At 44.7% G+C, this 115,343-nt stretch carries 110 protein-coding genes and 2 pseudogenes (2 of these 112 only partly in view); 88 read left to right on the forward strand and 24 right to left on the reverse strand.

Annotated features, from left to right (window positions below; genetic code table 11):
* The 20 genes from EI981_RS12565 to EI981_RS12655 form a co-directional block, all read left to right on the forward strand.
* Positions 1-395, forward strand: partial view of an NAD-dependent epimerase/dehydratase family protein gene (locus tag EI981_RS12565; protein ID WP_126998606.1) — the 3' end only. It extends 454 nt beyond the left edge of the window; the window shows 395 of its 849 coding nt (coding positions 455-849); the start codon falls outside the window, past its left edge; its stop codon occupies positions 393-395.
* A 204-nt stretch (positions 396-599) separates the two neighbouring features.
* Complete coding sequence (locus EI981_RS12570) at positions 600-1,463, forward strand: carbohydrate ABC transporter permease (RefSeq protein ID WP_126998608.1); 864 nt, start codon at positions 600-602, stop codon at positions 1,461-1,463.
* Positions 1,464-1,478: 15 nt separating this feature from the next.
* On the forward strand, positions 1,479-2,339 hold the full coding sequence (locus tag EI981_RS12575; protein ID WP_126998610.1) for a carbohydrate ABC transporter permease: 861 nt from the start codon (positions 1,479-1,481) through the stop codon (positions 2,337-2,339).
* A 45-nt stretch (positions 2,340-2,384) separates the two neighbouring features.
* Entirely contained in the window at positions 2,385-3,518 is a 1,134-nt protein-coding gene (locus EI981_RS12580) for an efflux RND transporter periplasmic adaptor subunit (RefSeq protein WP_227011820.1), read from the forward strand.
* A gap of 24 nt (positions 3,519-3,542) precedes the next feature.
* Positions 3,543-4,874, forward strand: coding sequence for an ABC transporter substrate-binding protein (locus EI981_RS12585; RefSeq protein ID WP_126998612.1), 1,332 nt, complete (start codon positions 3,543-3,545; stop codon positions 4,872-4,874).
* 61 nt (positions 4,875-4,935) lie between these two features.
* A complete protein-coding gene (locus EI981_RS12590) occupies positions 4,936-5,739 on the forward strand; it encodes a DUF2935 domain-containing protein (protein WP_126998614.1) in 804 nt (267 codons plus the stop codon).
* Positions 5,740-6,062: 323 nt separating this feature from the next.
* Positions 6,063-6,230, forward strand: a complete 168-nt coding sequence (locus EI981_RS29000; protein WP_162616153.1) for a hypothetical protein — start codon at positions 6,063-6,065, stop codon at positions 6,228-6,230.
* A 94-nt stretch (positions 6,231-6,324) separates the two neighbouring features.
* On the forward strand, positions 6,325-7,944 hold the full coding sequence (locus EI981_RS12595; protein ID WP_126998616.1) for an ATP-binding protein: 1,620 nt from the start codon (positions 6,325-6,327) through the stop codon (positions 7,942-7,944).
* A complete protein-coding gene (locus tag EI981_RS12600; RefSeq protein WP_126998618.1) occupies positions 7,941-9,572 on the forward strand; it encodes a thiamine pyrophosphate-binding protein in 1,632 nt (543 codons plus the stop codon). Before EI981_RS12595 ends, EI981_RS12600 begins: the two co-directional genes overlap by 4 nt.
* A gap of 57 nt (positions 9,573-9,629) precedes the next feature.
* Positions 9,630-10,514 (forward strand): YwqG family protein, encoded by an 885-nt coding sequence (locus tag EI981_RS12605; RefSeq protein ID WP_126998620.1) that lies wholly within the window; start codon positions 9,630-9,632, stop codon positions 10,512-10,514.
* Between the two features lie 291 nt (positions 10,515-10,805).
* Positions 10,806-11,582, forward strand: coding sequence for an SDR family oxidoreductase (locus tag EI981_RS12610; RefSeq protein WP_126998622.1), 777 nt, complete (start codon positions 10,806-10,808; stop codon positions 11,580-11,582).
* 73 nt (positions 11,583-11,655) lie between these two features.
* Complete coding sequence (locus EI981_RS12615) at positions 11,656-14,769, forward strand: hybrid sensor histidine kinase/response regulator (RefSeq protein WP_127004634.1); 3,114 nt, start codon at positions 11,656-11,658, stop codon at positions 14,767-14,769.
* 121 nt (positions 14,770-14,890) lie between these two features.
* Entirely contained in the window at positions 14,891-15,970 is a 1,080-nt protein-coding gene (locus EI981_RS12620) for a winged helix DNA-binding domain-containing protein (RefSeq protein WP_126998624.1), read from the forward strand.
* A 166-nt stretch (positions 15,971-16,136) separates the two neighbouring features.
* The gene (locus tag EI981_RS12625; protein WP_227011821.1) at positions 16,137-17,423 is read left to right on the forward strand and encodes an outer membrane protein assembly factor BamB family protein; all 1,287 of its coding nucleotides are present in this window, start codon (positions 16,137-16,139) and stop codon (positions 17,421-17,423) included.
* 188 nt (positions 17,424-17,611) lie between these two features.
* Positions 17,612-18,277: an ArsR/SmtB family transcription factor gene (locus EI981_RS12630; protein ID WP_126998628.1), complete on the forward strand. Its 666-nt coding sequence runs from the start codon at positions 17,612-17,614 to the stop codon at positions 18,275-18,277.
* 36 nt (positions 18,278-18,313) lie between these two features.
* The gene (locus EI981_RS12635) at positions 18,314-19,612 is read left to right on the forward strand and encodes an MFS transporter (protein WP_126998630.1); all 1,299 of its coding nucleotides are present in this window, start codon (positions 18,314-18,316) and stop codon (positions 19,610-19,612) included.
* Positions 19,613-19,704: 92 nt separating this feature from the next.
* A complete protein-coding gene (locus EI981_RS12640; protein WP_162616154.1) occupies positions 19,705-20,673 on the forward strand; it encodes a redoxin domain-containing protein in 969 nt (322 codons plus the stop codon).
* Positions 20,674-20,822: 149 nt separating this feature from the next.
* Complete coding sequence (locus tag EI981_RS12645; protein ID WP_227011822.1) at positions 20,823-21,581, forward strand: GNAT family N-acetyltransferase; 759 nt, start codon at positions 20,823-20,825, stop codon at positions 21,579-21,581.
* A gap of 73 nt (positions 21,582-21,654) precedes the next feature.
* Positions 21,655-22,173, forward strand: coding sequence for a GrpB family protein (locus tag EI981_RS12650; protein ID WP_126998634.1), 519 nt, complete (start codon positions 21,655-21,657; stop codon positions 22,171-22,173).
* Between the two features lie 121 nt (positions 22,174-22,294).
* Positions 22,295-22,708 (forward strand): hypothetical protein, encoded by a 414-nt coding sequence (locus EI981_RS12655; protein WP_126998636.1) that lies wholly within the window; start codon positions 22,295-22,297, stop codon positions 22,706-22,708.
* Between the two features lie 109 nt (positions 22,709-22,817).
* Here the strand turns inward: EI981_RS12655 and EI981_RS12660 are convergent, their stop codons facing one another.
* Positions 22,818-23,429: a nitroreductase family protein gene (locus tag EI981_RS12660; RefSeq protein ID WP_126998638.1), complete on the reverse strand. Its 612-nt coding sequence runs from the start codon at positions 23,427-23,429 to the stop codon at positions 22,818-22,820.
* A gap of 183 nt (positions 23,430-23,612) precedes the next feature.
* Here EI981_RS12660 and EI981_RS12665 point away from each other — a divergent pair, with 183 nt between their 5' ends.
* The 9 genes from EI981_RS12665 (at position 23,613) to EI981_RS12705 (ending at position 33,057) form a co-directional block, all read left to right on the forward strand.
* Positions 23,613-24,146, forward strand: a complete 534-nt coding sequence (locus tag EI981_RS12665; protein ID WP_126998640.1) for a sigma-70 family RNA polymerase sigma factor — start codon at positions 23,613-23,615, stop codon at positions 24,144-24,146.
* Positions 24,143-25,420, forward strand: coding sequence for a DUF4179 domain-containing protein (locus EI981_RS12670; RefSeq protein WP_126998643.1), 1,278 nt, complete (start codon positions 24,143-24,145; stop codon positions 25,418-25,420). Before EI981_RS12665 ends, EI981_RS12670 begins: the two co-directional genes overlap by 4 nt.
* Before the next feature lie 139 nt (positions 25,421-25,559).
* Positions 25,560-26,438: an ADP-ribosylglycohydrolase family protein gene (locus EI981_RS12675; protein WP_126998645.1), complete on the forward strand. Its 879-nt coding sequence runs from the start codon at positions 25,560-25,562 to the stop codon at positions 26,436-26,438.
* A 79-nt stretch (positions 26,439-26,517) separates the two neighbouring features.
* The gene (locus EI981_RS12680; RefSeq protein WP_126998647.1) at positions 26,518-27,465 is read left to right on the forward strand and encodes a helix-turn-helix transcriptional regulator; all 948 of its coding nucleotides are present in this window, start codon (positions 26,518-26,520) and stop codon (positions 27,463-27,465) included.
* 69 nt (positions 27,466-27,534) lie between these two features.
* Entirely contained in the window at positions 27,535-28,065 is a 531-nt protein-coding gene (locus EI981_RS12685) for a DinB family protein (RefSeq protein WP_126998649.1), read from the forward strand.
* Between the two features lie 167 nt (positions 28,066-28,232).
* A complete protein-coding gene (pdxR, locus tag EI981_RS12690) occupies positions 28,233-29,729 on the forward strand; it encodes a MocR-like pyridoxine biosynthesis transcription factor PdxR (RefSeq protein ID WP_126998651.1) in 1,497 nt (498 codons plus the stop codon).
* A 23-nt stretch (positions 29,730-29,752) separates the two neighbouring features.
* Entirely contained in the window at positions 29,753-30,691 is a 939-nt protein-coding gene (locus tag EI981_RS12695) for a D-alanine--D-alanine ligase (protein ID WP_127004638.1), read from the forward strand.
* Positions 30,684-31,916, forward strand: coding sequence for an aminotransferase class I/II-fold pyridoxal phosphate-dependent enzyme (locus EI981_RS12700; RefSeq protein ID WP_126998653.1), 1,233 nt, complete (start codon positions 30,684-30,686; stop codon positions 31,914-31,916). Before EI981_RS12695 ends, EI981_RS12700 begins: the two co-directional genes overlap by 8 nt.
* A 271-nt stretch (positions 31,917-32,187) precedes the next feature.
* Complete coding sequence (locus EI981_RS12705) at positions 32,188-33,057, forward strand: type II CAAX endopeptidase family protein (protein WP_126998655.1); 870 nt, start codon at positions 32,188-32,190, stop codon at positions 33,055-33,057.
* A 215-nt stretch (positions 33,058-33,272) separates the two neighbouring features.
* Here EI981_RS12705 and EI981_RS12710 read toward each other — a convergent pair whose 3' ends face one another.
* From EI981_RS12710 to EI981_RS12720, 3 genes are all read right to left on the reverse strand, one after another.
* Entirely contained in the window at positions 33,273-33,815 is a 543-nt protein-coding gene (locus EI981_RS12710) for an NADPH-dependent FMN reductase (RefSeq protein ID WP_126998657.1), read from the reverse strand.
* Between the two features lie 113 nt (positions 33,816-33,928).
* On the reverse strand, positions 33,929-34,873 hold the full coding sequence (locus EI981_RS12715; RefSeq protein ID WP_126998659.1) for a DMT family transporter: 945 nt from the start codon (positions 34,871-34,873) through the stop codon (positions 33,929-33,931).
* A 93-nt stretch (positions 34,874-34,966) separates the two neighbouring features.
* Positions 34,967-35,353, reverse strand: a complete 387-nt coding sequence (locus tag EI981_RS12720; protein WP_126998661.1) for an Rrf2 family transcriptional regulator — start codon at positions 35,351-35,353, stop codon at positions 34,967-34,969.
* 145 nt (positions 35,354-35,498) lie between these two features.
* Here EI981_RS12720 and EI981_RS12725 point away from each other — a divergent pair, with 145 nt between their 5' ends.
* The 4 genes and pseudogenes from EI981_RS12725 to EI981_RS12740 all read left to right on the forward strand — a co-directional run bounded on the left by EI981_RS12725 (position 35,499) and on the right by EI981_RS12740 (position 38,225).
* Positions 35,499-35,990, forward strand: a complete 492-nt coding sequence (locus EI981_RS12725; RefSeq protein ID WP_237172652.1) for a DeoR/GlpR family DNA-binding transcription regulator — start codon at positions 35,499-35,501, stop codon at positions 35,988-35,990.
* Between the two features lie 12 nt (positions 35,991-36,002).
* Positions 36,003-36,251: pseudogene (locus tag EI981_RS29570) on the forward strand (macrolide family glycosyltransferase); the annotation flags it as partial.
* 242 nt (positions 36,252-36,493) lie between these two features.
* Positions 36,494-37,306: a DUF368 domain-containing protein gene (locus tag EI981_RS12735; RefSeq protein ID WP_126998665.1), complete on the forward strand. Its 813-nt coding sequence runs from the start codon at positions 36,494-36,496 to the stop codon at positions 37,304-37,306.
* A gap of 34 nt (positions 37,307-37,340) precedes the next feature.
* Entirely contained in the window at positions 37,341-38,225 is an 885-nt protein-coding gene (locus tag EI981_RS12740; protein ID WP_126998667.1) for a GNAT family N-acetyltransferase, read from the forward strand.
* Between the two features lie 137 nt (positions 38,226-38,362).
* Here EI981_RS12740 and EI981_RS12745 read toward each other — a convergent pair whose 3' ends face one another.
* Positions 38,363-38,782 (reverse strand): DUF1801 domain-containing protein, encoded by a 420-nt coding sequence (locus EI981_RS12745; protein ID WP_227011823.1) that lies wholly within the window; start codon positions 38,780-38,782, stop codon positions 38,363-38,365.
* A gap of 83 nt (positions 38,783-38,865) precedes the next feature.
* Positions 38,866-39,429 carry a GyrI-like domain-containing protein gene (locus EI981_RS12750; RefSeq protein WP_126998671.1) on the reverse strand — a complete coding sequence of 188 codons (564 nt, stop codon included), beginning with the start codon at positions 39,427-39,429 and terminating at the stop codon, positions 38,866-38,868.
* Positions 39,430-39,789: 360 nt separating this feature from the next.
* On the opposite strand from EI981_RS12750, the gene EI981_RS12755 reads away from it, so the two are divergent.
* A complete protein-coding gene (locus EI981_RS12755) occupies positions 39,790-40,686 on the forward strand; it encodes a hypothetical protein (protein WP_126998673.1) in 897 nt (298 codons plus the stop codon).
* Between the two features lie 305 nt (positions 40,687-40,991).
* On the opposite strand, the gene EI981_RS12760 is transcribed toward EI981_RS12755, so the two are convergent.
* Positions 40,992-41,789: a Cof-type HAD-IIB family hydrolase gene (locus tag EI981_RS12760; protein ID WP_126998675.1), complete on the reverse strand. Its 798-nt coding sequence runs from the start codon at positions 41,787-41,789 to the stop codon at positions 40,992-40,994.
* 22 nt (positions 41,790-41,811) lie between these two features.
* On the reverse strand, positions 41,812-43,002 hold the full coding sequence (locus EI981_RS12765; RefSeq protein WP_126998677.1) for an MFS transporter: 1,191 nt from the start codon (positions 43,000-43,002) through the stop codon (positions 41,812-41,814).
* A 154-nt stretch (positions 43,003-43,156) separates the two neighbouring features.
* Here EI981_RS12765 and EI981_RS12770 point away from each other — a divergent pair, with 154 nt between their 5' ends.
* The 9 genes from EI981_RS12770 (at position 43,157) to EI981_RS12805 (ending at position 51,502) form a co-directional block, all read left to right on the forward strand.
* Entirely contained in the window at positions 43,157-44,140 is a 984-nt protein-coding gene (locus EI981_RS12770; protein WP_126998679.1) for a LacI family DNA-binding transcriptional regulator, read from the forward strand.
* A gap of 93 nt (positions 44,141-44,233) precedes the next feature.
* Entirely contained in the window at positions 44,234-44,338 is a 105-nt protein-coding gene (locus EI981_RS29575; protein ID WP_227011824.1) for a DUF6254 family protein, read from the forward strand.
* A 104-nt stretch (positions 44,339-44,442) separates the two neighbouring features.
* Positions 44,443-45,633: a macrolide family glycosyltransferase gene (locus EI981_RS12775; RefSeq protein ID WP_126998681.1), complete on the forward strand. Its 1,191-nt coding sequence runs from the start codon at positions 44,443-44,445 to the stop codon at positions 45,631-45,633.
* Positions 45,634-45,862: 229 nt separating this feature from the next.
* Entirely contained in the window at positions 45,863-47,515 is a 1,653-nt protein-coding gene (locus tag EI981_RS12780) for a VWA domain-containing protein (RefSeq protein ID WP_227011825.1), read from the forward strand.
* A gap of 256 nt (positions 47,516-47,771) precedes the next feature.
* Positions 47,772-48,338 (forward strand): dihydrofolate reductase family protein, encoded by a 567-nt coding sequence (locus EI981_RS12785; protein ID WP_126998683.1) that lies wholly within the window; start codon positions 47,772-47,774, stop codon positions 48,336-48,338.
* Positions 48,339-48,373: 35 nt separating this feature from the next.
* A complete protein-coding gene (locus tag EI981_RS12790; RefSeq protein WP_126998685.1) occupies positions 48,374-49,186 on the forward strand; it encodes an alpha/beta fold hydrolase in 813 nt (270 codons plus the stop codon).
* A gap of 144 nt (positions 49,187-49,330) precedes the next feature.
* Entirely contained in the window at positions 49,331-49,765 is a 435-nt protein-coding gene (locus tag EI981_RS12795) for a YciI family protein (protein WP_126998687.1), read from the forward strand.
* Positions 49,762-51,027 carry an RNA polymerase sigma factor gene (locus tag EI981_RS12800; protein ID WP_126998689.1) on the forward strand — a complete coding sequence of 422 codons (1,266 nt, stop codon included), beginning with the start codon at positions 49,762-49,764 and terminating at the stop codon, positions 51,025-51,027. Before EI981_RS12795 ends, EI981_RS12800 begins: the two co-directional genes overlap by 4 nt.
* 43 nt (positions 51,028-51,070) lie before the next feature.
* Entirely contained in the window at positions 51,071-51,502 is a 432-nt protein-coding gene (locus EI981_RS12805) for a YciI family protein (RefSeq protein WP_126998691.1), read from the forward strand.
* Positions 51,503-51,507: 5 nt separating this feature from the next.
* On the opposite strand, the gene EI981_RS12810 is transcribed toward EI981_RS12805, so the two are convergent.
* Both EI981_RS12810 and gntK read right to left on the reverse strand, forming a co-directional pair.
* Entirely contained in the window at positions 51,508-52,854 is a 1,347-nt protein-coding gene (locus EI981_RS12810) for a GntP family permease (RefSeq protein WP_126998693.1), read from the reverse strand.
* Between the two features lie 33 nt (positions 52,855-52,887).
* Positions 52,888-54,420, reverse strand: a complete 1,533-nt coding sequence (gntK, locus tag EI981_RS12815; protein ID WP_126998695.1) for a gluconokinase — start codon at positions 54,418-54,420, stop codon at positions 52,888-52,890.
* Positions 54,421-54,805: 385 nt separating this feature from the next.
* Between gntK and EI981_RS12820 the strand changes: the two genes are divergently transcribed.
* From EI981_RS12820 to EI981_RS12830, 3 genes are read left to right on the forward strand one after another with little or no spacing between them, the layout of a single operon-like run.
* Positions 54,806-55,600, forward strand: a complete 795-nt coding sequence (locus EI981_RS12820) for a MerR family transcriptional regulator (protein WP_227011826.1) — start codon at positions 54,806-54,808, stop codon at positions 55,598-55,600.
* Complete coding sequence (locus tag EI981_RS12825) at positions 55,584-55,931, forward strand: DMT family transporter (protein WP_126998697.1); 348 nt, start codon at positions 55,584-55,586, stop codon at positions 55,929-55,931. The genes EI981_RS12820 and EI981_RS12825 overlap by 17 nt, the downstream gene beginning before the upstream one ends.
* Positions 55,931-56,245 carry a DMT family transporter gene (locus tag EI981_RS12830; RefSeq protein ID WP_126998699.1) on the forward strand — a complete coding sequence of 105 codons (315 nt, stop codon included), beginning with the start codon at positions 55,931-55,933 and terminating at the stop codon, positions 56,243-56,245. Before EI981_RS12825 ends, EI981_RS12830 begins: the two co-directional genes overlap by 1 nt.
* A 461-nt stretch (positions 56,246-56,706) precedes the next feature.
* Here the strand turns inward: EI981_RS12830 and EI981_RS12835 are convergent, their stop codons facing one another.
* From EI981_RS12835 to EI981_RS12845, 3 genes are all read right to left on the reverse strand, one after another.
* The gene (locus EI981_RS12835) at positions 56,707-58,215 is read right to left on the reverse strand and encodes an oligosaccharide flippase family protein (protein ID WP_126998701.1); all 1,509 of its coding nucleotides are present in this window, start codon (positions 58,213-58,215) and stop codon (positions 56,707-56,709) included.
* Positions 58,216-58,286: 71 nt separating this feature from the next.
* A complete protein-coding gene (locus EI981_RS12840) occupies positions 58,287-59,390 on the reverse strand; it encodes an amidase domain-containing protein (protein ID WP_227011827.1) in 1,104 nt (367 codons plus the stop codon).
* 114 nt (positions 59,391-59,504) lie between these two features.
* A complete protein-coding gene (locus tag EI981_RS12845) occupies positions 59,505-60,611 on the reverse strand; it encodes a DNA alkylation repair protein (RefSeq protein ID WP_126998703.1) in 1,107 nt (368 codons plus the stop codon).
* A gap of 99 nt (positions 60,612-60,710) precedes the next feature.
* On the opposite strand from EI981_RS12845, the gene EI981_RS29580 reads away from it, so the two are divergent.
* The 6 genes and pseudogenes from EI981_RS29580 (at position 60,711) to nagA (ending at position 64,601) form a co-directional block, all read left to right on the forward strand.
* Positions 60,711-60,872, forward strand: a complete 162-nt coding sequence (locus EI981_RS29580) for a hypothetical protein (protein ID WP_227011828.1) — start codon at positions 60,711-60,713, stop codon at positions 60,870-60,872.
* Positions 60,873-61,010: 138 nt separating this feature from the next.
* On the forward strand, positions 61,011-61,574 hold the full coding sequence (locus EI981_RS29215) for a helix-turn-helix transcriptional regulator (protein WP_193556457.1): 564 nt from the start codon (positions 61,011-61,013) through the stop codon (positions 61,572-61,574).
* A 3-nt stretch (positions 61,575-61,577) separates the two neighbouring features.
* The gene (locus EI981_RS29220) at positions 61,578-62,036 is read left to right on the forward strand and encodes a WYL domain-containing protein (protein WP_193556458.1); all 459 of its coding nucleotides are present in this window, start codon (positions 61,578-61,580) and stop codon (positions 62,034-62,036) included.
* Between the two features lie 604 nt (positions 62,037-62,640).
* Positions 62,641-62,817: pseudogene (locus EI981_RS29980) on the forward strand (DeoR family transcriptional regulator); the annotation flags it as partial.
* 3 nt (positions 62,818-62,820) lie between these two features.
* Positions 62,821-63,432, forward strand: a complete 612-nt coding sequence (locus EI981_RS12855; protein ID WP_237172665.1) for a DeoR/GlpR family DNA-binding transcription regulator — start codon at positions 62,821-62,823, stop codon at positions 63,430-63,432.
* A gap of 2 nt (positions 63,433-63,434) precedes the next feature.
* Positions 63,435-64,601 carry an N-acetylglucosamine-6-phosphate deacetylase gene (nagA, locus tag EI981_RS12860; RefSeq protein WP_126998707.1) on the forward strand — a complete coding sequence of 389 codons (1,167 nt, stop codon included), beginning with the start codon at positions 63,435-63,437 and terminating at the stop codon, positions 64,599-64,601.
* Between the two features lie 213 nt (positions 64,602-64,814).
* On the opposite strand, the gene EI981_RS30330 is transcribed toward nagA, so the two are convergent.
* Positions 64,815-65,024 (reverse strand): hypothetical protein, encoded by a 210-nt coding sequence (locus tag EI981_RS30330; RefSeq protein WP_472795101.1) that lies wholly within the window; start codon positions 65,022-65,024, stop codon positions 64,815-64,817.
* A 384-nt stretch (positions 65,025-65,408) separates the two neighbouring features.
* Here EI981_RS30330 and EI981_RS12870 point away from each other — a divergent pair, with 384 nt between their 5' ends.
* The 5 genes from EI981_RS12870 to EI981_RS29005 all read left to right on the forward strand — a co-directional run bounded on the left by EI981_RS12870 (position 65,409) and on the right by EI981_RS29005 (position 68,420).
* Positions 65,409-65,978 (forward strand): AAA family ATPase, encoded by a 570-nt coding sequence (locus EI981_RS12870; RefSeq protein WP_126998709.1) that lies wholly within the window; start codon positions 65,409-65,411, stop codon positions 65,976-65,978.
* Positions 65,979-66,001: 23 nt separating this feature from the next.
* Positions 66,002-66,406 carry a GNAT family N-acetyltransferase gene (locus tag EI981_RS12875; protein WP_126998711.1) on the forward strand — a complete coding sequence of 135 codons (405 nt, stop codon included), beginning with the start codon at positions 66,002-66,004 and terminating at the stop codon, positions 66,404-66,406.
* An 88-nt stretch (positions 66,407-66,494) separates the two neighbouring features.
* On the forward strand, positions 66,495-67,238 hold the full coding sequence (locus tag EI981_RS12880) for a class I SAM-dependent DNA methyltransferase (protein ID WP_126998713.1): 744 nt from the start codon (positions 66,495-66,497) through the stop codon (positions 67,236-67,238).
* 42 nt (positions 67,239-67,280) lie between these two features.
* Positions 67,281-67,790 (forward strand): GNAT family N-acetyltransferase, encoded by a 510-nt coding sequence (locus tag EI981_RS12885; protein WP_126998715.1) that lies wholly within the window; start codon positions 67,281-67,283, stop codon positions 67,788-67,790.
* 453 nt (positions 67,791-68,243) lie between these two features.
* The gene (locus EI981_RS29005; RefSeq protein ID WP_162616155.1) at positions 68,244-68,420 is read left to right on the forward strand and encodes a hypothetical protein; all 177 of its coding nucleotides are present in this window, start codon (positions 68,244-68,246) and stop codon (positions 68,418-68,420) included.
* A 107-nt stretch (positions 68,421-68,527) separates the two neighbouring features.
* Here EI981_RS29005 and EI981_RS12890 read toward each other — a convergent pair whose 3' ends face one another.
* Positions 68,528-70,513: an alpha-amylase family protein gene (locus EI981_RS12890; RefSeq protein ID WP_126998717.1), complete on the reverse strand. Its 1,986-nt coding sequence runs from the start codon at positions 70,511-70,513 to the stop codon at positions 68,528-68,530.
* Positions 70,514-70,646: 133 nt separating this feature from the next.
* Here EI981_RS12890 and EI981_RS12895 point away from each other — a divergent pair, with 133 nt between their 5' ends.
* Positions 70,647-71,561, forward strand: coding sequence for a helix-turn-helix transcriptional regulator (locus tag EI981_RS12895; RefSeq protein ID WP_126998719.1), 915 nt, complete (start codon positions 70,647-70,649; stop codon positions 71,559-71,561).
* 43 nt (positions 71,562-71,604) lie between these two features.
* Here the strand turns inward: EI981_RS12895 and EI981_RS12900 are convergent, their stop codons facing one another.
* Entirely contained in the window at positions 71,605-71,784 is a 180-nt protein-coding gene (locus EI981_RS12900; RefSeq protein WP_126998721.1) for a hypothetical protein, read from the reverse strand.
* 191 nt (positions 71,785-71,975) lie between these two features.
* On the opposite strand from EI981_RS12900, the gene EI981_RS12905 reads away from it, so the two are divergent.
* The 7 genes from EI981_RS12905 (at position 71,976) to EI981_RS12935 (ending at position 84,764) form a co-directional block, all read left to right on the forward strand.
* On the forward strand, positions 71,976-74,267 hold the full coding sequence (locus EI981_RS12905) for a helix-turn-helix domain-containing protein (protein ID WP_126998723.1): 2,292 nt from the start codon (positions 71,976-71,978) through the stop codon (positions 74,265-74,267).
* A 253-nt stretch (positions 74,268-74,520) separates the two neighbouring features.
* On the forward strand, positions 74,521-75,480 hold the full coding sequence (locus EI981_RS12910) for an ABC transporter permease (RefSeq protein WP_126998725.1): 960 nt from the start codon (positions 74,521-74,523) through the stop codon (positions 75,478-75,480).
* Between the two features lie 3 nt (positions 75,481-75,483).
* Positions 75,484-76,356 carry a carbohydrate ABC transporter permease gene (locus EI981_RS12915; RefSeq protein WP_126998727.1) on the forward strand — a complete coding sequence of 291 codons (873 nt, stop codon included), beginning with the start codon at positions 75,484-75,486 and terminating at the stop codon, positions 76,354-76,356.
* A 51-nt stretch (positions 76,357-76,407) separates the two neighbouring features.
* Entirely contained in the window at positions 76,408-77,937 is a 1,530-nt protein-coding gene (locus EI981_RS12920) for an extracellular solute-binding protein (RefSeq protein ID WP_126998729.1), read from the forward strand.
* Between the two features lie 30 nt (positions 77,938-77,967).
* Positions 77,968-80,079: an MGH1-like glycoside hydrolase domain-containing protein gene (locus EI981_RS12925; RefSeq protein ID WP_126998731.1), complete on the forward strand. Its 2,112-nt coding sequence runs from the start codon at positions 77,968-77,970 to the stop codon at positions 80,077-80,079.
* Between the two features lie 4 nt (positions 80,080-80,083).
* Entirely contained in the window at positions 80,084-81,427 is a 1,344-nt protein-coding gene (locus EI981_RS12930) for an FAD-dependent oxidoreductase (RefSeq protein WP_162616156.1), read from the forward strand.
* Between the two features lie 79 nt (positions 81,428-81,506).
* The gene (locus tag EI981_RS12935) at positions 81,507-84,764 is read left to right on the forward strand and encodes a hypothetical protein (protein ID WP_126998735.1); all 3,258 of its coding nucleotides are present in this window, start codon (positions 81,507-81,509) and stop codon (positions 84,762-84,764) included.
* 121 nt (positions 84,765-84,885) lie between these two features.
* On the opposite strand, the gene EI981_RS12940 is transcribed toward EI981_RS12935, so the two are convergent.
* Together EI981_RS12940 and EI981_RS12945 are read right to left on the reverse strand one after the other, a co-directional pair.
* Positions 84,886-86,238 (reverse strand): MATE family efflux transporter, encoded by a 1,353-nt coding sequence (locus EI981_RS12940; protein ID WP_126998737.1) that lies wholly within the window; start codon positions 86,236-86,238, stop codon positions 84,886-84,888.
* Positions 86,235-86,837 carry a maltose acetyltransferase domain-containing protein gene (locus EI981_RS12945; RefSeq protein WP_227011830.1) on the reverse strand — a complete coding sequence of 201 codons (603 nt, stop codon included), beginning with the start codon at positions 86,835-86,837 and terminating at the stop codon, positions 86,235-86,237. Before EI981_RS12945 ends, EI981_RS12940 begins: the two co-directional genes overlap by 4 nt.
* Positions 86,838-86,966: 129 nt before the next feature.
* On the opposite strand from EI981_RS12945, the gene EI981_RS12950 reads away from it, so the two are divergent.
* The 3 genes from EI981_RS12950 (at position 86,967) to EI981_RS12960 (ending at position 88,972) form a co-directional block, all read left to right on the forward strand.
* Positions 86,967-87,854 carry a helix-turn-helix transcriptional regulator gene (locus tag EI981_RS12950; protein WP_126998741.1) on the forward strand — a complete coding sequence of 296 codons (888 nt, stop codon included), beginning with the start codon at positions 86,967-86,969 and terminating at the stop codon, positions 87,852-87,854.
* A 69-nt stretch (positions 87,855-87,923) separates the two neighbouring features.
* Complete coding sequence (locus EI981_RS12955) at positions 87,924-88,655, forward strand: AzlC family ABC transporter permease (RefSeq protein WP_126998743.1); 732 nt, start codon at positions 87,924-87,926, stop codon at positions 88,653-88,655.
* Positions 88,646-88,972, forward strand: a complete 327-nt coding sequence (locus EI981_RS12960) for an AzlD domain-containing protein (protein ID WP_126998745.1) — start codon at positions 88,646-88,648, stop codon at positions 88,970-88,972. The genes EI981_RS12955 and EI981_RS12960 overlap by 10 nt, the downstream gene beginning before the upstream one ends.
* 126 nt (positions 88,973-89,098) lie before the next feature.
* Here the strand turns inward: EI981_RS12960 and EI981_RS12965 are convergent, their stop codons facing one another.
* Entirely contained in the window at positions 89,099-89,713 is a 615-nt protein-coding gene (locus EI981_RS12965; RefSeq protein ID WP_126998747.1) for a peptidase E, read from the reverse strand.
* Positions 89,714-89,983: 270 nt separating this feature from the next.
* A complete protein-coding gene (locus EI981_RS12970; protein WP_126998749.1) occupies positions 89,984-91,324 on the reverse strand; it encodes a catalase in 1,341 nt (446 codons plus the stop codon).
* A gap of 466 nt (positions 91,325-91,790) precedes the next feature.
* Between EI981_RS12970 and helD the strand changes: the two genes are divergently transcribed.
* Both helD and EI981_RS29225 read left to right on the forward strand, forming a co-directional pair.
* The gene (gene helD, locus EI981_RS12975) at positions 91,791-94,205 is read left to right on the forward strand and encodes an RNA polymerase recycling motor HelD (RefSeq protein ID WP_126998751.1); all 2,415 of its coding nucleotides are present in this window, start codon (positions 91,791-91,793) and stop codon (positions 94,203-94,205) included.
* A gap of 131 nt (positions 94,206-94,336) precedes the next feature.
* Complete coding sequence (locus tag EI981_RS29225) at positions 94,337-94,477, forward strand: hypothetical protein (RefSeq protein ID WP_193556459.1); 141 nt, start codon at positions 94,337-94,339, stop codon at positions 94,475-94,477.
* A gap of 148 nt (positions 94,478-94,625) precedes the next feature.
* Here the strand turns inward: EI981_RS29225 and EI981_RS12980 are convergent, their stop codons facing one another.
* Complete coding sequence (locus tag EI981_RS12980) at positions 94,626-95,801, reverse strand: serine hydrolase domain-containing protein (RefSeq protein ID WP_126998753.1); 1,176 nt, start codon at positions 95,799-95,801, stop codon at positions 94,626-94,628.
* Positions 95,802-95,997: 196 nt separating this feature from the next.
* Here EI981_RS12980 and EI981_RS12985 point away from each other — a divergent pair, with 196 nt between their 5' ends.
* From EI981_RS12985 to EI981_RS13035, 11 genes are all read left to right on the forward strand, one after another.
* The gene (locus EI981_RS12985; protein ID WP_126998755.1) at positions 95,998-96,675 is read left to right on the forward strand and encodes a response regulator transcription factor; all 678 of its coding nucleotides are present in this window, start codon (positions 95,998-96,000) and stop codon (positions 96,673-96,675) included.
* Positions 96,672-98,489, forward strand: a complete 1,818-nt coding sequence (locus EI981_RS12990; protein ID WP_126998757.1) for a sensor histidine kinase — start codon at positions 96,672-96,674, stop codon at positions 98,487-98,489. Before EI981_RS12985 ends, EI981_RS12990 begins: the two co-directional genes overlap by 4 nt.
* A 141-nt stretch (positions 98,490-98,630) precedes the next feature.
* Positions 98,631-99,482, forward strand: coding sequence for a polysaccharide deacetylase family protein (locus tag EI981_RS12995; RefSeq protein WP_126998759.1), 852 nt, complete (start codon positions 98,631-98,633; stop codon positions 99,480-99,482).
* 99 nt (positions 99,483-99,581) lie between these two features.
* Positions 99,582-100,283, forward strand: a complete 702-nt coding sequence (locus EI981_RS13000) for an N-acetylmuramoyl-L-alanine amidase family protein (protein WP_126998761.1) — start codon at positions 99,582-99,584, stop codon at positions 100,281-100,283.
* Positions 100,284-100,299: 16 nt separating this feature from the next.
* Entirely contained in the window at positions 100,300-100,971 is a 672-nt protein-coding gene (locus EI981_RS13005) for an SGNH/GDSL hydrolase family protein (RefSeq protein WP_418789053.1), read from the forward strand.
* Positions 100,972-101,007: 36 nt separating this feature from the next.
* Complete coding sequence (locus EI981_RS13010) at positions 101,008-102,414, forward strand: MBOAT family O-acyltransferase (protein WP_126998765.1); 1,407 nt, start codon at positions 101,008-101,010, stop codon at positions 102,412-102,414.
* Between the two features lie 95 nt (positions 102,415-102,509).
* Positions 102,510-103,565, forward strand: coding sequence for a DHHW family protein (locus EI981_RS13015; protein ID WP_335926382.1), 1,056 nt, complete (start codon positions 102,510-102,512; stop codon positions 103,563-103,565).
* A gap of 4 nt (positions 103,566-103,569) precedes the next feature.
* Positions 103,570-104,064, forward strand: coding sequence for a DUF4358 domain-containing protein (locus EI981_RS13020; RefSeq protein WP_126998767.1), 495 nt, complete (start codon positions 103,570-103,572; stop codon positions 104,062-104,064).
* Between the two features lie 172 nt (positions 104,065-104,236).
* The gene (locus EI981_RS13025; RefSeq protein ID WP_126998769.1) at positions 104,237-104,977 is read left to right on the forward strand and encodes a YheC/YheD family protein; all 741 of its coding nucleotides are present in this window, start codon (positions 104,237-104,239) and stop codon (positions 104,975-104,977) included.
* Between the two features lie 179 nt (positions 104,978-105,156).
* The gene (locus tag EI981_RS13030) at positions 105,157-106,986 is read left to right on the forward strand and encodes a UbiD family decarboxylase (RefSeq protein ID WP_126998771.1); all 1,830 of its coding nucleotides are present in this window, start codon (positions 105,157-105,159) and stop codon (positions 106,984-106,986) included.
* A gap of 188 nt (positions 106,987-107,174) precedes the next feature.
* The gene (locus tag EI981_RS13035; RefSeq protein WP_126998773.1) at positions 107,175-108,602 is read left to right on the forward strand and encodes a PQQ-dependent sugar dehydrogenase; all 1,428 of its coding nucleotides are present in this window, start codon (positions 107,175-107,177) and stop codon (positions 108,600-108,602) included.
* 26 nt (positions 108,603-108,628) lie between these two features.
* Here EI981_RS13035 and EI981_RS13040 read toward each other — a convergent pair whose 3' ends face one another.
* Positions 108,629-110,248, reverse strand: a complete 1,620-nt coding sequence (locus EI981_RS13040; protein ID WP_126998775.1) for a GMC family oxidoreductase — start codon at positions 110,246-110,248, stop codon at positions 108,629-108,631.
* A 197-nt stretch (positions 110,249-110,445) separates the two neighbouring features.
* Here EI981_RS13040 and EI981_RS13045 point away from each other — a divergent pair, with 197 nt between their 5' ends.
* From EI981_RS13045 to EI981_RS13055, 3 genes are all read left to right on the forward strand, one after another.
* The gene (locus EI981_RS13045; RefSeq protein ID WP_126998777.1) at positions 110,446-110,865 is read left to right on the forward strand and encodes a DUF1259 domain-containing protein; all 420 of its coding nucleotides are present in this window, start codon (positions 110,446-110,448) and stop codon (positions 110,863-110,865) included.
* Positions 110,866-110,915: 50 nt separating this feature from the next.
* Complete coding sequence (locus EI981_RS13050) at positions 110,916-111,338, forward strand: DUF1259 domain-containing protein (protein ID WP_126998779.1); 423 nt, start codon at positions 110,916-110,918, stop codon at positions 111,336-111,338.
* Between the two features lie 339 nt (positions 111,339-111,677).
* Complete coding sequence (locus EI981_RS13055; protein WP_126998781.1) at positions 111,678-112,094, forward strand: hypothetical protein; 417 nt, start codon at positions 111,678-111,680, stop codon at positions 112,092-112,094.
* A gap of 90 nt (positions 112,095-112,184) precedes the next feature.
* Here EI981_RS13055 and EI981_RS13060 read toward each other — a convergent pair whose 3' ends face one another.
* Positions 112,185-112,508: a DUF2642 domain-containing protein gene (locus tag EI981_RS13060; RefSeq protein ID WP_126998783.1), complete on the reverse strand. Its 324-nt coding sequence runs from the start codon at positions 112,506-112,508 to the stop codon at positions 112,185-112,187.
* A 98-nt stretch (positions 112,509-112,606) separates the two neighbouring features.
* On the opposite strand from EI981_RS13060, the gene EI981_RS13065 reads away from it, so the two are divergent.
* From EI981_RS13065 to EI981_RS13080, 4 genes are all read left to right on the forward strand, one after another.
* On the forward strand, positions 112,607-113,167 hold the full coding sequence (locus tag EI981_RS13065) for a DUF1697 domain-containing protein (protein ID WP_126998785.1): 561 nt from the start codon (positions 112,607-112,609) through the stop codon (positions 113,165-113,167).
* A gap of 175 nt (positions 113,168-113,342) precedes the next feature.
* The gene (locus tag EI981_RS13070) at positions 113,343-113,675 is read left to right on the forward strand and encodes an ArsR/SmtB family transcription factor (protein ID WP_126998787.1); all 333 of its coding nucleotides are present in this window, start codon (positions 113,343-113,345) and stop codon (positions 113,673-113,675) included.
* Positions 113,676-113,708: 33 nt separating this feature from the next.
* Positions 113,709-114,224, forward strand: a complete 516-nt coding sequence (locus EI981_RS13075; protein ID WP_127004646.1) for an SRPBCC domain-containing protein — start codon at positions 113,709-113,711, stop codon at positions 114,222-114,224.
* Between the two features lie 24 nt (positions 114,225-114,248).
* Positions 114,249-114,623 carry a VOC family protein gene (locus EI981_RS13080; RefSeq protein WP_127004648.1) on the forward strand — a complete coding sequence of 125 codons (375 nt, stop codon included), beginning with the start codon at positions 114,249-114,251 and terminating at the stop codon, positions 114,621-114,623.
* A gap of 100 nt (positions 114,624-114,723) precedes the next feature.
* Here the strand turns inward: EI981_RS13080 and EI981_RS13085 are convergent, their stop codons facing one another.
* Positions 114,724-115,343 carry the 3' portion of an SDR family NAD(P)-dependent oxidoreductase gene (locus tag EI981_RS13085; RefSeq protein ID WP_126998789.1) on the reverse strand. Its footprint extends 175 nt past the window's final position, so 620 of the gene's 795 nt are visible here — the last part of the coding sequence; its start codon lies off the right edge, out of view — the gene reads right to left on this strand; it ends in the stop codon at positions 114,724-114,726.

The raw sequence follows: 115,343 nt of genomic DNA on the forward strand, positions 1-115,343 counted from the left end.
TGGCTGAAATCTCGGAGCATGTCATTTTGCGTTACGGGATGTTCTATGGCCCGGGGACATGGTACGACATTGATGGTGAAATGGCGAAGCAAGTGCAGAATCATCAACTCCTAGCCACCGATGCAGTTATGTCATTCCTACATGTCGAGGATGCGGCCCATGCGGCATTATTGGCTCTAAATTGGCCATCGGGTCCCATCAATATCGTAGATGATGAGCCTGCTGCGGGAATCGACTGGCTACCGATCTACGCGAAAGCCCTGCAAGCGCCTGCTCCGGAATATCAGGAAGGGAGACAGGGATGGGAACGCGGCGCATCGAACGATAAAGCGAGGATCGTATATGGCTGGGAACCGCTATATCCTACATGGAGAACGGGGCTGCGTCAGCTGTAAGACAGACCACCTTCACAGGCGGTTGGATGTGGAGCAAGTATATTCCGCATTTTGAAGAGATCGGCAGTAGCAATTTTATAAAAAATTTAGAATTTACCCCATTTTTTCTTTAAATGTTTCTCCTATACTCCCGTTGAGAGGAGGTGAGAGCAACTGAAGAAGAGATGGGGTTTTAGTCATGCTTACATATCAAAGTTAAATGTTATGAAATGGCGTCACAGTGATGCAACAGTAGCCGTGATGTTCCTGGCTCCAAGCTTAATTGGTTTCGCCATGTTCTATTTGGTACCATTTGCTACCGGAGTTGGATACTCATTTATGGATAGTACTGTCGATGGTCAATTTGTTGGATTGGAGAACTACAATGCGCTACTGGCAAGCGATTCATTTCGTAAAGCTGCATCGAATACATTCTTGTTCACCATTGTGACCGTGCCGCTGATTATTGCCATTTCGCTAGGGTTAGCTATGTTGCTTAATCAGAGTATTTACATAAGGAATATGCTTCGAACGGCTTATGTGCTTCCACTTGTTGTGCCCGTCGCTTCGATTGTTGTAATCTGGCAGATCCTCTTTGACTGGAATGGATCACTTAACGCGTGGCTTAGCTATTTCGGTATTGCACGGGTGGATTGGATGAAGACGGACGCAGCACGTAATGTTGTGATTATCCTCTACTTATGGAAGAACGTAGGCTATAACATCATCTTATTCTTGGCCGGATTGCAGCAAATACCTAAAGACTATTACGAGACGGCAGATCTGGAAGGAGCAGGACGCCTTCGGCAGTTCACAGACATTACGCTCGTCTACTTAACGTCAACAATGTTCTTCGTCATTATCATGTCAATAATTAATTCGTTCAAAGTGTTCCGGGAGACTTACTTGATGGCAGGGGATTATCCGCATGACAGTATTTATATGCTTCAGCATTACATGAACAATACATTCCTGTCGCTCGATATCCAGAAGATAACTGCTGCTGCAACTATGATGGTTGGCTGCATATTAATCATCGTCATCGGCTTATTCGTACTAGAACGAAGGTTTAGGCAGTTTATGGAGTAGCGGGAGGTAAACGGTGTGTACAAAACTAAGATATGGAAAAAAGCGGCGTTAACCCTCTTCATGGCGGTCATTGCGTTAGCTCTCCTGTTTCCGATCATAATTATTTCTTCAAATTCTTTGATGACGGTAAGAGAAATCGGGATTAATTATGGCTTGATTGGAAAAATGGACTCCAACCATTTTGTGAATATGAAGCTGCTTCCAGATTTAGTATCCTTCGAGCAGTATTACAAAATTTTTGTGGAAAGCCCGAGATTTCTGATGATGTTCTGGAATTCAGTGTTTATGGTAGTGCCGATAATTGCTGGGCAGACGCTAATCGCCGCCTTTGCGGCTTATGCGTTCTCCAAGCTGAATTTTCGCGGACGAGACAAGTTGTTCCTCGTGTACGTGATGACAATGCTGATGCCGTTTCAGGTGACACTTGTGCCTAACTATATCATGGCGGACCGCCTGGGACTGCTTAACACAGCAGGTGCGATTATATTTCCTGGAATCTTTGCGGCATTCGGGGTATTCATGCTTAGGCAGTTTACGATAAGCATTCCCTATGCCTATATTGAAGCTGCGAAAATGGATGGTGCGGGGCATGTGAGAATATTCTTCACGATCATTATCCCGATGATCCAGCCCGGAATCGCGGCACTGATTGTTCTATTATTTGTAGACTACTGGAACATGGTGGAGCAGCCATTGGTTTTCCTTGATGATCCTTTTAAGCAGCCATTATCGGTTTTCTTATCGCGCATTAATCAAGATGATCTGGGTATTGCTTTTGCTGCTTCTGTGCTCTATATGACACCGATGGTGCTGTTGTTTCTCTATGCAGAATCTTATTTTATCGAAGGCATTCAGTTGTCCGGCATCAAAGGTTAGCAGCGACAGTTGGGAGGAAGTGGAGGAAAGGAGTTATCGGAGGAATTGGACCAACGTAAACGAAAACGAATGATTCAGATCACATTTATACTATTTATCGGAATATTGCTATTTTTCACTTTATACAGCAATACGTTGCAATCATTAACCTTGCCGAAAGTGATAGCAGAGAAGGCGGTTCTAGGCAGTCTGGAGCAGACACTGGAAGGCAGCGGTATTTTGCAGCCACTTAAGGAGGCGAAGCTCTCGAATCCTACGGGATGGAAGGTCAAAGCCATTGCAGTAAAAGAAGGCGCAAGCGTAAAGAAGGGGCAGACGCTCATCACTTATGATAGCGAGTCTGCCGAGCGGGAACTAGAAGATGAAATCGCCCAATTGGCAAAGCAAAACATTGATATGCAAAATATACAGGATCAGTATATTGAATCGGTTACTAAGGGAGATGAGACGAAAGTTCAAGCTACTAGCCGCGAAATTAAGATGCGCAAACTCGATCTCGGAGTCCAGGAGCGGAAAATTGCCGCTTTACGAGCAAATCTAGAGAATAACAAGAAGATTACGGCTCCTTTCGATGGTGTCATCACCCAAATAAATGCTGTCGAGGGGATGTTCTCGACGGGGGGAGCAGACATCTTGATGGCAAGTACCCACCAGGGATACCGGTTTGAATTTCTCGCTGATGAGCAGCTCTTGTCCGCTATAGGGATTGGGGTGCACGAGAAATTTCCGATTACTGTAAGGATGCAATCCGGACAAAAGGGGGAGAGCCTAGAGGGCACAGTCTATGAAATCGCTGATACATCACCGCGGATGGACACGCAAGGAGTTGGATCCACCATATCGATTAATCAAAAGATGGTTCGAGTGAGAGTCGTTGATAAGAAGCTGAAGGGAGGGGAACAAGCAGAAATCAAGCTGACCAAGCCTTCAGAGGAAGAGGGATTCCTGATCATTAATGCTGCGATCCACCAAGATCGGGATGGCAAATATGTATATCGGATTGAAGAGAAGAAGGGTGCGATTAGAAATGAATTTATTGTACGTAAAGCCAAGATTGGGTCTAGTGAGTCGGACGACAAGGTAACGAAAGTGGTATCAACCAACTTTAATATGGATGATCTGATCATATTGGAGAGCACCGAGCCATTGGAGGACGGGAATCGCGTTAGGCTGAAATAATAAATAGAAGAGAGGAATTAATAGATGAAGAAACAATTACTTGTGGGAATAATCTGTGCAGCTCTAGCAGTAACAACAGCATGCGGGAACAGTGACAACAAAAATAAGGGAGGTAAGGAAAAGCCAAAATCCAAAGACGGAAAGACCATTGTGACGCTTAGTACTTATATGACGAGTGATCATTATCTTGAGGCGGTGAAACAGAAATTCGAGCAGAAGTACCCTGATATCGATCTACAAATTCAATTCAGTAGCAGCGGCGATGAAGAGATGGATGAAGCGAGAATGGAGAAAAATCTGAAATTAACGAATACCGCCATCTTATCTGGCAAAGGCGCAGATATTATTGAAATGAGCTATCTACCTGTCAGTCAATACATAAATAAGAAGCTCCTTCTCAATATGAGCGACGCCTTGGAGAGCGATCAGACGTTGAACAAAGACGATCTGAATATGAATATACTAAACGGAATGAAGATCAATGGCGGTTTGTATACGGTACCTACTTCGTTCTATGTCGGTACATTTATGAGTGACGGCGACATCCTGGATAAGATGGTCGAAGTGGATGAGGATGATTGGACTTGGGAGCAGCTCGAGGATATATCCTGGCGGTATATGCAAAAAGAGGGTACTAAAAATGGGCGCTCTGCTTTGGCTAACTATGCCCCTGAGGAATTTCTACGGCTTGTCGTTAAAAATAACAGTGCTGATTACATCGACCAGGATAGCTTGAAGGCCCATTTTGATTCCCCTGAATTCATCGATCAGATGAATCAAGTCAAGAGAATGTATGATGAAAAGATTATAACTGCTAACGAGGCCAAACCAAGCACTCAGGTGTTCATAAATTACTATTTGTACCGCCCGTTAGATTTCTTTGAATTTGGTTTCCGGTTTTATGAAAATCCTAGATTGTTGCCTACTCCCCATTCGTCAAGTGAAGCGGGCGGCACGTCGTTCCTCGTACCGAGTCAATTCGGAATTCAAGCTAACTCGCCAGTGAAAGACGAAGCATGGAAATTCATCGCCTTTCTAATGTCGGAGGAAGCGCAGTCATTAGAAGAAAGAGACGGCTTCTCGCTCTTGAAATCTGTAAATGATAAGCTGCTTGACAGCACGAAGGAGCTTGTAATGAGCGACAAATTCAAGGCCGAGAATACGGGGGAAATTGAGGAAAGGCATTTTAATCAGCTCAAGCAGCTTCTTGCATCAGCGAATCGCCTTGCAACGGTGGACAATCGATTATTAGCTATTATTGAAGAGGAATCCAAGTCATTCTTTAGCGGTCAGAAATCAGTGGAAGAAGTCGCTAAGCTGATTCAGAATCGTACGACCACCTACTTGAATGAGTAGTGTAATTATTTTTGAAGTTACTTCATAAACCTTCTTTAGAACGAATCAAGGAGGTCATCTGTTGGACCAATCGGCACTTTTCGAGCATCGCTTCTGGCTGCAAATTTTAGGTGATCACTCAAGATTTATTTTCAACACACTGTCACCAAAAGAAACGGCAGATATACAAACTGCACAGCACTTTATTCAAGCCTTCGACCAACTTCTCCATCAAGCGCGTGATATAGAGTCGGATGTTCAGCTTGGAACGGTAAATAAGCAAGCTTATAGTCTGACCGTTAACCTGCGACAATTCAAGCTGAACATTCTGGAACGTCAACTCGTCAAGCAAATTGCGATTGCACTAACGCCAACCTTCTTAAATCATATGGTGAATGAGCTTGAGGAGTACTTGCGTATTCTCAACAGCTTGCTTGAAGGGAATCCGGTCCCGCAATTCGATGCGCTGCACCATGATTTTGTGTGGCTATCTGACGCAGTCGGTCATGCTGCAGCCATATCCAGTGATTTGGATTTTGTCGAGAAGCGGTTGATTGAGAGAAGTCAGGCCTTTGAGAAGCATTTTCAACAGTTTTATTTGAAAAGCATTGAAATGGCAGGTTACATGAGGACAGAACTTCGGGATTTCCCGGCTTTCCGGAAATTTCATACGGATGTTGATATGGAGATGAATTTGTTCAGGGCCTTTTTGAAAGAACTGGAGGACTTGGAGCTATCGGCTGAAGTATTGGATCGCATTTCACCGCTTATGCCAGATCATATGATGAGGGAAGAGTGTTATTACTTAATGAAGCTGGCTCAATTGGGCTTGGTGCAAGATCCGGAATGTACGCCGGATAAACCGAGAATAGAAGAGAAGATCTAGCATGCCGCTGCAAAGCGGCTTTTTCATTTATTGACAGGATTATCAAGTACAGCACCATTGGAACAAGCGAGCGATGCTTACCGCATTTTCAATGATCACGAAGAGGATTGCATCAAGGTTGGTATTGAAGCCATAAATTTTAAGTCTTAATTGTGTAAGGAGCTCGGCAATATATTGATTAGGATGAAGAATTCCATTAATATTAATGTAGATGATACAAAATTAAAATATTATTGGACGGACTAAGCTGAACATCTTCAAGAGATTGTGTTCATGTCGTAAGATATGGAAATTATCCTTGAGGGTGTTTTTTCATTTGATAGATGATAATTACCGATCAAACGACAATCGAATCTATCATGAACCATTTATCCGGCTTCAAGCTGCGTAAGGGAATTGTTGATCGATTGATTAGTATTATTGATCCTTCCGACACCCTCCGTGATCAGTACTTGGGGGCGACGAGCTACGAGACTCGAGAAAGGCGGTAAGACCTATACCGTCAACCTATTAATGTACCGATAAAGTATATAGAATAACTAGTAGAGAATGTAGTATAATTTGCTAACCTGAGGTGGCGATCATATGACAAACAATCTCCTTGCTGAGATCCGTCGGCGTTGTATTGAGAATGGCATGCAGCCAACAGATGTCCCTTCTCCATTAACAAAGGTGACTGAAGAACATTTACAGCAGCAACAGAGGCTTTATGCCGACATCCTAGAGGTTACGGAGATTTTTGGAGAGAACACAATTAAGCTATTGAATGGTCAGATGGTACTATTTCTCGTTACGGATGACAAAGGTCTCGTTATTGATTCCTTCGGGGATCAGATCATGAAAGAAAATCTATCGCAGTTAAACATTAAAGAAGGTAGTTTGTTAATTGAGCGAGAAGTGGGGATTTGCGCCACTCTGATCGCCCTTGACAAGAAAATTCCTTTCCAGACAGTAGGAACGGATCATTTCCATCTTGCTTTACACGATTCTGCTTGTCATAGTGTTCCCTTTTCTTTCCCTGACGGTTATGGAGGACAGGGAGTGTTGGAAGGTACAATCTCACTTATGACCAGTGTCGTTGAATTTAGTAATTATCCGCTTGCCATGCTAGTTAACATGGTAGAATCAATGGCGCGAGAGTTGATCCTGAGAAGAACGAATCAACGTCAATTAGATTTGCACCACTTGATGGTCAATAATCTGGATACAGGAATTCTCTTGGTGGATCGTAAGGGATTTATTGTTGATTATAACAAGGTCGCGCATAATATGATCCCGGATTTCATTGCGATAGGACGGTCTTCTCTCCATATCACTGAGCTGGGACCTTATTTTAGTGAAGCGATTACGAATGGCCTACCGCAGCGGGACTTTGAGATCCATTACAATGACAAAGGAGTACACACGGTTTGTCTCGTGGATATCATTCCTATTTTTGAGAAGGGAAATATTGAAGGCGCATATGCTCAGTTTCGCGATATCACGGAACGCTATTATTTAGAGCAGCAGGTGATTGTCAGTGAGAAGCTCTCAGCGATTGGCAAGCTGGCAGCGGGTCTGGCGCACGAGATACGTAATCCGTTGACTACGATAATGGGCTTCGTGCAAATTACCCGTTCACGACCACTTGATCCTGTAACTACACGGTATTTAGGTTATGTTCATGAAGAATTGGAGCGTGTAAATAATCTCGTCTCCGATTTCGTTACGATGTCCAAGCCATCCGTTCCGATTATTAAACCGATTGAAATCAATACCTTTCTGGATAGTGTGCTTCGATTTATGGAAGGGCATGCCGCTCTTCATGATATACGCTTTGCTCGAGACTACTATACCGCCCATGGGGAGATTTTGCTTGCTGACGCAGCTCAGATCAAGCAGGTGTTAATTAATATTTTGCAAAATGCCGTTGAGGCTTCCGAACCAAAGGAGATCGTTACTTTGAAGACACGGAAGCTGAGCAATAGTCTAGTAATCACAGTCTCTGACAATGGCATCGGGATTAGTCCAGAGAATCTGACCAAAATTCAGAATCCTTTCTTTACAACGAAAGATAATGGAACGGGCCTCGGGTTATCTGTTTCTTATCGTATTATTAATAATCACAACGGAGAAATTACCATCGATTCAAGACTGGGTGTAGGTACGGATTTCAATATTCATTTACCTTTAACATGTGACAACATAAAGGAGTGTTCAATGTGAAAAATGTTGTACAAATCTTAGTTGAGACCCTCGTCAACCTTGGTATTTCACATGCTTTTGGAATTCCAGGAAAATCGATTGCCCCTCTGGTATTGGAGTTTGGCAACCAGGATATTGAATTTATTTTGGGAAGACACGAGAGTGGGGCAGGATTCGCTGCCGGAGGCTATGCCCTTACGAATAACAATTTGGGGGTTGTCGTAGCAACGTCTGGACCGGGAGGCACTAATCTTGTTACAGCCGCAGCGCATGCGAAAATGAACTGCCTGCCTGTGCTCTTTATTACCGGACATCAGTCGGTAGCTGAAATGGGTATCCCGCAATGTCAGGATTCTTCGCAATTTGGTATTGATTTGGTGGAAATTATGAAACCTGTCACTTTATTTAGTACGATGGTGACACGAGCCGATACTTTTCCCGCGATCCTGACTTATGCTCTACGTGAGGCGTTGACCGATAGAAAAGGACCTGTGCACCTGTGCATCCCCTTTGATGTTATGATCTCACCTGTAAGTGAATCACATATTCATTTACCATCCAGCGGTATCGATTATATAGCTACCAATCTGACGGACGTTGTTCATCGGCTGAAGAGTGCTCGCAAGCCTGTTATTCTTGCAGGTAAGGGAGTAGTTCTCTCGGGTGCACAAGAGGCGCTCTCCGGGTTCGCCGAGAAGTTTCATCTACCGATTGTGACAACCCCTGGTGGCAAAGGAAGCATTCATTCATCACATCCTCTTTATTACGGGCCTTTGGGTCTAGGCGGACATCGAAGAGCTATGGATTTGCTAGAATCAGGAGTTGATCTGCTCTTGGTGATGGGATCCCGATTAAGTGATACGGCCCTGGCTGGTCTCGACCGTTCTCATTATCCTCAGCAGATCATTCAGTTTGATATAGAACGTGAATTTATGGGCGGCATCATTCAAGCTGAATATGTGCCTGTGTTAGGAGATTTGCGAACCAATCTAGAGGAGATTCTACGTTTATATCCCCATGAAGAACCAGTTCCTTTACATACGGCTACACCATATCATGATCCGCTTCCCGTCTTGGAATTTCTGTCTGTTGCTGAAGTCTGTCAGGCCGTTAGTGATATTATTCCGGAGAATACAATGATCTTTGCCGATGATGGAGCTCATGGCTATCATGCTGTTCGCTGGCTGGATCTCAAGCCTGGTGTGAAGTTTTTCTTCGATTCTTATTTCGCCTCGATGGCTAACGCGATAGGAATGTCCATTGGCGCTAAGTTCGCCAACCGGGAACGGAACGTCATCTGTCTGACAGGGGACGGCTGTTTATTTATGCTAGGCTCTGAGATCAATACCTGTGTTGCTGAGCAGCTTCCGGTTATATTTATCGTTATCAATAATGGACAATTAGATATGGCCTTGAAAGGAATGCAGCAGTTTACCGGACGAACGGATGGTACAATCTTCAAGCAGCCCCTGGATGTGGCCGCCTATGCAGCCTCGATGGGCGCAAATAGTGCAAAGTGTTCCACACTTGACGATTTTAAGCAGGCACTTAAACAGGCACTCGCTTTGAACAAGCCATATGTCATTGATGTGATCGTTGATAAAGAAGAAATTCCATCCTCATTAGCACGAGCAATGAAGCTTGATTAAATATTTCAGATTACATAACCATATTACAAATTCGAAATTACAAGGAAGGTGAAGGCAATGTTGAGCGAGAGCAACAAGAACAGGCTGGAGCAAATGGTCCGTGAACACCAGTTTGAACATGCGCTAGGTTATTTACAGGAGTCTGTACGCCAAGGTATTCGATGGTCCAAGAAGGAAATGGAGGATTATAGCGAATCAGGTGTCTCCCGCATTGGCGGTGACTCGGATTTGCCATCAAGCGTGGAATGGCCGCTGGATTCTGAAGGTACTCCCATGACGTTCCTCGCTCAGCTGCGTCTGAGTGAATTAGCGGCTCAGGATGAGTCTTCACTGCTTCCAAAGGAAGGGATGCTTTATTTCTTTGTGGGGGTGGATGAGCCAGCCTACAATATTGAACATAAGGTGCTGTATTTGCGAGATGAGGAGCTGAAAGAAGCTTATCGTCGGATGACTCCTGAAGAGACGTCGCAAGAGGAGAATTTCAAGGGTTACAAGTTGAAGGCCAGGTCCTCCATTGAGCCACCCAATTATGGTTATGTGGATTACGAGCTGCTGGAGGATGAGGAGCATGATTATGAGCAATATGAGGAGTTATGCTTCGAGTTGACTGAAGCGGACTCGGATGATCTTGCCGTCATGTTCGGTTACCCTGCGACCCAGCACGGGGATTGTGAATATGAAGCGGCGCTGCAAATGCTGACTGGTGCAACGTACAATTATTCCGTGCAGGATGCGATGAAGCAAATAACTGCGCACTTGAAAGGCGATGTGCACAAGGCAGAGCAGGAGGTTCGAGATACGCTTCTGCTCCTTGCTCTGGACTCGGATCAAGATGTGGGGTTCTGCTGGTGGGACGCTGGAGAACTGCAATTTTTCATTCGCAAGGATGACCTACTGTCAGGGGATTTCTCACATACGTATTGCTCTTTATATTCGAGTTAACGTTTTACTATAATTTGTAATTGTGATACGATATGAATCAGGAGATGTGCGAGAGGAGCATGGATTATAATGGCAGGTACCCTCTAATGGTTAAATAATTGAATGGCCTTGTTGATTCCTTTTTTTGAAGGGGTCAATTGCCCATTTCTAATTAGACCATTATAGGATCGCTGAATTCATGTGCTATAGATGCACCGAGCGAATACCAATCTATGGTGTTCGCTTTTTTTGTTGGTGCGCACCCATCTCCCATAGTACTTTGTTCGGCGTTTCCACAAGGAGATGCTAATCATGAAAAGATTAATGAACAAAATCGCCATTGTTACTGGCGCTAGCCGGGTAAATGGTATTGGTACGGCTATTTGTAGAGAATTAGCCCAAGAGGGCGCAGATATCTTCTTCACACACTGGTCAAAGTATGATCGCCAAATGAATTATTTTATCGCAGATGATATGGTTTGGTCACAGCAACTGATGGAGGAGATCCGCGAGCTTGGAGTAAGGTGCGAATCGATGAAAATAGATCTTACGCTCCCCGATGCTCCAAAAATCCTGCTTGATGAAGTTCACAAGAGATTAGGCTCACCCTCCATTCTTGTAAATAATGCAACCCATTCGGTAGATGTAGATTTTCGCTCCATTACGGCGGATATTCTCGATGCCCATTATGCGATGAATGTGAGAGGAACTTGTCTGCTAATGGTAGAGTTCGCGCGACAAATCGAAGGGAAGCATGAGGGCCGAATTATAAATATGGTATCAGGTCAAGACAAGTCGCCAGAGCCTGGCAATTTGGCTTATGTGGCGACCAAGGGAGCTGTCTCTACCTTCACAAAGTCCGTTGCTATTGAACTAGCACCGCTTAAAATTACGGTAAATGCTGTAGATCCTGGACCAACGGACAGTGGATGGATGTCTTATGCATTGAAGGAACATTTATTGCCGAAATTCCCTATGGGCCGCCTCGGAGAACCTAGAGATGCTGCGAAGCTAATCGTATTTCTAGCGAGTGAGGAATCGGAGTGGATTACGGGACAAATCATTCATTCAGACGGAGGCTTCTGGTAATCTAACGTGTTGTAATAACAGATCATGATTAAGAGAGGAATGGTCCTTGGCAGATGCTTCGCCAAATGACGATATGAAGAAGAACCATGTTGTTATATTGCTAATACTATTTATAGTAACTTTGTCCGGTCTGCGTATTTTGTGGATGGAGGTATCTCCTCAGCGGGCTCACATCTTCATTCAGAATGGTCAGTTGGATTTACGTGATTGGGATGCAGAGGACGGTAAAATCCTATTACTTGATGGAAAGTGGGAGTTCTACCCTTCACAATGGTTGATGGATGGGAAGTCGCTCCGAATACCGAACGGTACTCCCCTTAGATTTGTCGATATCCCCGGAGGCTGGAATAATGTGCTGAATTCCGAGGTGCCAACTCCATATGGCTATGGTTCTTATCGTTTGCGCATTCATGTGAATCCGTCGAAGGACATGAACTATAGTATTCGTATACCGAGTGTACGCACAGCTTCTGAGTTATACGTCAATGGTCGATTGCTATCCAAATCAGGGCAGATTGGGGAGACAAAGGATAAATATACAGCTAAGAACCTCCCCTATTCCTCTACTTTTGCGGCAGATGAGAACGGTGTGATCGATCTGGTAATTCAGGCGGCCAACTATGTGGATAGCCGAAGCAGCGGGATTATTCGCTCCATTAAATTCGGTTCAGAAGCAGCTATTACTAGAGAAATGAAGCTTTCCATTTCAATGCAGTTCCTAGCAGTCATTATCTTTCTGATGCACTCGATTTATGCAATTCTGTTGTATTTGCTTGGGAACAAAGAGAGGCGTCTGCTTTACTTTTCATTGCTGACCTTATGCATTACTCTCTCAAATGTACTAAGTAATGATGAGAAGCTGTTCCATCAACTATTCTATATGGGCGCTGGCTGGGATTTTCGGCTCTCTAATGTCTCATTAATGATCGGTGTCTATGCTTTGTTGGAGTGTACGAACCATCAGAAGCTTCGATATTGGAGAAAGATATATCCTGTTTATAAGGTATTGATCTTAGGAACGGCTGTCGTTACGTTGTTTCTAGCCCCTCAACAGGTGATTATGCTCTTCCCAGTTTATTTTCTGCTGGGGTTTTCCGGTGCAGGGGTTGCGTTGGCTGCTATCTTTAAGCTAGTCAGCAAGGATTTCAAGAGCAATCTGCTGCTGTTGTCTTCTATTCTGGCACTGCTTCATCATGTCCTTTGGTCGTTATCCTGGCGGGATAGCGGTATGAGCTATGTTCATTATCCATTTGATCTGATTATTGCAATGGGATGCCTTGCTTCCGTATGGTTTAAGGACTATTTCAAGATGCATGCGAATACCAAGGAGCTTGCTGCCACATTGCAAAGAATGAACGACCATAAGGATCAATTTTTGGCGAATACATCACATGAATTTAAAAATCCGCTGCATAGTATTTTGAACATGTCACAATCAGTATTAAAGAGGGAGCGTCATCTGTTGCAGGAGAGAAGCATCAAAGAGCTAGAAACAGTTCTCACAGTAGGGCGACGCCTCAGCTTGATATTAAATGACTTAATTGACGTAATGAGTTTGCGGGAAGGCAATCCACGTCTGCAGAAAAAGGCCATACGCCTTCAACCGGTCATCACTGGAGTCATGGATATGCTGCAATTTAATGCAGAAGTGAAATCCATTCATTTCGTAAATCAAGTTGCGGAAGATTTTCCCGCAGTCATTGCGGATGAGAATCGGGTTGTGCAAATCGTCTTCAATCTACTACATAATGCTGTGAAATATACCCATGAAGGAACGGTCTCAATTCAAGCAACTGCCCAGGACGGTAGAGCATATATTGAGATTGCCGACACCGGGATGGGTATGGATGAGGACATGCTCAAGCGTCTATTTCGTCCCTATGAACAAGCAGCCTCGAACGACACGATGATTGAAGGCGGTTTTGGATTAGGCTTGAGTATCAGCAAGCAGCTGGTTGAGCTACATGGAGGTAGGCTCAATGTATCGTCTATCCTCGGCCAAGGTTCCAAATTTACATTTTCGCTGCAGCTCGCGTCTGATGAAGCCAAGATAGAGAATGAAATCTATGCGATCCCTAATTCTTTCGCGCAGTTGGCAACTGAACATATGCCTGCACTACATCAAGTCTCAGCCAGTCTGGAGAAAGAGGAGCTTACCCCGATAACGAACCCAACAGCTTCCGTTGAAATGAGTCGCGAGCGACCGATCATACTTGTCGTGGATGATGATCCCGTAAATCTGCAGGTGCTTGAAGCCGTTCTGCCGTACGAGGAGTATGATGCGACGATGGTAACTAGCGGCAAGGAAGCGCTGGCTGTACTGGATGCCAAGGAATGGGATCTGGTCATCTCGGATATTATGATGCCGCAGATGTCAGGTTATGAGCTGACACGAATTATTCGCGAGCGGTTTACCCTTACAGAGCTTCCTGTCTTGCTCCTTACGGCAAGAAGCCAACCGATGGACATTCAATACGGTTTCTTGGCTGGGGCCAATGATTATGTGACTAAGCCGGTGGAAGCTATCGAGATTAGATCGCGGATTGAGGCACTTGTTACGATAAAACAAAGTGTACAGGAGCAATTGCACTTAGAAGCTGCATGGCTGCAAGCGCAAATTCAGCCTCACTTCCTATTTAATGCGTTGAATGCTATCGCCGCTTTAAGCGACGTTAATCTGGATAAGATGCGTGATATGCTGGATCAGTTCAGCCACTTTTTAAGGCATAAGTTCAGTTTTCATCATATGGATGGGCTTGTTCCGATTGAGGAGGAGCTCAGTCTAGTGCGCTCTTATCTATACATTGAGAAGGTTCGGTTTGATGAACGGCTAGAGGTGATTTGGCAGCTTGATGAGTGCGAGGGATTAAAGGTCCCATTCCTGTCGATCCAGCCTTTGGTTGAAAATGCGATAAGACATGGCATCATGAAGCGTACCCGCGGAGGCAAATTGATCATCCGGATTGCTGTCTATGAGTCGCATACCAAGATTACTGTCGAAGACGACGGGGTTGGTATGAATGAAGCTCAATTACAACGAATATTAGAGAGAAGGGCGGATCGCAGTTCGGGAGTTGGTCTGATCAATACGGATCAACGCTTAAAACGGCATTTCGGATCGGGGCTTCATATAGAAAGTGCGCTAGGCGAAGGGACAAAAGTTACTTATTATGTATACAACAGGTGAGTAGTGTGTAAAAAGATGCCCTATAGCGGTCAATTTACAGGGTTTGAAGAGTCTTTAGCTTTTGCATGTGAACTACGGCGGATTGTTAATATCTATAGATTTATATTGGGGGCCTGTGACAATGCAAAATATTGTTGATCGGCGTTTATTTAGTCAGCTTATTGCTGGTGAGAAGCCAGGGAAGCCCGAACAGGTTGTTAAACATTTGGGTGCTATGCAGGCACAGGACTATCATCAAGCTCTATGGGCAATCGGATTACGCATGCCATCGGGTACAGTTTCGGACATTGAGCAAAGCATTGCAGATCATAAAATGATACTGACTTGGCCGATGCGAGGTACGCTGCATTTTGTGCCTTCGGAAGATGTAAAATGGACGTTGAAACTTTCTGCTTCGCGTACCCTGGCGCAAGATAATCGAAGGCTGGAACAATTGGAGCTTAACCAGGGGATTATTCAACATGTCAGCCAGATAATCTATGACGTACTGTACGGGAACAAGCGGAAATCTCGGCCAGAACTTATGCAATTGCTGGAGGAAGAAGGGATCAGCACGAAAAACCAGCGGGGGTATCACCTGTTATGGTATATCGCACAATCTGGTTTGATCTGTCATGGGCCAAGGGAAGGGAAGCTTCAAACTTTTGTATTGCTGGATGAGTGGGCGCCGGATGCCAAAGAACTATCTATGGAAGAATCGATTGGTTTACTAGCTGAACGTTATTTTACGGGTCATGGGCCAGCTACGGTCCAGGATTTTGCTTGGTGGGCAGGCATCACGCTCTCAACTGCCCGGCAGGGGGTTGAAGCTGCAAAGCCCTGCCTGGTTTCGGAAAAAATAAAGGGTCAGGAGTACTGGGGGACCGAATCTTTGCTAGCCGGATCAATGGATGAAAGACCGAGTGTCTATCTGCTTCCGGGGTACGATGAGTATCTGCTCGGCTATAAGGATCGAAGTGCGGTATTAAGAACTGAATTTGCATCCCGCATTATCCCTGGTAATAATGGAGTATTTATGGCGACGATCGTCATCGACGGTCATATCGCCGGCATATGGAAACGATCGATCAAGAATAAAGGGATAGATATCGAATTTGATTTATTTACTCCACTGGCAGACAGAGAAGAGAGCATCATCAAGGCTGCCGAACGATATTGCTCATTTATGGGGCTGCCTTTAGCTTCGACATCTTTTATTTGAAACATTATCAAATCATCAACGTTTAATGTTTGATATGGTAAAAACAGTTACAAATGGGGGCGTGGTTAGTGTGTTGAAGGGAAAATTAAGTTATAAAGATCAACTTCTCCGGTATCTTATAGCAAGCATTGCAGTGGTGGTACTTACTGTGCAGGGGGTGGTCTTTGTGCTACCTACGCGGGCAAGTGCAGAAACAGCGGATGTATCGGTGCAAAATTGGTATTCCTATCCACGTATCACAGTTCCTGAGCTGAAACCTGTTTGGACGCTGCAGGTAGATAATTATCTTGATATGAATGAGCCCTATATTGGGAAACAGGCTATTGCTGAAGAGGGCAAAGTGTTCACATTCGCCGAGTCTAAGCTGATTGCCATTGATGCGAAAACAGGCAAACGACAATGGGCGTATGGAAAAGATCTGACACCTTATGTTATCTATTCTAAGGGAGTCATTTATGGTTTGTCAGGAGATCACAAGCCTTACGCATTGAACGCAAAGACGGGGAAAGTAAAATGGCAGTCAGATTCATCTACCTGGATCGATACGCGGTTACGCACGGAGTCATTGATCCCAACTGAAGATACGCTTTATGTGATTAAAGGGAGCACAACCTTCGCATTTGATATGGCGACAGGCAAGCTGAAATGGAAAGTAGATGAGCCGCTTGCTGAAGGAAACGGAACTGCCTATCTGGAAGAGTCGGACGGTGTTGTGCTTAGGACCTTTTATGTACAAGGTGCGCTCACATCCATTCAGCTGAATGCTTATGATAAAAAGACGGGCGAGAAGATATGGAGCCATTTTGGTCAAGGGGAAGCTCTTCGAATTAAAGACGGTCTTGTGTATTCGGTTGATTACTATTCTCCACTGCTGTTTGAATATCAGTCTCAGCCTGATCGGAAGTTGTCGTTAAATATATTTAATCTAAAGACTGGTGCGAAGAAGGGAAACCGCGAATATAACTGGAAAATGCCTGGTGATCCTCCATATGAGTATGGGCAAATGGGCGTATTTATGAGTGGAGACAAGCTGTACATTGATCAAGGCGATAAAGTGGCACAATACGATTTTGATCAATATAAGACTGGCGCGGCTCCTCTACAGACATTTCAACATCCTTATGGGGATGATTGGATGCTGCTCAACATCACCCAGGAACAGCTGATCTTCCAAGACAAAGTAACGTGGGACCTGAAGGGCATTAAGGCGAATGGACAGGAGGTCGTATGGTCCGGCGATGCACCATTTTCACAGATTGACGTGTATGGCAAGGGAATGTACCGGGCGCAGCGAAATGGCACGCTCCTAACAATTAATATGGTAACGACAATGCCAGTCTTTAGAGTAAGAACTGGAGTAGACTTGCATGAAAAGACACTAAAGACGGACGGAATGTTAATTATACAGGCCGAGGGTAAGCTTCTCGGTGTAAAGGTGCCAGCATCGCTGTAATATGCCGATAAGCGAATGCGTAGAATATATGGATAATACGTTCAAATGATTTTTTTAAAACCACTGATCACGATTATCAGTGGTTTTTTTTATATTGGGATTCTTGAATCGTGTTTTGACAAACCCTTAGACACTAGCTACAATTAAACCATTCAATAGATCAATTGAATAGATGAGGGGTTTGGAATATGAATGAAAGAGAGTTTAAAGATGCGCTTTATCAGGAGTTTGCCCGTATTGGCAAATGTCTTTCTAGTCCAAAACGATTAGAAATATTAGATATCTTGACACAAGGATCGAAATCAGTAGAAGGGATATCCAAGCTTACTTCGATGTCAGTAGCTAACGTATCGCAACACTTACAGACGATGCATCAGGCTAAGTTAGTTGTATCCAAGAAGCTAGGTAACTTTGTTTATTATGAGCTGGCAGATCCAGCTGTCATAAATTTTCTAGACACTTTGCATGGACTCTCTGAACAACAATTAATTGAGGTACAACATGTTAAGTATGAATTCCTCGGTCAATTTGCGGATGTAGAGGGAGTATCTATGGAAGAACTGCTGAAACGGATGGACTCAGGAGAAGTTACACTTCTCGATGTACGTCCCAAAGATGAATATGAAGCCGCCCATATACCCGGGGCAATTTCGATCCCATTTGAAGAATTGGCTGAGCAGCTCGCTTCATTACCAGCAAGCACTAAGATCGTCGCTTATTGCAGAGGTCCTTATTGCTTGATGTCCTTTAGAGCTATTGAATTGCTAAAAGCCAATGGATACGATGCCGTTAGATTGGATAAAAGCGTTATGGATTGGAATAAATACATTGATAGGGGAGCGGTTGTGTCATGAAAGTTGAAATTATATGAATTGTGGAGGAAATAATATATGTCGTCAGTACAATATACAACGAAACAACAGGAACATCTAACAAGCTATATCCATTCACCCGAAAATCAACAAAAATTGTACCGTCGAACACTGGCAACGGTTATTTTCTCTCAAATTTTTGGTGGGGCTGGGCTTGCAGCAGGAATAACTGTGGGTGCTTTATTAGCTCAAGATATGTTGGGAACAGATAATTTTACTGGCGTCCCAACAGCTTTATTTACTCTGGGATCTGCTGTGGCCGCCTTTCTAGTAGGCCGCTTTTCTCAAAAATCTGGAAGACGTCTTGGACTTGGTTTAGGTTTTCTCGCAGGCGGGCTTGGAGCGATCGGAGTTGTAATATCTGCTCTTTTAAACAGTATTGTATTACTTATGATATCACTTCTTATTTATGGCGCGGGTTCAGCCACAAATTTACAAGCACGTTATGCTGGTACTGACCTAGCTAATTCTAAGCAGCGAGCGACTGCCGCGAGTATGGCAATGGTATTTACGACATTTGGAGCGGTTGCAGGACCGAACTTGGTAGAGGTGACAGGACAGCTTGCATTTTCTATCGGAGTTCCCCGCCTGGCAGGTCCGTTTATATTGGCTGCGATCGCCTATTTTTTAGCAGGAATCGTTCTACTCTTGTTCCTTCGTCCCGATCCATTACTAGTGGCAAATGCGATTACTGATCTGTCCAGTCATCATACTAATCCTTCTTCTGGTGTAGGAAGAGTAGATAGACAAGTAGGAAAACGCGGAATAATTATTGGAGCTGCAATCATGATTTTGACTCAGATTGTGATGGTAGCCATCATGACAATGACTCCTGTTCATATGAAGCATCATGGACACGGATTAAGTGAAGTAGGATTGGTTATTGGTTTTCATATTGGCTCCATGTATCTTCCATCTCTAATTACAGGGGTTCTGGTTGATAAAGTTGGACGTATGATCATGGCGATCGCTTCGGGTGTTACTTTGCTTCTTGCAGGTGTGGTCGCTGCTCTGGCACCAGGTGACTCTTTGACCGTCTTAATCGTAGCGCTATCTCTATTAGGATTGGGCTGGAACTTTGGATTAATCAGTGGTACGGCACTTATTGTGGATTCAACCTCGCCATCCAATCGAGCTAAAGTTCAAGGATCTGTTGACGTACTGATTGCATTGGCAGGTGCTTCTGGGGGAGCGTTGTCCGGTATTGTTGTTGCTCAATCTAGCTATGCTTTTCTTTCTTTTGCTGGAAGTATTCTTTCTCTTTTACTAATTCTAATGATGATATGGTTACAAAGAAAGAATAGATCGATTGGTTAAAAACTCATGTTTATGATGCTACAAATCATGAAGTCCATCATTGTTGTATAAAGGGGGCGATAGCACTGCCGAATTTGCAACTTGGTACGTTTGTGCTGAATATTGAACTGTTAATTTATTTGATCTCGGGCATCGTTGGTGTTCTGGCAGTCCGTTTTCGGGAACGGGGACGCCCGCAGAAAGAAATGCGCATATCAGAGGCTTGGAATGCGGTCTTTATATGGTTAATCGCTTGGAAGCTAAGCTTATTTCTGTTCGACCTCAAAGGGGTCATCAAGCACCCGCTTTCTCTAGTCTTCTTTAGCGGAGGGCTGAGAGGTGTTTTACTTGCGTCCATTGCTGCGCTAGCTTATCTATTTCTACGAAACTATCGCCGGGCTGGAGGTCGGGAAGCGATTACGGTTGCGGTAACCTGGGGAGCCGGAATGGCAGCCGCTGCGTTCTTCGGTTTCATTGTATTTGATGATGCGGTCGGCATTGTCGAATATGTGGGACTTGCGGTGGCGGTTACTATACTTGCTTTCCTACTGAGCCCATCGCCCAAAATTGCTTCCCGGTCGCTCGGAATCGCACTTATCATTGTGATGCTAGGGTATACCGTTCTCAACTCGACGGGTGGCAATAGCGTTCGAATGGATCAAGCTGCTCCTGATTTTGAACTAACTGATTTGGATGGAAACACGATTCGGTTATCCGACTATCGCGGCAAAACCGTCGTAATGAATTTCTGGGCAACTTGGTGTCGTGTTTGTCAGGCTGAAATGCCTCACATGGAGAAGTTTTATCGCGAACAACAGAACGAGGACGTTGTTGTTCTTTCCATTAATGCAACAAGCCAGGAGAGAAGCAGTGATATTGTGGGGAATTACGTGGATAAAGAAGGGCTAAGCTTCCCTATCGTGTTGGACAAGAGTGGAGATGTGTTGAAAGAATATAATGTAACCGCGTATCCGACTACTTATATCGTCGATCCTTCTGGCAACATCCGAGAGCAGTATTTAGGTGCGGTCAGCTATGAGAGCCTCAAGAAGGCGGCAAAACTGACGGATCAGGGCAACTAATAAGGCTACAGTTCAATAATAACTAGAGTGAGTAAAATTCGATTATAGTAGAACATTCACAGGTTAACCTTTCATTACTTTGATAAGATAAAAGTTCAAATCTGTTGCCCTTCACTGCAGATGGGCCAAATTATAAGGAAGTGAACATAGTGGCGAATGTACCAAGTCGAAAAACAGGGATGCCTATATTCTCGCCAACGATAACTGATTTTTGGCAGACGGAATTTTTGAATGGAGACGTTCTATATAGCGATGAAGTCTTTACTATCGCTATCAATCCGGACCTGGACGAGGACCGCCGGATCATGGTGCTTGAAACCATCGACGGCAGGGTTATGGTGGTCCTGACACCGGCGCTAGCTGAAAAAACAGCCCTCCATAAAAAACAAGGCCTGTCTGAAGAGACTTTTCGCCAGAAATTAAATGAAGCTGGAGTCTCCCTTCATGGCGCGGATTATTTATTTTATTTCTCGGAAGCCGATAAGAATGTAGTGCTGCAAGAAAACCTGGAAGGTGAATTACGCCGGTTAACAGGGCATGATCATGCAGTTTTCTCTAATTTCCAATCCTCCGCCTCGGAGCAAGACTTGGACGATGCTTATGTAGAATTGGATCACTGGGCGGTGTTCGGTTCTTTTGAGCAGAATCGCCTAGTCAGCGCCGCCAGTATGTATCCTTGGGAGAATTCGAGAATTGCCGACCTCGGCGTACTGACTCTGACATCCTTTAGAGGAAAAGGCCACGCCCGCAAAGTAGTGCGTTCAATAAGCAAATATGCCTACGGTCAGGGGTACGAACCCCAGTACCGCTGCCAACTCGATAATCTGGCTTCTGTATCACTGGCTAAAGCGGCGGGGTTGACGCTGTATGGAAAGTGGGATGTGGTTTCTCCCGACTCCATGAACTGAAGTCCGACTAGAAAGATGTAATGTCCTCAACAGACTGCAACGTGAAAATATCAAATACAAATGAGGTGAGACTATGAAAATTACGGTTGTGGAGCATCATCCTGAGTGGAAAGAAGCGTATTTAAAGGAAGAGCGTGATATTCAAAATATTCTTCATAGTGAATTAGTGAATAGCTTTCACGTTGGTAGTACCTCGGTTCCCGGTTTGAAGGCGAAGCCTATTATTGATATCTTGCTTGTAGTTCGTGATATCAACGCTTTGGACCAATATTCCGTCCAATTTGAGCATCTTGGGTATGAAGTCATGGGAGAGTTCGGTATTCGTGGCAGAAGATATTTCCGTAAAGGGGGAGACAACCGGACGCATCACATTCATGCTTTCCAGTATGATCATATCCAGGAAATTGAGCGCCATCTCGCCTTCAGAGATTATCTGTGCCATCATCCTGAAATAGCGAAGGAATACGGTGAATTAAAGGATGAATTGGCGAAGAAATATCCAAATGATATCGAGAGTTATGGGGACGGAAAAGATGATTTTGTGAAGAAAGTAGAAAAACAAGCCTTGATCTGGCATTGGACTCACCGCTAATAGGAGAATTCTTGCAGGAAAACGGACAGGTATTAGAGGAATTACTAAAGGAAGTACAGAATAATATTCAGTAGGTGATTCCAAACAGTTCTGTTACTAGACGCTAAGGAGCGTGCGTGATATGCAAGAAAATTTATCAAATGAAGAGTCTGCATTGATCATGCAAAGTGTTCAGCATTTCTTACTAAAATTACGAGGAGAGCTTGAAGACCCTTCAGATAAGGAGTTCCTCAATCACCAGATTAAAGTTGCTCAATCGGTATTCGAGAAGGTTCTTGATTTACGATTATCAGATGATGGCACGACGATAAGTAGTGTTGGGGAAATCCCCGTAAAGGATATGGCTTTCAAAGCCAATTACACATACCATGGCCGAGATAAGAATACTAGAACAGGAAGTATTGTCGTTCAAGTGAGCCATAAGGCTTATGTGAAGCAAGCGGTTAAAGATCAACTTCACAAAGACCGTGGTTGGGAACCAGGATGGATATTTGTAGGTACGATTCAACCCGTAGACAACAATGAAACAAAATGAATCGTAAGGATAGTCGCTGCAGATCTGTTTAGATTTATACTTTGGGGAAATACAACAAAAGCTGGCCAATAGGCCAGCTTTATTTTTTATGCTAGATGGAGATGTGCTACTATTCGATTCTCCCTTCATACACAAGTTCATTCAGCGGGCGGCGGCTGTTAGGGACTTCACGCTGTTGGACGCCTTCAGGCAGTAAGGATTTATCCCCATGATATCCAAGAGCGATAACGGCATGAATCTCGAAGTGATCTGGGATATTCAACATTTGTCTAGCTTTATTACGATCAATGCCTCCCATGGCATGAGTGACCATACCAAGCAACGTCGCTTGAATCGCCATCGAAGCCCATGCTGCACCTGCATCGAAAGCATGAGCGCCATTTGGATCGCCATTGTCTCTTAGTTTATCGGAAGCAACAACAATCAGAACAGGGGCAGTGGACACCCAGGTTAAATTGAATTCATTAATGAATTGATGGAATACGCTACGCTGCTCCTCCGTTTTAGCGACAACGAAACGCCATGGCTGATCATTAAAAGAAGATGGAGCCCAGTGTGCGGCATCCAACACCGTATATAGATCTTGATCGCTTACTTCGCGGGTTGAAAAAGCGCGCGTTGACCAGCGATTCAGAAAGAGAGGGCTGACCGGATACTCGGAGACGCGTGTAGCCTGCACCTCCGCTGAAATTTCATTGACGATGGTTTGTACATTGCTCATCTGAATATCTCCTTCCGAAGGTAATTTACTTTTCCAGTATATGTGACTTACTTAAACTTATCAAATTACTTTTTGAACTGTGGACTCTGAAAAGTAAAAAAATATAGTCCGAAGAAAGTTTCTTCGTATAAAATGAACTTTTACAACCTTAACGGCCTCTTATCTATGAAAAGGGGAGTGAGCATGAAGGTAAATCATCTTGTCAAACAAGCCCAAAAAGGCAACAAGGAAGCCTTATTACAACTAATCATGGCTGATAAGGACGCTTATTATCGTCTTGCCTATACATACATGGGGAACGAGCATGATGCCATGGATGCCATGGAGGATATGATTGTTACCCTGTATGAAAAAATTGATCAATTGAAAAAAGGGGAGGCCTTCTACAGCTGGAGTAAAACCATTCTCGTTAACCGGTGCAAAACATTGCTTCGTAAAAAGGATCGATTACTTCCACTAGAGAACGAGACAGAATCACTATTTGCTGCATTAACTGACGATAATCCCTATCGTGATGCAGAGTCCGAGATGAACATGGAGGTATTGCTATCTCATCTTAACGCACATCAGCGTGAAGCGATTGAACTTCGTTATGTTCATGACCTTACGTATCAGACGATTGCGGATATAACTGGTGCACCGCTTGGAACAATTAAATCGAGAATCTCGCAAGGAATTCAAAAGCTAGAGATTTTGATCGGAGGTGGATCGTTTTGAGAACGGTCGATAAGAAATTCGAGGAGTACAAACAGAATCAGGTACAAGCTCCGTCAGATCTAGAGGGAAGACTTAGGGATGCATTGCAGCATGCTCCGGTAAAACAAAGAAAAGTAAATAAAACGGTGGTATGGATATCTTCAGTTGTTGCAGCACTTATTCTAATGGTCGGAGCTTATGAGTATCCTGCCCTGGCTTATTATTTCAATAAAGTCAGCTTGAACTCTCTAAGCTTTGCTGAGGTAATGGAGCAGGGGGTTGGCCAAAGGGTAGACAAAAGCCTAACACTTAATGATGGCACAGTTCTTACCATTAATGGTGTGATTGCAGACGATAATGTATTTCGCATGTATTACACGATTGATCGACCTGCAGGTACTGAGTATACTGACGATGATTTTTTACGTTATAGCTTTGATCGAGTGCAAGGGTTCTTGACCCATTCCAAGTCGCTTGGAGGAGGCGGGTCTCCCGGCGAAGACAAGGGCCAGTTCATAGGAGAAAATGAATTCGAACCTGTAAGTCCATTTACTCGAGCTTTAACCCTTGTATTTAACGAATGGCTGGACAGTGGGGAGAAGGTATCCTATTCCATCTCCTTCGATTTTGAAGCGAATAAAGCGATGAAGAGTATCGTTAAAGAAAAACTATCAGAATCCATTGTGGTTGATAAAGGAACGATTCACTATGACTACATTACGGCTTCGCCTACCTCAACTATCGTGAAGGGGCATTATGAACTCGAAGAGTATCCGAGATTTTCAGGAGAAACCAAGCTCTATATGAATGGAATAGAAGTTGGAAGGACGAGGGCAGAGGCACATAATCCGGACTTTTCGCTTCAATTTGATCCGTTTCCTACAGACCATGTTCAGTCCATTGAACTTGTGCTTGAAAATTTTGAAGGATACCATAAAATCAATGAGCCCATCTCGCTGGCATCACCGTCAGATCGATCTGTTAAAGTGGGTGATGAGAAGTTGTGGATTCGAAGCGTTACTAAAACCAAAACAGGCTATGATATCGTCATTGCCAGAAAACAGTTTACATTCTTGGAAACGGACAATTTAGCCATCCAGGCGGGGGGTAAAACAGTGCCTGTAGCTTCGATTTCCGAGGAACGTCCTTGGAACTTGAATAATGGCAATATCTTGTGGGAGCAGACATATTCTTTTAACACGGAGGACAAACCGGAATATCTAATTTGCGATGGATACCAATATATAAAAACCTACAATAAGAAAATTTCGATTCCTGTAGATCGTAGAAAATGACATGTATATAGATAAATAAAGATATGAAAATGGTATTTGTGATAGATTGCAAGCTTACGCCGTATGGCATATGTCTTCGCCCCATTGGTATGCGTTATAATCAAAGCTAACAATCAGAATTAAGCATAGAGGTGTCGGTATGGAAAATAAATTATTCGACCGCATCAAAGGCGGAATGTATGGTGTGGCTGTAGGGGATGCGCTGGGCGGAACGACGGAGTTTATGAATGCACGAGAGATTGAGGCAATGTACGGATATTTGACGGAGATCATCGGTGGTGGGGTATGGCATTTGGAACCCGGGGAAGTGACCGACGATACGATGATGACGCTATGTGTGGCGGAAGGGATTCTTCAGGAACCTCGAGAACCGAAGGCGGCGATAGGGCGTCTTTTCCTGGAATGGTATCAGTCGCGGCCCAAGGACATCGGAAACATCATCCGTCAAGCTTTTCAAAAATATGAGGGAGACTGGTTCGAAACAGCCTTTATAGCACATATGGATCTGGGGCAAAGCGCTGGGAATGGCTCCCTTATGCGATGCCTGCCTGTAGCACTGGCCTACAAGGACTTAGTCGATATAGATAGGGTGACGGCTATGCAGTCACGGATGACGCATTATGATCCAAGGTGTGCCGAAATCTGTGTGATGTATAATCGAATGGCTCATCATCTTCTGCAGGGGGAGAGTTTAAGAGCCACGATCCTGGCTGAGGTATCCGGAACTGAGTATGAAGACATTCATATAGCGAATCCGGATTGTCCGCCAAGCGGTTTTATAGTCCATACCTTCCGGTGGGTACTGCATATTTTGCTTCATTCATCAGATTTTGCGGACGTCGTACAGCAGGCAGCCAATCTAGGGGGAGACTCTGATACGATCGGCGCTATCGCAGGCGGGTTGGCAGGTATCCACTACGGATATGAAGGCATTTCGGCCCGATATGCGGAAGCGATCATAATTAAGGAGAGACTGGATCGGGTCATTTCACAGTTATATAGGTTGAAAACGTCATAACATAGCAAGACCGAGTATCCAATTCACTCCCCATAATTTTGTGAATTAGGCAGTTGATAGAGCAGAGAGGGAAGTTAAAATGAACAAAACCGAACGACAACTCGCCATTACGCTTGAACTGCAGCGGAATAAGGTGCTCAGGGCGGAAGATTTGGCGGCTCAGTTTGAGACGAGCGTGCGGACGATATACCGTGATATTCAAGCGCTAAGCGAAGCCGGGGTCCCGATCGTCGGAGCCCCCGGGCAGGGATATTCCCTGATGGAAGGGTATTTTCTGCCGCCTGTCGGCTTTACGGCAGAAGAGGCTGTAGCCCTGCTTATGGGAACGGATTTTATCGAGCAGAAGCTGGATGGCGAATACGTCTGCGCTGCCAAGGCGGCCAGGCGTAAAATCGAAGCGGTCCTGCCGGAGCAGGTGCGTGAAGAATCAGTGCTCGTACGGGAAACCATGCGCCTTATTCATGTTGGTGAATCGGTAGCTGGTTGGAAGGAGAAGGATTATCTTGGACAAGTACGACGCGCGATTCTGGAACGTCGGAAATTAAGTTTTACCTATCTGAAAAAGATTCCAGAATCGGATGGTAAACGTGAAAACAGGCGGGAGGTTGCTCCATACGGACTGGTGCTTGTTCAGGGAAACTGGGTGTTGATTGCAAGCTGTGATCTACGGCAGGATATCCGTCATTTCCGATTGTCGCGGATGAGGGAGCTTATCGTGTTGGAAGAGCGCTTTTCCATGCTGCCCGGGTTTGACCTGAGCCGATACCGCCCACCGGACGACCGTAACATTCGGATACGGGTTCGGGTGAATCCTGATATTGTCGACAAAATCGCCGAGAGCGCTAATTTTTATATGGAAGCGATGGAGGGGCGGAAGGATCATCTTCTGGTCACCTTTCGCGTTAGACATCCGGAAGAGTTATTGCCTTATATCCTTGGCTGGGGTGAAGATGTCGAGGTGTTGGAGCCAGAGACTCTCCGTATCCGCATTCGGGAAGTGGTCGAAAAAATACTAAAACGCTACTGACATACTGTTGTCAGCAGCGTTTTTTTATATTGGGAATATACCCATTATTGATGAGGAGTTGTTTACTTGATGAGAAGTACAAAGGAAGCATTACAGGATTTTGAAGCGGCGGTAGAACGATATTTACTTGAACTGGACAACCTCGAGTTGAAGCAGCTGCTTAAAAAAACGAACGAAGAGGAATGGTCTATTGGGCAAATGTATAAGCATTTGATTCAATCGGCGTTATTTATGCATTTACAACATGTCGACCAATGTTTGGCTGAAAGTAATGAAACCTTGGCCCATGAGGTAGAAAAAACGGAGCAAGGTAGGACTGTATTCGAGCAAGGAAGTTTTCCGCCCATTCGGATCAGGGTCCCAGCTTCGCCGCAATACACCCCGCAGCAGCCAGAAAGCAAGAAAGAACTGATGGAAGGGCTACAAAGTGTGGTAGAGCGGATGAGACGAACGGAACCCGCTTTGAGTCAGGCATCTCAACGGCATAAGATTCTACATCCCGGATTCGGCGCGTTAAACGCCAAAGAGTGGTTCTTGCTGGTAGAAATGCATTACCGGCATCACTTATTGCAGTTGGAACGTTTGAAAAGGGAGCTTTGAACTTGATCATGTCCAGTTTGTTAACTTATATAGATAACCCTAATACAAATGTAAGAACGAATGTGGCATAATATTCAGAGGAACCACCAAAGGATGAAAAATCCTGCAGGGTGGTTCTTTTTTTCTTGCGTGTCCTATGCCAGAATTATAGAAGGGGGCGATGAAGAGTGTTCCAGGATTTCAAGCTCGTTGACGACCGTCCGGTCGCGATACAAGTGAAAGAATACGTCAAACGTTTAATTATAAAAGGGGCGCTTCAAGCGGATCAGAAGCTGCCTTCTACAAGAGAATTGAGCGGATTGCTCAAAGTGAGCCGCAATACAGTCATTGCCGCCTATGAAGGGCTGGAGGATGACGGATATACGTATGCTATTCCTGGGAAAGGCAGCTACGTAGCAACAATGGTAACCAGGTTGGCTGAAGACAACGGTGATTCTGTTGGTTCCTCTGCCTGGCAGATTGACTGGAAGGCGAGAATGAACGAGTATGCCGGGTCGGCTGTAGAGCTGGATATGATGAAGCAAGGCATCCGCGCCCAGAAAGGGACGATCTCGTTCACCAGCATTGCTCCGGATGAGCAATTATTCGATCTCGGAGATGTGAAGCGAGCCTTTATGGATCGGATGGCCATCGAAGGACAGGTGCTGCTGAACTATGGTTATGCCAAGGGTTATAAGCCGCTGATCGATTATCTGATGCGTTATATGGAGAATAAGGGTGTCGATATCAGCGGCAAGGATATGTTGATTACAAGCGGTTTTACTGAAGGCTTCGACATTGTCCTGTCTGCACTGCGTCCTTATGGACGCCGTGGAGCAGCCATTTGCGAGAATCCGACCCATCATACAGCCATCAAAAATTTGAAGCTGCAGGGGTTTGAGATTACCGGTATTCCGATGGAGCGGGACGGTATTGATGTAGAGCAACTCGAGAAGGAGCTGCAAAAGCAGACGAACCACTTCGATCTGGCTTATCTAACGCCTTCCTATCACAATCCGACCGGGATTGTCATGTCGGCAGCCAAGCGTAGTGCCGTTGTGAAATTAATGATGCGATATCAGATTCCGGTGATTGAGGATGGATTCAATGAGGAACTTCGCTACTCAGGAGCGCATATCGCACCAATAATTGCGACAGCAGGGCAAGGGAATGGTGTGATCTATATCGGAAGCTTCTCCAAGGTGCTATTCCCGGGTTTGCGGGTTGGTTGGGTGCTCGCGGATCGGGCACTGATTAACAATCTGGAGAGCATTAAGCGGGCACGCACGATTCATACATCAACGATCGATCAATCGATCCTATATCAATATTTACTGAACGGGAATTTCGATAAATATGTCAAAAAAGCTCGAACAGAATATAAGCGCAAATACGAGCTGACGAAGGCATGCTGTGAAGCATATCTCCCTGAGACACAGCTGTCTGGCGACGGGGGCTTGCATTTGTTCCTTACCTTCCCATCAAAGATAGACACACATGAACTGCTGGAAGCTTGTACGGCACAAGGGGTTATTTTTACACCGGGAGATAGATTTTTCATTCAAGAGGGAGAAGGGACAAATACATTGCGGCTTGGATTCTCACGAGTAACGGATGAGAATATCGTGCAGGGGATTCAGATCATCGGCGAGCAGGTTCGCGACCTTCTTAAGGGACAACGATAACTAGAGACAAATGAGGTGTCATGATGAAGATTGGTGTTATTATGGGCGGTATTTCCTCTGAGCGTGAGGTTTCGCTGCGGACAGGTCAGGAGATGATCCGTCATCTGGATCCTAATCGCTATGAGGCGGTCCCTATTGTCATTGATCAACGAGCGGACTTAATTGAACAGGTACAGGAAGCTGAAATAGATCTCGCGCTACTAGCTCTGCATGGTCAATATGGTGAGGACGGCACGGTACAGGGTGCGCTGGAGACGCTAGGGGTTCCATATACAGGCAGTGGCATTCTGGCAAGCAGTCTGTGCATGAACAAGCGGCTATCCAAGATGCTGCTTACGGCAGCGGGCGTAAATACGCCGACAGGTCTTTGCTGGCAGGGGATGGAGGATTATAATCCTCGGGCGGTGGAACGGATGGGCTATCCCGTAATTGTGAAGCCGAATACAGGGGGATCGAGTATCGGCATCCAGCTCGTGCATCATGAGACCGAACTGCTGAAGGCTGTTCAGGAGTCCTGTGCTTTAGATCAGACGATCTTGATTGAATCTTACATTCAAGGCATGGAGATTACCTGCTCGATTATTGATGGTGAGATGCTGCCGATTATCGGCATTCGTTCTGCTCATTCGGAGTGGTTCGACTACACGGCAAAATATGAGGCTGGCGGTGCTGAGGAGAAGGTGATCGAGCTTCCTCCTGCTACCCATCAGCGTGTGCGCGAGGCGGCGCTTGCCAGCTATCAACTGCTGCAGTGCAACGTCTATGCCAGGGTCGATATGATCTTGTGTCAGGATATCCCTTACGTGCTGGAAGTCAATACTTTACCGGGAATGACCGCAGGTAGCCTACTTCCCAAGAGTGCGGCAGCGGCAGGGCTGACCTTTACACAGCTGCTGGATCGAATTATTTCCTGCTCGCTTCGGGAGCGGGGAGAGGAATGGGGGAAGCTGCAGCATGTATAATGAAAAGAATGCAGGACAATTTTTGTCCTCAAGTGTACGGGACATTCGACCATCAGGAATCCGCGCTTTCTTTGATCTGAATGCGGCGGACGGAGATACGATCGCTCTCGGAGTTGGGGAACCGGATTTCGTTACACCGGAAAAGGTACGTGAAGCCTGCATTCAGGCCTTGCGTGAAGGGAAGACAAAATACACCTCCAACGCTGGCTTGATGGAGCTACGCGAGGAACTCTCGTCTTATTTAGTTAACAGCTTCGCACTTTCCTATGACCCCTGTCATGAAATCTTCGTGACGGTCGGAAGCAGTGAGGCTGTGGATTTGGCGCTGCGGGCCGTGCTCGATCCGGGGGATGAGGTATTAATTCCGGCACCAAGCTATGTAGCCTATGAACCGATCACCCATCTGCATAGCGGTAAAATTGTAGAGGTAACAACAAAGCCGGAGGAGCATTTCAAGCTGACACCACAATCATTACAGGCGGCGATTACGCCCCATTCTAAGGTTTTGATGCTTAATTATCCGAGTAATCCGACCGGATCAATCATGACAGAACAGGATTGGCAGCCCATTGCAGAACTCGTGGTCCAGCATAATCTGGTGGTCATTTCGGATGAAGTGTATGCTGAGCTGACCTATGGCAGAAAGCATGTAAGTATTGCTTCCTTACCAGGGATGAAGGAGCGTACGATCGTTATTAGCGGTTTCTCCAAGGCGTTTGCGATGACAGGCTGGCGGGTAGGCTATGCTTGCGGTCCGCGTGAGTTGATAGCAGGCATGCTGAAAATCCATCAGTATACGGCCATGTGTGCTCCTACAATAGCACAGATCGCGGCTCTCGAATCATTGCGTTATGGTCTGGCCGCCAAAGATGAGATGATGGCGAGCTATAATGAACGTCGCAAGCTGTTTGTAGCGGGATTGAATGCGATCGGGTTAACCTGTCGTGAACCTGAAGGAGCATTCTATGCATTTCCTTCTATTACATCTACAGGGATGTCATCGGAACAGTTCGCTCTACTACTACTGAAGGAAGCGAAAGTCGCAGTTGTGCCAGGTCATGTATTTGGATCGGGAGGAGAGGGCTTTATCCGCTGCTCATACGCAACCTCGCTCACTGATTTGGAGAAAGCGCTGGAGAGGATAGGAAGGTTTATGCAGACGAAAGAATTTCATTCTAAGAGCATCTCTCGGATTCTTAGAGACCAAACTTGCTCTTGCCTTTAGGACTACAGAGAGATGTTTTGGATAATTTCAGGCGTAATGAAGTTGAATTTTCACCTTTTTAGATGATGTATTATGGTAAGCATCCATACTCACTAGTCATCTTACGAGAATCTTCCCATTCATTTGGGGAGATTCTCTTTTTGGTATGAAGTAAATTACAACTGGGCTTAAGTCCGAGGGAAAGACTGGACTTGGGGTTATTCTGATCAAGGTCGAGCAATTGCTATACTTCTACGTGGATATACATACTCTTGAAAAAGGAGCTCCAATCATGAAAATAAACTTTGGCGAATCACCTGCAAAAAGGCCAGGAGGGGAAAATGAACGTATTCGTTCTTCCAGGAGAGGACTTCTCGTTTACTTCGCTCTGCTCATCCCTCTCTCTATTCTTGGCTATGTTCTGGTGATGAAATCCCCAGGCTTTGTCCTGCTTCTGATGTGGGCACCGGGCCTGTCTTCCATCCTCACCCGTTTACTGCTACGTGAAGGCATAGCGGATATTTCCTTGCGGATAGGCGGGCGGCGTACACTGAAGACTTTACCTATTATATTGCTGTTTCCGGTAGCTATTGGCCTGGTTGCCTACGGGCTTGCCTGGATTACGGGCCTGGTACAATACGTCACACCGGACACATACTTGAAGGCTCCACCTGCAGTTATATTCGTAGGGCTATTACTGGTGCAAATGATCTTTGGTACAGCAGCTGGCCTGATCGGCTGTGTCGGGGAAGAACTCGGATGGAGGGGCTATATGCTCACTCGGCTAATCGATGCACGTGTTCCCTACCCGATGCTAATCAGCGGGATAGTCTGGGGATTGTGGCATCTTCCCTTGATGATTGCCGGGCAGTATTATTCCGGACCCTATCCGGTACTCTCCGTATTTCTATTTATGCTCACAATTACATCCTTCGGTTATATCATTGGACGTCTGCGGCTAACAACCGGCAGCGTATGGCCAGCGATCTTCCTGCATGCATCCTGGAATGCCGTGATCCAGAACATCTTCGATTTCTTCTCCCAAGGGGAGAATGTGCTGTTATGGACGGGAGAATCGGGGGTTTTAGTGGCTCTCTCCTTACTGGCTGCGGCATGGGTTATTTCGCGGAGACCGATGAACGTGAGGCAGCTCGGGTGCTGAAAACCGACTTTTTTGAACACCTACTTTAAGAAAAAGGCTCTGTTTTCGTTAATTGTTGATTTTCGACCAAAAGAAAACCACCCCCTGAATGAACTGCACCCCAATTGTTAGACACCATCTAACTATTGGAGGTGCAGTTCAGAAGAGGCGGTTTATCTAACCTAACGTTTTTCGTAGTTGGACAATTTTCATTTCATGGTTTGTATCATCTCGCCTTAATGACAAGCCTGCTCAAGTGTCTGGAGCACGGATAATAGCTCCTGCTTTAGTTCTGGATCCGTTATAATACCTTCTTTATTTAGTTTCAAAGTGATGTGCGGTATTATCAATGTTCCTCTTTCTACAATCTCAGCATTCATCATTTTAAGTGTAAGCAGGAGTGAAGCATTAGCTTTATCACCGCCCATTGGAGATGGTGAGGCACTGATTATCGTTGTAGGTTTATTTATGAACTCGCCTGAAGATACGAGCCAATCCAAGGCGTTTTTTAACACACCAGGCACTCCATTCCCATATTCCGGTGTACATATAAGCACACCATCTGCCTCCTTAATATGTGTCCTTAATTCTTTGACTGGAACCGGTTCTTCGACAGCATCGATGTCTTGATTAAAATGCGGCAGGTCGCCCAACCCGCCATAGATGGTAAATTTAACGTTCTCCTTGGCTAATCCGATGATGGCATTCATTAGTGCTTTATTCGAAGAGTTTTGACGAAGACTTCCCGAAATAGCCAAGATTTTAATTTCTTTATCCATTTAACATCATCCCATTTCTTCTGTGATTTGATTGTTCGAATTTGTGCTCTTCAATTATAATAATTGGCTATTCATTGCTGCTTGTGGGCAAAAACATAGTCTGGCGTATAAGATTATATGAACTTAACAAATATTATTCCAATAATAGTCAATACTAGAGCGGCAATTCTTCTACTATCAATTTTCCTTTTTTGTAAATTAAATATTCCAAACTGATCGATTATTACAGCCATAATCATTTGTCCCAATAGAAAAATCATAGTAGTTAGAACCGATCCAAGTGCAGGTAATAATACAATGTTACCTGTTACAATAAATATGCCGAATATACCTGCCATATATACCCAAACTGGAATACGTTTTTTCTGAGCGTCATACAAAGGAATCTCTAAGCGACGTTTAGTAATCAATATCAAAATAAGCAAAATAATCGCGCCAACAAAAAAAGAAATAAAAGTAGCACCTAAAAGAGAGTCCGTTGCAACGCGAAGTTTTCCATTAATAGCGGTTTGCAATGGTGGTAAAAACCCAGCTAAAACACCCATAATGATCCAGATTGATTTACTATCTTTTTTCTTACTTTCTAATCCTTGAGTTAAATCTTTTTTCTTTTTAGGTTGAACCAATGAAATAGCCAAAATCATAATAATAGTCCCGATTATTCTAGTACTACTAATATGATAAGCTGGTACACCAAACCATCCGAAGTGATCGATTAGAATTCCTACAATCATTTGCCCAGTTACAGTTATTACTGTTGTTACTGAAGCACCTAGTTTTGAAAAAAGAATGATATTAGCAACATGAAAACCAATACCAGTTATGGCTCCACCGATAAAAACATACCATGGGTATGAAAAATCAATCCCAACACTGATTCCTCTAGGATTTACTATTAAATTAATAATGAGTAGTATAACCGACCCCAAAGAAAATGCAATGAACGAAGCTGTTAAAGGTGTTGTTGAATAAGAGCTTAAACGAGCACTTATAGATGCCTGAATAGGGAAAAGCATTCCCATAATTATTCCCATAATTAAAAAAAGTGCGATTTGCATAAATTTGCCTCCATGTAATTTTTAATTCTAATAAGAGATTTAAAAGACTCTTTATATCCTTAATTCATTTAAAAATAAGAGTTGATTATATATCTAGAGGTAAATGAAATCTGATATTCTTTGATTTTTCAACTCTTCCTCCATTTTTTCCTCTGTAGAAAGCATTACTTTTTTTATAACACATTCTGAATGAGAATCTAAATAGCAATCAAATAAAGCCGATTTACCTTCAATAGCATGTATGATGTTCAAGAATGAAATATCTTCCCAATTTTGACTAAGTGAATAACCTCCGTTGGCACCTGGAGTAGAATTAATCATTCCTTCCTTAACTAACTTGGTCAATGTTTTAGACAAGTACGTTGGAGAAACTTTCTGTCTCTCTGCTAACTCCTGTACACCAATCAGTTTATTTTTTGTGTCCATGGCAAGAAAAAACATGGTGTGAAGAGCATAATTTGTAGCTTTTGAATACTTCATAATACGTGATCACCTCCAATTATAGACTTAACATATCCATAATAACCTCAATTGTATCGCTTTGTCTAATAGTTTTTTATTGTGGCTATAATATTTAATTGGAAAAACAGCTGCATGTTACATACAAAAAGGTGGCTTATGTTTCTTGGACATCTCTACAACTGTAAAATTTCTTTGTAATCACTTGAAAACAAGCTCTACAATTTATACTCATTCTCTTGATAATGCAGAAGCACTATCTAACCACAACGAAGTTGATGTTTACCTTTTAGGGGGTAAGTTTAATCACGAAAATCGTTTTTTCTTCGATGTTAATTTGGCTTCTTATATAAATGATATTTACTTTGATAAGACTTTTCTTGGTGCAGCAGCTATTCGAGAGGATGGTATCTATTTCTCTAACATTGAAGATGCAGTCATTAAACGTTTAGTGGCAAAACGATCAAAAGAGGTTATTTTACTGACTGACTCACAAAAATTTAATCGAATGAGTTCCTATAAAGGAATTGGTTGGTCAGATATTGACACCATCATTACAAATGAGAATCTTCCAGATAACTTTAGACAACAAGTAGAGGAAAATAAGATTGAAATCAAGCTTATTCATGATTCTCCTCCTAATGGTACGAAGATTTGAACATCAACGCTGGAAAAATATGATGTGGAGATCCATTCTCCTTACGAAGTATATTGTAACCCTGCAGCACTTAAAATCGTATATACAACAAGGGAGTTTCAACCTGATGGAGAAGCGTTTGACCAAACTTATAAATTTGTAGGACCATCTATCTCTTTACGATTAACGCAAGAAAGCTTCGAATTTACTGCAATTAAAGGGAAAAGCCCAATATATATTTCACTGGGTTCAGTCTTTAACCAAGCAATTGATTCCGTGAAGCCGCAGATCATGCCTTAAGCCTTCCATCGTTCAAGGATCTGCTGTAAATATTAGAGAATCCTTGCGAAAATCAGGTAGATATCATCAAATTGTTGATGAGATTTTCAAATTTATAAGTCAATATCCTATCTAACTCCCTTAAAAAATTGCAAGTCATCTATAACCATTGTAGGATGGTCGGGACATGCATTTATTTGTATGTAAGCAAAATTTGCATTTCTATAAAGAAAGGGAGAGAATCTATGTTTGTATGGAGCAATATATGGCGGGGAATGATGATTGGTACAGCGGACCTGATTCCTGGTGTTAGCGGGGGTACCATTGCAGTAATTTTAGGATTCTATGATCGATTAATTCAATCAATTAGCGGATTTTTCAGCAAGGAGTGGAAGAAGCATCTCGGGTTTCTCATTCCGCTTGGCATCGGTGTTGTATCGGCCCTACTTATTCTAAGTCGGGTGATGAAATGGCTGCTCGCTAATCATGAACAGCCGACATTTTTCTTTTTTATCGGACTTATCTTAGGGATTATTCCTTATCTCTATAAAAGTGCAGATGTAAAGCAGAACTTTAAAGCGATTCATTACATATTGTTTATTCTTGCAGCAATTGCTATTGCGTTAACAGGCTTACTAGTGCCAGCTGATGCGCACAGCCATGTAACCATCGAACTAACTTTTATGAATGGGGTAGGCTTATTCGGAGCAGGGGCGCTTGCCAGCATGGCTATGCTGCTTCCAGGGATTAGCGGTTCCTTTGTCCTCCTACTGATCGGTGTGTACCCAATAGCAATAGGAGCTCTATCAACATTCAATCTGCCACTCATCGCAATTATCGGAAGCGGCGTTATCTTTGGATTCATTCTAAGCAGCAAGCTCATTAAACATTTACTAGCCACTCATCCTAATATTATGTACGCTATTATTATTGGTACGGTTATAGGTTCCTTATATGTTATCTTTCCAGGAATGCCAACCGAGATCGCTACACTTGTAATCAGCCTGTTTGCCATGGTGCTTGGTTTATTTTGCTCACTAAAGTTAGGTAACAAATAATTGTAAGGAGCATGATAAACTGGAGGGATTGTTGGTGGGAAATTATAAATTGGTAAGTGACTATCGTAACAATAAAGATTTGAGAGCGAGTTTCAATGAATTAGCTATAAATTCGTTTGAAATAGATTTTCGAGGATGGTATAACAAAGGGTACTGGAATGATAAATACATTCCATATTCATTTGTTGATGGAGGTAAAGTTATCGCTAATGCTTCAATTAATAAAATATCAGTAGTTATTAAAGGCAAGACTTATAACGGCATTCAAATAGGAACAGTTATGACAGATCATCGTTATCGTAGTAAAGGTCTAGCTAAGCAATTAATGTGGCATATTTTGCAATTATATAAGGACTCTTGCGACTTCATATACCTATTTGCGAATAAATCTGTTTTAGATTTTTATCCAAAATTTGGTTTTACCCGGATTGATGAAAGTGAATATAGTTTAAATCTAGAAAAAAGCTCTATTAAGAGAAAAATGGATACAAGACTAAAAAAACTTACTATTGAAAAAGACCTTGCTCTACTTGAGAATTTCGCGAAAAACCGTTATATAAATTCAATGATATTAGATGTTAAACATAATGAAGCGTTGCTGATGTTCTATTTCACAATAGTTTTTTCTGAAGTTATTTTTTATATAGATGATTTAGAAACCATTGTACTCATGGAACATGAGGAAGAAACTTTGCATGTATATGATGTTATTTCACTAAATCAACAAAATATCGAGGCAGTTTTAGAAAATATTATTTTTGAATCCACGAAAAAAGTAGTTTTCCACTACACTCCTGCGTCTTTAATTGAAGGGATGGAAGTTATCACTATGCCAGATGATGACGATGCATTATTCGTCTTGTCAGATACGCCATTACTGAATGGTAATTTTAAATTCCCAATAACATCACATTGTTAAGGTAAGAGCCAGGAGTAATTGATACAAGGGGTGAGCTAAGATACAGCTCACTCCTTTTTGCTAGCTAAATAAATATATAGACGTTACACTATTTCACCGAAAAAGAGGATCTTACAAAAAAATTTAACGTCCATTTATTATATCCCAAGCATGGGTAGATGCTTTCGAGTATGATAAGTGAGTGCCCATGCAATGCACTGTTTTAATTCGTCTACTGGGATTTCATCATTTTCAGCAAATACAATCGCTCGATTGCCTTCATAGTTGAATAAATCTCTATAAACTTCTTTAAAAGTATCAACTAGCTTTGTATTACAGTTAAAATATATGGCATATTGATCTGGGCTTGACTGTTTCCAGCCTATTCTAATTGTACTCCCTTTTTTTGTGATATAACTAGGCTCTCCCCATTTTAGCGTTTCATCCACATGATCAACGCCTTCTATCTCTACTGCCGTATCCAAAATTAACTGACGAAGCATCAATAGTCTCGACTGAATATGTTTAGGATACTGTTTAAATACTTCCTCCACCTTGGTATTTTCAATTACACTCACATTGATCATTCCTTTTTTAAAGTAACAAACTAGTCAACAGATATTGCAAAGCGATTCAAGTTGTCTGGTACAAACATTGGAAGCTAATTTATCGAAATATAAATTTCTGCTTGTCCGTCCTCTGGATTAATATCACTGCTATAATATTCAAAATCACCAGTGAATGCTCGGTTACTGCCTGGCTGTTGTGACCACTGCCAAATATCAGCCCAAGTACGCCGCACCATCTCTATAATGGGTCCACGTTCTGTAACGAATACAGCATATTTTGCAGCAGGAACAGTAAATGCTTTTATCATACTCAGGTTTTGAAGCTGTAACGCTTCCTGTATATGCACGCTGACCATTACTTCATAAAGTCCCGCATCTCCCTGTTCATAGTTGAAGTAACAGCTATAATGACCATCCTCTTGTATATTAACACCTAGTTTCTTACCCATGTTTTGAGAATGGAACTGTTCAAATAATTTACCAATTTTGCCATCTTTGCTTTGTTCGGCTTCATTTGTTGTAACGGCACTAATTCCAGCTAACGTGAAGGAGGGTAATTCCTCAATTCGGGTAGGTTCAATTCGTTTTGTAGTCATTTTATCTTCAGACGATGCATGTTTCCATTCAGTCATACTTTTTTGTTCGTTTTGTTTCATCCTTAATCATTCTCCTTATTATAGATTGAAACCAGTTTAAAACAACAAACCTGACAACTGACTGTCAAGTTACTCATTTTTTTAAATATCTGCTATTTTATTCGCCAGACTAGCCAACCGCCATCCTCAACTGGCAAAAGTTCTTCAATGCCAAACCATTCTTCTGCTAAATGACGAGCCTCCTATTGAATAGTGAATGGGGGATACTGACGCTGATTTATCCATTCACCTATGATCGTAGTGATCGAGTAGTTAATTTTTGGTTATGCAATTCGCTACAGGAAATATCTTCTTGTCCATTTTTTATCAAAAACTTGGTATGGTAGAGAATAGCAAATGGATAAGAGGTGATGAGTTATTATGATGAAGAAACGCTGTTTGTTCTGCGATGAGATTGTACCGACTAAATCGGAAGGCGATTATGATAGATATTTAGGCTGTTCCTGTTCACCGGACGGGTCCTATAGCTTACTAAGAGACAGTTACGAATCTATTAATTCGTTGCCACACCCTAAGAAGCGCAGCATGCTTCATATCGTATCGGCTTATCTCCGTGAGCAAACGGACCGCGATGAAGCAATCGTTCTCTCCGCCAACGATCTGGAGACGATTGTTAATGCTCCAACGATTCCTGTAACTATAGAGGATAAAGGAATCCGTCTACTGCAATATTTATATAGGCATTCTGATCGTGCAGGAGAATCCGTTGTCATTCATCCGCTCTCCAGCAATTATAATCTGACGTATTCCCCTAATCTGCAAGAGCTCGTATATATTATTGATAAATTAAGGAACGAGCAGCTTATCATCAGAGAAGGAACGAGCTTTCAACTTACGGAACAAGGATGGCACGAAGCGGCGGCAAGTGCCGGTGGCAAGAAGCTGAAGCCATGCACAATTCTTATCGCGAATGAGGAGAATTTGAGCATAGAATGGCAGGATAGAATATTACCGATTATCGAGCAATATGGTTATCTACCGCGGTTGCTTACACATGCAACTACAGGAAGACCTGACGGCGAAAAGTATTCCCAGGAGCTTATAGCGGACAGTAAATTGATTATCGCGGATTTAACGGGACAATCCCCTGAAGTGTATTTTGCAGCGGGATACGCAGTTGGTCTGAGCATCCCGGTGATTTGGAGTATGAACAGTCGTGATGCTGATACACTTCCAGTAAAAATAAAAGAGATCCGTCCAATCGTCTGGAACTCCGCAGAAGAGCTGATATCCATCCTCCAGCAGAGGTTAAGTTGATAGACGCATTTTATTTAGCTAGCAAAAAGGAGTGAGCTGTATCTTAGCTCACTCCACTACTTGCCTTAATGCCATGTTTTTATAGCAAATTTTCATTTAATACAGAACTTTATCCTTATGATATCCGAACATTAGGCGATACACAAAGAGAATTGAGACATACATTCAATTTATAATTATCTTAAGAGGCCACAAAAGAAATTAAAGAACCTGACGCTGGTTGAGTACCGGCACCAGCTTGCAGCTTAAGGTCTTTTTTCAATGTCCAGAAAATGGGGTCTTGACCCTCATCGGAATGGCTTCTTTTATTTATCTAATAGCTGGTCTATCGCATCCAGCACAGCTTCGGCATTATTCGAACCGATCTGATATTTCGCCGTCCTCTTTACAAGTTCACTTGCATGTTCCATCGCATAGCTATAATGTACATGCCTTAACATTTCAGCATCATTGCCACTATCTCCAAAAGCTGCTGTCTTATCGTCCGCAACCTGCCATCTTTGCTGAAGAAGCTGAATTCCATGCGCCTTATGAATGCCCGTTACAATAATATCCACATCCCCATAACCGCATGATACGGCCGTAACTTCTTCCCCTAACTCATGGTTCAGGTTCACAAGTGCTTGATCCAGATCTTCAAGTGGGAAACGAAGGGCAAATTTAAACAATTGATCTTCAATAGACGTTAGATTCTCTACTCTCTTTAAACGATGGTAATATTGTTTCGAATAGTTATAATAGTCATCTGATTCATCATGCCGCATGTAAGCACTTTGTTTGCCGCATAATGCAATGTTCGAGGAAGGGTAGTGTTTTAGAAGCTCTAGTGTCTTCGCAATCGTCTCATCCGACATTCGGCCTGTGAACACTTCCTCTTTTCCGTCTATAATATAAGCGCCATTCTCCGCAACAAAAGCAATTTCATGCTCAATTTCAGGAAAAAACGACCGCAGCTGATAATATTGATTTCCGCTAGCCACAACAAACCGAATGCCTTTTGCTTTCATCTGTGCATATTGTTCCAGAAAGCGATCTCGATTATAATCCTTATGGTCATTCAGAAACGTGCCATCCATGTCTACGGCGATGATTTGTACATCCATATTCAATTCCTCCTCATATTCATTAATTTATAGTCACGTTCGATTGATTACGATAGAATCTGCCGATACCTAGCAGCAGTATGATCAAATAGATCGCCGCAAAGCCAGCCATATACCACAGCGCAGACACTATACCTGAATGGTCCATCGAATATCCAATCAGTGCAGGGAAGACCGCGGCTCCAAAACCGGCAAAAGCTGTAATTAGACTGGTAACGAGACGCGTCATACCAGGCAACGTATGATTCGCATATACCATGGTGATCGAATAAACACCAGACATCGTGAAGCCCATTAGGATGACTAGGATAAAGCCGACGACAGCATCCCTAGATAACGCAAACAGGACGATCACTACGAGGGTGCCGAACATACTCCAGCGCAAATAACTCGCATAATTTACTTTTCGAATAATCCAACCTGTAGCAGCCCTGCCAATCACCATCGCTATCCAGAACAAGCTAATACTTAACGAGGCGTAGTAAGGGATAACCTCTAAATGATTCAGGAAGATGGAGGACATGAAATGATTCAGGCTCCCCTCAATCCCACTGTAAATGAAAATCAAGAAGACGAATGCGAAGAGAATGTAGCGCTTCATCTGCTTAGTCTTGAACATGGGTGGCGGGGCAATGTCGGCATCCAAAGATTTCGCGCCTTCCGTTTCCTCCTTGGTAAAAGAGATGAAGCCCCATATGACTGCCATAATGATTCCAAGACATCCTGTCACGAGGAAGGAATACCGCCAAGCCTGATTCGCAATCAATACACTAGCGATGAGTGGCATACAGAGCGCACCGATCCCGAACGAGACCTCAAGATAACTCATCACCACAGCTCGACGGCCCACGAATACTTCCATCATCAATGTCGCAACAACACACTCGATTGCTGCTGTACCGACACTATTCAAGAAATTTAATGCCACAACCCAGCCGAACGGCGGAAGTGACCATACACTGAACTGCGCAATCGCAATGACGATCGCAGAGAGAGCGAGTACATATTTTTCCTTTTTCAATACTTTCATGAGCCATGCCGAAATTGGCACGCCCATAATAAAGCCGACTGCACTCACGAATACCATCTGCCCGCCAACCGTATAAGATTGCTCATAGTGAGCAAGCAATTGCGGCATCACAGAACCGATCGTTGTAATGACAAGTCCTGCTAGAAAATACAATGAATACGAAGCGAACGCAAAGGTTCTCATGCCTTAACCTCCTTCTAGAAATAGGGATCATCCTGCTGGTATTTTCATTGTAAAGAATGAAATGCGTTTCAGGTCAAGCATTCAAAACCATATTTCAAAAAAAGAAATCAGCATCTTACAATGATTCCGAATATGCAGAAAGAAGGGGATCCTTATGGCGAATATCAAAGATGTCGCTAGAATGGCAGGTGTCTCGATTGCAACCGTATCCCGCGTTCTCAATGAGTATCCTTATGTCGCCAAGGACAAGCAAGAAAAGGTTATGGCGGTTATCAAGGAATTGAATTATTCGGTGAATGGCAACGCGGTAAAGCTAAGCAAAGGCAAGACAAATACCATTGGTGTCATTGTCCCGTATAACAATAACTCTTGTTATGACGAACTCATTAACGGCATTCTGAAGAAAGCGCATGAGCTGCATTATCAAGTTCTCCTGCTGCCCTCGTATTATGAGAACGTCATAGAGAGAGACTATCTTACCTTATTGAAAAAGAAAATGATCGATGGAATCCTACTCACTTCACATACACTTCATCCTGAGCAGATCTTAGCCTTGTCCGAGTGGGGGAAAGTCGTATGCTGCGAGGCTTGCCCCGTCGAGCTTATCCCGTCTGTGTTCCCAGATCGATTTGCAGCGTATAACGAAGTCTTCACTTATTTCAAGAACAAAGGCTATAAGCGGATACATTTCACATCGGGGAGAGACTTTCAATCGAGTCCTAGCACGCGATTACGTATTCAAGCGTATCAAGAAACCATCGCCGAAGCGTATGAAAGTCAGTTCTTCGACCAGTGCTTCGACTATCAAGATGGGAAAAGAGTTGGAGACCTCATGTTTCGAAATTCGACCGTCCCGGATGCGATTTTTACGAATGGAGATGAAGTCGCTGCAGGAATTATAGCTTCCGCCCAGACACACGGCTATAGTTACCCGCAAGATTTCGAGATTATTGGCGAGGAGAATACGCCATTAAGTGAAATATTAGGTTTTCCGAGTGTGGATTATCATCAGACTGCAATTGGCGAGCAAGCTGTCTCGTTATTACTAAGCGATGAATATGCTCGAATTCAGGTTCGACATCAACTCAACTTCAGAGCTCGAACAGAAGCAAGTGCGTTGTCCCGTTGTCCTGGATGAGCGATAACGAATTAATTTAATGAATGAAAAGAACCCCGGAATGGAAACCTAAGGAAGTGGTATACATTTCTTTTCCGGAGGAGGATATGTGCTATGGCTAACCAGAAGAGAAGAAAGGAAGCTGCCTGGAAGTCTCGGAAGCAAGAACAGCATCCTCATGGCAAGATCAAATCGTTAAAGGAATTGTCCAGCGAATAGGAAAAGAGAAGTATACTTCATGCATGACGAAGACTGCCGGAAATTCCTCCGGTAGTCTTTTTGTGCAATAATGTTTCTACAAGAGTTTAAAGGGAGCGATTGATATGGCGCGTGTGTTATTTATTAATGGCGGGTCGGAAGGACATATTAACCCAACGATTGGGGTGGTACAGGAGCTTATATCACGTGGCGAAGAGGTCGTGTACTTCTGTATAGAAGCTTTCCGTGAGCGGATGGAGAAGACGGGGGCGATAGTTCGAACCTTTGACGATCAGAAGTTTATTAAAGCTTTTATCTCAGGCGGTAGAAATTATTTACTCGAAAGAATCAACGGGCTTTTACTTACAGCCGATATCGTTATCCCTAGTGTTCTTGAACAAATTAAGGGGGAGCATTTTGATTATATCATCCATGACTCCATGTTCGGCTGTGGACGGCTCATCGCTCAAATTCTTAAGCTGCCGGCTATTAGCTCGTGCACTACTTTTGCCGAGACCGAAGCCTCCGTTAATCAGACACTAGAATCGTTTATGACAGAAGCTCCTGCAGAGATCGTTAGACCGATCCAAGATAAATTTCAAAGTCTGACGGAGATGGTGAAGGATAAATATGGAGTAGAGACTCCATCGCCTTACGAAGTGTATTGTAATCCCGCTCCAATGACCCTAGTATATACAACCAGAGAGTTTCAACCCAAGGCGGGATCATTCGATTCATCTTATAAATTTGTTGGACCATCCATCTCTGCACGGTTCAATCAAGACAGCTTTGACTTTACGGAGATTAAGGAGAACAGCTCCATTTATATCTCGCTGGGAACCGTCTTTAACCAAGCCGTGAATTTCTATCAGCTCTGTTTCGAGGCCTTCAAGGACACGAATCATACGATTATCATGTCTGTCGGCGATCGAGTCCAGATATCTGACCTAGGGGACATTCCTAGTAATTTCATCGTGAAAAATTATGTTCCGCAAACAGATGTACTTCAATATGTGAAGTTGTTTATTACCCATGGCGGGATGAATAGTACCCATGAAGGACTCTATTATGGCGTACCACTCATTGTCATTCCACAAAGTGCGGATCAGCCAATCATTGCTGAGCAGGTGGCGCATATTGAAGCGGGCATGAAGTTACAAATGCAGTCCTTACCAGTAGATCAACTCCGTGCGGCGGCAGATCATGTGCTGAGCCAATCCACCTTCAAAATGGCTGCTGCAAGGATGAAGGATTCTCTACGATCCTCTGGTGGGTATCGTCAGGCGGTGGACGAGATTATCAATTTTATAAGCTAAACGTCCAGAACATCAATCTTCCCATCAGTTGGGGAGATTTTTTTTTATAAACCCTTGAGTACAACCTCCTATCTGCTTCATATGCCTATTCATGGTCCAATCGGTATGGGAATAAAGTCTAATGTTTATTTTTTTATCCATTTTTGAGTGTAAATGATCGGTTTGTAAGGTATGATTATCCACGATAGAAATTAGGAATTCCAAATGTAACGGGATATGGAGGTCATCGATGAGATATTCGGTAATAGGTACGATGTTGGCATTATTGTCTATTTTCTTACTGGTGAGTTGTAATGGGGCCCAACAATCGCAAGCTACAGACCTCAGCTTAGCAGGGAGCTGGGAGCTTGTCGACGATTCCCCATCCTTAGGTTGCTTCTCCGAATTGAAATTTCTAGATAATCCCGTTTCTAAGCGTGACCCGGTATCTGTGCATGAAACAACGGGAGATACGACGAAGATTTGGATTGGTGAATATGAGATGGAGGGTAACGATATTCGGGTTATGTTGCATGAGCCCCAAGCGGATCCATTCATCATGACACCCGATTATAACGGTAATGAATTAAAGCTCCAGTACGAATGGAACCAGGCAAATCTAGTCTGCTCGTACAAGATTTCCTCTGATTCACACTCAGATCCAAGCGAAGCCCAATCCGAAAATAACAGCGTTATAGATAACGCTCAAACACCTCCCTTAACAGACGAAGAAATATTAATGGGACCCCCAGGTCGCTTTGCCGATCCTAATTATGATGCGAAAACGGTTGAAGAGGCTCTTGATCAATTATCGAATGATATGACGGCCGATGAATATATGGAAGAGTTACTCCTCTTATTGGCTGAAGACTATCGTACTTACGTCACAACCTTTAACAACTTTGATACCGGAATTAAGGTAGATAATGAACGGCCTGACGGCGGGATTACATTACCTCCAAGCAAGAAATTGCACATTTCGATCTTACTTGATGCCAGCGGCAGTATGGGGTCGAAGATTAAAGGAATATCCAAGATGGATTCAGCCAAAGAGGCGATTCAGAGCTTTTCCGAGAAATTACCTGAAAATGCAGAGGTATCTGTGAGAGTATATGGCCATAAAGGATCAGGAAGCCAAAAAGATAAGGAGCTCTCCTGTAAAAGTACGGAAGAGATCTTTCAAGGTCGGGGTGACCAGGCAGATCAGATCAAAACGGTGCTCGAAAGTGTCAACCCAGCTGGATGGACACCTATCGCAAATGCGTTAGATTTGGTAAAAGAGGACATCGATCCGGAGACAACCGATTCCGTGGTCTACGTAGTCAGTGACGGCATTGAAACCTGTGGCGGTGATCCGGTGAAAGTAGCCAAAGAACTCAATCAGTCCAAGGTGAAGACAGTTGTCAATATCATTGGCTTTGATGTGGATCATGAAGGACAGAAGCTGCTGCGACAGGTTGCTGTCTCCGGTGGTGGAGAGTTTACTTCTGCTGATGACGATGAGTCACTCAAGAAGATTCTAGATAAAGCCTATGAGAAATTACGAGGCGAATGGGTCAGGTGGAAAGAAGAAGGGGAAGGAGATGCCAATACTCAAAAGGAGAAAAAACAGGGGGAGCTCAATGTGACCCGGGAAGTAATGCAAAAATATGCTGTACAGGAATATGATCATCTTCAAGCTGCACTGAAGTATTTGGAGACGAAATACGGCAAGTCGTTCCCACGCCACGAAATCTATATGATGAGTACAAATCGCAAAAATTTCCTCTGGCAATATGCCCGCGATAAAGGAGCAGAATTATATAAAGAGGTTACGAATAACGGGAAACAGGTTTATGAAGATATAAAAGAAGAAGGAGACAAGAACATAGAGGATCTAAATCAGAAAAAGAACAATAATTAACGGATTTCAGACGATTACATCAAAAGTTCGCATTTGAGCCGGTAAGGCTTATGCGGGCTTCTTTGTTTGTCTTTTCTTACGTGGTGTAGTTTATATACAAAATAATCCGAAAAATTTTCTGATGCAATGTCGATTCTCTCTACCGTCGTTCGTTGTCTAGATAACAGCGAAGTTTGGCGAGGCACGGATGAAGAACATCCGAATACACGCGACGCTAGAAATCAACCTTATGACAAGGAAGGACGGAGATCAGGTTATGGGAAAAATCATTATGCAGCAATTCGTCTCATTGGATGGAGTTATGCAGGCGCCAGGCGATCCGAATGAATACGAATATGGAGGCTGGCAAATGCCATATGTAGGCGAGGAACACTTGGAACTGATTGTTGAACAGGCCCATGCGGTGGAAGCGCTCTTGCTCGGACGCAAAACGTACGAGGGTTTCGCGGCCTCATGGCCGTCAGCGACTGGCATGCGAGGGCTGGCCGATCGGATGAACCAAATGGCGAAGTTCGTCATGTCGAGAAGCTTAAGTCAGGCAGAGTGGAATACTTCGATCATTCTCGGTGAGGCGGCTGAAGAAGCAGTGAAGCTCAAGCAGCAATTAAGCGGAGATTTGCTCGTCGTTGGCAGCGGCGATCTCGCCCAAACTCTGATGAAGCATAAGCTCATCGATGAATATCGACTCTGGGTTCACCCGGTGATTTTGGGCTATGGACAACGATTGTTCAGAGAGGGTAATGAGAGAGCGTCAATGTGCCTCATCGATGTCAAGACATTGAAATCAGGTGTCGTTATTTATACTTACGAGCCTGAGAAATAGAGATTAAAAATATAAACGAAGAGGAGATATATACGATGTATTCAGTTATTTCAAAAGATGGCACATCCATTGCCTATGATCGAGTTGGTCAAGGACCATCACTAATATTTGTAGCGGGAGCATTTAGCTACCGCAAATTTCCCGGACAGGTGCAAATGGCCAACCTGTTGTCAGAGCATTTCACCGTCTACAATTATGATCGCCGCGGCCGTGGCGATAGTGGAGATGCATCAGCCTATTCGATTGAGTGTGAGATCGAAGATCTTCAAGCGATGATTGATGAAGCGGGGGGCTCGGCTCTTGTGTGGGGATTATCATCCGGGGCGATTCTAGCCCTGCAGGCCGCGGCGAGGGGGGCGAATATTCAGAAGCTTGCTCTTCATGAACCCCCCTTTGTCGTTGATGATGCTGGTCATAAACCGCCGAAAGACTTCGCCAAGCAAGTGTCCGCCCTTATGTCCTCGAATCGCCGGAGCGAGACGGTTAAATATTTTATGACCAAGGGAATGGGGGCGCCTTCATTTGTAGTTAGCATGATGCGGGTCATGCCGGGCGTGTGGTCCAATCTAACATCGCTTGCTCATACACTGCCTTACGACGCGGCCCTTTCCGATGGATATATGAATGGCAAGCCTCTACCTCAAAAGCTGTGGGATACCGTTAAGATGCCAACGCTTGTCATTGAAGGAACTGAAAGCCCGGTGGCGCTACGCCATGCTGCCCACGCATTAGCGGATGTACTTCCGAATGCAAGGCTGCTGAGTAAGAAAGGCCTCGGTCATACGAAAAAGCTCAATACGAAGCAGGTTTCATCCGAGCTCGAAGCGTTCTTTAGTACTAAATCATAATCACAGGGAGGAAATAAATATGATTATCAAGAAATCTAATTCAGCTGTGATACGATGGCTTCTGCTAGGTCTCGGCTCCCGCCACAAAATTGAGAACGGAAGCTCTTCAGGTATAAATGAATCAATCTAAGGAGAGATCGACTTATGAGATTTATGATGATTGTAAAAGCAACAACCGATTCGGAGGCAAGGGTTATGCCTAGCCAAGAACTGATTGATGCGATGCAGAAGTATAACGAAGAATTGGTGAAGGCCGGTGTGCTGCTAGCAGCCGATGGTCTAATGCCTAGCTCAAGCGCAATCCGGATTTCTTATCCGGAGCCTGGAGCCAAACCGAAATTGGTGGACGGTCCGTTTACGGAGTCCAAGGAGCTAATCGCCGGATATACGTTAATCGAGGTTAAATCGAGGGAAGAAGCGGTCGAATGGGCGCTGCGCATGCCTGATCCACATGGATCTGGACAAGGGGAGATTGAGCTTAGGCAAGTGTTCGAAGTCGAGGAATTGATGGATAATCCCGATACACTGGCCAAAGAAGCAACGCTCCGTAGGCAGGTTGAGGAGCAGAAGAAAGCGTGAGTTCTGCTCAGACACATCGAACCATTGATGCGATATGGCGGATGGAATCGGCGAAGCTTATTGCAGGGCTGACACGAATGGTGAGGGATGTGGCCCTCGCGGAGGATTTGGCTCAGGATGCGCTGCTAATCGCCCTAGAACGTTGGCCGGAGACCGGCATTCCAGACAACCCTGGGGGATGGCTGATGACGACCGCGAAGCGCCGAGCCATTGATTTTATGCGCAGGAACAAGCTGCGCGATCAGAAATACGGTGAGATTGGTCGCACGGCGCCTTTATATACAGAGGATGATGTAGATCAAGCTTTGGATGGGGAGATCAGTGATGATCTCCTACGTCTGATCTTTATGACTTGTCACCCGGTACTATCCCAGGATGCTCGGGTAGCCCTAACGCTTCGTCTATTGTGCGGTCTGACTACGGATGAGATTGCCCGCTCTTTCCTTGTAGCGGAGTCTACGGTTGCTCAGCGGATTGTTCGAGCGAAGAGAACCCTTAGCGCCGAGAAGGTCCCTTTTGAGGTGCCTACCGGGGAGGAATTGAATCAGCGTATGGCTGCGGTACTTGAAGTCATTTATTTGATGTTCAATGAAGGGTATTCCGCGACTTCTGGGGAACATTGGACTCGGCCCCTGCTATGTCAGGAAGCACTTAGACTGGGACGGATTCTGGCTGAGATCGCACCTAATGAACAGGAAGTTCATGGTCTGGTTGCCTTGATGGAGATTCAAGCTTCGCGTCTGAAGACAAGGATTAACGCGAAGGGAGAACCAATCCTGCTTATGGATCAAAATCGCGCAAAGTGGGATCAGCTGCTAATTCGCCGTGGTATAACGGCGTTAGAGCGGAGCCGAAAGCTAGGAAGGCCGCTAGGCCCTTACTCTCTACAGGCAGCAATATCGGCTTGTCATGCCGAGGCGCGTTCCGCAGCTGAGACGGATTGGATCCGTATCGCGGCTCTTTACGAAGCGCTTGCCAGATTATCGCCTTCGCCTATCGTGGAGTTGAACCGGGCGGTTGCGATATCGATGGCATTTGGACCCGCCTTCGGATTGCAGATCGTTGACGAGTTGAACAAGGAGCCTTCCTTAAAGGGATACCACTTGCTCCCCAGTGTTCGAGCTGATTTGCTTGCAAAACTGGGCAGGTATGATGAAGCCCGGTCAGAATTCGAACGCGCTGCATCGATGACGCGGAATACCCGTGAGCGTGAGCTGCTGCTTCAGCGGGCAGCCGATTGTGAATCGGGTACATATCAATAATTATGGATCATGTCGATCATGAGGTTGAAGGGAGAACCCTAATATGCGATTTATGCTCATAGTAAAAGCGAATGGATTCTCGGAGACTGGGATCCATTACAGTCAGGAATATGTGGAAGCCATGAAGGTATATAAGAGGTCTTTGGTTAAAGTCGGCGCGCTTCTGACTGCCGAAGAGCTTAACCCTAGTTCCAGGGGAATCAGGATATGTTATCCGCCGGATGGAGGGCAGCCGAAGATACAAGCGGGCCCTTTTCCAGTAGATCAAGAACTTGTTGCCGAATTTGTAGTGATCGATGTAAAAACAGAAGAAGAGGCCCTGGAATGGGCAATTCGGATGCCGATTCCAACGGGCCTAGAGAGTACAATCGAGCTCAGAAGTCTCCAAGAAAACGTAGATTCTCTATCAGAGCCTGGTATACATGCCTTGGAGGCTGACTTGCTGGATTATCTGCATATGTTAAGAAAATTATAACTGCATTAGATGACCAAGCTTAGCAATAGAATAACTCCTAAGCCAGCTACAGATATGATCGTTTCAAGTAAAGTCCAGGTCGCAAAAGTCTCTTTCATGCTTAAGCCAAAGTATTCCTTGAACATCCAGAAGCCGGCATCATTCACATGCGAGGCAATGACACTGCCGGCTCCGGTTGCAAGGACGACTAGAGCCAGGTTCACGTCAGTTTGTCCTAACATAGGAAGGACCAGACCGGTAGTCGTTAAGGCGGCGACCGTAGCAGACCCCAAGGAAATACGCAAAATGGCAGCAATGATCCAGGCAAGCAGAATTGGCGACAATGAAGTTCCTTGGAATAGCTCAGCTACGTAGTCGCCAACGCCTCCATCAATTAATACTTGCTTGAAGGCTCCGCCTCCGCCAATGATCAACAGCATCATCCCAATGTTGGAGATCGCAGTAGCGCAGGATTCCATGACGTTCTTAATAGGAATCTTCCTTGCCAATCCCATAGTATAGATCGCGACTAATAAGGAGATCAACATGGATACATCCGCGTTACCTATGAATCCGATGCCTTTGATTAGAGCATTTTCGTTGAATCCTATCGTTTTTTGCAGCAAAGTAATCAACGTACCGATAGACATGAGAATAACGGGCAGCAAAGCGGTAAAGACACTAATTCCAAACCCAGGTGTGTCTTCAAGTTTAAATACTTTTTGTTCGCCTAAGGAACGTATATCACCCGTTTTTGTAAATGCTTCGGGTACCAGCCGTTTAGCTAGCTTCGTAAATAATGGACCAGCAATAATAACCGTTGGAATAGCTACAATTAATCCATATAGCAATACATGGCCAAGGTTCGCTCCAAGTTCACCGGCAATCGCTGTTGGTCCTGGATGCGGCGGTAAAAATCCATGCGTTACAGACAGAGCTGCGCCCATGGGAATACCAAGATACAGGATAGAAACCTTCAATTCTCTTGAAATAGCAAAGATAATTGGAATTAATAATACTAAACCTACTTCAAAAAATAAGGCAATACCAATAATAAACGAGGCGGTCACGACAGCCCATTGAATATTTTTCTCACCGAATTTGTTCACAAGGGTCATAGCGATGCGTTGGGCACCACCGGAATCGGAGAGCAGCTTCCCTAGCATCGCACCAAGTCCAAAAATGAGTGCTAAGTGGCCTAGTGTTCCACCTAATCCCGACTCAATCGTTGTTACTATTTTGTCTAGCGGGATGCCAAGTGCTAAAGAAACACCGAAGGACACAATAATCAATGATACGAAGGTGTTTAATTTAAAGAACATAATTAAAATCAGTAATGCGACTATCCCAATTGCTACAATGACTAATGGCATCGTAATATCCCCTAACTGCTTAGATTAGTTGTCTTAGATTAAGCTTCTCTGATAATCGGTAATTCGCGTATATTCATCTGTTAATACTCTTGATAGGCTGATGAATACCGGAAGTAACTGTCTATATTCTTTTACTGCTTCTTCTGTTGGGGTGTGTCTGTAAGTACTGCCAATCATTTGCTTAACAATCTCAAAAGATTCAATTTGTCCTGTAGCGTAGAGACCTAGTATACATGCCCCTAGGCAAGAACTTTCGTAGCTTAAAGGTACAACGACTTCGGATTCGAAAATATCGGACATCATCTGCCGCCATACCTCGGATCTTGCAAAGCCTCCAGTTGCTTGAATTCGGGTTACCGGCCCATCCATGCACTCGGTTAAGGCTAAGAACACGGTATATAAGTTATAAATAACCCCTTCCAAAGCAGCGCGAATCATATGCTCTTTTTTATGCGACATGGCTAGACCAAAGAATGAGCCGCGAACTTTAGGATTCCATAGTGGGGCACGTTCACCGGCAAGATAGGGGTGAAATATAAGTCCGTCTGCTCCGGGTCTTACACGCTCAGCAATTTTGGTTAATACATCGTAAGGATCAATTCCTAGTCTTTTGGCCGTCTCCACCTCGGAAGAAGCAAGCTCATCACGAATCCAACGGAGAACCATACCTCCATTGTTAACAGGTCCGCCAATGACCCAATGTTTTTCCGTTAAGGCATAACAGAATATTCTTTCTTTTTCATCGGTTTGCGGCTTATCAATCACGGTTCGAATCGCTCCGCTTGTCCCGATAGTAACGGCAATCTCTCCTTTTCCAATCGCATTTACACCTAGATTAGACAGCACACCATCACTGGCTCCAATGACAAATGGAGTCTGCGGATCAATACCCATTCTTTGGGCTAGGGCTTGATTGCAATTGCTCAAGACTTGGGTGGTCGGCACGAGTTCAGACAATTGATCACGCGTAATACCGGCAATATTTAATGCTCCTTCATCCCAATCTAACGTGAATAGATTCATCATACCCATGCTCGAGGCAAGGGAGTGATCGATAACATAGCGGTCAAATAATTTTTTGAAGATATATTCTTTGATTCCGATATATTTTTTCGCTTTAGCCGCGATCTCAGGCCGATCATTCACGATCCAGGTTATTTTACTTAACGGAGACATGGGGTGGATAGGAGTGCCTGTACGTCTATAGATTTCATGGCCGTTCAATTCCTCTTTAATCTTCTGAGCCCATGCTTCACTGCGATTATCCGCCCAGGTAATACAAGGTGTCAGCGGCAGATCGCTGTCATCCATTGCAATAACACTATGCATAGCACTGCTAAATGAAATAAATGCCGGTTGCTTATCAGGATGGTGTAACGTTATGTTCGAAGTCCCCTGTAATACGGCCTGAAAAATCTCTTCCGGATCTTGTTCCGCTGTGGACATGTCCGGTGTATGCAGAGGGTAACCAATATTCTCTGTTTGAATGACTTCACCTTGATCGGTGAACAATACCGCTTTGGTACTTGTGGTGCCAATATCTACACCTAACATGTAGCTACTCATGATGTTGTTCTACTCCTTTAGTTAACATTTGCATCTATATTAAAATAAAGCTTTCCATTACAGACTTTAAATTATTCCAAATCCTATTTTCATAGGCCAGCTCCATAGTTTCTCACGGATGGAGGGAGGAGCGCCTTACTGAATTGAAAACCAGTAGTCATTTTTCTCGTACAAAATGGCACCGCTTTCTTTATTGCCGGAAATAATTAATCAGTTTTGATGACACCAACCTCACCATCAACAGTATACTTGTATACAAGTATTATACTCTGGATTGTTCATTATGCAAGCGTTTTATTATTGAGATAGGAGAAAATATGCATTCACTGAAATTAGATCTTGACCCTCAAGCATACTTGAGGGTTTAGAATAAGATGAGGAGAGGGTGAGGGATCTGTATAGCATTGGGCAAGTATCTAAAAGAAGCAATGTCTCCATTAGTACGCTTCGCTATTATGATGAAATAGGCCTCTTAAAGCCAGCAGAAGTGAATGAATCAGGCTATAGATATTACTCAGATAAGGAGCTGATTCTGCTGCAGCATATTGCTGCATTAAAAGAGATTGGGTTTACCTTGAAAGGCATTAGAAATTTACTATTATCTGGAGAGGATACGGATGAGGGATCGCTCAAGTCATTTTATAAAATTGAACTGGAGGCCATTGAGGAGAAGAGAAGAAAACTGGATGTATTAGAGAAACTGTTGATTACCGCTAATCATGCGTTTGAGTTGAAGGGCAAGGCAGACCCGGATGACATCCTCATGTTTATAAAGGCAATTCAAACTCCGCCAAACATCAGAGAGGCCTTTCTTACGGAACATTTTACAGATAGAGAGATAAAGATCATTAAAAGTTTGCCGGATTTAAGCTCGAATGATCCCAAGACCGCTCAATGGATTCAGTTAATTCGGATGGCGGCGAAACATATCGACGAAGAGCCTTCTTCTGAAATTTCACAGAGGTTGGCAAAACAATTTTTCGAGATTTCTATGGAATGGTTCGATCAAGACGAGAAGCTTATCGATAAGTATTGGACCCTAATCCGGCCTGAAGAAGGGATGGAAGAGAAGGTGTATGGGCTAGATCGCAAAGTGATGGATTACATCGATCGTATTGTAGATTGGTATTTAGCTGTAAATGTACAGGAGGAAAATCGGTTAAATGAACAAAAAAATTAAAACGATGAGTGAGAGCAGAGCGTGGGGTTACGTGATCTTGGGCGGATTGCTGGAAATTATATGGGCCAGTGGATTTAAATATGAGAGTGTTCCTAGTATAGTCGTACTCATCTCTCTTCTACTTAGTTTCGAATTAATCATAAGCGCGGCCAAAATACTTCCGGTGGGAACGGTGTACGCCGTATTCGCAGGAATCGGAACGTTGGGGGCCACCGCTGTTGAGATTATATACTCGGGTGGTAGCGTAAGTATGTTAAGAGTTGCATTTATACTTCTATTGCTCGCATGCATCATTAGCTTAAAGTTGACTAGCAGAGGGGGAAGGGGATAATGGCATGGCCACTGCTCATAGCGGCTGGATTGCTTGAAGTCATTGGTGTAATTGGAATCAAGCGGGTAGCTGAAAGGAACAATTTCACGAATAATCTACTCATGGTGATTAGTTTCCTGGCTAGCTTCCTATTGCTTGCTGAAGCCATGAAGACCATCCCGTTGGCAACCGCTTATGCGGTGTGGACAGGAGTCGGAACGGTGGGGGCAGCCATCGTGGGAATGATCTGCTTCCATGAGTCCAAGAGTTGGATGCGAATGATCACCATGATAGGCATTATTTTATCGATTGTTGGGTTAAAAGTTGTGGGGTAAAGTGCATATCTACAGTAGGAAATAGTTGTTCATGTCATAAAACAAATCTTATCCAAGTTAAGAACACAATCAGAATAAATTGATCCACATATAATATGATCATCTTCATGATTGGAGGTGATCATATTGACTCTAATTGAGATCCGCCATTTTGCTAGACGGCATGTTGGCCGGCGTCGGCGTGTAATTATAGTGCTCAGGTCAGGAAGGCGTCTAGAAGGAGTTATTGTCTTTGTTGGGCTCCTCTCTCTTATTCTTCGTATGAGAGTTAGAGGAGTGTTTGTAAGACGGAGAATTTTCTTTAGAGATATTGTTCGAATTGAATTAGTATAAAGAATAAAAAAACGTATTCCTACAAATCTTTGTGGGAGTACGTTTTTTTATTCAAAAAAACGAAGATGTAAATTATTGTTAACGGAGCGATAGCCACGTAACGTGACCTCTGTGTGTTACGAAAAAAATTACGTGTGCTGTTGGCGATACCTTATTAACATATAGGTACAAACCAGTAAAATATACAGGAACATACCAGGCAGAGTGGAATAAATTCCCCAATCGATCAACGAGCTGATTGATCGGGTTACAGAAGCAGTAGGGACTAGGACAACCAGGAAGATCAATGTATGTAACAGTAACCTACCTAAATTCATCCCACTGACAACTTTCTTTAAACCCATTATATTAATCGTAGTTATGATGAATTCCATGAGTAGAATTCCAATAACCGCTCCGATGATATGCAGACCTTTTAAAGGGATGAACGAATAATGACACAATGCAGCGATGAAAATACCAATTATTGTTCCAATCAAGCTTATTTTATTGTTGCCTTGCGACCAGAGAATGCTAGTTGTAATTTCTCGTAGACCCACAACTAAAGGAATGATAAATAACCATTGAATTAGTTCTGCTGCTTCTGGTGTTTTGAAGAATACCTGTGAGAGTTCGTCCTTATAAAACCATAAAAATATACAGGAAGCGATGCCCCAAATCCAAACAATTTCAAGTGCTTCTCTACTTCTTGCATTAAATTGTCCAATATGTCGTTCTTTCCAGGCTATGACTAGCTTCATCGTAATCGTATGCGATATCGCCGAAGTCACAATAGTCGGCATATATACTATTAAAATAGCCATGCCCGTTAATAGACCATACATGGCAGTTGCCTGTGATGAGTCATAACCGGCTGTTTGAAGTCTCGATGGGATAATAATGGCGTCAAGCATGTCAGAGAAAGGAACCAGCAATCGGGTCATTGCAATCATGAAGGAGCATCTAATAAACCAAATACTATCTGTAATTCTAGAACGTGATCGGGGAGGAGGAGAATAACTCACCACATGTTCTTTTTTCGTATGAAGAGTAAATAGTAACAAACTGACAAATGCAGCAATTCCACCAAGCGCCGTTCCGATTTGACTTATTCCAGCTGCAAACACCATACCCTGAGGCATTAGAAGCCAGGCAATGGACAACATAAGTACGACCCGTACAGCCTGTTCAATGATTTCTGATACGGCTATTACCGTATAACATTCCAGACCTTGAAGGTACCCCCGAAGCAAGCTTAATAAAGGAACCACAAATAGGGCAAGAGATAGAGGGCGTATGAAGAAGGACAAATCAGGATTGCCTAGCCATGCTGAGATATGCTGCGAATAGCCAATCGAAATTAAGCATATCGATGCTCCCACAAGAATAAACACGACAGACAGACGTTTGAACCAAACCCAACCAAGGGCATTCTGTTCTGCCGTGTATAAAGCCAGAGCGGTAGGTACACCACCTGTGATTAGCATGAATACAAATCCATAATACGAGTAGGCCATCTGAAACAACCCTATACCTTCAGAACCCACCATTCGAGTCAATATAATCCTGCCTATTAGTCCTATGGCTTTTACCAAGGTAATTGCACCGAGACGGATTCCAACCTGCCTTATGATGGGTGGTATATTCACTGTTCTCACCCCAACCTATCCAACTTGTCCATTAAATATATGAGAAGGATCAGGTAAGTATGTGTTAACTGAATCAATTGTTAATCACGAATTTGGATGAGAATATATTTAGTTGTCTTGTCCCAGCCCAGATCGAACGGAGCTCTGAAGCGATCTGCCGTGTGAGAATTGACCAGAGGGTAGCCATGATCATCGAATCCTGTCACAATTGAGAAATGATCGACATCATTTTTTAAGACATGTGCGATTAAATCCCCCTCCTTAAGTTTACCTATAGCACCATAAGGTTGCGCATCCGTTTGTTTCATCAATTCTGGAAAGAAATCCGTTGTAATAACGCGACCATAACCTGAGTAGAGAATAAAATTTTTGAGAGCATCCGTTTGAACCCATGTCCTGCTTCCGCCATTTGGATAATGGTATCTCCATGGCCCTCGCATCGGTAATCCACCGCCTTCTTCTGGATCACCAAGCGCTTGGGAAACAAAGTTAGTACAGTCTCCACCGTGATTATTGTAACTTTTGTATTTTCGATTGTACTTTCCATTGTTGCCTGCGCCCCAGGCCAGACCGGCGTATTTATCCGCATAAGCAACGGCAGCCTTTCGCCTATATTTTTTGCCATCTTGGGCAACTTCTCGGTCAGGGGAATCGACGGGAACGCCGGAGGGAATCAGACTCGGGTTTTCCTCCAAAGGATCTAGATACCATTCCTTCCATACAATCCAGTGATCGCCTATCTTCTTTAACGTGATAGCATGCCAAGTTCCCAGTCCGAACCACTGAGCAGAAGAAGGATGATTATTATAGCTGTAGGATATTTTCTGTGAATGGCCGAGAGAAACAACAGCTACATTTTCTCCGATCCTGACCCTGGTCACGCGAATTTTGGATTGGGAATTGACGATCTTCATGTTTCTTTTCTTGGCCCAAGAATGCAGGTAGAGCTTGCGGTCAACTTCCATCTTATAAGCTCTACGGCTTAACAAATGCTTATTGTCATAGAAATCCGCTAATTTATTGTCTCGATCCGCTAAATAATCAGATTTATTCGTAAAAAGATTATTTAGTATTTGCTTTATTTCATTCTCGGCAGTAATGGTTGCTGCCTCTGCTGAGTTATGTGGACCATACATCATCAAAATAATGCAGGAGAGCAGCATCACAGCAGTCCATTTTTTCATTTTTTCCCCTCATCAGTTTTGGATTTTATTTTGTACCAATTATAATGTCCCCAAAGACTGAAGTAATATGAGCATGTAGACCAGAAGTAACAATTGGTTAAATCTATCGCGATATTATGGACTCTGGAGCGTTAGGGAAGTCTCTGCAACCTCGACTCCATTCACGAGAAGTACAATCTTGTGATTACCAGGATAATGGCGTCGTGTGGTCAAATTAGCCCAGCTATGCCTTCTTGCCCCAGTGAGACGTATACCTCCAGATACGGTTTTATCGGAGAGCAGAAATAATTTGCGCGACGGTTTCCCGCTTGCCTTAATGAAGTAAATCCCGTACTCAATACGAATATGTAGTGATTCACCTCCACGGACATCAAGGCTATACTGTATTTCGCAGCTATCACCAATCATAAGAGTCGAGGGCTGTACAGAGATTGAAGCTGACGTGGTAAGTGGAACTTCCTCTGTAGAGCTCGCGTAGCCAAATAGCTCCATTACTTCAGGATTTGCTTTGCGGATCAATGTGCGGCAGCCGTGCCTTATGATCCAATCCGTATCAGGATTATCTCCGATCCAGCGACGTGCAGTTGCAATCACCAAGGCGGGATTGTCCTTCGCTATATCGTTGAGGTTATTAGCAACGCTTTTGCGCACATACAGGGAAGGGTCCGCCTTGAGCAACTCAAGGATCGACAATACCGAAGCGGGATCCTCCTTAAACATCGATAGTGCCTGTCCCCAGGGAAGACGTGGGCGGCAGCCTTCACTAGCAAGCCGCCTCACATGCTCACTGGAATGCTCAGCCCATATATCCATCTGATGCATCGCCCGTTCCGGGTCAGACAGAATAAATGTCCTTATGGCGAATTCAGCGGACGATTTTTGCGTAAAGTTCTCTAATGCGTTCATAGAGAGCTCCCAGTGCTGTTCCTCCCGACCATATACTTCTACAAAGTCCGGAAAGAAAAGATAGGGAAAACCAATGCAGCTGTCCGCAATGGCATACAAAATCTCCAACGCGGCGGCATAGTCATTTGGCAGATAAAGCCCAAGCTTCTCGGAAATCCGCCGTGTCCGGGCTTTAAGCGGAAGCGTATCCCATGCATCATCCATCACTGCCGCTACAAATGCCGTAGTATCAAAAACGCTATAAGCGGATTGAACCTTTTTACTAAAATCTAATAAAAATTCCTCATTATAAATATCTTTTAATAATTCCGCCAATGTATATCCTCCTTCAACGTGAGCACAGATCGCTTTATGTCTTTGTGCTAACTATTTCCGAATTTTATCAGATATAATCTGACAGCAGTATGGCATGTTATGCGCGATGAACGCAAATCTAAGGTTTGCAACGGAACTTGTCCGATCTGCAACAGCACAAGAATTAAACTGTTATATCCACGTGCGAAGACGAATGGTACGGTAGTGACCGTCTGCAAGAAATGTTCCAAAGCAGACCAGAACAAACTAGATGCGGTGTAACGCACGATTGCCGTGCGTGAGGAAGGAGGCCTGCCCTAATTGGGACAGGCCCTTTTATTTTGTTGGCTTGCCAAGCAAGAGGGTCTAATGATGTAATAGATTTAAACATTGTTTTTCCTGGAAAATGGGGGGATAACCTTGAGTCATATGCATCGTATTCACTGGTTCGACCAACGTATTCGTGAGGGAAAGTATCCGAATAGTGGTCATATTGCTGAACAATTCGAAATCTCGAGACGTCAGGCGCAGCGTGATATCGAGTATATGGCATCTTCATTGCGGGCCCCACTTCTCTATATCGCACGTCATCGTGGGTATTGTTACGAGGATAAGACGTATGTACTGCCGCATCTTTATATGACGGAAGAGGAACAGAAGGTGCTGAAGTATCTCACTTATCGCTATCGTCAGTATGATTATGACAATGGGGAGACCATTCAACGCATTGCTCATGTACTCGACCGTTTTACAGCTGGTAATAAGGATGATACGAGCAGCAGATTGCCGCAATTTGAACTGAATCCTCGGATTATTCAGAATTTTGAGAAACTGTCGCAGGCGATCAAAGAGGCTGCAAAGGTCGACCTCATTTATCTAGACGATAAAGGGGGGCCGCAGCATGCTCGCATGTACCCGCTGCAATTCATCTCCCGCTATAATGCGGACTATGTTGTTGTCTATTGTGAACTCGAACGCCAGTAGCTTATGCTGCGGCTCGATAGATTGCTGCAGGTGCAGGTATTGAAGGAGAGGTTTGAGCTGGAATTTGCTATGGATATGGATGCCGTGAACACGCACTATACTCCCCGTCGAAAACCCTTTGTGGCCTGCGTAATTCTAGCTAATCCTCGTACCGGAGAGTCCTGGTACGGATATCGTATTGTTGCACGGAATGAACTTGAATATGAGGTAGAGTTCTACGATACAGAGGCATTTCTACAGCATTTGCTGACAACACCATGGGTATCGCTAAAATCACCGAAATGGCTGCGTCAGAAGCTGATGGTACGTTGTCAGCAGACGATTGAACGATTGCTAGTGTCACTCAAACCCCATTTTAACATGAAGGTTTTTTTGAGTGTCTACTTGAAGGGGATAATACCACTGGTTAAGTTCCGGTGGCAGCTTTTTGGTAAAGTTTTTTCTATCCGTCCATCAAAGTGAGTCTTGAACAAACTTTCTGTTTCTGTTAGATTGTTTTCCTATTTATGCTTAGTTCACCCGTCAATGTTGACCCCAACAATAGGGTAGCGCCTGCAATTTGGAGTATAATTAAGGTTGATGATGTAAAAGGGATCATAGGCGGTTTATATCACATAAGGTAAAAAGAACGATTCATTTACTGTTCAAATGAAACCTCAAGAGGGATGGCAGCCAATGCCAGGTAAATTATGGATGAAAACTTATTTGTTGAATTGCGACATAAAATTGTTCGATGAGCAATTACGGATAGACTTATAGTGGGAATGAATTGAATAAGAACAAACCAAGACCAAATTGAAGGACAAATATGTCTTTTACTTGGTCTATTTTTTTTGCTACAATTCCTAACTCTAGTCCCAACAAAAAACAGAAACCATCGAGATCAATGGTATGTATACGTATAGAAATAAGAACTAAAGTGATGACTTTAAGTATCGGTCCGATGCAAGCACTGATTACCGGTAAATTCTAAGTAAATGATCGAAAAAACTTATAACCACTTATTGTTTTTTATATATGACTTATATATACTTATAATTAGTTTTAAAATACTTAAACAAGGAGTGTGCCCAATTTGTTTCAAGAGGACAGATTATTGAAAATACTTGATTACTTAAAACAAAAAAAATCTATGAGTGTTGGTGATATATGTTCGTTCTTTCAAGTGTCGCGAGATACGGCGCGCAGAGATATTGTAAAATTAGTTCAAGAAGGAGTTGTTGTTCGAACGCACGGAGGGGTAGCCTTGCCTGAACTGCAAAAGGAGCTATCTTCTTATCAAGAACGTCTCATTGATGAATCTACCAGCAAAAACTATATTGGCGAGCATGGCGCTAAGCTGATTCGGGATCATGAGACTGTATTCTTGGACGTATCTACGACCGTACAATTTGTTGCGGAACATATTCAAGCGAAACAGATAACAGCGGTTACGCATTCCATTGATAATGTAGGAATTCTCTCCAAGCGCGAAGATCTGAGCATCTACGTGCTCGGCGGCTATCTGCATACCCGAAATCGCTTATTATACGGACCTTCTGTCATTGATAAAATTAGTGAAATTCGTGCCGACAAAGCGTTCATCGGAGCGACAGCAATCCAACCTGACGGACTCTATTATCCATATGAAGAAGATGTCCGGGTGAAGAGAGAAATGGCCCGGCGGTCGGATCAGGTCATCCTTGTAGTGGATCATACAAAATTCACGGTGAAATCGAGGTTCAAGTTAGACTTTGACTACGTGGATGTTATTGTAACCGATCAATCCATACCAGTCGAAATGAAAGAAATGTTAAATCACAAAAATATTACAATTATAGAGTGTCAGACAAATTACCAACAGGACGGAGTTGAGTAGTAATGAATAACAAAATAATTCAACATGTAAATGTACTGCTTCCACATCAAATACTTCCTTCCGCAACGGTCTGGATCGCCAACGGAAAGGTGGAGAGAATAGAAACGCAAGAGCTTAAAAAATTCGAAGATGGTTATGAACCTATTGATGGCAAAGGGATGTGGCTCATACCAGGGATGATTGATGTTCATATTCATGGGGCCAATGGCTATGACATGATGGATGGAACCGAGGCAAGTATTCAAGAAGTATCACGCGCTTGTGCTGCAACCGGATGCACCTCATTTCTAGCGACATCCGTGAGTTCGACGATGGAAGATCTTTTGAATATGATTCACAGCGTAAAATTTATGATCGGACGTGAACAAGGGGCAAGGATCGCTGGCATTCACTTGGAGGGGCCTTATTTGAATCCGAGGCGCAAAGGGATGCAGAACGAGAAATATCTTCGCCATCCCAACCTTGAAGAAATGAAGCTAATTTTTCAGGAAGCGGGTTCACTCATTAAAATGGTAACGATAGCTCCAGAATTGCCTGGGGGCTTGGAGCTCATTTCCTTTCTAAAAGAACAGGATGTTGTGATTGCCATTGCTCACTCTGACGCCACATACGAGGAAGCAAAGCTGGCTTTTGCAGCTGGCGCGAGTCATGTGACACATTGTTTTAACGGCATGAGACCGATTCACCACCGAGATCCCGGACTGATCGTAGCCGCATTCGAAGAACCGCATGTAAGTCTGCAAGCAATTGTCGATCAAGTCCATCTTCATCCAGCGATTATCCGATTGATGCATCGTCTCAAAGGGCCGGAAGGCATGGTGCTAATTACGGATGCGCTTCAGGCGATGGGATTGGGCGATGGTAATTATATTTTTGGTGGCCACCATGTCACTGTATCCGAGGGGATTGCAAGGCTAGCGGATGGCACCTTAGCATCGAGTACCGTGACGATGAATGAAGCGTTACGACTGACAGTCGTTAACGGAATTTCGATGACGGATGCTGTGCACATGGCTTCAACAACGCCCGCTCGTATTCTAGGGCTTCCTCACAAAGGAAAAATCGAGGTAGGCTACGATGCGGATTTAATCCTGTTGGATGAGAGGTATCAAGTGCAATGGACTATGATTGAGGGTGAACTTCTTCGAACGGAAACTTGCAATATTTAGGCTAGATGAATAAATCATGGAGGATTTATATGAAGCCGAACTTGCTTTTTGTTGTACGTGAGGAGCTGTCATCATATCGTCCGTACCGTCTCGTAATTAATCTATATTTAGCCGCCTGGCTTAGTAGCATGAAATAACAAAAACAAGCTGGTGATGGGCGAGTACCGGCACCAGCTTGTTCATTATATCCTTCGTCTGCAATTAAAGTCTTGGTCAATTCTTTAGGTTAACTTTCTGTTTCTGTAAGATTCTTTTTCTATTTGTGCTTAGTTCACCTATTAATGTTGACCCTAACAATAGGGCAGCGCCTGCAATTTGGATTAGAGTCATCTTTTCGCCTATAACAAGAGCTGAAATGAATAGTGAAGTTAATGGATCGATATAACTTAATATAGCAATGCTCTGGCCTTTTAGTCCTCCCATTCCAGAAAAGAACAGGTAGAATCCAGCAGTGTTAAAATAACAGAATTTCCAGTTACTTGAGTTAAATTGAACCCCTCTGTTAAAAGAACGTAAGGCAAAAGCATTAAAAGAGAAACTACTAATTGGACAAGCGTGTTTTCCAGCCCATTCATATCTGGGATAAATTTATTAACAAGGGTCAGAATTGCATAGAAAACCGCAGCTATCAGCCCGTAGAAGATACCAAGCAAGTGATGTCCGGTAGTTTCCGCTGCTGTACATAATTAAATACAATCCGAAAAGGGCTGCACCTACACAAATCTTTTTTGAGTGAAAGTTTTTCCTTCAATACAATAGGTGATAACATAATGACTAGATGATGAATGTGAGGATTGATATCGTATTATGCTCGAGAATAAATTTTTGCGGGATGATTTTATCGTAATAACAGGTGGGCCTGGTGCCGGTAAAACAACTCTGCTATATGAAATACAAAAAAATGGCTATAGCTTCGTTCCGGAAGTCGCGAGGGAAATTATACAAACACAGGTCTCTGCTAATGGTGATGCTTTGCCTTGGAAAAATACAACGAAATATCGTGATTTAATGCTAAATGAATCTATAGAAAGCTATCTTTTGGCATTAACCCACCCACTAGAGCAAAAGTTGTTTTTTGACAGAGGTATTCCAGATACCTTGGCCTATTCCAATTTAATAAACATTCCTATTTCAGAAAAACTAGAATCAGAAGCTCGAAAATACAGATACAACAAACAAGTTTTTATTTTACCTCCCTGGGAAGAAATATATATAACCGATCATGAAAGAATTCAGGATTTTGAAGAAGCAGTGGCAACTTATAAAATATTGGTTGAAACTTATAAACAGCTTGATTATGAACTTATTGAAGTACCCAAAATAAGTGTCAAACAACGAGTAGACTTTATTCTACATAGAGTCGGAGTTTGGTCCTAAACATATTAATCGGAGGATAGAGCATGGATACTATATGTTTTACAAATGAGCCCCCTAAGGATTTTGGGCAATTACTTTCCCTGTATGAATCATTAGGATGGAATTCTCTTAATTTATCTAGTGATGATTTGAAACAAATGTGCAATCAAAGTTGGTACGCAATTTATGCTTTCAAAGATCAAAAATTAGTGGGGATGGGGCGTATTATTTCAGATGGAGTGATTACTGGAATTATATGTGGATTGTGTGTACTGCCGAGTTATCAGTCCAAAGGGATTGGCAAAGAAATGCTGAATCGAATGATTGAGCATTGTGAACAAAATCGTGTAATACCCCAACTTTTATGTACAGAAAACTTGGAACCCTATTATGAGTCTTTTGGGTTCAGGAAATTTACCGTTGGAATGACAAGGAATATCATTCGATAACTTCCTCATTAAACAGAGTGGAATGAGTTGTGCTAAATGGCATGAATTGAATTATTAAAATAATCCGAATTATTGAGCAGGTGATGTTATGCTGATAGAACACAATAATCTTGAAGAATATCGGGACCCGATTAATTATGATCTTGAATTTGGCGGCGAGATTGATAAATACAATTTCTATCTTGAACTTGCTAAATTAAACCCGGGAGAAGTTTTAGAACTTGCATGTGGTACAGGATTAGCAACAATACCTTTATCAAAATTAGGGATTAATATAACTGGGGTTGATATTTCTTCAGCAATGCTTGAATATGCGCGGGTTAAAGCTCAAGGTTTGCCTGTTACTTTTATTGAAGGTGATGCTCGCACATTTGAGTCAGACAAGCGTTTCTCTATGATATATTTAACAGGAAATGCTTTTCAGGCATTTTTGAGTGATGAAGATCAAATAGCTTTACTCAAAACGGTTTATAAGCATTTAGAACCAGGTGGGGTATTTGCATTCGAAACACGCAACCCGCTGGGAACGGATCTATCAAATCAAGAGGAAACAACTTGGGGGCAATTTCTCGATATGGATGGGACTACTGTCAAGGTATCTGGAACTCAAACTTACGATGCAAGAAATCATACCATGCACTGGGTCACCTTCCGTGATTGGGGATATAAGAAAACTACTTCTCGAATTGCATGTCGTTTTACTGACAATGATACCCTTAAGTCTTTGTTAACTAGCCATGGCTTTAATATTGAAAACCAATATTCAGACTGGGATAAAACAGAGTTCTCTCCTAAATCCTCTTCCATTATTAGCGTTTGTAGAAAATGTTAGAACTGCTGCCAAAGCATCCTAGAAAAAAGGGAGAATATAATCATGAACAACAGAGAGTTTGATAAAATCTTTGCAATTATGGAGGCCTCATTTCCTGAAAGTGAACGAAGAACTTATGCTAGACAGAAGGAATTGTTGGCTGATCCGCATTACCGTCTTATAACGGAAACGAATAGCAATAATCAATTGATCGCTTTTCTGGCGACATGGGAATTTCCGTTGTTCCGGTTTGTTGAACATATTGCTGTCGATCCGGCAACGCGTGGAAGTGGCATAGGTGGAAAACTAATGGCTGCGTATATCGAGGAGTCATTAAAGCCCATTCTATTAGAGGTGGAATATCCTGACACGGAAATGGCGCAGCGGAGAATAGGCTTCTATGAGCGACTGGGTTTTCGTCTCAATCCTTTCGAACATGTGCAGCCTCCTCTTCAGAAAGGGCAGCCTGATTTACCGCTCAAGATAATGAGCTATCCTCAAATTCTCACGGAGGAAAAGTTTGCCCTTTACCAAGAAATCTTGTATACAAATGTGTATAAGTTTGTTAGTTAGGAGGTGTTCCCTCCAATTACATAATGTACGCTTAAAAAACGTGATAATCTGTTTTATTTGGGAATTTAAGTGTATCTTTTGCAATTACTATATGGATTTCAAGTCTCTTTGCCGAATAGCATACTTATTCACTTACTCGAAACTGCAAAAATACACTTATTTACTGGAGAATCCCTTGAAATTAGAAAATAGCTGCGTACACGCACTTATTTTCTAACTTAGGCTTCAATATGGAGAAAATTCATCCCAATAGGTGTATAAATGCAGTTATATGCAGCATTAACGCTTATAAAAGCCGGTTTAGTTGTAAATAAGCACTTATTTTCTTATTTCACTACGTTCGTCCAATGTCCAATGCGTTATTAATTATCGACTATTTCATCGGGAATCACTGGTCCAAGCGATTTTTTAATGGGAGACCCTTGATCTGATGCTGTCTAAAGCAGACTATGCATGATGTGGGAAGAAGCGGCACGACTGCTGGGTACCTCCGAAGGATGCGCTTCGATTAACAAGATAATCGATCTATTCAGTGAAGCAAAAGCAACAGAGGCAAAAGCGATCCAAGCGCTCAAGTACCTGATGCGGGAGACGATCCAAAATCGGTTCCACGATATTGGACTACGTTAGGGGAGGGCAAAAGAAAGAATAAGCTGGCTAATAAAAGCTGCCGCGGTCTCGGGACTGCGGCAGCTTTCGTAATATTCTATTCTTGCAACAGACAAGTAAGCCGCCGTTTACACAAGCTCTAGCACGACCATCTGATGATTCTCTAAATAAGGAACCGTGTAGTTAATTTCGCCGTACTCTCCGGCCATATACGTAAGCTCCTCCATAGAGGGGGCCAGATAAACCCGCTTGATTGATGCGAAAGTAGGGAGACGCAAGCTGACGGCAACGTCCTGCAGCGGTACGATGTCCTCGATGACTTCAACACGCCCTTTCAGCACAGGGGAGGCATATAATAAATGATTGATATAACGATTTCCCTCCGCTTGATATTGGAGCGTAGCGATGCCTCGAGCCGGCAAGTCGCAGCGCAGTGACGGCCGCGGCAACAGCCGGGAAAGAGCGTGTAATACCATCTCCTTTAGAATGAGGTGGCCATTGTCTGCATAGTCGCCAAATACATTCCAGGCGATATAGATGCCGTTCTGGCTTTCGATCATACCAGGTCCGTTATCCTCCCCGGCACTTGGGGTATGCAAATGCGAACTGAAGGTAAAGACGTCGCGGTTGAAATACGGATTCTCCCGTCGACCAAGCGAACGGCCTCCGTTCAGTTCCACCAGCTGTCCTTCTCCGTACATGACAAACGAAGCGGGCAGAAGGGAGCCAGGAGGGAAGTCCGGATGAAAATAAGACGGCTGGTACGGGTTGGTACCTTTCCAGTCCAATCCCAGTTCAAGCATAAACGTATCACCGGCCACATTTAAGCCCGAACGCCCCGTGGCCAGAACTTTTCCCCCGTTAGCTGTAAATATGTTGAGGGCATCTCTCAATTCCGACCATACCGGTACCTCATCCGGTAGAATCAACACTTTGTAACGGCTGAAATCCGCTTCGACATCCACGATGTCGTACAGATAATGACCTTCGGTCAGAATTCGTACTGCTCCTGCATCAGCCAGATGGGTTCGTTCGTCCTTCTCTTGGGCGTCCGGGCAAGCCACCCGAGCTGCTTCCAGCGACAAGACGGCGATGTCTGCCACGGATGAAGTGCCTCGGCACCACGGCTCTTTCGCTTCTACTTCAGCATAGGCGGCACCGATCAGGGCATAGGTTGCCTCATCCATCAGTCCCGACGGATGAAGCTGGTCGCCGATCGAACATTTGGCACCGTGGGCCAGACTAAGTGCCGTCTCGAACCGCAGCGCGTTCGGATGCTTGTACCCGCCGAATTCGCCCCATGAGGTGTGGAATTTGCCCGTCATGCCCAGATAGTCCATGCCCAGCGACTGGACGTAGCGCGCCGAAAGCGGAAAGTGATCATAGCCCCAGCCCCCGGTCGGCAGCGATTCAAGCTCCAGATGGCTGTTGACATGAGCAAGATCACGGCGGCCTCGCAGCTGATGACTGCTGTTATGAAAGACCGGAAGGCCGGGCTTGACAGCATCGATAGTTTCCCGCACTCGCCGGGTATAGTTCAGGTAAGTACGTTCGCCCAAGGCGGCAACGGCTGCTTCGTCGCGCGGATCCTGTCCGGTCTCCCGAAGCGCGGCCACGCAATACTGGCATCGGCATTCGCGAATCCCGACGATGTCGAGGAAGATGCCGTCCGCATCATAGTTGGAGACGACTTCATGGATTTGGGCCAGCAGGATGTCCAGGTAAGGCGTATTGAAGCAAAATTCGTGGTAGCCTGGCGTCATGAAATCTCTCACCCAGCGTGTTCGATCCTCTGCATCACGGATTAGCCATTCGGGATGGCGCCTGGCCAGCTTTTCGTCGAGGCCTGCGGAGAGGTACACGGGGGTTTTGACGCCGATTTCATGAGCGGCGTCTATCATTTCGCCGAGTAGATCGAACGAGAGATGCGGATGCATCGTATTAGCTTCACTGGGATGGTAAGCCCAGCCGTGATGGCATTTCGAAAAGATTGTAATCGAATCAACATGCCCGATGCGCAGCATATTCTGGAACTGTGATCTGGAAAACTGGCTTCCGATGCCCAGGATGGCCTCAGAAGTATGAAAGTCGAGATGAACTTGACGAAAACGCATGTATGAACAGCCCCTTTAGTGGTAGATTAGAACGATTTCTTGTGTTCAATGTACCTCTTTTACAGGGGCGCAACCAGTGATAATATAAACTTTAAATAGCACAAAACGGACTTATAGATTGGAGAGAATCGACGTGTATTGTCTGGAATTTGCCATTCCGCCACTGCCGCAATTCTTAATGGCAGGACATGCCGTATGGAAGCCGGGAGACCAGCATTTCGCCCGCGTCTTTGGCGTATACGACCTGCTTCTGGTAACGAGGGGAACGCTCTATATGACGGAAGAAGAGATGGAATACGAAATTGGCGCAGGAAAGATGCTTGTACTGGAAGCAGGGCTGCCACATTTCGGGCATCGATCCTGCTCGGAGGATACGGAGATTTATTGGGTGCATTTCGTCCATGGACATCCGGCGGCGCACATCCGGCAGGAGGATATTCCTTGGTCGACCTTGCTGTCCAAAGGCACGAACGAGGATGTCGAGCCATCCTCGCAGCAGCGGATGTACTTGCCGAAATTCGCTGCCGTCGATGTGCAAAGCTTAGAGCCGCTACTGCGTGAGTTGGATGATATCCACAATGGGTTAAATGTAGAAACTGCACTTCGGCTCCATCTCTTGCTGGCCGAGCTGTTCGCGGCACTGCAGGCAGAATGTGTGCGGACGTTCGAACCGGAGCCATCCTTAAGGCTGGCCAGGGCTGCCGTAGCGTATTTGAACGAACATTGGAGGCAGTCGTTTCAACTTGCAGAATTGGAGGCAAGCCTTCATTTCCAGGCCAATTACATCACGAGATGCATGAAGAGGCATATCGGCAAAACCCCGCTGCAGTATGTACTGCACCTGCGTCTGGAGGAGGCCAAAAAACTGCTGGGCGGAACAGTGCTTGGCATTTCCGAGATCGCGGAAAAGGTAGGAATCCGCGATCCCAACTATATGATACGTCTGTTTACATCCAAGCTGGGCATGACGCCTGGGGCGTATCGGCTGATGCTTCGTCAGAGGAAAGGAGAGGAAGCTTCCGGGGCGCAGGAACAAAATGACGGATGATACAGAGAATACAATCGCATTCTTACATGATTTGCGTGTCCACTTATAAGAAAAATCTAAACAGGCAAAAAATCAATACCATTATTCCAAAGGCAATAAGTAAACTGGCGGAGTCCCATAATAATTCCTTTAGAGTGCCGGCTCCCATTTTTTGCTTCTCTTCATGCCGCTGCTTGTGTACATGGGGATCGTATTGTCCAGGTGGGTTGCGAAAATCATTCATAAGGTTCTTCTCCTTTCTGCTTCATATTGCTGGATATCTATTTGAAACTAGAAAGCGGATCACAAGGGGAGGAAATAGAGGATTCAAACCGCATCACCCGTTCTAATGATTATGCCCTGATTATAGACTTCCTTCAATCTCATCTCTATAATAGGAGAAACATAAATGAAATCGCTTACAAGGGAGGTGCTATGAAAATTCGTTCCGGCAATTATTACACCCGTCTCTTAATGTATAGTCTGCTGATTGGCTCTATTCCAGTGATTATAGTTGGAATTATATCATATTACAAAGCTTCCTCGATCGTTCAGGACAAGGTGAACCAGAGCAGCATGGCGACACTTCAGCAGACTCAACTTCGTGTGGAGCAAACGCTCAAGACGATCGATCATTCGATTACGCAGTATATTAGCTCGCCTCTTGTGGTGAATGCCATGTCGCTCCCTTATTCAGCAGAGCACTATCAGGTTTATAGTGAAATGTACCAGAACATGGTGCGCAGCCAAACCTTCGAGCTAACCATAAACAATATGACAGTATTGAATTTAAAAGGGCAATGGGGCGTCGACAACAACAATATTTTTACATTCGACGATGTGTTGAATCTGGATCATCTTCTCGGGTATGAGAAGCTGCCTTCATTTTCTGTTTGGGTAACGGACGAGGACAAGAGTTCGCCAAGTATTAGTCTCGTGAAAAAAATCCCGCTGAATTCGCTGAAAGCCGACGGATTGGCTATCGTGACTATCGCTGAATCGCAGTTGGCCAACCTTCTGGCGGCCGACAACCAGCTTGGCAGCATTATGGTTATGGATCAAGATTACCAGCTATTGTCCCGAAGCGATCAGAAAATACAGCAATCCGGCTTGGAGCAGCTTGTGGCTGAGATGCAGAGGCAAAGTGAAACGGAAGGGCAATTCAACATTGAGCTGGATGGAGATAATACCAGCGTGATCATTCGCAAGTCAAGTTATAATGGCTGGACTTATGTCTCCGCTATTTCCATTAAGGATATTACCCGGGATTCTCGCTCTATAGGCTGGGTTACTCTATTTGTATGCTTGCTCATGGTTCTGATCACCGGCGGACTCGCATGGCTTGGTTCCCGGAAGTTCTATCGGCCGGTTGGGAAGTTGGTCGCAACGATGGCCAACAGATTTGGAGATCCGCCAGATGAAGCCCGTACTGATGAATTTACGATGATCGGCTATCGTCTGCAATCCTTGCTGCAGACGGAATCCCGCCTCTTGGCGCAGCTGACAGGGCAAGTGCGGGAGCTGAAGCAGTTTTTCGTTATGAAGCTAATCCGCGGCGAACAGAAAGAATCTCAGCTATCGGCCAGATTGAAAGAGTATGGATATCCCACCGATTGGAACTGGCATGCCGCACTTGCCATTCAGATCGATGCGCTGGAGAAGTCCCAATACAGCGAAAACGACCGTGATCTGCTGCTCTTCGCCATCGCCAATATCGTCGGCGAGCTGATTCCTCCCGAGGAAAGGCTGGATCCTGTGCTGCTGGAACAATCCCAAATTACCGTGGTCGGAGGTGCCGGATCGACAGAGGTGGAGTACAAGAGCCGGTTGTTTACCGTAGCGGAGCTGATTCAAACAACCGTGCTGCAATACTTGAAGCTGCATATTAGCATCGGCATCAGCCGTCCCCAGAAACGGCTCGCCGATATTTCTGAGTCTGCCGTGCAAGCGCTGGAGGCGCTTCGCTATAAGATTCGTTTTGGCACAGAATCAGTGCTGTTTATCGATGACGTCCAGCCTAACGACCTGGTATCCAGTGTGTTCCCGCACCGCGCAGCCAAAGAACTCTACGACGCCGTTAAGCTCGCGGAGCGAACAAGAGCCGAAGAACTGCTGGAACACTGCATTGGCTTGATCTTCGCAGAGCAAGCCGACTGGCGCCAATACCGGATGGCATTGGTCAGGCTGTACACGATGCTGACCGAGCTGGGACAGTCCGAGACAGCAGCAGCAGATACGAAGCAGGATTCCGCCGTAGAGTTTCCACCCGAACAGGAAAAGCAGCTTTTTGACAGATTGCTTGATCTAAAATCCCAGGAGGAAATCCGCCTTTGGTTCAGCGATACCGTTATCGCTCCGATCATATGCAGACTGGAACAGCAGAGCAAGTCTCATGCCAAGAAGTTGTCGGACCAGCTAACGAATATGATCCATCAGAACTTCGATATCGAGCTTACGCTTGAAGCCTGCGCAAAGCAATTGAATTATCATCCCAACCATTTAGGACCGCTGTTCAGCCGGGAAAAAGGGATCAGCTTCAGCGAGTACCTGCAGAACTATCGCTTGCAAATGGCGAAGCAATGGCTGATCGAGACGGATATGAAGATCGGGGATATCGCGGACCGACTAACCTATACCAATCCTCAGAACTTTATTCGCTTCTTTCGCAAGATGGAGAACATGACGCCCGGACAATACCGGAAATTGCACGGCAATTCGAAAATATGAACGCTCCAGTCGAAGACTCCCCGCGATAGGTTGCCAGCCTGTCGTCGGGGTCTTTTTTATCATGATGTTATAGAGGGGAGCAAGGGAGGGGTTCTACGGGGGTATTCCCATGATTATTCCATACGTGATCCTGATTATATCCCATACAGCGGCAAACACCTTTCCTGATGATTATCCCTTGATTATAGACGTCGGCTCGCCGGGGCGCTTATCTTGAAGGTACCGCACAAATAACACGAAGGTGGAGTCGAAGATGAATCAAAGCAAAGGAAATCTTGCGATTGGAATATCTGCCCCGATCAGAAAGAGAACCTATTTCTGGGGACAGATACGGAGAAACAAATGGCTATACGGGATGCTGGCTCCCGGGGTGCTTTACTTCCTATTATTCAAATACGCCCCGATGTGGGGACTTCTCTTGGCTTTCAAGGATTATCAGCCTTTCTTGGGCTTTTTCGGCAGTAATTGGGTGGGCATGAAACACTTCGAGCGGCTGTTCCATGACCCCGCGTTTTGGATGCTTCTGAGGAATACCCTAGTACTGGCCGGATACAATATTTTATTTTTCTTTCCGGCACCGATCCTGCTCTCTCTTATGATTAATGAAGTGCGCCAGGATAAATTAAAACGTGCCATACAGACCGTTATCTACATTCCGCATTTTGTCTCATGGGTCGTGGTCGTCGGCATCGCTTATACCTTCTTTACTATTGACGGCGGATTGGTGAATGAAGCCATCATGGCGATGGGAGGGGAGAAGATCAATTTTCTCGCTAGTGCGGGCTGGTTCAGGCCGATGATTACCTTGGAAGTCATTTGGAAGGAGACGGGCTGGGGAACGATTATATTCCTCGCAGCTCTGGCAGGGGTCGATCCTCAGCTATATGAAGCGGCAAAGATGGACGGTGCAGGAAGGCTGCGACAATTATGGAATGTGACGCTGCCAGCCATTCGCTCCACAATTGTCATTCTTTTCATCCTCCGGCTGGGAAGCTTCCTGGATACAGGCTTTGAGCAAATCTTCCTGATGCTGAATCCGATTAACCGCGAGGTGGGAGAAGTGTTTGATACTTATGTATATACGGCGGGGATCACGCAAGGACAGTTCAGCTTCAGCACCGCTGTTGGTCTTTTCAAATCGCTGGTTGGATTTGTATTAGTCATCAGTTCCAACTGGTTGGCCAAAAGATTCGGCGAGGAAGGGGTGTATTAAGCTATGAATCAAAAGAATCGAAGCTGGGGCACCCATCTGTTTGACGGACTTAATCTCGCCATCCTGCTAGTGGTATCAGCGGTGATGATCATTCCGTTCATTTACATCATCCTGATCTCCTTTGCGACCGAGCAGGAGGTGCTGTCCAAGAGCTTTCTTATATTTCCAACGAAATTTTCGCTGGAGGGATATCGTTATATTTTCTCAACTCCAATATTGCTTCGCAGCCTGGCGGTGACCATCGGGGTGACTGTGATCGGCACATTGGTGAACCTGCTCCTGACCGTGTTAATGGCCTATCCGCTTGCCCGCAAAGATCTCTATGGACGCCGCCCCGTCATGCTTATGGTTATCTTCACGATGTTATTTAACGCCGGGATCGTGCCTACTTTTTTGATTGTCAAAGAGCTGCACCTGACCAATACCTACTGGGCGCTTATTATTCCTAGCGCGATCAGTGCTTTTAATATGATCATCATCAAGAATTTCTTCCAGCAGCTGCCTGACGGCCTGGAGGAATCGGCCAAGATCGACGGTTGCAATGACCTTGGGATTTTATTCCGAATTGTCATCCCTCTTTCTCTGCCTGCATTGGCTACCTTTTCACTGTTTTACGCCGTAACGCATTGGAATACTTTTCTGAGCGCTATTTTGTATATCAATGATTCGAAAAAATGGCCAATCCAGGTCCTGTTAAGACAGATTGTGATTCTATCGGAAAAGGGGTTGTCTGATATGAATGAGGCGCCTCCTCCACCATCCAAGATTATCAATATGGCGGTTATCGTGTTCTCTACCGTTCCGATTCTGTCCATATACCCATTCTTGCAAAAGCACTTTGCCAAAGGAGTGCTGCTAGGTTCGGTTAAGGGATGACCTGTTCATCTTTTAATATAATATTTTTAGTATAACGAGGGGGAGTAAGACATGAAGCAGCTAAGCTACAAAGTGTTCCTGATGAGTCTACTAACCATTCTGGCAGTAGCAAGTTTGTCAGCGTGCGGAAGTAATCAGGAAGGGAAGGGCTCACAGGCAGGCGGAAAGCTTTCATTTACCATGATGAACCAGTATTCCTCGACCGAGCCGCCCAAGGCCGACAACCCAATTATTAAGAAGATCGAGGAGTATACGAATACCAAGCTTAATATTACTTGGGTTCCCGCGTCTGCCTACAATGACAAGATCAACGTTTCTATCGCCTCCAATGATCTGCCTCAAGTATTGATGATAGCGGATACCAAGTCCTCATCTATTATTAATGCGGAGCGGTCGGGCATGTTTTGGGAGATTGGGCCTTATCTCAAGGACTATCCCAACCTGAGCAAGTACAACACCAATGAACAGGTATTGAACAACATATCGGTAGATGGCAAGGTTTACGGTTTGTACCGGGCCAGAGCGCTAGCTCGTCAGGGTATTACCTTCCGGCAGGATTGGTTAGACAATCTAGGCCTGCAGCAACCCAAGACCATCGATGAGCTCTACAATGTTATTCGCGCATTCGCGCTGGACGATCCGGACAAAAATGGAAAAGACGATACATTCGGACTGGTGGAAGCCGAGGATTCCGGCGGCGCTGGGTCAACAGGCCTACTGGGATTCCAGACCATCGCCTCCTTCTTCGGAGCGCCCAACCAATGGGATATTCAGGATGGAAAAGCAGTTCCCGAGTTTATGACAGAGGAAAATATGGAAGCCATGAAGTTCTATAGGAAGCTGTATGAGGAAAAGCTGATTAATCAGGATTTTGCGGCAACTAAAATCAGCAAGCAGCAAGAGCAATTCTTCCAGGGCAAGGCCGGGATGCTGTTCACAACCCTTGACTTCGTGATCACCGGAGGCAACGAGCTGAAGAAGGCTAATCCTGACGCCAAGATCGATATTTTCAGCAGAATTGAAGGGCCGAAGGGGGAGCGGGTATTTGCGACCACGGGGTATAATGGAATGTTTGTATTTCCGAAGGCTACAGTCAAGTCAGAGGCAGAACTGAAGCAGCTGCTTGGTTTCTTCGATAAAATCGTCGATGACGAAATGATGTACACCTGGACATGGGGAATTGAAGGGGTCCATTACACCAAGGGAGAGGACGGAGAACCGACCATCTCTGACCAGACAGCGTATGCCAATGAGGTATCTCCGCTGAAGCAGCTGCCTACCTATGATGGTTCGCTGATGATCTGGAAAGGGAAAGGGGAAGCGGACAATAAATTCCGCACGATGATGAAAGACAACGAGGCGATAGCTATATCCAACCCGGTGGAGCCTTTGATCTCTCAAACGGCTGTGGAAAAGGGGACGGAGCTGAACAAGATCATCGCTGACGCCCGTGTCAAATTCATTATGGGAACTCTGGATGAGGACGGCTTCAATAAAGAAGTGAAGAAGTGGCGCTCTCAGGGCGGGGACCAAATGATCCAGGATTATACGGAACTGTATGCAAAGCAGGCTGAGAAATAATCTGGCTATTTCAAGAAAATGAGGTGCGTTATGAGTTATTTGCTGGAGGACTTTGCATTTGATCTGCGGGCTTGTCTTGCGCCTAAAGAGCATATTTGGGTATGCAGCGGTTACAGCACCGTAGCTCCAGAGAGAAATACGGTAATGGGGGTCAAGGGGTGTTACTCGCCCCCTTTTGCAGCTAAGAATCTGCAGACCGGGATTCGGATGTTCGCGAACGGCTACGAAATTGAGGATACTGGAAACCTGGGCAAGGGAGACTGCGGAGTGCTTTACGCTGAAGAGTGCTGGTGCCCTGATCGAATTATCCGCCGAGGCACCTACCACCATTTTATCAGTGAAAAGTTGATTTCTTTAAGCGTTCGCAGCGAGCTCGTTCCATTGTTGAATGCTCATGGATTTGTGCTGAAAGTAATCATCCGCAACCGCAGCGGGAGTTCGGTACCGATAAGCTTATGTCCGCAAGTAACACCAGACAGACCGGCTTATGTGGCTTATGACAAGTGGGACTATGGCTGGCCGGAGACGGCAGTATCACCCGCTCAGGAATTGGGGCCTGACCGCAGCAAAAGCGAATCTGAAAAGCTGCCCTTTGCGGTGTCCGGGGTTTGGGAGAATGAAGAAGCTCGAGTAACTCTGTTGCAGGAAGGAGCTTGGGAAGCAGTGCTGGCCGATGGGGAGGAGCTGGAGGTTCGTCTGGCCATCATTATGACCGAGTCTGGAATTGCATACAGCACGGATGAGACACTGGCAGAGCTGGAGCTGCGGACGACAGCAGGTTGGATGAAACGATTGGAGGATGCCAGCCAACGTCTGCCTTCCTTGCAATCCGACATTCCCGGTCTGGAAGATTACTATAAACGCTCGTTAATCAGCGGTCTCGTCTGTTTGTGGGAGAACCCGGAGTTTGCTATGACGCCGTTTCCTGCGGTATCCGGTGTGGAGGGGGCAGGCATATGCTGCTATCCGTGGGATGTTGGCGGCTATGCAGCTAAAACGATGGTTCTGCTGCTTGGCCGGGAGAAAAGCCTGGAATTGGCCAAGCTGATGATGGCAAGCGGAATTGATCGCCACTCCCGGTTTGCCCCAAGCGGCAGAGGAGCGGACGTTCCTTATTCCTATAGCATGTGGTCCTTTATCCATTTTGCCTGGTCCGCTATTTTGCTTCACGGGGAGGGGAGCGAGCTGTTCCCGACGATGAGGCTGCTGACGCTGCATGATGACCAGCACCTGGAAGAGTGGAATGATTTGCTGGATTACGGCCTGCAGCACAATTTGCTGGAAATGCGCGGAGCGGGCTATGAGCATATCGTAGCCAGCCCGAATGCCGAGCGGGCCTGGAGCTACGACCGTCTGGCAGAGCTGGCATCGCATTTGAAAGCGGACCATGAGCCGATCAAGGAGTGGCAGGAAAAAGCGGAGCGGATTCGGCGGTCCATCCGGGAACATCTGTGGGATGAGGAGGCTGGCTGGTTCAAAGCGCTCTATCCCGGGGGGCACGAGGAAATCATCTACTCGATCCAATATTATGATGCTTTGCGCTTTGGAGCCTGCACCGGGACGATGATGGACGGAATGCTCAGACAGGTTGCAGATGGTGCGTTCCTCGGTGCTTACGGGGTAAGCAGTGTATCCGCCAGGGACAAACTTCACTATGAGCAGAACGATCCGGACTGGTCCGGCAGCGGATCGTATACCGGGGACGGACCGATGCTGGCTTTGACTTTATGGGAAAAAGGTCAGGGTGGGCCGGCGTGGAACGTGCTCAAGCGTTTGTTGTGGATGGGTCGGCATCTGCCTTATTATCCGCAGGAGCATTATTGCGATCGACCGGCTGTACCTGCGCATAAACGGGCCAATGTAGTAGCTGGGTTATCGGGGATGGAAGCTCTGCTGTTCGGGATGGCGGGAATCGAACCGGGATTGGACGGCAGCTTGTGGATACATCCAAACCCGCCGGAAGAAGGTTCGGTGCAGGTTTCTGGCTTCCTGTTTCGGGGACATAGCATAGACATCAGCATGAGCCCCGGCTTTTGCGAGATTTCCTGCGATGGCAGCATCGTCTATAGCGGTGCCCCACAACGGGTGCTGGCAGGTCGGTTTTCCGCAGCGGGAGAGAAGCTACACATTCAGGAGGTATAACGATATGAATAAGGAGTCTTATGATTTTGATATGATCATCGCGGGTGCAGGCGTCGGAGGGATCAGCGCGGCGCTTGCTGCTGCAAGATTGCAGATGAAGGTGCTGCTGCTCGAGCAAGCCGGTGAAGTCGGGGGAACCGGCGTATTCTCAAGCGTGTCCTTAATATGCAACTTCCGGGATTCCTGGGGAGGACCGATTACTAGCGGCATTCACCGGGAGCTGTTCCCCGCCTCATACACGCATTACAATGAGAAGCTCGTTCCAACCTATGATGAGCGGGAGTTGAAGGCTGCATATGAGAGGCTATTGGCCTCCGAACCGACCCTTACGTTATGGACCAACTGCAAGGTGTTCCAAGTGGATACGAAGGACGGACGAATTGTCCGTCTACATCTTCAGGGCAGCCGGACAACAACGGTTACTGCCAAGATCTACCTTGATGCCACTGCCGACGGCAATCTTTCCGCGTTGGCAGGTTTGGAATACAAGCTGGGCAGAGAAGGCGATGGCAGGCTGCAATCCGCCACTGCGACCTTCAAGGTCAGCGGGGTTGACTGCTCCCGGCTGAAGGAGCCTGATATTCGGCAATGGTCAGCCATTCATTCGCTGCGCAGGGAGCTGCTGCCTTATTACCTTGATAGGAAAGCGGCAGGCCTCACCAACAACCCGCGGCAGAGCATCACATGTTTTCCTTATCCAGATGGCGAGTCCCTGCTGTTTAATTCTACTTCGGTGCTGGATGTAGACCCTACCCGCCCAGAGACGGTTATTCGGGGGAAGGAAGAAGGAGTCCGCCAAGCGCAGGAGCTGTTTGAAGCGATCCGGCAGCATCCGGCTTTCCATCATGCCAAGCTGGAATACATCGCCCCCAAGCTGGGAGTCCGGGAGGGGCGGCGAATTGTCGGAGAATACGAATTGACGGCAGAGGACTGTCTTGAGAGCCGGCGCTTTGAGGATATGGTGGCAGCATGCGCCTATTCCCTGGATATTCATAGTCCGGATGGAGGCGCTAGCAGGCTTGAAAGCATTCCGGAGCCGGGCTACTACCATATTCCGTACCGTTCGCTTATCCCCAAGGGCTGCACCAATTTATTACTAAGCTCCCGATGCATCAGCGGCACTCATGAAGCCCACAGTTCATACCGGATCATGGCCTCGGTAAGCGCGATCGGGGAAGCGGCGGGAACGGCAGCTGCGCTCTATGTCTTTCAGGGACTCCAGGATGTCAGGCAGGTGAAGAGCCCTCATATCCGGTTCATCCTGCAGCTTCGGGGGCAATTTGTAGAAGGGGAGGTGGAGCGGATTCCTATGCCGGCAAGCCCTGTATGGGCAGAAGAGACCCCATAAGATGGCAAAATCCAATCATCCTAGAAAACGCTTACAGTGAGATGGTTGAATTTCAGGTCAAGACAAGGGAGTGAATGTCATGTTCGTGAAAAAGTGGATGATCCGTTTGGTGCTTGTTTTATTAGTATCCGTCAGTATTATTCAGGAGGCGGCGCCTCAGGCCGTCGCTGCCCAGCCTCAGGCTGAGGTTATTCTCAGCTCGCCTCCCATATACCAAGGTGTAAACAAGGCTTGGCCCGGGGACGCGGACAAAGATCCGACACACGCTGCGACGACCAGGAACGGCACGGCATGCTGGATAACATCGCAAAATCCGCTAAATCCCTACTTATATGTGGATGTCGAAAGCTCTGTAAAACCTGCTGACGCAACCTACGCGATTGTGTCCGTGGACTACTATGACGCAGCAGCAACGACGATGGCCATTGAATACGACGGCCAAAACAACGCGTACCAGGCCACCCCATGGATGCCCACAAGCGGCAGTCAGACTTGGAAGAATCAAATCTTTGAGCTGAAAGGAATCAAGTTCGCCAATCGCACAAACGGTGCGGATTTCCGTCTGCGCGTTCACAGCATCAATGGGGTCATGCCAGAAATCTGTTTTGCGCGAATCCAGGTGACCTTCGCAACGACTCCAACGCTATCCGTAATGAATCCGAGCCTGCTCTTCACAACCCAATCCGCAAACCTGGACTTCGGCACGGTGGGTGACTCGGTCTCCTATGAAATTGCAGACGATCAGGGCGTGAGTCTTCGCACGGGATCCATTCCTGTAGGTGCCGACGGACATGCTCCGCTGTCCGTACAGGATCTGGGTCCGGGATTCTACAATCTCACTTTCTCCAGCGTAATTGATGATCATCCGATAACGCGCACCACCACATTTGGCATTGTGACCCCGACGCCAGCTGGCGCTTTGAGCCCGGATTCCTTCTTTGGGATCGACACCCATTTTGGGCATTACAAATCGCTTGAAGACGGGCTGATGAATGCTTTGGCGACCATCGGTTACGGTCACATTCGAAGCGATGTGAACTGGTCGTTAATTGAAAAACAGCCAGGCGTGTACAACTGGGCCGGATATGATTTTGAAGCCAGATCACAGCAAGCTCTTGAACTTGGTATGACTCCCCAGGGGGTCCTGGCCTACAGCAACGCCAATTATGACAACGGGAAAACACCGAGTTCCGAGGAGGGGCTGGCCGCATTCGGCCAGTTCGGGAAGGCTGCCGCCGAGCATTACAAAGGCAAGGTCAGCGATTTCAACGTCTATAACGAGTTCAATGGTACCGGCTTTAACAACGGGGCTTGCGGCACTACCGCAGCCTGTTATGTACAGATGCTTCAGGCTATGTATGGACCTATTCACGAAGGAAACCCCGACGCGAACGTTATTGGCCCGATTCCATCCACCATTGACGATAACTGGAATAACGCCTTTTTTGCGGCTGGCGGTATCAAATACATTGATACATTTGCGACGAATGTCTACGGGTATGCTCTCGAGGGAGCGAACACGCCGCCCGAGCGCACACTGCTGGTGTCGAAGCTGCCTGCATTGGTACAGCAGGTGAAGCAGGAGGCTGGGAATCGGCATGTTCCCGTATGGATAACGGAGAACGGCTGGCCGACCTATGCCGCTGCCTCTACGGAGCTGCAGCAGGCGGATAATCTGGTGCGTTCGCAGGTGCTGGCAAAGGCAGCAGGCGTAGATGTCTTCAGCTGGTACTCGGCTATGGATGACGGGACGGACCCCAATAATAGAGAGCATCACTTTGGACTGTTCAGGCAACCTGTAGATGGTGTAGTTGGTGTAGCTCCGAAGCCTGGAGCAGTTACAAACGCCGTGCTTATTCGTGCGGTAACCGGAAAGAGTATTGAAGCTCGCGAAAGTCTCGGCTCCGATACCGCCTACTCGTATCCGTATACAGGAGGAGGTTCTACGACTCGAGTCATGTGGTCCACTGGCAGTGAAAGCATTGCTCTGAACGCTATCCAGCCCCTGATCATCACGAATGAATACGGGTCGACACAGACGGTAAATCCGACCAACGGCAAGGTCATTCTCACGCTCAACGGCAGCCCGATTTACGTTACCGGCGAAGTTGACAGCTTGGGCGTAACACAGTCAGCGATCGCGATGAAAGTCGTCGGACAGTCGATCAAAGGAGAGGCGGTCTCTGTGACGGTGACTGCAGATCGTTCGAACCCTAAGACAGACCTTCCTAATGAGTTGACGCTCATTGCCAGCGGGGCACAACCCGTAAAGCTTCGTACTTCCCCGGGCAAGGCAACAAGCGCCACCATCAACGTCCCTGCATCCATGCTCCTGGGTCAGCGAACCATAGCCGTGGATGTGGTGAAGGTGAAGCCGGGGAAGGGAGGCAATGATAAACATGAGCCGAGTCTTGTTGTCGGTTTAAGGGCAACCACCCATATCGTAAAGCCGTTCGAGATCAGCGTTCAGCCAACAATCACATCGGATGCAACGTCTCGAAGCTATTTTCTCGACATTGAACTGAAGAATAATCGCAACAATGCCTTCACGGTGACCCAGGTTACCTACCAAGTCGGACCGGTATCCGGGGAGGTGGCGGATGCGGTTAAGATCGCTGCGAATGGAATAGCCTCGATGCGTGTCCCGCTCTCCGATATCCCGTTATTCGATGCCTTGAGCTATAGCGTGACCGTTGACAGTGGGAACGGTTCGGACACTTCATTTGGATCGATATCCTACGCTCCTATTGAGCTTGCGGACCAATATACATTGCCCGCCATCGACCTGGCATCGCAAGCGGCATGGGTATCGCTCTCTGGGACACGAAGCAGCAACAGCGATCTCATCGGGCAGTTGCGCATCACTTATAACACCGACGCGCTTATAATCGATGCTATGATCACGGACGACAAGCATTTCGGCGCGCGCACGCCAGATACATTATGGCAGACCGATTCGATCCAGTTCAGTACTTACGACCGAGTGCCAGGACAGGAGGGAGGACAACGCGTTGAAATCGGTGCGGCGCTTCTCGACAGTGGACCTTCGGTTTACACCTTCGCGGCACCGGACGGGCAGCAGCCGGGGCCAACCCCCGGCGCTCAAGCGGACATTGTTCAAGATGGCAGTACCATGCATTACGTCATCTCCGTCCCGTGGGCTTCGCTTGGATTTAATGGACCGCCGATGCAGACCCTTGGCATCTCGTTCCTGGTAAATGATGATGACCAGGGCTCCAGTGGCGATTCTCGCGATGGTTTCTTGCAGTGGGGCTCGGGAGTCGGCACTACGCCAAAGAACCCCGCCTTGTTCCGCCACGCACAGTTGGTGCAGTAAAGGACGAGATTCTGTCTAAAGATGATGAAGAAATATGTACGCAACAGGATATGGATCGAAAGCAATCAGAGGCAGCCGGGAAACCGGCTGCCTCTTTCTTCTCCAACCATTCTACCTTCGGTCAGCGTTCCATCACCTTGATCCATTTATATCGATTTACTTTGACCAGCGCTACAAAGCACTTAAGGATTTGATCGCTTTTAAGAACTACAAAAATGATCACCGGTGAGAAGTTAAACATAAATGCTCCCAGCAACGAGGCCGGCAAAATCAGCAGCCACATAAAGATAAAGTCATTATACATCACGAAGGTTGTATCTCCGCCGCTTTGTATAATCCCCGATAACGCCGGCATTTCATAGGATGTTCCGATCACGGTGATCGAGAGAATGGTCATGAACGCTGCCGCGAGGTCTTTGGCCTCCTCCGAAATAGAATAGAGGAAAAGAACGTGGTCCTTAGCAATAAACAAGATGATGCCGGTTAACACACCAATCAGAACGTACAGGACCTGAAGGGTTTGGCTATAAGCCTTGATTTTTTGGAATAGGCCTTCTCCCACTGCTTTTCCCATGATAATGGCAGAAGAAGTGGCGGAAGCGTAGGATATGACCGTGACGAACTGAAATATCGTTGTTGCTACGCTATTGGCTGCGATGGCAGAGGTTCCCATATGGCCAAGAATTCCTGTCTGTACAGCCATAGCTCCAGCCCAAGAGAGGCTCGATAATAAAATAGGCAGCGCAATTTTGGCATATTGCTTCAGGATCAGCCGATCCAGCTTGAAGAAGTCGAGCAACTGTAGACGCAAGGCCTGGTTATGCTTCAGCATACACGTGATGACGATGAAGCACTCCACGATACGGGAGATTAAGGTAGCTGTGGCTGATCCTTCGAGTCCTAATTTTGGCAGCCCGCCATACCCATATACTAGTCCATAATTAAGTGTGACATTAATAACTAGTGTAAATAGAGATACGATCAGGCCGATTTTGACGATTTCCATGCTTCTTAGTGTGGCTAATAGAACATTGGTGACAGCAAAAAAGACATAGGAAAAGGAGACGATCGTTAAAAACTTGGCTCCTTCTTGAATCACCGTGACATCATTCGTCATTGCGGATAAAAGCCACGATGAAGAACAAAGAGCTGCCAGCCACATGAGGACGCCAATACAAAGCGAAATCGCCATGCCGACACCAGCGACTTTTCGAATGGGATGGAGCTCATTTTCGCCCCAAAAACGCGAAGCCATAATGATGACGCTTTGAGAGCAGCCGATCATCAGAAACGTTGCGATAAACTGAATCTGATTAGCAAGTGACGATGCAGAGAGGGCTATTTCACTATACCCGCCAAGGATCAGGTTATCCGAGAGGTTAACCGCTATCGTAATTGCGTTTTGCAGACCAAGAATCAGCGTTAAGCTGAAGAAGCTTTTGTAGAAGCTTCGGTCTCTCACCAAGAGACTCATGATGGTTCTACTCGCAAGTTCTTGTAATAGTAAATCTTGTCCTCTTCATTGATTTCACGCAGCACTCTGCATGGGTTTCCAACGGCGATTACACCCGGAGACACATCCTTCGTGACGATGCTTCCCGCGCCAATTACACTGTTCTTGCCGATTGTTACGCCAGGATTAATAATGGCGCCGCTTCCGATCCATACGCCATCTTCAATCACGACAGGGAAAGCATACATTTGCCCGGTCGCACGCAATTCCGGGTCGACGGGATGCCCAACCGTGCATATGGTTACGTTTGGTCCCATTAAGACGCCATTTCCGATCGTAACCGTCGTATCATCGATAATGGTTAAGTTCGTATTGGCATAAAAACCGTCTCCAATAAACGTGTGGGAGCCATAGCAGATATGTAGTGGAGGCTCAATCCAACAATTAGACCCATAACTCCCGAAGAGCTCATGAACCAAGGCAGCTCGTTTTTCTACCTCCGAGGGTCTAGTATGGTTAAAGTCATATACTAGTTCTTTTCCTTTAAGGCGTTCCTCCGGCAATCCTTCACTCATATCCGTAAAAAGCTTCCCATTTTTTATATTATCGCGTTGAGACATGCTTATGACCTTCTTTCTGCACAGGATTGATATCTTATCGAATTATTTTATAATTATAGTGCATAACAATTTTCGATTATATCGAAATTAACCATATTTATATAACAATCGTATTTTCAGGAGGACAATATGACACAGCTGAACGTTACTGACAATCTGTCGGAAATCATTGAATACGATACACCTTATCTTCCTATTCGTACGAGACAATCCAAATTATCTTATTTTTATAATCGAAGCGCGAGCTGCCACTGGCATATAGATTTGGAGTTTATATACGTTTTGGACGGCTCCATGAATTACTTTGTGGACGGGGAGAACTATACCCTTCAAAAAGGGGAAGGTATTTTCGTGAATTCTAATCGTTTGCACTATGGCTATGGCCATAAGGAAGATGATTGCGACTTTCTCGTGCTAATGCTTAGCCCTCAGCTTCTTGTGCGGAATTCTCATATAGAAAATAAATATATTCGGCCGTTATTACAGGATCATCTGAGTAATGCCATTATTTTAAGAGAGGAAACTGCTTGGCAAAAGAAGGCGCTCCAATACATCAGAAAGCTATATGAACTATGTCACGAACAAGTGGAAGGTTATGAACTTCTAGCCCTCAGTCAGTTTGAGTTATTATTTTTACAGTTACATCAGAATACGGTTGGAAATCATGGACTACACCAGGAGCATTCCAAGGATATGAACGCACTTAAAAATATGCTAGGATACATTCAATCCCATTTTTCAGAAAATATCAGTTTACAAGAGATTGCTGCTGCTGGATCTGTTGGCCGTAGTAAATGCTGCACTTTATTTAGAAATTCTTTGAAAAAATCGCCGATAGAATACCTTACAAGCTATCGTATCCAAAAAAGCGTAGACTTCATGACTAACGATAGTCTTAACATGACAGAAATTTCGGCAGCCTGTGGGTTTAATAGTTCAAGTTATTTTGCAGAAACCTTTAGAAAAATATGGGGAGTCTCTCCAACTGAATACAGAAAAACAATAACTAGCAACTAACTCGGAAAATCGACTGTTTTTCTATTATAATGAGGACACAGAAAGAGAAAAGGTGGAGAGGATCATACGATGCAAGAAAATTTGCAAATAAAACAACATGGAGTTGAAGTTAGAGAGGAGAGCTTCTTACAGGGAGTAAAAGACTGTATTCCTACGTTATTGGGTTACTTGAGTATTGGATTTGCTGCTGGAGTGCTGGGAAAAACATCAGGACTAAGCGTCACTGAAATCACCCTGATGAGCTTACTTGTCTATGCGGGATCCGCTCAATTTATCATTGCTGGGATGGTGGCGGCAAATGGATCGGCTTCTGCGATTATTTTTACGATATTCTTTGTGAATCTCCGTCACCTTTTATTGAGTGCGGCCTTATCGCCTTATTTCCGGCATTTATCTCCCTTAAAGAATATGTTGATAGGTTCTTTGCTTACGGATGAGACATTTGGTGTTGCTATGGCTCAGACCGCGAACAAGACATACATCAGTGATAGATGGATGCATGGTTTAAATATCACAGCTTATCTAAATTGGGTCATCGCCAATATCGCCGGAGCATTCTTGGGACAATGGATAACAGACCCACAGAAATTTGGTCTCGACTTTGCCTTGCCAGCCATGTTTATCGGTCTGCTGGTTCTAATGATGGTGAGTCGGGCTAAAGTAGCTGTAGATATCGTGGTCGCTGTAAGTGCAGTGGTTATTGTTGTAGGCGTATCCCTGTTGACTTCTGGAAGTGTCGGGGTCATCGTGGCTACAATCATTGCCGCGACAATTGGAATGGTGGTGGAAAAATGGAAGTAAGATGGTCGATTCTTTTGATTATTATCGGGGCATCTATCGTCACGCTTATTCCAAGGGTGCTTCCGCTTGTTGTGCTTAGTCGCATACAAATACCCGAATGGGGAATGCGCTGGTTGAATTATGTTCCAGTTGCCGTCATGGCGGCGTTAGTAGGGCAAGAGTTACTAATGAAGAATGGGGAAATGTCTCCCTTACAAAGCAACCTAGAGTTACTGGCGGCATTGCCAACTTTCATCGTGGCTAAATTAACGCGTAGTTTGTTAGGAACTGTAGTGGTCGGGATTATTTCTATCATGGTGTTGCGTTTCATTTTCTGAAGACAAAGTCGTGATAATTACCTGTTCATCCCCATGCCCCCTTCCGAAAACCCATTTTTGAAAAAGGCAAACGGCGGTTTTGATTTATTTCAAAACCGCTGTTTGGCTATCGAAACATTCTCCAAGTCAGTTCCTTTCGGTTTTTACCTTGTCGTTCTCAACCAGTATTGCTTCGTTATTGCTGATTGGAGATAAATTCAAAGCGGAGGAATAGCTATCTACTATCTTATGTGCGATTTTCTTGAAAGGCTCATTGGTATAATGCGGCACTGTATAAAACTCCACCAATCCTAAAGCGTCAAAGTTCACCAAGTCAGGGGCTTTTTTAACGCTATCCATACCTTTTACATATTCGATATTTTGCGCTGTAACCATTGCCCCTGCGGACTCCCCGATATAGAGCTTCCCAGCATTTACTTCTTCAATGATGATTTGATCTGCTCCTGTCCTTTTCATCTCTTGCAACAGGAAAAAGGTATTGCTACCTGTCACATAGATAAAATCATTACCTTTTAATTTGGCACTTATTTCATCAGCGGTGGCTGTGGATATTTCCAGAACATCAATAATCAGCCCTAATTTCTCAAGTGCTTTTTTTCCTGCATTTACATAAAAAACAACCTTTTCTACTACACTTGCCGTAGGTATAAAAGTTATAGTCTTATCATTCAAGTTTTTTTCAAAGTCTGCGAATATATTGGCTACATCTTTGAAAGATGAGGCTAAAAATATTTTTTTCATATCTTAACGATGTCTCCTTTTCTATCTTCTTTAACTATAGTATAAAATAAAAAGGTGTCATATAACGATACCTTTTATTCTGATGCATCAACGGTTGCTATACTCAACGGAGGGAATGGACGGCGTTTATGGAGAAGATAAACGCTAACTTGTATGAGATGGTGACTTGATATCAGGTTCACGTAAAGCAGCCGCTCCGATGATAGGAGCGGCTGCTTGCACGCTGAACCGTACCATAAGTAATGGCAGGTTTTTACTTAATGCGATTCATTATGAAGTTTGGATCTTTCGGGTGACACGTTCCCCGAGCTCGGAGGACGCCTGGTATAGGTAGCCGAGCACGATGTTTTGCGTTTCGGGGGATATGCCGACAAGATCGGCTGCCAGATTATCTACCAAGTGTTCTTGCTGTAATGGGGCAAGGGCAGAATAATACTGACCGGCTTGCGCAAAGTCATCTTGCTTAGGAACATCGGACCGCACGAGGTGTCCTTCCACGAATCTCCCGTTGCCGCTAGTCACAAGAAAATCGGGTGTCCAATTCTGCTGATGATTTATCGGAATCTTACGGAAATCCGGACCAAGTCGACGTCGCTGCGAGTCCCAATAAAGATTTGCACGCCCCTGCAGTAACTTATCGTCCGATAACTCTGCGCCTTCCAGCAGGTTGGAGGGGGAGAAAGCCAACTTTTCTACTTGTTCCATATAATTATCTGGATTGTTATTTAACACCAATCTCCCTACCGGGAGCAAGGGATATTGTCGCTCATCCCATACCTTTGTAGAATCCAAGGGATCATAAGGGAGAAAGGACTCGTCTTGGGGGTTCATCAGCTGCACGTAAAGCCCATATTCAATCGTTTTTCCTGTGTTTAGTGTATCGAATAAGTCCTTGGCGACATAATCCGGATTCTCGCAAGCGAGCCGGGCTGCTTCTTGGTGGTCAATATACTGCACACCCTCAAGAGGCATCCAATGATATTTCACGTAAGTGCGGACACCTTGGGCGTTTAACCAGACATAAGTATTGACGCTGTGCCCCGGGATATGTCGAAGACTCTTGATCGTGCCCGCGTCAGAGTAGAATTGGACGAGAAAGTGTGTGGATTCCGGTGCTCTGGCGATGAAATTCCAAAATCGTTCCGGATTGGTGAGGTTGTTGGTGGGAGAAGGCAGTAAGGCATTGATAAATTCGGGAAAGCGGAAGGCGTCTCGGACAGGGAACACGGGGATATGGTTAAAGACAAGATCGAACACACCGTGGTCCGTATAGAACTTGGTGGCGAATCCGCGCACATTACGGGAAGTATCTGGCGTGCCTGCGTTGCTTACGGCTAAGGAGAATCTTACCGCAACGGGGACCTGCTGGCCCGGATTTTGCAAGAAACAAAGCTTCGTGTAAGCCGTCATGTTATTCACGGTCTGAAAGTAGCCGAATGCGCCATAACCTTTGGCGTGTACGGGCCTTTCCAACAATTTCGAATGAATGAATGTCTGCAGCTTTTCGTGCAACACGTTGTCCTGTTCCAATACAGGGCCTCGTTCACCCACTGTCTGTGAATGAAAAGCAGCCGAAGTATCTCTAGGGCGAGTTCCATTGTTCTCGTTCATCTTTCAACCTCCCATACCCGCATGCGAATTGTTAGGATATATCAAAATGTATGAAGAGCGACTGTGCGAATATGACAGTGCGTCCTCCGGTACAAGAGAGTTGTATTTAGCAGGAAATGCTCTAGATAGATACTCACCAGCAGGCAATACTCTATCACCAGATGCTTGCGTCCCGAGATATAAGGTTATTACACCGGAAATTGAGCTGGACGCGGCTTTTTTATGTTGAGTTAATGTGAAGATAAGAGAGAGTTCGAATTTTGCCAAAACAAAAAAGCTTGGCCAGTAGACCAAGCTGAAAAATAATTTGAAACACTAAAAGCGCTATGATATAATCATTAGCGCATTTGGAAATCAAAATACAACTGGTAATTATAATTACTCTTCCTAATTTTATTTTATACCAGTGACTTCTGATTTGTCAATGCCCATTTTTCGGAATGAAAAGGAGTGTGTTCAGAAGAATATGGAAGCGAAGGAATGGCAGACAGAACAAGCGCGGCTGGATCAGGTTAGAGAGAAGCTGCGGGCAAGGATCGAAGAGCTGGAGCCGGAGGTTATTGGGACACGCGAGCAGGCTTCCGAGATGCGCAGGCACTTCTGGGAAGAAGTGACGGTCAACACGAGCTCGGATGAGGACTTTGAAGAGACTTTCTATACTATTAAACAACAAGCTGCGGTCTTATCCGAACGGGAGCGCCGTCATCGGCTTCTGAGCCAGCAATGGAAGAGCTTAAATCGGCTGCTGCCCTCACCTTATTTTGGTCGCATTGATTTTCAAGAGGACGGCCTGAACTTGACTGAGCAAATCTATATCGGAGTAACTTCCTTCGTGGAAGAAGATGGACTGAGCTTCCTAGTATATGATTGGCGCACTCCCATTGCCAGTCTCTACTACGATCATTCCCCCGGTGCGGCCTTTTATGACACGCCAGTTGGTAGGATTACGGGTACGATGGAGCTGAAGCGGCAGTATCAGATCCAAAACGGACAAATCCGCAATATGTTTGATGCGAACGTAACGATTGGCGATGAGCTGCTCCAGCAAGTTTTGTCTAAAGGCGCAGACTCGCAAATGAAAAGTATCGTAGCAACGATCCAGAAGGAACAGAACGCGATCATTCGAGACGACCACAGCCGACTGCTTATTGTGCAGGGAGCTGCTGGCAGCGGGAAGACTTCTGCGGCTTTGCAGCGTGTAGCCTACCTATTGTATAAGAACCGCGATTCACTTAAGGCCGATCAGATCGTTCTTTTCTCGCCGAATCCGATCTTTAACAGTTATGTATCCTCTGTGCTTCCAGAGCTCGGGGAAGAGAACATGCAGCAGACGACTTTCCAGGAATATCTCGAATATTGGCTTGGTTCATCCTTACGTCTGGAGGATCCGTTCGATCAGATCGAATATGTACTGACCGCACAATCTATGCCAAAATACGAGGCGCGGCTTCAGGGGATGAAATACAAGGCGTCCGAGGTTTTTCTGACAGCTTTGCAGAACTATGCACATTGGTTAGGGCAGGAAGGAATGCTCTTCAAGAGTATTCGGTTTCGGGACCGTGATCTAATCACTGCGGAGCAGATAGGTTTACAATTTTACAGTTACGACTTCACCTTGAGCTTGGCCAATCGGATCGATCTCCTGCAGAAATGGCTTATGAAGGAACTATCGATCCTGGAACGTAAAGAACGTGAAGCTTCCTGGGTAGAGGAGGAACTCCAATACCTTGACATCGAACAATATGAGGAAGTTTTCGGCGAGTTGCACAAGGATCGAGAAGTGTTTGATATTTCCGAGCGTTACGCCGAAGTGTACGAGGTAATAAGCAAAAAGCGTAGGAAAGATGAAGGCGACTTCGACTTCGCCGATCAGGAGAAAGAATTGCTTAGCCAGAGGATTGTGAAGCAGAGCTTGAAACCGATAAGACAAAGCGTGAAGAAATTATCTTTTATCGATGTCCAGGGGCTATACGACCAATTGTTTGATGATGAAGTGCATTATCGAGAGAAGACGAGAGAGGGAGAAATTCCTGCTCTATGGTCTGAAATCTGCCAACAAACCAAAGAAAAGCTGGACCAGAACGAATTATTCTATGAGGATGCAACTCCGTACTTGTATTTAAAAGAACTGATTGAAGGCGTTCGGACGAACACGGAGATCCGCCATGTCTTTGTCGATGAAGGACAGGATTATTCGGCGTTTCAATATGAATATCTCAAGAAGCTGTTTCCTCGCGCCCGTATGACGGTACTTGGCGATTTCGGGCAGGCGATCTTCACACAGTCTACAAAACTGCAAGGGGACGATTCGCCACTTGTTAGGCTTTATGGTGATGACAAGACCAGCTTGATCCGCCTTGTGCGAAGTTATCGTTCAACACGGGAGATTGTAGAATTTACAAAGGAACTGCTCTCGGAAGAATCGGAGATTGTACCATTTGATAGGAGAGGACCGAAGCCACTTCTTGCTAGGATAGAAGGCGGGGAGAAACGTGACGCGCAAATACTGAAAGACATTGCTGCGCTTCAAGCCGAAGGCTATGACTCGATTGCCGTCATTACGAAGACAGCGGCAGAAAGCCGAACAGCCTTAGAAGCTTTACAAGCACAAGGAAGCGGAGAATTGCAACTGATTACGAAGGAGACGGTCCAGTTTGATAAGGGAGTGATGGTCATTCCCGTATATCTTGCTAAGGGGATTGAGTTCGATGCCGTTCTAATCTATGAGGCCTCATCTCAGGCGTATAGCCGGGACAATGATCGCAAGCTTCTATATACTGCATGTACGCGGGCTATGCACCAACTGTCGCTATACTCAACCGGGGATTGGATTCCATTTATGGAAGAAATGAACAAAAATTTATATAAGATGACGACCTGATATTAGGTTAGAGATAATTGATTAATCAATGGATCCCCATTCCTAGAGCCCATTTGACGGTCACTATCTATTTGGGTCTAGCTGAATGAAAACGAGGTCAGACGCTCATGTTATAAATGGAGGTGAGCGCCATGACTGGAAGAAACAATAAGCCTAAGAACGACGGACCTGCCTCTTCTCCTGAACGGCTGGATCAATTCGGTGAGAAGTTGGCAGAGGATAGTGGAAATAAACCGATGAACCCAGGTAAGAACAGCAGAAAGAGCTGTTGAGTGAAAAGAAACGGACGCCTTTCATTGGCAGCCGTTTCTTTTTCTATGTAATCACGACAGGAGCAATCGACAAACGAAGCGGGATAATTCAATTATAATTGTTCTCACTATCCAGTTTATCAGCAGGAGCTGCTTGATCCTACACAGTTTACAAGCTGCTGAACACGATATTACGCAGCTTGCGCGTAATCGTCATCGTACCGGCATCTTTTTTCTGGATCATGAATAGGATTGTCAGGCCGTCTTGAGGGCTATTGCAGAAGTATGCTCCAAGCCATCCGTCCCAGCCATATTCGCCCGGGCTGCCAATCAATCCGGCTTTTTCCGGAGCGGTCATGATGCGCATTTGGTTGCCATAGCTATAGCCGCGGAAAGTATGCCACGTATCGAGGCCTTTTTGCTGCCAGTCCGTTAGAGTGGCTGAAGTCAAATATTGAACGGTTCTTGGCCTCAACAGTTGAACGCCGTTGAAGCTACCTTGATTCAACAGCATCGTTGTAAACTTGGCGGCATCGTCAATCGTAGACGCTAGGCCTGCTCCGCCCGATTCAAATGCCGGCTCCTGATCCATCTGATGGGCGATCCCCAGATGATTATCCGCATATAGCTTCAAGCTTCCTGCACCATCATCCTGATAAGTTTTCGCCAGACGCGCTCTTTTTTCTTCGGGTATCCAAAACCCGGTATCCTTCATATCCAATGGATCGAATATTTCTTTTTTCAGAAATTGCCCATACCGCATACCACTGACCGTCTCTACAATCGCGCCAAGGATATCCGCTGACGCCCCGTATTGCCAGTTCGATCCTGGCTCGAACGAGAGGGGGCCTTGACCCAGACGGTTTGCGAATTCTATGGTACTCATGGGGTTTTCACCGTACATACGACCGTTCATTTCTTGGAATAGTGCCTCAGTATACTGCCCAGCTTTGTCGATTCCTCCGTATACTAATCCCGATGTCATATTCAATAAATCGTGAATATTGACCTCGCGCTCGGCAGGCACCAATTCACCGTTCCTCTCAACCTGTTGGTTATTGAACCCTGGAATATAACGGCTTATCGGATCGTACAAATCGATTTCTCCACGTTCCAGCAGCATCATGATGGAAGTGGCGGTAATCGGCTTCGTCATCGAATATAAGCGGAAGATCGAGTCCCTTGTAATCGGACGTCCCGAATCGATGTCGGCCAAGCCATCTTCATGATAAAAAACCATTTTCCCATCCTTGATCACCATAAAGTTCGCACCGGCGATTTCCTGGTTATCGATACTTACTTTCAACGTGTTCTTTAATTGATTGGCTATTTTCAGTTCCAGCATGTTTGCGATGACTCCTTCACGAATAAGTTCACTACAGAGAATATTAAGCGCTTTCGTGAAAGTTGTATAGAAGGAATTGTACCCGAGCACATTTGTTTACTTTTTGAAAACATGCTAGCATCCAATTATACTCATATTGGTAATTGCAAAAAGTGTCAACTTATGGGTTGCAAGAAAAACATAGTGAGGTAGTTATATGTCAAAAACAATACTGATTGTAGAAGACGAGCCTATTTTAAGGGAAGTTATGAAAGATTATTTGCTGGAAGAAGGATACGGAGTGCTTGAAGCTGGCGACGGCAAGAATGCACTGGAGTTATTCCAAGAACATGAAGTAGATCTGATCATTCTCGATATTATGCTCCCTGAACTGGACGGATGGTCTGTATGCAAGCGGATTCGGAAAATATCGAATGTTCCAATTATTATGTTAACAGCTCGTTCAGATGAAGACGATACATTGCTCGGGTTTGAACTAGGGGCGGACGACTATGTAACCAAACCCTACAGCCCTCCAATCTTGCTGGCACGGGCAAAGCGGCTTTTGGAGAGCAGACAGACTCGAGAACAAGAAGACGATACATTGTCCAGCAGCGGTATTTACATCCATTTTCCGTCCCGGATGGTTACGGTGGATGGGGAAAACTGCAGTTTGACGCATACGGAATTTGAAATTTTGGCTTATCTGATGAAAAACAAAGGCATTATTATCACCAGAGAACAGCTGATTACAAAAATCTGGGGGTATGATTTCGTCGGTGACGATCGGACCGTCAACAGCCATATCCGTAATTTGCGTTCCAAGTTAGGGGAGCACGCCAAGCAAATTGCCACGATCGTTCGATCAGGTTATAAATTCGAGGAGAAGTTATGAAACAAGGCATTGTTCTTAAGCTGTTCCTATTTACGACGGGATTATGCTTGTTCATTCTTGCTGTTATTTTTGTAGGGCAGACCGTATTTTTCAAACAGTTTTATGTTCATCAGAAAGTGAAGGACGTCAACGCGGCGCTTCAGACTTATGAACAAGACTACCTGAATCATGCCTCGAACACGCAGGAGATGGCAAAGCTAGAGCAAGACTTTTTTCAAAAGCATAACACCTGGATCACGGCTTTGGACACCCGCGGTAATCTAAAGTATGCTGACGATTTCTTCATGGAAATTAAGCTGGATCGTTCGGAAGAATCTGCGCTTTCCGATAAAACGATAACCTTACCTCTATACAGTTTTATCAACGTAGAGGACTTCAGCAGCAATAATGCGGTCCTCACTCCTTGGATTCAAGAAGAGGAATGGATCGCGATGGAAGGCTTGATCATGAACAACCAGCCGGTGATCCAGCGGATGGGAAGGAGCAGATCCAATCTGAGAGATGAAAGCCGGCTGGAAAATCATCAGATGGTGAGCAAAGAGTACGAGGTCCTCAATCGATCGAACGTGATCCAATATCGTGAGAAATATTCCACATTTCTGGTCGAAGGAACCATTACGAAAGTCCGGATACCGGAAGGGGCGGGAGTCTCGCGTTACACCAATCACTTGTTTCTGGATCGTATCAAAGCTTTCCAAGCGGATCTATTATACGGCGACTTTAAGGATGCCACGAACGCAAATCAGATCGTAGATTATGAAGAAAATCACGCGAACTACAAAATTTTCGTGGACCGCATCCAAGATCGCGACGGAAATCCGACATACCTGTTCGCGATGACGTCACTCCAGCCGGTCAATGAAGCTGCTGGGATGATCAAAGATTACTATGTGTACATCATTATTGCCACCCTACTTCTCGTGGTGCTGGCATCGTTCTATTACTCTCGTCAGATCACTCGGCCACTGCTGCGTATCAACCGTACCACACGGCAAATGGCAGACCTCGATTTTTCGGAGAAAATCCCGATCACAACAAAAGATGAAATCGGGGACTTGTCACGTAATATTAACGAGCTCTCTGAGCGCCTGCACTCTCATATTCTTCGGCTTGAACAGGACATCGAGAAAGAAAAGCAGTTGGAGAATACGAGAAAAGAATTTATATCCGGCGTATCCCATGAGCTGAAAACTCCTCTAAGTGTCATTCAGAGCTGCCTGGCCATTATGAAGGACGGGGTGGCAAGCCATAAACGAGATTATTATTTTAAGGCGATGGAGGACGAAGTCAAAAGAATGGATCTGCTGATTGTGGATATGCTGGAATTGGCCAAATATGAATCCGGCACGTATACCATGGAGATGGATTCCTTTTATATCGATGCCGTTATCGAGCGAGTATGCGCAAAATTGGCTCCGGACATCGAGGCAAAGCAATTACATCTTGATATGTCACTGAAACCTGTCGAAGTGCTGGCAAATGAGCGGCGAATTGAGCAAGTCGTCGTCAATTTCCTCAGCAACGCGATTCGCTATACGCCGGAGCAGGAGTCCATTCTCGTTAGCATCTTGGAAGATCGGGACACCGTAAAGATTTGCATCGAAAATAAAGGAACCCACATTCCGGACGAACAACTGGAGAAGATATGGGACCGATTTTATCGCGGCGAACCTTCCCGCCAGCGGTCGGCCGGAGGCACCGGATTAGGCCTCGCTATTTCCAAGAAAATTTTGGAGATGCATGGCGTGCCTTATGGCGCAATCAATACACCCGAGGGGGTCATGTTTTATTTTCACTTGAATAAAAAAGCGTAGAACTTCGGTTCTGCGTTTTTTTATTTTTGCACTTTTTATCTGCTGGAAATCTGATTCTATAAATAAATTTGACATGATCTGCACTTTTTCTATATCTCCTCTTAGTATTCTTTAAGCATAGAGAGAGGAGATGGATTGAAAATGACAGCAAGAACAAACTTTGATCGAGGTCTAAGAGAAGGAAAACATAGAGCTAAGAAGCGCAGACGGCAAATATTTATGTTCGCAGCCATTGGCCTATTCTGTTTTGGCCTGATGAGATTAATGCTTCCACTCGATACAACCGCGGTTGCGGAGCAGCAAGGAGAACAGCCAGTGTACCAACCATCTACGACGAATGTAAGCAAGGCTAATCCGAAAGACGAGGATGCCAGGCCAGAGGGCAAGATCGTATATTTAACGTTTGACGACGGTCCGAGCGAATGGACAGAGAAGTTTCTTGACGTTCTGCAGGAGCATGGCGTAAAGGCGACTTTTTTTATGCAAGGAAGCAATCTTCAGCATAAGGATTTACAAAGCGTGGTGAAGCGTGCGGTAGATGAGGGACATTACATTGGTGGACACAGCATGACCCACCAATACAAAAAGCTGTACGAAGAGGGACAATTCGTATCCGAGATGAAAGACAACCTGGCGCTTATCCATGACATTACAGGTACAAATCCACATTTGGTACGTGCGCCATATGGTTCAGTGCCTGGTCTGGACGATACGATGGTTCGCGACCAAATTGCCCAGGAAGGATTGAAGATCTGGGACTGGACCATTGAATCGAACGACTGGAAACTGAAGGATCAACCAGAACAAATTGTCGAGAACATCAAGAAGGCGACAAAAGTTGATTTGGAAGTCGTATTGATGCATGAAAAGCCACAAACGCTGCAGGTTCTTCCGGAGATCATTGAATTCTACAAAAAAGAAGGATACCGATTTGGCGTTTACAATGATAACGAGCATTTCCATATGAATTTTCAAAAGGATCATCGCTTGTAGACGCAGCTTAAGCCTAAAACTCTATTAAAGTTTGATATGATCTGCATTTTATCTTTATCTCCGCCGATTACACTTTTTTTCAGGAGGAGGAGAGAACGTATGAAGAAAGGCAGCTCGATCATACTCACCCTTTTGTCTGTACTGGTGTTCGTTCTGTTGTATCAACTTGTTTCCGGGGAAGGGGCAGCCAGCGACCGAAAAGCCAGCCTTGGTGCCCGCTCGGATAAGATAAGAACGCTAGAACATCAGCCAGAAACGCCTTATAAGGTCGTGATTGATCCAGGACATGGCGGTAAGGATAAGGGCGCAACGGGCGCCAGTGGAAATTTTGAGAAGGATTTTACGCTGCAGGTAGCGCTTAAGGTAGAAGAACTGGCGAAACAAGAGCCACAGATTGAGGTGTATCTCACTCGATCAGAGGATCGCTTTATATCTTCGGTTAATCGGGAACGGCCGGAAATCGGCAATCAACTGGGTGCGGATCTATTCATATCCATTCACGGTAATACGTACGAAGACTCTAGTGTTTCAGGTACTGAAACCTACTATTACCATGAAGATTCCCTGTTCTTGGCGGAAATTTTGCAAAAGCATATATTCCAGACCAACGGATTTCGGGACCGGGGAGTAAAAAAAGAGGATTTCTTCGTCTTGAAGGATTCGAACATGCCGGCGGCTCTAATCGAAATGGGTTATTTAACGAATCCGCAAGAAGAGAATGAAATGCTGACGGAGGATTTTCAATACCGGATGGCAAGCTCCATTTTGGACGGAATTAAAGAAGCTCAAAATTTGAATTAAAGAGAGGAACATGAACATGAAAAAAATAGTTACGACATTACTAGTTGGGAGTCTTACACTTGCCTTGGCGGCATGCGGCAACGAATCCGCGGGACCGCAGCAACCGACATCAGTTGCCCAAGGGCAGACAGCAAATTCGAAAGGATTAACCGAGATACCGTATCAATCTATCTATAAAGATAGCGTATTTGTAGGAGATTCCATTACAGAGGGGTTATCCTTCCATGATGTTCTCAAAGAGGGAAATGTCTTGGCAGGTGCAGGAAAGACAGCGGAATTTGCGCTGGAAGATATCAACGAGTTGACTGAACGGAACCCGAAACAAGTCTTTATTCAGTTGGGGTCGGACGACATCTTGTGGCCTACGGATAACCCCAAAGAATATTCTATACAGAACTATACTAAGCTGATCAACATGATCAAGGAAAAGCTGCCGCAAACCAAAATTACGCTTTTAACGGTGACCCCGGTAACACCTGAAGCGGTGAAGCAGGAGCCAAGATACGAAAATATCAGCGATTATAATCAAGCATTAAAAGAGCTGGCAGATAAGGAGAACATTGGATTTGTTGATCTTTCCTCGATATTTACAAGTGGCTCTGATGATCTGTATGATTCGGACGGCATTCATTTTAAACCGGAGTATTATACAAAATTACTGGATCTGCTGAAAGATCAAGTGAAATAGCATGAGAACGGGTCAATCTGTTTGGAGGTGTGGATATTGGTCTTTAGCAGCCTGATATTTCTGTTCCTCTTTCTGCCGCTCACCGTTCTGATCTATTATGTATCGCCTAGGAAGCTTCGAAATGCTGTCCTGCTTGTAGTTAGTCTGATCTTCTATGCATGGGGCGAGCCTTTATACATTATTATTATGATATTTTCGACCGTGTTCGATTATTTCAACGGGCTGCTGATCGATAAGTATAGAGATCGGAAGCCGATCGCAAGGGCGATATTTATCGGTTCAATGACTGGCAGTTTAGGTATTCTCGGTTTTTTCAAATACGCTGGTTTTGTGGTGGATAATATCAACCAGTTGTTTCATTTGAATCTCCAAGCGGCCGATTTGCCCCTGCCTGTGGGCATATCCTTTTACACCTTTCAGACGATGTCTTATGTGATTGATGTCTATCAGGATAAAGTGCCGGTGCAGCGAAATTTCATCTCTTTTGGGGCTTATGTGACGATGTTCCCACAGCTTGTTGCCGGTCCTATCGTGAAATACGGAGACATCGCGAAGCAGCTCGATTCCCGCAAGGTGACTCTGGATCGATTTGGCGAAGGGGCGGAGCTGTTCATCAGAGGTCTGGCCAAAAAGGTGCTCTTGGCCAACAATATCGGATTATTATGGACAAGCGTCAAAGCAACTCCGCTGGAACAATTGACGGTGCTGTCTGCCTGGCTTGGCATTATCGCGTTCACACTGCAAATCTATTTTGATTTCAGTGGGTATTCTGACATGGCCCGCGGACTTGGCAAAATGTTCGGTTTCGATTTTATGGAAAACTTTCGTTACCCCTATATCTCCAAGAGCGTGACGGAATTTTGGCGAAGATGGCATATCTCGCTGGGTACGTGGTTTCGGGAGTACGTGTATATCCCACTTGGCGGCAACAGATCAGGGCTGATGAAGCAGCTCCGGAATTTGTTGGTTGTATGGTTTTTAACTGGTTTATGGCATGGAGCCAGCTGGAATTTTATCGTGTGGGGTTTATATTTCGGTTTCTTCGTGATGGTTGAGAAACTGCTGCTTCTAAGATGGCTGGAGCGTAGACCCGCCTGTGTCGCGCATATCTACACGCTTCTAGTCGTTATCATCGGCTGGGTATTATTCGAAATGGACCATCTGGCTTCCGCTGGACGCTTCATCGGCGTGATGTTCGGTTTCAGCGGGCATGGCTTGGCGGATCAGCAGGCGCTCTATGCCTTATCTACGAATGCTATCTTATTGGTCGTGTTGGCCTTCTGCGCCACTCCGTTTCCCGCGAAGATTTTATCCTATGTGCGAGAGAAATGGAAAATCGTCGGTATGATTACTGTTCCGTTTATCTATATTTTGTTCATGACTCTGTCGACCGCATATTTGGTCAATGAAACCTACAATCCGTTTTTATACTTTCGATTTTAAGGGGGGACGGCGATGGACGGACATATCAAAACCAATCGGAAATGGCTAGCTTTATTGCTCCTGCTATTTATAGGGGGATGAGCGTTCTCAATCTTATGGCACAGGATCGGGAATTCTCGGAATCGGAGAACCGGATGCTGGAGCAGTTGCCGCCTTTCTCGTTGAAAACACTGATTTCGGGGACATTTACTTCCGATTTCGAGAAATACGTGTCCGACCAATTTATTTATAGGGATATTTGGATCGGTGTGAAAACCGATACGGACCGCATCACCGGGAAAAAGGAGAGTAACGGAATATACCTCGGCAAGGACGGGGTTCTGATTCAGAATTTTATCCCCCCAGCAGAAGAGGATTTACAGGAGAAGGTGGATGCCATTCAGGCGTTTGACCAAGCCACCCCCGGCTTGAACAAATATGTGATGTTGGTGCCAACGGCAGCGTCTCTGTATAAAGATAAGCTCCCGAAATATGCAATGGTCGGCGATGAAGAAGCGTATCTGGGCAAAGTCCGGCGTTTGCTGCCACCCAGTATTCATTTTATTGATGTGTTTCCTGCTTTGAATGCGGAACGGGAGCAGTCTGTTTTTTATAAAACAGATCATCATTGGACAACCGAAGGCGCTTATGTCGCCTACCTGGAGCTTTGCAAGCAAATGGGGCTCACGCCTCAGAGTAAGGAAGATTTTAATATCCAACGAGCAACCGGTGAGTTTTACGGTTCACTGTATTCCAAGAGTGGGTTCAGACATTTGCAGCCCGATAGCATTGATCTGTATCTGCCGAAGGATCCGGAGAACTATACCGTAACCTATGTGGATGAAGAGGAAAGCACGGATACGTTATATGCGATGGAACAGCTTCAAAAGAAGGATAAATATGCGGTGTTTCTGAACGGCAACCATGCGCTTATCCATATCAAGACGGCTCATCCAGACGGGAAAAAGCTGCTTGTAGTCAAAGATTCGTACGCCAACAGCTTCATTCCATTCTTATTGAAGCATTTCAGCGAAATTGATGTAGTAGACCTGCGTTACTATGACGGAGAGTTAACGTCGTTCGTGAATGAACACGATATCGATGACATGCTGCTGCTTTATAATGCAAACACATTTTTTGAAGATCCATCTATAAATTATTTATCGGAGTGATTGTATGAGAAGACCATGGAAGTATAGAAGAAGTCTTTTCCCCGCAGTTCTGGTAATTATCGTCGCGATCTACGTCCTCACTGGATGTTCGGGCACGGATGACAAGACCGCTGACAAACTGTCAGCCGCCCAAATCGGAGGAAAAATCGAACAGGCAGTGAGCTTGAAGGACATGAAAGCGGGAGATCAGATTAAGCTGCAGAAATTGTATAAGATTGATGCTGACAATGTTGATGATTTTATTCTTTATACATCTACATCGAATGTGAGAGCGGATGAATTAACCGTCATCAAGCTAAAGGATTTGGGTAAGGCGGAGAACGTCAAAGCCAAGCTCGAGCAGCGTATCGAGGAACAAAAAATAAAGTTCAAGGACTATCGTCCAAATGAATATTTCTTGGTAGAACATCATGTTTTAAAGACGAAGGGAGCATTTGTCTTCTTCGCAGTTTCCAAAGAGGCTGATCAAATGGAGCGTGCATTTGACGATGCATTTTAATATAGGAAAATTTAATTTAAATTGTTCTTACTATCCAGTCGAGTTTTTTTAAGGGGTGTTTTTTGCAACATTACAATAAACAGGGGGGGAATGTAGCCTAATTTTGTGTCATTAATGTTTTTGCCGTCATCCAGATAAAGGGGCTAGAATAATGTAGGATGGAGGTGAGTACATGAAACATAAATATATTAAAAGCAAAATGCAAAAAGGAACACCCTTGATACATGATCACATCCTATCCCGTCACGTTCCGGAAACCCATTGGTATCATGCTGCGACTCTCACCAAAATGCTCACAGCTTTCCCTGTAATTTATATCAAACCCGATACAGGCTCTTCGGGAACAGGGATTATCCGGGTCAAGAGACTCAATAACTCCGAAAGCTTGATTTCATTCAAGGCATCGTCCAAAAAGTACCCAAACACAAAAATCGCAGCCGAAGTAGCCAAAAGAATGCACCGCGGAAAAAAATACATTATCCAGCAAGGGATTCCACTGGCGACCTATCAAAAGAAACCTTTTGATCTGCGGATTGTGCTACAGAAACCCTCCAATCGGTGGTTGCTTACCTGGATGAGCGCAAAGGTCGCGCCAAGATCCAATTCCATCGTCACTAATGTGGCAAAAGGAGCTCGCGATGCAAAAATAGAAGAAGTCCTTCGAGGAGCCGACCAACGGCTAAACGTACCCACAGTTCAGGAAGAGTTAAGCGATGTTTCCTACAAAATCGCACGTAAATTGGGTTCTCGTTTCCCTCTTCGAATCGTCGGATTGGATATGGGGATCGATAAGAAAGGAAAGGTATGGTTTATCGAGGCTAACACGAGACCTGGCTTTAACGGATTGAAGAAGTTCGATCCCGTGCAATACCGAAGATATCTTCGTGCAAAGAAGCAAATAGAAGCAAGTTAGCTGAAGTGATTTACATGATTAAAGCCCACTCTGTGGGCTATTTCTGTTATTATATAGTCTGTTGAAAGTATTTAAACCGACTTCAGTATTTAAACTGATAATTTAATTACTATCGTTTATAATTTAGATATGATGAAGTAAAATAATGATCTTATATATGCAGAATGGAGCTAACTATAATGTATCGCAATTTAGAAGATTGCCTCATTGATTTAGAGAAGCATGGTCATTTGGTTCGAATCCGAGAAGAAGTTGATCCGTATCTTGAGATGGCTGCAATTCATTTGAAAGTGTATGAGGCGGGAGGTCCTGCCTTACTGTTTGAGCGCGTAAAAGGATCCCAATTTCGTGCGGTTTCTAATCTTTTTGGTACAATGGAGCGCAGTAAGTTTATTTTTCGCAAGACGTGGGATTCTGTACATAATGTAATGGCAGTTCGCAACGATCCAATGAAAGCTCTTAAGAAGCCCTTCAGCAATATAGGGACCGGATTAGCTGCATTTAAAGCACTTCCGTTAAAAAAGTGGGGTAACCTTCCCGTTACGGCCCAAGAAATTCAAATTTCAGATCTTCCGCTGATTCATCATTGGCCCAATGATGGCGGGGCTTTTGTTACCCTGCCGCAGGTTTATTCAGAGGATCCCGAAAAACCCGGAATTATGAATTCCAATTTAGGCATGTACCGCACTCAATTAACCGGCAATGAATATGAGATGAATAAAGAAATTGGACTGCATTATCAAATTCATCGGGGAATCGGAGTTCATCAGACGAAGGCGAATAAAATGGGGATGCCGCTCAAAGTAAGCTGTTTTATTGGCGGTCCGCCAGCACATACCTTAGCAGCCGTTATGCCGCTACCGGAAGGATTAAGTGAAATGACGGTCGCTGGTATGCTATCGGGACATAACTTTAGATACAATTATGTCGATGGTTACTGTATTAGCAGTGATGCTGATTTTGTAATTACAGGGGAGATATATCCTGAAGATACAAAACCAGAAGGGCCTTTTGGAGATCATTTAGGCTACTATAGTCTAATTCATCCTTTTCCAGTCATGAAAATTCATAAAGTATATGCCAAGCCGAATGCGATTTGGCCATTTACAGTCGTAGGAAGACCTCCGCAAGAGGACACATCTTTTGGTGAACTCATTCACGAATTGACTGGTGATTCGATCAAGCATGAAATTCCGGGGGTAAAAGAAGTTCATGCAGTAGATGCTGCGGGGGTTCATCCGTTGCTTTTCGCTGTTGGCAGCGAAAGATATACACCTTATCAACAAGTAAAGAAACCTACTGAGCTCCTTACACTGGCGAATCGTATATTGGGCACGGGACAATTAAGCTTGGCTAAATATTTATTTATTACAGCTGAAGAAAACGAACCAATTAATTCACATCATGAAGTAAATTTCTTAACTTATATTTTAGAGCGAATCGATCTGCGTCGTGACATTCATTTTTATACGAATACTACGATTGATACCCTTGATTATTCCGGGACAGGTCTGAATAGCGGCAGTAAAGTCGTTATTGCTGCATATGGAGATAAACTGAGAAATTTATGCCATGAAGTACCTGAAGATTTAAAGGGCATACGTGGATATGATAATGTCCGCCTTATCATGCCAGGCGTTGTGGCGATGCAAGGTCCTAAATTTAACAGCTATGCCGATACAGAGAAAGAAATGCAAGGGTTGTGTGATGCGCTTCAAGAGAAGGGACCTCTCCCAACTTGTCCAATGATTGTTCTCTGCGACGACAGCTCATTTTTGAGTGAATCGATCCATAACTTCTTGTGGGTTACATTTACGCGTAGCAATCCTTCCCATGATATTCATGGAGTGAATGGCTTTTATGAGCATAAGCACTGGGGTTGTGACAACTTAATCATCGATGCCCGTACTAAGCCGCATCAAGCACCACCTTTAGTTCCCGATCCTACTGTAGAGAAAAAAATTGAGCGTTTATTTGTAAAAGGAGCTAGTCTGGGCGGTATTATATAGTACAGAACCGCAATCACATAGATATGGCGGTAAGACCGGGGGGGAAGAAGGATATTGAAAGGAAATGTCGCTTTTTATAGTCGCCTGAAAGGGTGGCTATAGAAAGCTTTTTTTTGTTGGTAATGAATCATTAAACCGTTCTACTCATATTCTTACAAAAGAAAATACTATAAAGGGGGTACAGTTATTTGATACAAGTTAAGGTTAGTTTACGACCAATTATTAGTAAGATAAACATGCCTACTGTTTTGAAAACAGCTATACTTCCTGGTGATTCAATTGAAAGATTATTTGTAGCAACTCAAGTAGGGGAGATCTTTTACATAGGGAACGGGGTTATAGGGACTTTTTTAGATATTCGCCAACGAATCATAAAATTAGGCGCCTCTAGTGGTGGGTATGATGAACGGGGTTTGGTCGGGCTAGCATTTCATCCTGATTTTTATTACAACGGTTTGTTTTATCTCCATTATTCAGTGGCTGGGAGCCAAGGTCCAGGTGCACTTACAGGTACTTTTGAATCCTTTAAGCCCAACCCGTGTGATACGGATACCTTAAACTTAAAGTGGTTGAATAGAGAAATTCAATATGATCATATTGATACTGTTGAAGAATGGGTCTTAAATTCGAATGGTCAACCTCAAAGACGGCGGACCTTATTGAATATAAGAAGGCCATTTTTAAATCATAATGGTGTCAATAGCTTGAATTTTTCACCTGAAACAGGAAAACTTGTTTTGACTACCGGAGATGGCGGATCCGGCTATGATCCATTTAACTTAAGCCAAAATGATATGGAAATCGCAGGTAAAATAATTGAAATTGATGTTGCTAAGCATACATTTATCGATAATCCACCCGTAGTAACACGTTTTAATGAACTCCCCGTATCAATTCAGGAGACGCTTACCGTAATTGCCAAAGGAGGCCGCAATATACCAGGCATTTTATTTCAAAGGTTTTATAATTATTATATCAAATATGTAGGAAATGTCGGACAGGATCTCGTAGAGTCGATTTTTTCATTCATTCATTATAAACCAATACCTGTTACTCAGCTTGTTCAAGCAGCTTTAATGAATTCTGAACCTGACCAAGAAGGATTTATTAACTTTGGCTGGAGAGGGTGGGAAGGCGCTTTCCCTACTTCGATCATTACAGGCTGCTCTGCAAATCCGTCTTTGGATGAGAAAACAGTGTCTTATTACAATGAAGCTATAGAAACTTCGGTACGACGTCTGCAGCCTCTAATTAGTTATTTTCATAAAGATCCCCGAAGCGATAAGTTTGGAGGAACTGCACTTACTGGAGTCCAGCCATATATGGGAAATGGAATCCCCGGATTAACGGGAAATGTTGTGTTTGCTGATCTAGCCAGGAAAGAAGGATCTCACCATCCAGTCCGAGGGGTTTTAGCTTATATCAGGGTTCCAAAAGAATGTAAACTAAATGATTTTAGTGTTATTAAAGTCGATTATAATTTTGGGCCTCAATCCGCTTATTATGTTAGTTTGGGAGCGAATCTGAATCAATCCAGACTATATTTAGGCGTTTATGGCTCTACAAAAGTGGCTGATGCTCACCAAGGCACTGTTTTTGAAATTATTCCACAATAAAGGGGCTGAATAGCCCCTTTTTGAATTCACTCTTGAGCGAATTCTGTTCGTGTTCGCTGTTTTTTTTGAGGGTTTGTTTTTATACATAATTGCTTCGCTATTGTATAGCCGATAAGATATGCCGCGGAAGAAGTATTGCCATCAACTGTGAATGGAACAATGGATGCATCTGCAACGATCAAATCCTTGACCCCATGTACATTACCTCTACGATCAACAACCCCCCCTTTTGATAAAGGCGCCATTCGCAGAAAACCTTGCTGATGATGATTATGGTCGAAATTTTCTTTAATAAACTCTTCGAGTCTGTCATCATCATCAATGATGTCAAAAGTAGGTGATAGCAGCTGATAAGAAGGATCAATTCGGGATAGCTCGAGAGCAATATTCTTGATATAAGTTCGATAAATCCTTTTTACTGCCTCCATGTCATCTGGATCAGAAAGAAACCCTTCGTCTGCCAGTACAATGTTTAGCGGATCTTTGCTTTGTATGCGGATATTCCCTTTGCTCTTAGGTCGTAAGTACAGAATTGCTATGGTCAATTGTTCATCGGCTCCAATACCAAGAAGTTGAACGGCTCGCTCTTCAGGATTGTTGCCGGATGGATCCGGCAAGAAAGCACCTCCTGTATAAAGGGCATCAGGATCTTGGGAAGGGAGGGGACGGTCATTGGGATTTGTAGCAAATACAGCGAAGTTTAAAGTGTGATTTTTTAATCGCTGTCCTACGTTTGGATTATTGAAAATGACTGGGATGCCTGCCTTTTTTAACATGCTAGCGGATCCGATCCCAGATAGCATTAGTATCTGAGGGCTATTGTTCCCTGCCGATATAATAACCTTTTTACGAGAGTACGCACGGGTGCATTTACCATCCTTCAAAAATTCAACACCAATCGCACGCTTACCAGAAAAAAGAATACGAAGAGCTGTTGTTCTGAACAGGACGGTTAGCTTACGATTATTAACCCCTCGGCCTGATGGGGTCATAATATCCGAAGACAAAAAGGCTGTGGATGAGCTTTCCCTCAGGCCATCAGGTTTTTGGTATAATTGCCAGCGTGTGAACGATCCAAGTGGGGTATCAGGATCATTGTAATCAAGAATGATTGGATATCCTGAAGCCCGCTCGATCGCAGTTGCTAATTTTTGTGCCATCGAGGTTGGCTCTTCAGGCGCTTGCCTGATACTTATTCTTCCTTTATAACCGTGTGCGTCCATATTTGTAGTTGAACCATCGAATTTCTCCAACTGTTTGAAACGTCGTATGGCTTTATCAGGTGACCAAATAGGCCCCAGCAGTCGTTCCCATTTACTGAGTACAGCTGCTGTCGGTCGTACATATTGTTCTCCGTTTATAGAAGAACCACCTCCTGAGAGACGTCCCGTAGTCCACTCGAATGAGCGGCCATCGAGTCCTTCCTGGGGTACCCCTTCACCTTGCCAGAAGTAATCCGGGGAGTAACTTTCTTCAAGTTCCGATGCAAAGGTGGAATCCTTGATCGGTATATCTTTATCATGATTTCCGCCCGATTCTAGGACAAGTACAGAGGTTTGTTTGTCGTCAGTAAGCGTCTTCGCAATAACAGAACCTGCCGGTCCTGTGCCGACAACAATGTAATCATAAGTTAAGTTTTTCTTCATTAACCTTCTCCCTTTAGTAAACTAATTCAGAATATTATGTTGTTCTGAGAAAGGTGCCTATTTCTGCATTAAATCTCTCCATCGAACCGGGAGCCTGCATTCCGTCTAAGATAGTTTTTAAAATAGGTACAGTCACCCAAGTCCATTTTTATCTTTCATCATAGGATAGACAGAACATGATAAAAGGGAGGATTTAAATGGCACAACAAGTGAAGGTAAGCCCACAGTTCAAAAGGTTGTGTACTCAATTCGGGAAAATTCTAGGGGGCGAATCGGAAGTTGATGAAGGCCCTGTTTGCTTTGTCATGCGGATGACAAACCTGAGGGCAAAGATCTTGGGAAGAAGTACGAGATCCCCATTAGTTCAAATGCAAATGTTCTCTTTCGAATCTCTTGATAAGTCGGGAAGGGCGCTTTGTTTGGGTGAGACGGCTGTACACCAGAATCAAGTTAATAGATTGATATCGAATCTCCGTAAACGTGGGATAAAAGTGACAGCAATTCATAATCACTGGTTAAATGAAAACCCACGGTTAATGTATATGCATTGGGAAGCCACTATGAATCCTATTGATTTTGCTAAAAGAACCAAAGCATCTATTGCATTCTTAGGCTGATTCAATCGACATGAAGATGTATTGATCATTTAATGAAAGGATGATACTGAATGTCTGAACAAGCTAAAGCAAGCCCCCGCTTTATAAAACTATGTAATCAATTTTCATCCATTTTAGGTGGAACTGAGCATACAATTACAAAAGGTCCGGTTTGTTTTGTCTCCAGAAATAGGAAGTTTAAAGCCTCTATTTTAGGAAGAAGTACGACATCCCCATTGGTCCGTTATCAACTGTTCTCGTTTGAATCATTGGACAGTTCAGGACGCGCACTTTGTTTAGGGGAAACGGCTCTCTTCCAGAACCAAGTAAATCGATTACTGTCAAATCTTCGAAAAAACGGAATTAAGGTTACAGCGGTTCATAATCACTGGCTGTTTGAGAACCCTCGACTGATGTATATTCACTGGGAATCGATCGATAATCCCATTGCATTCGCAAGGAAAGTAAAGAACTCTATCGCTTTCTTGGGTTAAGAGCACTCTAATCAAACGCCATAAAGGCTGCCAAGATCCGATTGGGCAGCCTTTATGGCGTTTGGTGTGACCCCCCCTTTTAAACATGTACATAAAAACATGAAAATGAACTAATTTCTCTTAAACTAATCCATTAGTAGGCCGAATATATGACACTATTGTGTGCATTTATGTTGGTTTTGGCATTTGACGCTTTATTGTTTAAAAGTGACAAAGAATTTTTGATTGCAAATTATTTTTATTAGGAGGATAATTGCGATAATAGATCAAGAGTGAACCAGGTTCAAAGGTTCTTCTGTTGATATATATTAAACAAATGGGAATAAGGAGCGTGTATGTATGCACGAAAAATTAAAAAGCGAAGAAGCAGCATTGATCAAACAGGGTGTCCAGGAATATTTGCTTAAATTACAGAGTGAGCATAAAGACGCTTCAGACAACGGATTTCTCAATCATCAGATCGAAGTCGCCCAAGCGGTATTCGACAAGGTACTTGGTCTAAGACTATCACAAGATGGCAAGACAGTAAGCAGTGCTGAGGAAAGCCCTGAGGGAATGTTAGTGTTTAAGGCAAATTATAAGTACCACGGACGAGATAAGAAGATCAGAACGGGTGATATGGTCGTTCAAGTCTGGCATAGGGATTCAGTTAAGGAAACCATTAAAGATCGCCTTCAAAAAGAACGTGGTTGGGAAAAAGGATGGATCTTTGTAGATACAATTCAACAAATGGAAGCAATAGGTGATGCAAATTAAATAAGAGGTCTCGGAAATTGCGGCTTTTTATTAACGATGTAAGCTCCGTCCAACTTAAGGACGGGACTTACATCGTTTGTTTAGTAGGAATTATTTTTCTTCTGCTTTTTCAAAGTATACGATCTCACTTAATCGAACATGATGCAGTTTACCATCAACGGCGAGGGCAATGTGATCAATAAAAACATTATCCAAAGTACCTATCAATTTCCCTACAATTGTAGTGACGACAATTTTCATTCCGATGTGTTTGGTCAAATGCTCAGTGAATTTGGGCTCTACAATGGTCGTATACATCATATTTTTCGGTAATACCAGGGATTCTCTGCGTTGTAGATCTTCATTCCGATAGTATGGCGGCGTTGGAAATGAGGGGTAGGCCTGAGGATAGCCATAGTACACATATCTATTCATGTAGTAATACTCCTTATATATAAATTTGGATACTCACATCTATAACATATGACAAATGCCTATATGGGGTTCATAAATAACAACAGAGGGTTGATTAAATGGCAATTTACATTGCGTTGTTAAGGGGTATTAACGTAGGTGGACATAATAAAATCAAGATGGCTGAATTAAAAAATATGTTCCATTCGATGGGCTTTGACCGAGTACTAACGTACATTCAGAGCGGTAATGTGCTGTTTGAGTCGGTGGAAGATGCAGATTCACTGCGTGAGCGAATAGAATATGAAATAGAGAAGGTCTTTTCTATTTCGGTCACCGTTATAATAAGAACATCCGAAGAACTGAATCAAATTGTTGAAAACTGTCCATTCTCTGAGGATGTGCTACTGGAAGCACAAGCATCAACACAGGTCGAGACTTTTTATGTCTCCATGCTGCTCGATTCACCTTCCCAAGAAAGAATCGAACAGCTTAAAGCATTTGCTTCTCAAATCGATGAGTATCATGTTCAAGGTCGGGAAGTCTATTTATTGCTCCGCGAAGGGGTGCGTAATTCTAAGCTGGCCAATCAACTTTCTAAGTTGAATGTACCTTCTACTGTGCGTAATTGGAAAACAATGAACAAGCTCCGTGATTTAGTAAAATCCATGGAAGTATAAGCAGCGAAGATAAGGCCATCCTACATAGGATGGCTATACTTATCGGTTACCTCAAATATTCCTTGACGGGAATATTCCAAATTGGGTATATTTTAATCACAAGATGAAAGTGATTCTGAATAACGGTAAAGATAAAGCAAGAAACTGTAATTACAGAGGTGAGAGAAGATATGCTATGAATAAGTCTGTATTGGATGTAACAACACTTAGTGCATTAGCTGAACCGAATCGTATGAATATCGTTCAATTGTTGCGTGCCGGCCCTCTGACTGTAGGTGAAATCGCCGATCGATTGGGGCTTCGCCAACCACAAGCGTCGAAGCATTTAAAAGTGCTTAGCGATAGCGGGATTGTGAAAGTACAAGTCGATGCGAACCGCCGGATCTATAAGCTCCGGTCTGAGCCCTTCCAAGCGATGGAGCTTTGGCTGAAATCCTTCCAGCATATTATGGAAGAGCGATTTGACAACTTGGACAATTACTTGCGTGAACTGCAAAATAAGGAATAATCATAACATCTATAATTTAAGGAGGAGTTAATGATGTCAAAAAACGAAATGGTCTCGAGGGTAGAGAACGATCGTGTCCTGGTACTGGAGCGCGAATTCGAAGCGCCGCGTGATCTCGTATTCCGCATGTTTAAGGAAGCGGAGCATCTCAAGCGTTGGTGGGGTCCGAAAGGCTGGGAGGTCCCGGTTTGTAACATCGATTTTCGTCCAGGTGGCGTGTGGCATTACTGCATGAAGTGCGTTGATCAGAATCAAGGCCAATTTTACGGTATGGAATCATGGGGGAAGGGTGTTTATCAGGAAATCGTCGAGCCGGAGATGATCAGCTACAACGATTACTTCTCAGATGCCGAAGGCAATATTAACGAGTCCCTGCCAGCTACCCTAACAACGATAGAATTTATCGATTTGGGCAGCAAGACGAAATTGGTGAACCGTTCTGAATATGCGTCAGCAGAGGCCCTTAAGACTGTTATGGACATGGGTATGATGCAAGGAATCACCGAGACCTGGAACCGTTTGGGCGATCTGTTAGAGTCACTTAAGTAATTACACAAGAGGAGTGCATATATGATGATTAATAGAATTGGTCAAGTTATGTTATATGTGAATAATCAAGACGAATCCAGAGATTTTTGGACGGGGAAATTAGGCTTCGAGGTCATTGCGGAAGTAACCAATGGTCCAATGAGATGGATCGAAATCGCTCCAAAAGATGCAGCAACCAGCATTGTTCTTCATAGTAAAGAGTTCGTTGCCAAGATGAACCCAGACATGAATCTCGGAACACCGTCTCTCATGTATTTCACTGAGAAATTCGATGAGTTATATAGTGATCTGAAAAATAAAAACGTAAAAGTTGGAGAAATTGTTGAGCTCCCGACTGGTAGAGTCTTCAACTTCGCAGATCATGAAGAAAATTACTTTGCCGTCTCGGAAAAGAAATAGGATAGTTGAATAAGTTACGAAAGCACGAAAGCAGCTAATCAAAATGATTAGCTGCTTTTTTTCGCTAAAAAGGGGTTGATGTGAATAGGATTCGAGAATCTTAAAACACGCTGCGTACAAGTCCTCCATCAATCCGCAAAGCGGTACCGTTAATGGCCGAGGAAAGAGGGCTGCTTAAGAAGGTAACAAAATTGGCTATTTCTTCTGGCCGAATAAGCCTTTGAATGATAGATGTTGGTCGATTCTCTGACATAAATCGTCTCTCAGCCTCATCTATTGTCAAGTTTTCATTAGGATAGAGAGTATTTAACATCGTCTCTACTCCTTCAGTTAAAGTTGAACCAGGCATCACGGTATTGACCGTTACCTTCGTTCCATGAGCCAGCTCGGCTAAGCTTCGGGAAACCGAGAGCTGCATTGTTTTGGTTGCACTATAATGAGCCATTTCTTGCGAAGGCATGATGGCCGCCTCGCTAGCAATAAAGATGACTCGTCCTTCGTTATTCTGAATCATTCGGTTCAGGTAGTGGCGGGAGAGCCTAACACCACTCATAATGTTGGTCTCGAAGAATCTAAACCAATCCTCATCGGAAATATCGAAAAATTCGGCAGGCTCGAATATACCGAGGTTATTTATCAAAATATCAACGTCAGGGTATTGTTCAATCACCTGTTGACACCCTTGCTCTGTTCCTAGATCCGCGACCACGGCTTCGAGTT

It is taken from the genome of Paenibacillus lutimineralis, assembly GCF_003991425.1.
GTDB lineage: Bacteria > Bacillota > Bacilli > Paenibacillales > Paenibacillaceae > Fontibacillus > Fontibacillus lutimineralis.

Bases quoted from the DNA above. Each gene is read 5' to 3' on its own strand.
- EI981_RS12570 (WP_126998608.1), top strand. From the start codon at position 600: ATGAAATGGCGTCACAGTGATGCAACAGTAGCCGTGATGTTCCTGGCT.
- EI981_RS12585 (WP_126998612.1), top strand. From the start codon at position 3,543: ATGAAGAAACAATTACTTGTGGGAATAATCTGTGCAGCTCTAGCAGTA.
- EI981_RS29000 (WP_162616153.1), top strand. From the start codon at position 6,063: ATGATAATTACCGATCAAACGACAATCGAATCTATCATGAACCATTTA.
- EI981_RS12595 (WP_126998616.1), top strand. From the start codon at position 6,325: ATGACAAACAATCTCCTTGCTGAGATCCGTCGGCGTTGTATTGAGAAT.
- EI981_RS12605 (WP_126998620.1), top strand. From the start codon at position 9,630: ATGTTGAGCGAGAGCAACAAGAACAGGCTGGAGCAAATGGTCCGTGAA.
- EI981_RS12610 (WP_126998622.1), top strand. From the start codon at position 10,806: ATGAAAAGATTAATGAACAAAATCGCCATTGTTACTGGCGCTAGCCGG.
- EI981_RS12615 (WP_127004634.1), top strand. From the start codon at position 11,656: ATGAAGAAGAACCATGTTGTTATATTGCTAATACTATTTATAGTAACT.
- EI981_RS12620 (WP_126998624.1), top strand. From the start codon at position 14,891: ATGCAAAATATTGTTGATCGGCGTTTATTTAGTCAGCTTATTGCTGGT.
- EI981_RS12630 (WP_126998628.1), top strand. From the start codon at position 17,612: ATGAATGAAAGAGAGTTTAAAGATGCGCTTTATCAGGAGTTTGCCCGT.
- EI981_RS12635 (WP_126998630.1), top strand. From the start codon at position 18,314: ATGTCGTCAGTACAATATACAACGAAACAACAGGAACATCTAACAAGC.
- EI981_RS12650 (WP_126998634.1), top strand. From the start codon at position 21,655: ATGAAAATTACGGTTGTGGAGCATCATCCTGAGTGGAAAGAAGCGTAT.
- EI981_RS12655 (WP_126998636.1), top strand. From the start codon at position 22,295: ATGCAAGAAAATTTATCAAATGAAGAGTCTGCATTGATCATGCAAAGT.
- EI981_RS12660 (WP_126998638.1), bottom strand. From the start codon at position 23,429: ATGAGCAATGTACAAACCATCGTCAATGAAATTTCAGCGGAGGTGCAG.
- EI981_RS12665 (WP_126998640.1), top strand. From the start codon at position 23,613: ATGAAGGTAAATCATCTTGTCAAACAAGCCCAAAAAGGCAACAAGGAA.
- EI981_RS12675 (WP_126998645.1), top strand. From the start codon at position 25,560: ATGGAAAATAAATTATTCGACCGCATCAAAGGCGGAATGTATGGTGTG.
- EI981_RS12680 (WP_126998647.1), top strand. From the start codon at position 26,518: ATGAACAAAACCGAACGACAACTCGCCATTACGCTTGAACTGCAGCGG.
- EI981_RS12685 (WP_126998649.1), top strand. From the start codon at position 27,535: ATGAGAAGTACAAAGGAAGCATTACAGGATTTTGAAGCGGCGGTAGAA.
- EI981_RS12695 (WP_127004638.1), top strand. From the start codon at position 29,753: ATGAAGATTGGTGTTATTATGGGCGGTATTTCCTCTGAGCGTGAGGTT.
- EI981_RS12700 (WP_126998653.1), top strand. From the start codon at position 30,684: ATGTATAATGAAAAGAATGCAGGACAATTTTTGTCCTCAAGTGTACGG.
- EI981_RS12705 (WP_126998655.1), top strand. From the start codon at position 32,188: ATGAAAATAAACTTTGGCGAATCACCTGCAAAAAGGCCAGGAGGGGAA.
- EI981_RS12710 (WP_126998657.1), bottom strand. From the start codon at position 33,815: ATGGATAAAGAAATTAAAATCTTGGCTATTTCGGGAAGTCTTCGTCAA.
- EI981_RS12715 (WP_126998659.1), bottom strand. From the start codon at position 34,873: ATGCAAATCGCACTTTTTTTAATTATGGGAATAATTATGGGAATGCTT.
- EI981_RS12720 (WP_126998661.1), bottom strand. From the start codon at position 35,353: ATGAAGTATTCAAAAGCTACAAATTATGCTCTTCACACCATGTTTTTT.
- EI981_RS12735 (WP_126998665.1), top strand. From the start codon at position 36,494: ATGTTTGTATGGAGCAATATATGGCGGGGAATGATGATTGGTACAGCG.
- EI981_RS12750 (WP_126998671.1), bottom strand. From the start codon at position 39,429: ATGAAACAAAACGAACAAAAAAGTATGACTGAATGGAAACATGCATCG.
- EI981_RS12755 (WP_126998673.1), top strand. From the start codon at position 39,790: ATGATGAAGAAACGCTGTTTGTTCTGCGATGAGATTGTACCGACTAAA.
- EI981_RS12760 (WP_126998675.1), bottom strand. From the start codon at position 41,789: ATGGATGTACAAATCATCGCCGTAGACATGGATGGCACGTTTCTGAAT.
- EI981_RS12765 (WP_126998677.1), bottom strand. From the start codon at position 43,002: ATGAGAACCTTTGCGTTCGCTTCGTATTCATTGTATTTTCTAGCAGGA.
- EI981_RS12770 (WP_126998679.1), top strand. From the start codon at position 43,157: ATGGCGAATATCAAAGATGTCGCTAGAATGGCAGGTGTCTCGATTGCA.
- EI981_RS29575 (WP_227011824.1), top strand. From the start codon at position 44,234: ATGGCTAACCAGAAGAGAAGAAAGGAAGCTGCCTGGAAGTCTCGGAAG.
- EI981_RS12775 (WP_126998681.1), top strand. From the start codon at position 44,443: ATGGCGCGTGTGTTATTTATTAATGGCGGGTCGGAAGGACATATTAAC.
- EI981_RS12780 (WP_227011825.1), top strand. From the start codon at position 45,863: ATGAGATATTCGGTAATAGGTACGATGTTGGCATTATTGTCTATTTTC.
- EI981_RS12785 (WP_126998683.1), top strand. From the start codon at position 47,772: ATGGGAAAAATCATTATGCAGCAATTCGTCTCATTGGATGGAGTTATG.
- EI981_RS12790 (WP_126998685.1), top strand. From the start codon at position 48,374: ATGTATTCAGTTATTTCAAAAGATGGCACATCCATTGCCTATGATCGA.
- EI981_RS12795 (WP_126998687.1), top strand. From the start codon at position 49,331: ATGAGATTTATGATGATTGTAAAAGCAACAACCGATTCGGAGGCAAGG.
- EI981_RS12805 (WP_126998691.1), top strand. From the start codon at position 51,071: ATGCGATTTATGCTCATAGTAAAAGCGAATGGATTCTCGGAGACTGGG.
- EI981_RS12810 (WP_126998693.1), bottom strand. From the start codon at position 52,854: ATGCCATTAGTCATTGTAGCAATTGGGATAGTCGCATTACTGATTTTA.
- gntK (WP_126998695.1), bottom strand. From the start codon at position 54,420: ATGAGTAGCTACATGTTAGGTGTAGATATTGGCACCACAAGTACCAAA.
- EI981_RS12825 (WP_126998697.1), top strand. From the start codon at position 55,584: ATGAACAAAAAAATTAAAACGATGAGTGAGAGCAGAGCGTGGGGTTAC.
- EI981_RS12830 (WP_126998699.1), top strand. From the start codon at position 55,931: ATGGCATGGCCACTGCTCATAGCGGCTGGATTGCTTGAAGTCATTGGT.
- EI981_RS12840 (WP_227011827.1), bottom strand. From the start codon at position 59,390: ATGAAAAAATGGACTGCTGTGATGCTGCTCTCCTGCATTATTTTGATG.
- EI981_RS29580 (WP_227011828.1), top strand. From the start codon at position 60,711: ATGCGCGATGAACGCAAATCTAAGGTTTGCAACGGAACTTGTCCGATC.
- EI981_RS29220 (WP_193556458.1), top strand. From the start codon at position 61,578: ATGCTGCGGCTCGATAGATTGCTGCAGGTGCAGGTATTGAAGGAGAGG.
- nagA (WP_126998707.1), top strand. From the start codon at position 63,435: ATGAATAACAAAATAATTCAACATGTAAATGTACTGCTTCCACATCAA.
- EI981_RS30330 (WP_472795101.1), bottom strand. From the start codon at position 65,024: ATGGGAGGACTAAAAGGCCAGAGCATTGCTATATTAAGTTATATCGAT.
- EI981_RS12870 (WP_126998709.1), top strand. From the start codon at position 65,409: ATGCTCGAGAATAAATTTTTGCGGGATGATTTTATCGTAATAACAGGT.
- EI981_RS12875 (WP_126998711.1), top strand. From the start codon at position 66,002: ATGGATACTATATGTTTTACAAATGAGCCCCCTAAGGATTTTGGGCAA.
- EI981_RS12880 (WP_126998713.1), top strand. From the start codon at position 66,495: ATGCTGATAGAACACAATAATCTTGAAGAATATCGGGACCCGATTAAT.
- EI981_RS12885 (WP_126998715.1), top strand. From the start codon at position 67,281: ATGAACAACAGAGAGTTTGATAAAATCTTTGCAATTATGGAGGCCTCA.
- EI981_RS29005 (WP_162616155.1), top strand. From the start codon at position 68,244: ATGATGTGGGAAGAAGCGGCACGACTGCTGGGTACCTCCGAAGGATGC.
- EI981_RS12890 (WP_126998717.1), bottom strand. From the start codon at position 70,513: ATGCGTTTTCGTCAAGTTCATCTCGACTTTCATACTTCTGAGGCCATC.
- EI981_RS12900 (WP_126998721.1), bottom strand. From the start codon at position 71,784: ATGAATGATTTTCGCAACCCACCTGGACAATACGATCCCCATGTACAC.
- EI981_RS12905 (WP_126998723.1), top strand. From the start codon at position 71,976: ATGAAAATTCGTTCCGGCAATTATTACACCCGTCTCTTAATGTATAGT.
- EI981_RS12910 (WP_126998725.1), top strand. From the start codon at position 74,521: ATGAATCAAAGCAAAGGAAATCTTGCGATTGGAATATCTGCCCCGATC.
- EI981_RS12915 (WP_126998727.1), top strand. From the start codon at position 75,484: ATGAATCAAAAGAATCGAAGCTGGGGCACCCATCTGTTTGACGGACTT.
- EI981_RS12920 (WP_126998729.1), top strand. From the start codon at position 76,408: ATGAAGCAGCTAAGCTACAAAGTGTTCCTGATGAGTCTACTAACCATT.
- EI981_RS12925 (WP_126998731.1), top strand. From the start codon at position 77,968: ATGAGTTATTTGCTGGAGGACTTTGCATTTGATCTGCGGGCTTGTCTT.
- EI981_RS12930 (WP_162616156.1), top strand. From the start codon at position 80,084: ATGAATAAGGAGTCTTATGATTTTGATATGATCATCGCGGGTGCAGGC.
- EI981_RS12935 (WP_126998735.1), top strand. From the start codon at position 81,507: ATGTTCGTGAAAAAGTGGATGATCCGTTTGGTGCTTGTTTTATTAGTA.
- EI981_RS12940 (WP_126998737.1), bottom strand. From the start codon at position 86,238: ATGAGTCTCTTGGTGAGAGACCGAAGCTTCTACAAAAGCTTCTTCAGC.
- EI981_RS12945 (WP_227011830.1), bottom strand. From the start codon at position 86,837: ATGTCTCAACGCGATAATATAAAAAATGGGAAGCTTTTTACGGATATG.
- EI981_RS12950 (WP_126998741.1), top strand. From the start codon at position 86,967: ATGACACAGCTGAACGTTACTGACAATCTGTCGGAAATCATTGAATAC.
- EI981_RS12955 (WP_126998743.1), top strand. From the start codon at position 87,924: ATGCAAGAAAATTTGCAAATAAAACAACATGGAGTTGAAGTTAGAGAG.
- EI981_RS12960 (WP_126998745.1), top strand. From the start codon at position 88,646: ATGGAAGTAAGATGGTCGATTCTTTTGATTATTATCGGGGCATCTATC.
- EI981_RS12965 (WP_126998747.1), bottom strand. From the start codon at position 89,713: ATGAAAAAAATATTTTTAGCCTCATCTTTCAAAGATGTAGCCAATATA.
- EI981_RS12970 (WP_126998749.1), bottom strand. From the start codon at position 91,324: ATGAACGAGAACAATGGAACTCGCCCTAGAGATACTTCGGCTGCTTTT.
- helD (WP_126998751.1), top strand. From the start codon at position 91,791: ATGGAAGCGAAGGAATGGCAGACAGAACAAGCGCGGCTGGATCAGGTT.
- EI981_RS29225 (WP_193556459.1), top strand. From the start codon at position 94,337: ATGACTGGAAGAAACAATAAGCCTAAGAACGACGGACCTGCCTCTTCT.
- EI981_RS12980 (WP_126998753.1), bottom strand. From the start codon at position 95,801: ATGCTGGAACTGAAAATAGCCAATCAATTAAAGAACACGTTGAAAGTA.
- EI981_RS12985 (WP_126998755.1), top strand. From the start codon at position 95,998: ATGTCAAAAACAATACTGATTGTAGAAGACGAGCCTATTTTAAGGGAA.
- EI981_RS12990 (WP_126998757.1), top strand. From the start codon at position 96,672: ATGAAACAAGGCATTGTTCTTAAGCTGTTCCTATTTACGACGGGATTA.
- EI981_RS12995 (WP_126998759.1), top strand. From the start codon at position 98,631: ATGACAGCAAGAACAAACTTTGATCGAGGTCTAAGAGAAGGAAAACAT.
- EI981_RS13000 (WP_126998761.1), top strand. From the start codon at position 99,582: ATGAAGAAAGGCAGCTCGATCATACTCACCCTTTTGTCTGTACTGGTG.
- EI981_RS13005 (WP_418789053.1), top strand. From the start codon at position 100,300: ATGAAAAAAATAGTTACGACATTACTAGTTGGGAGTCTTACACTTGCC.
- EI981_RS13015 (WP_335926382.1), top strand. From the start codon at position 102,510: ATGGCACAGGATCGGGAATTCTCGGAATCGGAGAACCGGATGCTGGAG.
- EI981_RS13020 (WP_126998767.1), top strand. From the start codon at position 103,570: ATGAGAAGACCATGGAAGTATAGAAGAAGTCTTTTCCCCGCAGTTCTG.
- EI981_RS13025 (WP_126998769.1), top strand. From the start codon at position 104,237: ATGAAACATAAATATATTAAAAGCAAAATGCAAAAAGGAACACCCTTG.
- EI981_RS13030 (WP_126998771.1), top strand. From the start codon at position 105,157: ATGTATCGCAATTTAGAAGATTGCCTCATTGATTTAGAGAAGCATGGT.
- EI981_RS13040 (WP_126998775.1), bottom strand. From the start codon at position 110,248: ATGAAGAAAAACTTAACTTATGATTACATTGTTGTCGGCACAGGACCG.
- EI981_RS13045 (WP_126998777.1), top strand. From the start codon at position 110,446: ATGGCACAACAAGTGAAGGTAAGCCCACAGTTCAAAAGGTTGTGTACT.
- EI981_RS13050 (WP_126998779.1), top strand. From the start codon at position 110,916: ATGTCTGAACAAGCTAAAGCAAGCCCCCGCTTTATAAAACTATGTAAT.
- EI981_RS13055 (WP_126998781.1), top strand. From the start codon at position 111,678: ATGCACGAAAAATTAAAAAGCGAAGAAGCAGCATTGATCAAACAGGGT.
- EI981_RS13060 (WP_126998783.1), bottom strand. From the start codon at position 112,508: ATGAATAGATATGTGTACTATGGCTATCCTCAGGCCTACCCCTCATTT.
- EI981_RS13065 (WP_126998785.1), top strand. From the start codon at position 112,607: ATGGCAATTTACATTGCGTTGTTAAGGGGTATTAACGTAGGTGGACAT.
- EI981_RS13070 (WP_126998787.1), top strand. From the start codon at position 113,343: ATGAATAAGTCTGTATTGGATGTAACAACACTTAGTGCATTAGCTGAA.
- EI981_RS13075 (WP_127004646.1), top strand. From the start codon at position 113,709: ATGTCAAAAAACGAAATGGTCTCGAGGGTAGAGAACGATCGTGTCCTG.
- EI981_RS13080 (WP_127004648.1), top strand. From the start codon at position 114,249: ATGATTAATAGAATTGGTCAAGTTATGTTATATGTGAATAATCAAGAC.